The organism is Nitrospira sp. (assembly GCA_024998565.1).
Taxonomy (GTDB): Bacteria; Nitrospirota; Nitrospiria; order Nitrospirales; family Nitrospiraceae; genus Nitrospira_A.
Map to the genome: position 1 here is coordinate 1 of JACOEM010000008.1, position 115,343 is coordinate 115,343.

At 60.0% G+C, this 115,343-nt stretch carries 116 protein-coding genes (1 of these 116 running past the window's edge); 22 read left to right on the plus strand and 94 right to left on the minus strand.

Annotation, left to right across the window (positions count from 1 at the left end):
• Positions 1 to 56: 56 nt before the first annotated feature.
• From H8K11_13360 to H8K11_13370, 3 genes are all read left to right on the plus strand, one after another.
• Positions 57 to 296, plus strand: coding sequence for a hypothetical protein (locus H8K11_13360; protein MCS6264736.1), 240 nt, complete (start codon positions 57 to 59; stop codon positions 294 to 296).
• Positions 297 to 624: 328 nt separating this feature from the next.
• Positions 625 to 1,518, plus strand: coding sequence for a DUF3473 domain-containing protein (locus tag H8K11_13365; protein ID MCS6264737.1), 894 nt, complete (start codon positions 625 to 627; stop codon positions 1,516 to 1,518).
• 155 nt (positions 1,519 to 1,673) lie between these two features.
• The gene (locus H8K11_13370; protein ID MCS6264738.1) at positions 1,674 to 2,249 is read left to right on the plus strand and encodes a hypothetical protein; all 576 of its coding nucleotides are present in this window, start codon (positions 1,674 to 1,676) and stop codon (positions 2,247 to 2,249) included.
• A gap of 65 nt (positions 2,250 to 2,314) precedes the next feature.
• Here the strand turns inward: H8K11_13370 and H8K11_13375 are convergent, their stop codons facing one another.
• From H8K11_13375 to H8K11_13500, 26 genes are all read right to left on the minus strand, one after another.
• Positions 2,315 to 2,968, minus strand: coding sequence for a peptidylprolyl isomerase (locus tag H8K11_13375; GenBank protein MCS6264739.1), 654 nt, complete (start codon positions 2,966 to 2,968; stop codon positions 2,315 to 2,317).
• Positions 2,969 to 3,002: 34 nt separating this feature from the next.
• Positions 3,003 to 3,707, minus strand: a complete 705-nt coding sequence (gene rnc, locus H8K11_13380; protein MCS6264740.1) for a ribonuclease III — start codon at positions 3,705 to 3,707, stop codon at positions 3,003 to 3,005.
• A 27-nt stretch (positions 3,708 to 3,734) separates the two neighbouring features.
• A complete protein-coding gene (gene fabF, locus H8K11_13385) occupies positions 3,735 to 4,985 on the minus strand; it encodes a beta-ketoacyl-ACP synthase II (protein MCS6264741.1) in 1,251 nt (416 codons plus the stop codon).
• Between the two features lie 13 nt (positions 4,986 to 4,998).
• Positions 4,999 to 5,232: an acyl carrier protein gene (acpP, locus tag H8K11_13390; protein MCS6264742.1), complete on the minus strand. Its 234-nt coding sequence runs from the start codon at positions 5,230 to 5,232 to the stop codon at positions 4,999 to 5,001.
• A 99-nt stretch (positions 5,233 to 5,331) separates the two neighbouring features.
• Positions 5,332 to 6,075 (minus strand): 3-oxoacyl-[acyl-carrier-protein] reductase, encoded by a 744-nt coding sequence (gene fabG, locus H8K11_13395; GenBank protein ID MCS6264743.1) that lies wholly within the window; start codon positions 6,073 to 6,075, stop codon positions 5,332 to 5,334.
• A gap of 29 nt (positions 6,076 to 6,104) precedes the next feature.
• Positions 6,105 to 7,055, minus strand: a complete 951-nt coding sequence (gene fabD, locus H8K11_13400) for an ACP S-malonyltransferase (protein ID MCS6264744.1) — start codon at positions 7,053 to 7,055, stop codon at positions 6,105 to 6,107.
• A 109-nt stretch (positions 7,056 to 7,164) separates the two neighbouring features.
• The gene (locus H8K11_13405; GenBank protein ID MCS6264745.1) at positions 7,165 to 8,139 is read right to left on the minus strand and encodes a ketoacyl-ACP synthase III; all 975 of its coding nucleotides are present in this window, start codon (positions 8,137 to 8,139) and stop codon (positions 7,165 to 7,167) included.
• Positions 8,139 to 9,170 carry a phosphate acyltransferase PlsX gene (gene plsX, locus H8K11_13410; protein MCS6264746.1) on the minus strand — a complete coding sequence of 344 codons (1,032 nt, stop codon included), beginning with the start codon at positions 9,168 to 9,170 and terminating at the stop codon, positions 8,139 to 8,141. Before plsX ends, H8K11_13405 begins: the two co-directional genes overlap by 1 nt.
• Positions 9,171 to 9,321: 151 nt before the next feature.
• Complete coding sequence (rpmF, locus tag H8K11_13415; GenBank protein ID MCS6264747.1) at positions 9,322 to 9,507, minus strand: 50S ribosomal protein L32; 186 nt, start codon at positions 9,505 to 9,507, stop codon at positions 9,322 to 9,324.
• 39 nt (positions 9,508 to 9,546) lie between these two features.
• Positions 9,547 to 10,218, minus strand: coding sequence for a DUF177 domain-containing protein (locus tag H8K11_13420; protein ID MCS6264748.1), 672 nt, complete (start codon positions 10,216 to 10,218; stop codon positions 9,547 to 9,549).
• A gap of 18 nt (positions 10,219 to 10,236) precedes the next feature.
• Positions 10,237 to 10,494, minus strand: coding sequence for a 30S ribosomal protein S18 (locus H8K11_13425; protein MCS6264749.1), 258 nt, complete (start codon positions 10,492 to 10,494; stop codon positions 10,237 to 10,239).
• A gap of 15 nt (positions 10,495 to 10,509) precedes the next feature.
• On the minus strand, positions 10,510 to 10,902 hold the full coding sequence (locus H8K11_13430; GenBank protein ID MCS6264750.1) for a single-stranded DNA-binding protein: 393 nt from the start codon (positions 10,900 to 10,902) through the stop codon (positions 10,510 to 10,512).
• Positions 10,886 to 11,239 (minus strand): 30S ribosomal protein S6, encoded by a 354-nt coding sequence (rpsF, locus tag H8K11_13435; protein MCS6264751.1) that lies wholly within the window; start codon positions 11,237 to 11,239, stop codon positions 10,886 to 10,888. Before rpsF ends, H8K11_13430 begins: the two co-directional genes overlap by 17 nt.
• Before the next feature lie 244 nt (positions 11,240 to 11,483).
• Entirely contained in the window at positions 11,484 to 11,849 is a 366-nt protein-coding gene (locus H8K11_13440) for a hypothetical protein (protein MCS6264752.1), read from the minus strand.
• A gap of 64 nt (positions 11,850 to 11,913) precedes the next feature.
• A complete protein-coding gene (locus tag H8K11_13445) occupies positions 11,914 to 12,216 on the minus strand; it encodes a hypothetical protein (protein MCS6264753.1) in 303 nt (100 codons plus the stop codon).
• A 10-nt stretch (positions 12,217 to 12,226) separates the two neighbouring features.
• Entirely contained in the window at positions 12,227 to 12,868 is a 642-nt protein-coding gene (locus H8K11_13450) for a porin family protein (GenBank protein ID MCS6264754.1), read from the minus strand.
• A gap of 162 nt (positions 12,869 to 13,030) precedes the next feature.
• The gene (locus tag H8K11_13455; GenBank protein ID MCS6264755.1) at positions 13,031 to 13,243 is read right to left on the minus strand and encodes a hypothetical protein; all 213 of its coding nucleotides are present in this window, start codon (positions 13,241 to 13,243) and stop codon (positions 13,031 to 13,033) included.
• A gap of 88 nt (positions 13,244 to 13,331) precedes the next feature.
• The gene (locus tag H8K11_13460) at positions 13,332 to 14,537 is read right to left on the minus strand and encodes a hypothetical protein (protein ID MCS6264756.1); all 1,206 of its coding nucleotides are present in this window, start codon (positions 14,535 to 14,537) and stop codon (positions 13,332 to 13,334) included.
• Between the two features lie 126 nt (positions 14,538 to 14,663).
• Positions 14,664 to 15,254: an aminoacyl-tRNA hydrolase gene (locus tag H8K11_13465; protein MCS6264757.1), complete on the minus strand. Its 591-nt coding sequence runs from the start codon at positions 15,252 to 15,254 to the stop codon at positions 14,664 to 14,666.
• A 5-nt stretch (positions 15,255 to 15,259) separates the two neighbouring features.
• Positions 15,260 to 16,027: a 50S ribosomal protein L25 gene (locus H8K11_13470; GenBank protein MCS6264758.1), complete on the minus strand. Its 768-nt coding sequence runs from the start codon at positions 16,025 to 16,027 to the stop codon at positions 15,260 to 15,262.
• Between the two features lie 37 nt (positions 16,028 to 16,064).
• A complete protein-coding gene (locus tag H8K11_13475) occupies positions 16,065 to 17,006 on the minus strand; it encodes a ribose-phosphate pyrophosphokinase (GenBank protein MCS6264759.1) in 942 nt (313 codons plus the stop codon).
• 274 nt (positions 17,007 to 17,280) lie between these two features.
• Complete coding sequence (ispE, locus tag H8K11_13480; protein ID MCS6264760.1) at positions 17,281 to 18,180, minus strand: 4-(cytidine 5'-diphospho)-2-C-methyl-D-erythritol kinase; 900 nt, start codon at positions 18,178 to 18,180, stop codon at positions 17,281 to 17,283.
• Positions 18,181 to 18,200: 20 nt separating this feature from the next.
• Positions 18,201 to 19,580 (minus strand): sigma-54-dependent Fis family transcriptional regulator, encoded by a 1,380-nt coding sequence (locus tag H8K11_13485; GenBank protein ID MCS6264761.1) that lies wholly within the window; start codon positions 19,578 to 19,580, stop codon positions 18,201 to 18,203.
• The gene (locus H8K11_13490) at positions 19,565 to 21,259 is read right to left on the minus strand and encodes a PAS domain S-box protein (protein ID MCS6264762.1); all 1,695 of its coding nucleotides are present in this window, start codon (positions 21,257 to 21,259) and stop codon (positions 19,565 to 19,567) included. Before H8K11_13490 ends, H8K11_13485 begins: the two co-directional genes overlap by 16 nt.
• Positions 21,260 to 21,465: 206 nt before the next feature.
• Positions 21,466 to 22,683, minus strand: a complete 1,218-nt coding sequence (locus tag H8K11_13495) for a type II secretion system F family protein (protein ID MCS6264763.1) — start codon at positions 22,681 to 22,683, stop codon at positions 21,466 to 21,468.
• A 165-nt stretch (positions 22,684 to 22,848) separates the two neighbouring features.
• Positions 22,849 to 23,385 (minus strand): CDP-alcohol phosphatidyltransferase family protein, encoded by a 537-nt coding sequence (locus H8K11_13500; protein MCS6264764.1) that lies wholly within the window; start codon positions 23,383 to 23,385, stop codon positions 22,849 to 22,851.
• A 170-nt stretch (positions 23,386 to 23,555) separates the two neighbouring features.
• Here H8K11_13500 and H8K11_13505 point away from each other — a divergent pair, with 170 nt between their 5' ends.
• Positions 23,556 to 23,876, plus strand: a complete 321-nt coding sequence (locus H8K11_13505) for a hypothetical protein (GenBank protein ID MCS6264765.1) — start codon at positions 23,556 to 23,558, stop codon at positions 23,874 to 23,876.
• On the opposite strand, the gene H8K11_13510 is transcribed toward H8K11_13505, so the two are convergent.
• The 22 genes from H8K11_13510 to asnS form a co-directional block, all read right to left on the minus strand.
• Positions 23,873 to 25,000 (minus strand): serine hydrolase, encoded by a 1,128-nt coding sequence (locus H8K11_13510; GenBank protein ID MCS6264766.1) that lies wholly within the window; start codon positions 24,998 to 25,000, stop codon positions 23,873 to 23,875. The two genes, H8K11_13505 and H8K11_13510, sit on opposite strands and share 4 nt — an antisense overlap.
• A 108-nt stretch (positions 25,001 to 25,108) precedes the next feature.
• Positions 25,109 to 25,621, minus strand: coding sequence for a DivIVA domain-containing protein (locus H8K11_13515; protein ID MCS6264767.1), 513 nt, complete (start codon positions 25,619 to 25,621; stop codon positions 25,109 to 25,111).
• A 21-nt stretch (positions 25,622 to 25,642) separates the two neighbouring features.
• A complete protein-coding gene (locus H8K11_13520) occupies positions 25,643 to 25,939 on the minus strand; it encodes a YggT family protein (GenBank protein MCS6264768.1) in 297 nt (98 codons plus the stop codon).
• The gene (proC, locus tag H8K11_13525) at positions 25,939 to 26,745 is read right to left on the minus strand and encodes a pyrroline-5-carboxylate reductase (protein MCS6264769.1); all 807 of its coding nucleotides are present in this window, start codon (positions 26,743 to 26,745) and stop codon (positions 25,939 to 25,941) included. The genes H8K11_13520 and proC overlap by 1 nt, the downstream gene beginning before the upstream one ends.
• 4 nt (positions 26,746 to 26,749) lie before the next feature.
• Positions 26,750 to 27,457 carry a YggS family pyridoxal phosphate-dependent enzyme gene (locus H8K11_13530; GenBank protein ID MCS6264770.1) on the minus strand — a complete coding sequence of 236 codons (708 nt, stop codon included), beginning with the start codon at positions 27,455 to 27,457 and terminating at the stop codon, positions 26,750 to 26,752.
• 101 nt (positions 27,458 to 27,558) lie between these two features.
• A complete protein-coding gene (gene pgeF / locus H8K11_13535) occupies positions 27,559 to 28,302 on the minus strand; it encodes a peptidoglycan editing factor PgeF (GenBank protein ID MCS6264771.1) in 744 nt (247 codons plus the stop codon).
• 40 nt (positions 28,303 to 28,342) lie between these two features.
• Positions 28,343 to 29,545, minus strand: coding sequence for a cell division protein FtsZ (ftsZ, locus tag H8K11_13540; GenBank protein MCS6264772.1), 1,203 nt, complete (start codon positions 29,543 to 29,545; stop codon positions 28,343 to 28,345).
• A gap of 54 nt (positions 29,546 to 29,599) precedes the next feature.
• Positions 29,600 to 30,835: a cell division protein FtsA gene (ftsA, locus tag H8K11_13545; protein ID MCS6264773.1), complete on the minus strand. Its 1,236-nt coding sequence runs from the start codon at positions 30,833 to 30,835 to the stop codon at positions 29,600 to 29,602.
• Between the two features lie 5 nt (positions 30,836 to 30,840).
• Positions 30,841 to 31,710 carry an FtsQ-type POTRA domain-containing protein gene (locus H8K11_13550; protein ID MCS6264774.1) on the minus strand — a complete coding sequence of 290 codons (870 nt, stop codon included), beginning with the start codon at positions 31,708 to 31,710 and terminating at the stop codon, positions 30,841 to 30,843.
• A 2-nt stretch (positions 31,711 to 31,712) separates the two neighbouring features.
• Positions 31,713 to 32,711 (minus strand): D-alanine--D-alanine ligase, encoded by a 999-nt coding sequence (locus tag H8K11_13555; protein ID MCS6264775.1) that lies wholly within the window; start codon positions 32,709 to 32,711, stop codon positions 31,713 to 31,715.
• Between the two features lie 9 nt (positions 32,712 to 32,720).
• Entirely contained in the window at positions 32,721 to 33,653 is a 933-nt protein-coding gene (gene murB, locus H8K11_13560; protein MCS6264776.1) for a UDP-N-acetylmuramate dehydrogenase, read from the minus strand.
• Positions 33,654 to 33,674: 21 nt separating this feature from the next.
• Positions 33,675 to 35,057, minus strand: a complete 1,383-nt coding sequence (locus H8K11_13565; GenBank protein ID MCS6264777.1) for a UDP-N-acetylmuramate--L-alanine ligase — start codon at positions 35,055 to 35,057, stop codon at positions 33,675 to 33,677.
• An 82-nt stretch (positions 35,058 to 35,139) separates the two neighbouring features.
• On the minus strand, positions 35,140 to 36,261 hold the full coding sequence (gene murG / locus H8K11_13570; GenBank protein MCS6264778.1) for an undecaprenyldiphospho-muramoylpentapeptide beta-N-acetylglucosaminyltransferase: 1,122 nt from the start codon (positions 36,259 to 36,261) through the stop codon (positions 35,140 to 35,142).
• Positions 36,258 to 37,466, minus strand: coding sequence for a putative lipid II flippase FtsW (gene ftsW, locus H8K11_13575; protein ID MCS6264779.1), 1,209 nt, complete (start codon positions 37,464 to 37,466; stop codon positions 36,258 to 36,260). The genes murG and ftsW overlap by 4 nt, the downstream gene beginning before the upstream one ends.
• Positions 37,467 to 37,501: 35 nt before the next feature.
• Complete coding sequence (murD, locus tag H8K11_13580; protein MCS6264780.1) at positions 37,502 to 38,890, minus strand: UDP-N-acetylmuramoyl-L-alanine--D-glutamate ligase; 1,389 nt, start codon at positions 38,888 to 38,890, stop codon at positions 37,502 to 37,504.
• Between the two features lie 10 nt (positions 38,891 to 38,900).
• Positions 38,901 to 39,977: a phospho-N-acetylmuramoyl-pentapeptide-transferase gene (locus tag H8K11_13585; protein MCS6264781.1), complete on the minus strand. Its 1,077-nt coding sequence runs from the start codon at positions 39,975 to 39,977 to the stop codon at positions 38,901 to 38,903.
• 64 nt (positions 39,978 to 40,041) lie between these two features.
• On the minus strand, positions 40,042 to 41,505 hold the full coding sequence (gene murF, locus H8K11_13590) for a UDP-N-acetylmuramoyl-tripeptide--D-alanyl-D-alanine ligase (GenBank protein MCS6264782.1): 1,464 nt from the start codon (positions 41,503 to 41,505) through the stop codon (positions 40,042 to 40,044).
• Positions 41,506 to 41,523: 18 nt separating this feature from the next.
• A complete protein-coding gene (locus H8K11_13595; GenBank protein MCS6264783.1) occupies positions 41,524 to 43,032 on the minus strand; it encodes a UDP-N-acetylmuramoyl-L-alanyl-D-glutamate--2,6-diaminopimelate ligase in 1,509 nt (502 codons plus the stop codon).
• A 1-nt stretch (position 43,033) separates the two neighbouring features.
• Entirely contained in the window at positions 43,034 to 44,752 is a 1,719-nt protein-coding gene (locus tag H8K11_13600) for a penicillin-binding protein 2 (protein MCS6264784.1), read from the minus strand.
• Positions 44,752 to 45,084 (minus strand): cell division protein FtsL, encoded by a 333-nt coding sequence (locus H8K11_13605; GenBank protein ID MCS6264785.1) that lies wholly within the window; start codon positions 45,082 to 45,084, stop codon positions 44,752 to 44,754. The genes H8K11_13600 and H8K11_13605 overlap by 1 nt, the downstream gene beginning before the upstream one ends.
• Complete coding sequence (gene rsmH / locus H8K11_13610) at positions 45,081 to 46,010, minus strand: 16S rRNA (cytosine(1402)-N(4))-methyltransferase RsmH (protein MCS6264786.1); 930 nt, start codon at positions 46,008 to 46,010, stop codon at positions 45,081 to 45,083. The genes H8K11_13605 and rsmH overlap by 4 nt, the downstream gene beginning before the upstream one ends.
• A gap of 306 nt (positions 46,011 to 46,316) precedes the next feature.
• On the minus strand, positions 46,317 to 47,609 hold the full coding sequence (gene asnS / locus H8K11_13615) for an asparagine--tRNA ligase (GenBank protein ID MCS6264787.1): 1,293 nt from the start codon (positions 47,607 to 47,609) through the stop codon (positions 46,317 to 46,319).
• Between the two features lie 135 nt (positions 47,610 to 47,744).
• Here asnS and H8K11_13620 point away from each other — a divergent pair, with 135 nt between their 5' ends.
• A complete protein-coding gene (locus H8K11_13620; protein ID MCS6264788.1) occupies positions 47,745 to 48,839 on the plus strand; it encodes a hypothetical protein in 1,095 nt (364 codons plus the stop codon).
• 27 nt (positions 48,840 to 48,866) lie between these two features.
• Here H8K11_13620 and H8K11_13625 read toward each other — a convergent pair whose 3' ends face one another.
• The 3 genes from H8K11_13625 to H8K11_13635 all read right to left on the minus strand — a co-directional run bounded on the left by H8K11_13625 (position 48,867) and on the right by H8K11_13635 (position 52,576).
• Positions 48,867 to 49,886, minus strand: coding sequence for a hypothetical protein (locus H8K11_13625; protein MCS6264789.1), 1,020 nt, complete (start codon positions 49,884 to 49,886; stop codon positions 48,867 to 48,869).
• A gap of 147 nt (positions 49,887 to 50,033) precedes the next feature.
• Positions 50,034 to 50,579 carry a YajQ family cyclic di-GMP-binding protein gene (locus tag H8K11_13630; protein ID MCS6264790.1) on the minus strand — a complete coding sequence of 182 codons (546 nt, stop codon included), beginning with the start codon at positions 50,577 to 50,579 and terminating at the stop codon, positions 50,034 to 50,036.
• Positions 50,570 to 52,576: a carbon starvation protein A gene (locus H8K11_13635; protein ID MCS6264791.1), complete on the minus strand. Its 2,007-nt coding sequence runs from the start codon at positions 52,574 to 52,576 to the stop codon at positions 50,570 to 50,572. Before H8K11_13635 ends, H8K11_13630 begins: the two co-directional genes overlap by 10 nt.
• Positions 52,577 to 52,727: 151 nt before the next feature.
• On the opposite strand from H8K11_13635, the gene H8K11_13640 reads away from it, so the two are divergent.
• Positions 52,728 to 53,111 (plus strand): PilZ domain-containing protein, encoded by a 384-nt coding sequence (locus H8K11_13640; GenBank protein MCS6264792.1) that lies wholly within the window; start codon positions 52,728 to 52,730, stop codon positions 53,109 to 53,111.
• 142 nt (positions 53,112 to 53,253) lie between these two features.
• Entirely contained in the window at positions 53,254 to 54,285 is a 1,032-nt protein-coding gene (locus H8K11_13645; GenBank protein MCS6264793.1) for an alpha/beta hydrolase, read from the plus strand.
• Positions 54,286 to 54,343: 58 nt separating this feature from the next.
• Here the strand turns inward: H8K11_13645 and H8K11_13650 are convergent, their stop codons facing one another.
• The 15 genes from H8K11_13650 to H8K11_13720 form a co-directional block, all read right to left on the minus strand.
• Positions 54,344 to 54,541, minus strand: coding sequence for a hypothetical protein (locus H8K11_13650; protein MCS6264794.1), 198 nt, complete (start codon positions 54,539 to 54,541; stop codon positions 54,344 to 54,346).
• Positions 54,542 to 54,976: 435 nt separating this feature from the next.
• Positions 54,977 to 55,414 (minus strand): Hsp20/alpha crystallin family protein, encoded by a 438-nt coding sequence (locus tag H8K11_13655; protein MCS6264795.1) that lies wholly within the window; start codon positions 55,412 to 55,414, stop codon positions 54,977 to 54,979.
• 246 nt (positions 55,415 to 55,660) lie between these two features.
• On the minus strand, positions 55,661 to 57,313 hold the full coding sequence (locus H8K11_13660; GenBank protein MCS6264796.1) for a glycosyltransferase family 39 protein: 1,653 nt from the start codon (positions 57,311 to 57,313) through the stop codon (positions 55,661 to 55,663).
• A gap of 72 nt (positions 57,314 to 57,385) precedes the next feature.
• Positions 57,386 to 58,720 carry a DUF2088 domain-containing protein gene (locus H8K11_13665; protein ID MCS6264797.1) on the minus strand — a complete coding sequence of 445 codons (1,335 nt, stop codon included), beginning with the start codon at positions 58,718 to 58,720 and terminating at the stop codon, positions 57,386 to 57,388.
• A complete protein-coding gene (locus tag H8K11_13670) occupies positions 58,717 to 59,631 on the minus strand; it encodes a glycosyltransferase family 2 protein (protein ID MCS6264798.1) in 915 nt (304 codons plus the stop codon). The genes H8K11_13665 and H8K11_13670 overlap by 4 nt, the downstream gene beginning before the upstream one ends.
• A 7-nt stretch (positions 59,632 to 59,638) precedes the next feature.
• Positions 59,639 to 61,183 carry an oligosaccharide flippase family protein gene (locus H8K11_13675; protein MCS6264799.1) on the minus strand — a complete coding sequence of 515 codons (1,545 nt, stop codon included), beginning with the start codon at positions 61,181 to 61,183 and terminating at the stop codon, positions 59,639 to 59,641.
• 62 nt (positions 61,184 to 61,245) lie between these two features.
• Positions 61,246 to 62,355, minus strand: a complete 1,110-nt coding sequence (locus H8K11_13680) for a glycosyltransferase family 4 protein (protein ID MCS6264800.1) — start codon at positions 62,353 to 62,355, stop codon at positions 61,246 to 61,248.
• Positions 62,352 to 63,563 carry a glycosyltransferase family 4 protein gene (locus H8K11_13685; protein ID MCS6264801.1) on the minus strand — a complete coding sequence of 404 codons (1,212 nt, stop codon included), beginning with the start codon at positions 63,561 to 63,563 and terminating at the stop codon, positions 62,352 to 62,354. The genes H8K11_13680 and H8K11_13685 overlap by 4 nt, the downstream gene beginning before the upstream one ends.
• Positions 63,564 to 63,580: 17 nt before the next feature.
• The gene (locus tag H8K11_13690) at positions 63,581 to 64,744 is read right to left on the minus strand and encodes a glycosyltransferase (protein ID MCS6264802.1); all 1,164 of its coding nucleotides are present in this window, start codon (positions 64,742 to 64,744) and stop codon (positions 63,581 to 63,583) included.
• 226 nt (positions 64,745 to 64,970) lie between these two features.
• The gene (locus H8K11_13695) at positions 64,971 to 65,966 is read right to left on the minus strand and encodes a flippase-like domain-containing protein (protein MCS6264803.1); all 996 of its coding nucleotides are present in this window, start codon (positions 65,964 to 65,966) and stop codon (positions 64,971 to 64,973) included.
• Complete coding sequence (locus H8K11_13700; GenBank protein ID MCS6264804.1) at positions 65,959 to 67,410, minus strand: CDP-alcohol phosphatidyltransferase family protein; 1,452 nt, start codon at positions 67,408 to 67,410, stop codon at positions 65,959 to 65,961. Before H8K11_13700 ends, H8K11_13695 begins: the two co-directional genes overlap by 8 nt.
• Before the next feature lie 140 nt (positions 67,411 to 67,550).
• Positions 67,551 to 68,270: a phosphocholine cytidylyltransferase family protein gene (locus H8K11_13705; GenBank protein MCS6264805.1), complete on the minus strand. Its 720-nt coding sequence runs from the start codon at positions 68,268 to 68,270 to the stop codon at positions 67,551 to 67,553.
• Positions 68,267 to 69,361 carry an aminotransferase class V-fold PLP-dependent enzyme gene (locus H8K11_13710; protein MCS6264806.1) on the minus strand — a complete coding sequence of 365 codons (1,095 nt, stop codon included), beginning with the start codon at positions 69,359 to 69,361 and terminating at the stop codon, positions 68,267 to 68,269. The genes H8K11_13705 and H8K11_13710 overlap by 4 nt, the downstream gene beginning before the upstream one ends.
• A gap of 69 nt (positions 69,362 to 69,430) precedes the next feature.
• Positions 69,431 to 70,009: a sulfopyruvate decarboxylase subunit beta gene (locus H8K11_13715; GenBank protein MCS6264807.1), complete on the minus strand. Its 579-nt coding sequence runs from the start codon at positions 70,007 to 70,009 to the stop codon at positions 69,431 to 69,433.
• Positions 70,006 to 70,503, minus strand: coding sequence for a sulfopyruvate decarboxylase subunit alpha (locus H8K11_13720; protein MCS6264808.1), 498 nt, complete (start codon positions 70,501 to 70,503; stop codon positions 70,006 to 70,008). Before H8K11_13720 ends, H8K11_13715 begins: the two co-directional genes overlap by 4 nt.
• 142 nt (positions 70,504 to 70,645) lie before the next feature.
• Here H8K11_13720 and H8K11_13725 point away from each other — a divergent pair, with 142 nt between their 5' ends.
• The 5 genes from H8K11_13725 (at position 70,646) to H8K11_13745 (ending at position 76,950) form a co-directional block, all read left to right on the plus strand.
• Positions 70,646 to 71,188 (plus strand): hypothetical protein, encoded by a 543-nt coding sequence (locus tag H8K11_13725; GenBank protein MCS6264809.1) that lies wholly within the window; start codon positions 70,646 to 70,648, stop codon positions 71,186 to 71,188.
• Between the two features lies 1 nt (position 71,189).
• On the plus strand, positions 71,190 to 71,729 hold the full coding sequence (locus H8K11_13730; protein MCS6264810.1) for a hypothetical protein: 540 nt from the start codon (positions 71,190 to 71,192) through the stop codon (positions 71,727 to 71,729).
• A gap of 123 nt (positions 71,730 to 71,852) precedes the next feature.
• Entirely contained in the window at positions 71,853 to 72,500 is a 648-nt protein-coding gene (locus tag H8K11_13735) for a TetR/AcrR family transcriptional regulator (protein MCS6264811.1), read from the plus strand.
• A complete protein-coding gene (locus H8K11_13740; protein MCS6264812.1) occupies positions 72,490 to 73,683 on the plus strand; it encodes an efflux RND transporter periplasmic adaptor subunit in 1,194 nt (397 codons plus the stop codon). The genes H8K11_13735 and H8K11_13740 overlap by 11 nt, the downstream gene beginning before the upstream one ends.
• 84 nt (positions 73,684 to 73,767) lie before the next feature.
• Positions 73,768 to 76,950, plus strand: coding sequence for an efflux RND transporter permease subunit (locus tag H8K11_13745; protein MCS6264813.1), 3,183 nt, complete (start codon positions 73,768 to 73,770; stop codon positions 76,948 to 76,950).
• Positions 76,951 to 77,147: 197 nt separating this feature from the next.
• On the opposite strand, the gene H8K11_13750 is transcribed toward H8K11_13745, so the two are convergent.
• On the minus strand, positions 77,148 to 77,492 hold the full coding sequence (locus tag H8K11_13750; protein MCS6264814.1) for an SCP2 sterol-binding domain-containing protein: 345 nt from the start codon (positions 77,490 to 77,492) through the stop codon (positions 77,148 to 77,150).
• A gap of 62 nt (positions 77,493 to 77,554) precedes the next feature.
• Positions 77,555 to 77,998, minus strand: coding sequence for an S-adenosylmethionine decarboxylase (locus tag H8K11_13755; protein ID MCS6264815.1), 444 nt, complete (start codon positions 77,996 to 77,998; stop codon positions 77,555 to 77,557).
• Positions 77,999 to 78,151: 153 nt separating this feature from the next.
• Between H8K11_13755 and H8K11_13760 the strand changes: the two genes are divergently transcribed.
• A complete protein-coding gene (locus H8K11_13760) occupies positions 78,152 to 78,337 on the plus strand; it encodes a hypothetical protein (protein ID MCS6264816.1) in 186 nt (61 codons plus the stop codon).
• 151 nt (positions 78,338 to 78,488) lie between these two features.
• On the opposite strand, the gene H8K11_13765 is transcribed toward H8K11_13760, so the two are convergent.
• The 13 genes from H8K11_13765 to H8K11_13825 all read right to left on the minus strand — a co-directional run bounded on the left by H8K11_13765 (position 78,489) and on the right by H8K11_13825 (position 91,868).
• Positions 78,489 to 79,196, minus strand: a complete 708-nt coding sequence (locus H8K11_13765; GenBank protein MCS6264817.1) for a hypothetical protein — start codon at positions 79,194 to 79,196, stop codon at positions 78,489 to 78,491.
• 26 nt (positions 79,197 to 79,222) lie between these two features.
• Positions 79,223 to 79,933, minus strand: coding sequence for a site-2 protease family protein (locus H8K11_13770; protein MCS6264818.1), 711 nt, complete (start codon positions 79,931 to 79,933; stop codon positions 79,223 to 79,225).
• A complete protein-coding gene (locus tag H8K11_13775; protein ID MCS6264819.1) occupies positions 79,930 to 80,826 on the minus strand; it encodes a DUF2167 domain-containing protein in 897 nt (298 codons plus the stop codon). Before H8K11_13775 ends, H8K11_13770 begins: the two co-directional genes overlap by 4 nt.
• Before the next feature lie 233 nt (positions 80,827 to 81,059).
• Entirely contained in the window at positions 81,060 to 82,172 is a 1,113-nt protein-coding gene (locus H8K11_13780; protein ID MCS6264820.1) for a DUF2914 domain-containing protein, read from the minus strand.
• A 375-nt stretch (positions 82,173 to 82,547) separates the two neighbouring features.
• Positions 82,548 to 83,609, minus strand: a complete 1,062-nt coding sequence (locus H8K11_13785; GenBank protein ID MCS6264821.1) for a hypothetical protein — start codon at positions 83,607 to 83,609, stop codon at positions 82,548 to 82,550.
• 45 nt (positions 83,610 to 83,654) lie between these two features.
• Positions 83,655 to 84,284 carry a hypothetical protein gene (locus H8K11_13790; GenBank protein MCS6264822.1) on the minus strand — a complete coding sequence of 210 codons (630 nt, stop codon included), beginning with the start codon at positions 84,282 to 84,284 and terminating at the stop codon, positions 83,655 to 83,657.
• Positions 84,285 to 84,473: 189 nt separating this feature from the next.
• Positions 84,474 to 85,103: a hypothetical protein gene (locus H8K11_13795; GenBank protein ID MCS6264823.1), complete on the minus strand. Its 630-nt coding sequence runs from the start codon at positions 85,101 to 85,103 to the stop codon at positions 84,474 to 84,476.
• A 107-nt stretch (positions 85,104 to 85,210) separates the two neighbouring features.
• Entirely contained in the window at positions 85,211 to 85,585 is a 375-nt protein-coding gene (locus tag H8K11_13800) for a hypothetical protein (GenBank protein ID MCS6264824.1), read from the minus strand.
• 175 nt (positions 85,586 to 85,760) lie between these two features.
• Positions 85,761 to 86,096: a hypothetical protein gene (locus H8K11_13805; protein MCS6264825.1), complete on the minus strand. Its 336-nt coding sequence runs from the start codon at positions 86,094 to 86,096 to the stop codon at positions 85,761 to 85,763.
• Positions 86,097 to 86,644: 548 nt separating this feature from the next.
• A complete protein-coding gene (locus H8K11_13810) occupies positions 86,645 to 86,878 on the minus strand; it encodes an addiction module protein (protein MCS6264826.1) in 234 nt (77 codons plus the stop codon).
• 116 nt (positions 86,879 to 86,994) lie between these two features.
• Positions 86,995 to 89,673, minus strand: coding sequence for a DEAD/DEAH box helicase family protein (locus H8K11_13815; GenBank protein MCS6264827.1), 2,679 nt, complete (start codon positions 89,671 to 89,673; stop codon positions 86,995 to 86,997).
• Positions 89,670 to 90,263 (minus strand): ORF6N domain-containing protein, encoded by a 594-nt coding sequence (locus H8K11_13820; GenBank protein MCS6264828.1) that lies wholly within the window; start codon positions 90,261 to 90,263, stop codon positions 89,670 to 89,672. The genes H8K11_13815 and H8K11_13820 overlap by 4 nt, the downstream gene beginning before the upstream one ends.
• A gap of 3 nt (positions 90,264 to 90,266) precedes the next feature.
• A complete protein-coding gene (locus tag H8K11_13825) occupies positions 90,267 to 91,868 on the minus strand; it encodes a site-specific DNA-methyltransferase (protein ID MCS6264829.1) in 1,602 nt (533 codons plus the stop codon).
• A gap of 571 nt (positions 91,869 to 92,439) precedes the next feature.
• Here H8K11_13825 and H8K11_13830 point away from each other — a divergent pair.
• The 8 genes from H8K11_13830 (at position 92,440) to H8K11_13865 (ending at position 100,065) form a co-directional block, all read left to right on the plus strand.
• Positions 92,440 to 93,330 (plus strand): polyprenyl synthetase family protein, encoded by an 891-nt coding sequence (locus H8K11_13830; protein MCS6264830.1) that lies wholly within the window; start codon positions 92,440 to 92,442, stop codon positions 93,328 to 93,330.
• A 106-nt stretch (positions 93,331 to 93,436) separates the two neighbouring features.
• Positions 93,437 to 94,420 carry an NAD-dependent epimerase/dehydratase family protein gene (locus H8K11_13835; protein ID MCS6264831.1) on the plus strand — a complete coding sequence of 328 codons (984 nt, stop codon included), beginning with the start codon at positions 93,437 to 93,439 and terminating at the stop codon, positions 94,418 to 94,420.
• A gap of 218 nt (positions 94,421 to 94,638) precedes the next feature.
• Entirely contained in the window at positions 94,639 to 95,451 is an 813-nt protein-coding gene (locus H8K11_13840) for a carotenoid biosynthesis protein (protein MCS6264832.1), read from the plus strand.
• A gap of 107 nt (positions 95,452 to 95,558) precedes the next feature.
• Entirely contained in the window at positions 95,559 to 96,176 is a 618-nt protein-coding gene (locus tag H8K11_13845; protein ID MCS6264833.1) for a c-type cytochrome, read from the plus strand.
• 22 nt (positions 96,177 to 96,198) lie between these two features.
• Positions 96,199 to 96,519: a hypothetical protein gene (locus H8K11_13850; GenBank protein MCS6264834.1), complete on the plus strand. Its 321-nt coding sequence runs from the start codon at positions 96,199 to 96,201 to the stop codon at positions 96,517 to 96,519.
• A 155-nt stretch (positions 96,520 to 96,674) separates the two neighbouring features.
• A complete protein-coding gene (locus tag H8K11_13855; protein MCS6264835.1) occupies positions 96,675 to 97,133 on the plus strand; it encodes a phage holin family protein in 459 nt (152 codons plus the stop codon).
• A gap of 280 nt (positions 97,134 to 97,413) precedes the next feature.
• The gene (locus tag H8K11_13860; protein MCS6264836.1) at positions 97,414 to 99,246 is read left to right on the plus strand and encodes a GAF domain-containing protein; all 1,833 of its coding nucleotides are present in this window, start codon (positions 97,414 to 97,416) and stop codon (positions 99,244 to 99,246) included.
• A gap of 450 nt (positions 99,247 to 99,696) precedes the next feature.
• Positions 99,697 to 100,065: a hypothetical protein gene (locus tag H8K11_13865; protein ID MCS6264837.1), complete on the plus strand. Its 369-nt coding sequence runs from the start codon at positions 99,697 to 99,699 to the stop codon at positions 100,063 to 100,065.
• 77 nt (positions 100,066 to 100,142) lie between these two features.
• Here the strand turns inward: H8K11_13865 and H8K11_13870 are convergent, their stop codons facing one another.
• The 13 genes from H8K11_13870 to H8K11_13930 form a co-directional block, all read right to left on the minus strand.
• A complete protein-coding gene (locus H8K11_13870) occupies positions 100,143 to 100,712 on the minus strand; it encodes a DNA-3-methyladenine glycosylase (protein ID MCS6264838.1) in 570 nt (189 codons plus the stop codon).
• A gap of 179 nt (positions 100,713 to 100,891) precedes the next feature.
• Positions 100,892 to 102,937: a TonB-dependent receptor plug domain-containing protein gene (locus H8K11_13875; protein MCS6264839.1), complete on the minus strand. Its 2,046-nt coding sequence runs from the start codon at positions 102,935 to 102,937 to the stop codon at positions 100,892 to 100,894.
• Between the two features lie 127 nt (positions 102,938 to 103,064).
• On the minus strand, positions 103,065 to 103,484 hold the full coding sequence (locus tag H8K11_13880) for a DUF3842 family protein (protein ID MCS6264840.1): 420 nt from the start codon (positions 103,482 to 103,484) through the stop codon (positions 103,065 to 103,067).
• A complete protein-coding gene (gene nikR / locus H8K11_13885; protein ID MCS6264841.1) occupies positions 103,484 to 103,903 on the minus strand; it encodes a nickel-responsive transcriptional regulator NikR in 420 nt (139 codons plus the stop codon). The genes H8K11_13880 and nikR overlap by 1 nt, the downstream gene beginning before the upstream one ends.
• 135 nt (positions 103,904 to 104,038) lie before the next feature.
• Complete coding sequence (locus H8K11_13890) at positions 104,039 to 105,112, minus strand: response regulator (GenBank protein ID MCS6264842.1); 1,074 nt, start codon at positions 105,110 to 105,112, stop codon at positions 104,039 to 104,041.
• Positions 105,113 to 105,166: 54 nt separating this feature from the next.
• Positions 105,167 to 107,926, minus strand: a complete 2,760-nt coding sequence (locus tag H8K11_13895) for a response regulator (GenBank protein ID MCS6264843.1) — start codon at positions 107,924 to 107,926, stop codon at positions 105,167 to 105,169.
• Between the two features lie 14 nt (positions 107,927 to 107,940).
• Complete coding sequence (locus tag H8K11_13900; GenBank protein MCS6264844.1) at positions 107,941 to 108,645, minus strand: prepilin-type N-terminal cleavage/methylation domain-containing protein; 705 nt, start codon at positions 108,643 to 108,645, stop codon at positions 107,941 to 107,943.
• A 7-nt stretch (positions 108,646 to 108,652) separates the two neighbouring features.
• Positions 108,653 to 108,838 carry a hypothetical protein gene (locus H8K11_13905; protein ID MCS6264845.1) on the minus strand — a complete coding sequence of 62 codons (186 nt, stop codon included), beginning with the start codon at positions 108,836 to 108,838 and terminating at the stop codon, positions 108,653 to 108,655.
• A complete protein-coding gene (locus H8K11_13910) occupies positions 108,814 to 109,212 on the minus strand; it encodes a hypothetical protein (GenBank protein MCS6264846.1) in 399 nt (132 codons plus the stop codon). The genes H8K11_13905 and H8K11_13910 overlap by 25 nt, the downstream gene beginning before the upstream one ends.
• Positions 109,209 to 109,583, minus strand: a complete 375-nt coding sequence (locus H8K11_13915; GenBank protein ID MCS6264847.1) for a hypothetical protein — start codon at positions 109,581 to 109,583, stop codon at positions 109,209 to 109,211. The genes H8K11_13910 and H8K11_13915 overlap by 4 nt, the downstream gene beginning before the upstream one ends.
• A gap of 170 nt (positions 109,584 to 109,753) precedes the next feature.
• The gene (locus H8K11_13920; GenBank protein MCS6264848.1) at positions 109,754 to 111,187 is read right to left on the minus strand and encodes a Do family serine endopeptidase; all 1,434 of its coding nucleotides are present in this window, start codon (positions 111,185 to 111,187) and stop codon (positions 109,754 to 109,756) included.
• A 271-nt stretch (positions 111,188 to 111,458) separates the two neighbouring features.
• Positions 111,459 to 114,353, minus strand: a complete 2,895-nt coding sequence (locus H8K11_13925; protein MCS6264849.1) for a heavy metal translocating P-type ATPase — start codon at positions 114,351 to 114,353, stop codon at positions 111,459 to 111,461.
• Positions 114,354 to 114,487: 134 nt separating this feature from the next.
• A complete protein-coding gene (locus tag H8K11_13930; GenBank protein ID MCS6264850.1) occupies positions 114,488 to 115,135 on the minus strand; it encodes a thioredoxin domain-containing protein in 648 nt (215 codons plus the stop codon).
• Between the two features lie 97 nt (positions 115,136 to 115,232).
• Here H8K11_13930 and H8K11_13935 point away from each other — a divergent pair, with 97 nt between their 5' ends.
• Positions 115,233 to 115,343, plus strand: partial view of a Slp family lipoprotein gene (locus H8K11_13935; protein MCS6264851.1) — the start only. 441 nt of this gene lie beyond the right edge of the window; 111 of the gene's 552 nt are visible here — the first part of the coding sequence; it begins with the start codon at positions 115,233 to 115,235; its stop codon lies beyond the right edge, outside the window.

Consider the following 115,343-nt stretch of genomic DNA (forward strand, 5'->3'; position numbering starts at 1 on the left):
GGCATTCTAGGGGAGATCTGAACGAACGATGATGCCCGTTCCGCTTATACTATGGAATCGGAATTGAACCCAGCGCCTTTTCAAAATTATTCCAGCCGTTTGTGCAGGCTGACGGGTCCACCACCAGGAAATATGGCGGAACTGGATTGGGACTGGCCATCTGCAAACAGCTGGTTGAATTGATGGGTGGGCATATCGGAGCGGAAAGCGAACCAGGGTCCGGTTCCATCTTTCGATTCACCGTGCCGCTTCAGCAACCATTGCCGAACAGTAACCAGAGGAAAGAAGCAGCCTGAACCGCCACTCTTCTCGCAGCACCTCCAGTCCTTCCTCCCCTGAGCTCGGCTCATCACGCAAACCCGAAACCGATATGTATCTATTAAGATACGAATCGGCAAGATACTTCGATACAGTCCTGCGCTTGGTCCCCCATACTCGCTGAATATCAGCTTGAAATACCTAGGGAAATGGCATGGCTTAAACTTTGCTTTACTTCGTCATGCGCACATAGTATACAAAACACGGAAAAAATGTTTGTTCTGTGATCTCCCGCTCAAGCTTCCTGATGGCAAACCGTACCTGGCTCACCTAGTAGGCGAAACCATACACCCAAGGATCGCACCAGTGCATTGCCTGACATTCGACATCGAAGAACATTTTCAAGTTTCCCGTTTCGATTCGCCGATTCGTCGACGGCACTGGGGATCATTTGAAAGTCGAGTCACTCCAAACACCTGCAAGGTGCTGGATCTCCTCGCCCGCTACCAGACGAGAGCCACCTTCTTCGTCTTGGGGTGGGTTGCGGAGCGTCATCCCGGACTCATCAAGCAGATCGCTGAATGCGGACATGAAATTGCCTCGCATGGGTACGGCCATGAGCTGGTCACCGCTCAGACGCCTGAATTGTTTCGTGCAGACGTGAGAAAAGCCAAACAGATCCTCGAAGACCTCACGGGCTCTCCGATCCAGGGTTATCGCGCGCCTGGCTTCACCATTACACCTGAGACCCTCTGGGCCTTGCCGATTCTGGCAGAGGAAGGTCATACGTACGATTCCAGCATTGTGCCCATCCGGCACGACCATTGCGGCCTGCCGGGGTCCGATCCCTGGCACCATCTGAGACGGACCTCTTCCGGCCCGATTTGGGAAGTTCCCCCATCCACGGTCAACCTTGGCGGAGTGCGGCTTCCCATTGCCGGCGGCAGCTACTTTCGGCTTCTCCCATTTCCGGCCCTCTGCGGACTGTTGCGACGGATTGAACACAAGGGTCGCCCCCTGGTCATGTATTTCCATCCGTGGGAACTCGATCCTCACCAGCCGCACATGGAAGGGCCGATGCTCTCGCAACTCTTCCACTATCTCAACCTCGACAAAATGGAGTTCCGGATCTCTACATTGATGAATATATTCCGATTCGGCCCCATCGCCGAACAGATCGACCTTTCTCCAATCATGCCTCTCGATCCGACCATCTTCCCGGCGCTTCCTTCTGCTGAAATCGCGCAAGACGTGGCGTAACCCGTCGATACGCCCCACGAAGGCATCACCCGGCCACCGGGAGTGCACCAGGGCTCCCGCTACGACAAAGTAGGGATTGCAGTGTGTATGCGGTTTCAGTACGGTAGGGGGCGCCCTCGGACAAATCCAGCACGAAGCTTTCACGGAGAATGACCATGTATCACGGGAATAAGAACCGGCGGCAGCAGTCGCGCAACACAACGGGCCTGGCATGGGCACTAGCCTGTATGATCTTATTACCCGCAGCGGCCGCCGGACAGAGCCTGGACGACACCGTGCAGTTCATCAGCGACATGGCCAACACACACGGCTTTGTCAGAAGCCTGAGTTGCAGAAATCCGAAGGCGGGAAAACCGACGAAAATTACCGAGATCTACAGTGTCATTCCAACCGGGACCAAACTCGGCACGGTCGAACTCAATCACGGACATGACGAGGTCAATACCGGCTTCACGCACTTCGATTTGCACGATATCGCCACGATCGAGTATCAGGGCCAAGACACGAAAGAGAACAACCTGGTCCTGTACGGCGTCCGCATCACCTGCAAGAGCAACGGCCCCTGCATCATGAAAACCAGTTTCTGTACCGGAGCCGTCACCGAACTCGAAGCCCAGTTCCCTGAAGATACCTTGCTGTTTCGCTCCGCCTCTCATGCCGAGCGAATGACCAAAGCGCTCGCTCACTTCTTAGGGTTGGTCCGCGCCCAACAGCAGAACCAACCCTTCTGACCGAGATCGGTCTGCTCCGGGCCGACACTCGTGAAGAGATCGGCCCGGACACACCGCCGTCTCACCTACTCAATAATCGTCACAGTCATTTCAACCCGATCGATCGGGTTGTCGCATGGCCCCTTGTCCGCAGGACTCGGTGCGCCGGTCTGGCACATGACTCGCGGCAACGCCACGATCTTGTCCGCCACTCCGATGCCTTTGACGACCTCGCCGAAGATCGTATATTTCCGATCTAAGAATCGGGACTCCTCCACGACGACAAAAAACTGGGACCCTGCGCTGTCCGGATCCTGAGCCCGAGCCATGGACACCACGCCACGCTTGTGAGGGAGATCGCTAAACTCGGCTTTCACATTGTGCCCGGGGCCGCCCTGGCCATACGCCCCCTTCTTCAGCGAATCTTTTGTGTTGGGATCGCCGCCTTGGATCATGAATCCCGGGATCACCCGGTGGAAAATCGTGCCGTTATAGAACCCCGACTTGGCCAACTTGATGAAATTCTCGACATGTTTCGGGGCCACATCGGGAAGAAATTTAATCTCGATATCGCCGAACTTCGTCTTGATGACCGCACGCGCGTTGCTCGCACTGACAGATTCGTTTCCAGCCGGAGCGGCATCGGCGGCCAGGCCGATGCCCGCCATCCCGACGGTCATGAACAGAGTCATCATTCCCGCGATTCTTAAACGGTTGCTCCATCGCCGCTGTCCCATCATCATGCCTCCTTCTAGTCGGTCCGCGACCGCTTGCTCACGCCAACTGTGTCAACGCTTCCTTCGCCGCCATTTGCTCTGCTTCCTTCTTACTGCGACCGCGCCCGATCCCTCGCATGACTCCCTGAATGGTCAGCTCGACCTCAAAGACTTTCTCATGATCAGGACCCGATTCCCGAACCGTCTCATACTGCGGCAAGCTTTCATACCGTTTCTGACAGACCTCCTGCAGCTGCGTTTTATAATCCTCCATCCCCGGTCGAGCCTGCTCCGCACGCGTCGCCAGCAATTCCTCTCCCAGCACCTGCAAGGTGAATTTTCTGCTGGCCTCAAGTCCACCGTCCAGATAGATGGCGGCAATCAACGCTTCGAGCGCATCGGCCAACAGCGAATGCTTCTCACGCCCTTTCGAGAGCTCTTCGCCTTTCCCCAGTCGCAACAGCCGGCCCAGCTTCATGCGTCTGGCTGCTTTCGCGAGCGACGCCTCGCTGACCAGGTGCGCTTTGAGCTTGGAAAGCCCGCCTTCGTTGCTACCTGGAAACTCGGCCGCGAGATACTCGCTCATGACAAGCGAGAGTACCGCATCGCCGAGAAACTCCAGGCGTTCGTTCTGGGTTCGCTCTCTGCTGCGCCGCTCGTTTGAGTAAGACTTGTGAGTCAGAGCTTCTTCCAGCAGGCGAGGCTGATGAAAGCGGTAGCCGAGAAGGCGCTGGACCGCCTCAATTGACGTTGCCGGCGTCATACGACCTGACTCACGCCCTGAAGTGGATTACTGATCACACCTGCGAAAGAGCAGACAGGCGTTGACCCCGCCGAAGCCGAAGGAATTTGAAAGGACCACCTGAGTCTGAACGGGACGCGCCGTATTGGGCACGTAGTCAAGATCGCAGGCGGGATCGGGATGATCAAGGTTGATCGTGGGAGGCAATATGCCGTGATGCAGCGCCAAAATGCTAAACACCGCCTCAATACCACCGGCCGCACCCAGGAGGTGTCCTGTCATGGATTTCGTCGAACTGACAGGAATCCGGTAGGCTTGCTCCCCAAACACATGTTTGATGGCCTTGGTCTCGATGGCATCCGCCATGGTAGACGTGCCGTGGGCGTTGATATAGCCGATGTCCGTCTTGGCCACACCCGCATCCTTCAAGGCCATTTCCATACAACGGACCGCCCCCTCCCCTTCTTCAGGCGGGGCGGTAATGTGGTACGCGTCGCTGTTCATGGCGTACCCGATCACTTCGGCATAGATGCGGGCGCCACGCGCGCGGGCATGCTCAAGTTCTTCAAGCACCACCACGCCGGCGCCTTCACCCAATACGAACCCGTCTCGATCCTTGTCGAACGGACGGCTGGCCTTCGTCGGGTCGGCATTTCTGAAGGAGAGGGCTTTTGCCGAGGCAAACCCTGCCACGCCGAGCGGCGTAATCGCCGCCTCCGCACCGCCGGCAATCATCACATCCGCATCGTCGCGCTGAATGAGTCGATAGGCATCGCCGATACAGTGATTACCCGTGGCACAGGCCGTCACGGCGCAGGAGTTCGGCCCTTTGGCGCCGACTCGAATCGCCACCTGCCCGGAAGCGAGGTTGATGATCGTCATCGGGATGAAAAACGGAGAAACCCGTCCGGGGCCCTTCTCCCTGAGGACGTCGTGGTAATGTTCGATCGACCCCAGTCCGCCGATACCCGACCCGATGTAAACTCCAACCCTCGTGGCTTCTTCAGGGGCCACCGTGAGTTTCGCATCATCCACCGCCAGCTGACTCGCCCCCACCGCGTAGTGGATGAAGGTGTCCATCTTCTTGATTTCTTTTTTCTCGATGAACTGAGCCGGGTCGAAGTCTTTCACCTCTCCGGCAATCTGCGCATCGTAGCCGGTCGGATCGAATCGCGTGATTCGGCCGATCCCCGACTCTCCGGCGCACAGCGCTTTCCAGGTCTTCTCCACCCCGGTTCCCAACGGAGTTACCAGTCCGAGACCGGTCACCACCACACGTCTGGCAGGTCGATCATGCATACCTACGGTTCCGTTATGCCTTCTCTTTAATATAGTCCAGCGCTTTGCCGACCGTGAGGATCTTTTCGGCATCCTCATCGGGGATTTCGATCTCGAACTCTTCTTCCAGAGCCATGACCAATTCGACCGTGTCGAGCGAATCGGCACCTAAATCCTCGACGAAATGGGCCTCGAGCGTCACTTCTTCCTCCTCGACCCCCAACTGTTCGGCAATAATTTTCTTCACCCGTTCATCTACTGTTGCCATGGACTTGCCCACCTCCTTCCCCATCTTACTTGACCTCCACATTCCTCACCGGGAGATTCCGGATCGAGGACACCAACCCGGACACCCGACCCAACTCACTTATACCATGAGCATGCCACCGTTCACGTGCAACACTTGTCCCGTGATATACGACGCTGCATCCGACACCAGAAACCGAACCGCCGCCGCAATGTCGGAGGGAAGCCCAAGGCGTCCCAGCGGAATCTGCTTCTGCAAGGCTTCCTTGACCTCCGGCGACAGACCCTGGGTCATCGCCGTATCGATAAAGCCCGGCGCCACCGCATTCACCGTCACCGCCCGGCTCGCATATTCGCGCGCGACCGTCTTGGTAAACCCGATCACCGCCGCCTTAGACGCCGCATAATTCGCCTGCCCCACATTCCCCATCGCCCCGACGATCGAGGCAATGTTGACGATCCGTCCGTACCGCTGTTTCGTCATCGGGAGCAGGACCGCTTTTGTGCAATGGAACGTTCCATTCAAATTGACCTGCAGAACCAGGTTCCAATCTTCTTCCTTCATTCTCAGCAACAATCCATCACGGGTAATACCGGCGTTGTTGACCAGGATATCAATCTTCCCCCATTCCTGCATCACCTGATCGGCCATGGCCTTGGCATCGTTCCAATCGGCCACGTTCACCTTCACACTGAGCGCCCGTCGCCCCAGCTTCTGGATCGCCGCTACTGCGTCCTGCGAACGCGCCGGATCGAGGTCGGCAACCGCAATGTCTGCCCCGTCTTCGGCCAACGCTTCCGCAATAGCCCGTCCGATCCCCTGCGCCCCACCGGTGACAATCGCTACTTTTCCCTGTAATGACATCAGCCTGCTCCCCGCAATCTCCACTCGTCTTACGCCTGACTGTTCACGCCCAGCGTCGTCAGCGTCGCTTCCAGCGACTTCGGATCATTGACGTTCGCCGTGACGGCGCCCGGAAGAATCCTCTTCACCAACCCCGTCAACACGCTTCCCGGCCCGATCTCGACAAAAGTCGTGACACCGAGCCTGCCCATCGCCTGCACCGACTCTTCCCACCGCACCGATGACGGCAACTGCCGAACCAGTGAGGCCCGTATGTCGTCGGAGCGTTGCAGGGCCGTGGCTTCCGCATTATTCACCAACGGCACAGTCAAATCACGCCAGGCCACTCCACCGAACTCCGCTGCGAGCCGGTCTGCCGCCTTCTGCATGAGCGGCGTATGGACCGGGACGCTGACTGGAAGTGGAATCGCTTTTTTACATCCCTTGGTTTTGGCAATCTCAATGGCCCGTTCGACTGCGGCCTTCTCTCCGGCGATCACGACTTGCCCGGGAGAATTAAAATTCGCCGCCGCCACCACGCCGACCGAAGCGGCCTCCTGACAGACGGCCTTAACCACGTCGGCGGTAAGCCCCAGTAACGCGGCGACGAGTCCGGTTCCGGGCGGAACCGCTTCCGACATATAGCGCCCTCGCTTCTGCACGAGCGCCACCGCATCCCGAAACGACACCCCGCCGGCCGCATAGACCGCCGAATATTCACCGAGACTATGCCCTGCCACGGCCAGCGGCTTCAACCCGGCCGGCTCTAATGCTTTGAGCGCCGCTGCGCTGCTCACCAGCAACGCCGGCTGGGTATTCTCCGTCAAATTCAACCGTTCAGCCGGGCCTTCGAAACAGAGCTGCGCGACGTCGTACCCGAGAATCGAGGAGGCCTCATCGTAGACCGCCTTGACCGCCGGTGACGCCTCGTAGAACCCGCGCCCCATTCCTACAGACTGCGACCCCTGTCCGGGAAACAAAAAGCCAATTTGTGACGCCATCATAGCCGCGTAAGGTATCGTAGAAACCACGCTCAATGTCAACGGGAAAAAGCTGAACGAGCCCCGCATGTCAGTCGCGACCGACCGGCCACGACCAGACGCTCCCCGACTACCAGCGGACTAATGCAGAGGCCCAGGTCAAGCCCGCCCCGAAGGCGCCGAACATGACCAACTGCCCTTCTTTGACCCGTCCATCCCGCACCGCTTCATCCAAGGCGATGGGAATCGACGCGGCGGAGGTGTTGCCGTAGCGATCCATATTCAACACCACTTTTTCCAGCGGCAGATGCAGCCGGTCGGCAACCGCTTTAATGATCCGCAGATTGGCCTGATGGGGGATATAGACATCGAGCTCATCGACCGACAGGTGATGCGCGGCAAGTGTCTCCCGCGCCACCTCCTCAAGGGTCCGCACCGCCACCTTGAACGTTTCATTACCCTTCATCTTAATGTACTGCGAGCGTTCGCTCACCATGGCCTCTGAAGGGGGAATACGCGTTCCGCCGCCGGGCACGACAATCAAATCAGAGAGGCTTCCATCCGAGTGCAGATGAGTGGACAGCACCCCGCGCTCACCTTCCGATGCACTCACGACCGCCGCACCGGCGCCGTCCCCGAACAGAATGCAGGTGTTGCGATCCGTCCAATCCGTAATGGTCGACATCACTTCCGATCCTACGACCAGAACATGACGCATACCGGTTCGAATATAGGCATCGGCTACCCCGAGCGCGTAGACGAATCCGCAGCAGGCGGCAGACACATCACAAGCCGCTGCGCGGGTCGCTCCCAGCCGGTGCTGGAGCAGGCAGGCGGTGGAAGGTAACGGCATGTCTCCCGTGCAAGTGGCCAGGAGGATCATGTCGAGGTCACCGGCTGAAATGCCCGCGGCTTTCAAGGCGCGTTCCGCGGCAATCAGGCCCAAGTCGGAACAGGCCTGCCCCTCGGCGGCAATGCGACGTTCGCGAATACCCGTGCGCTCGCGAATCCACTCATCGGACGTCGCGACCAGTTTCTCCAAATCGGCATTGGTCATCACCCGGTCCGGGGCGTAGGACCCGGTTCCGGTGATTCGCGCTCGTATCACGCCTGCTTCCCTTCCGGCCGTTCGTCCTGGTGCCGCCTCAGGCTTTCTTCAATGTCGCGCTGGATCAATTCGTCCAGCCTGGTCTCGGCCAAACCCTTCGCGCGGCGAATCGCATTCTTGATCGCCTTGGCGGAGGACCGGCCATGGCAGATCATGGTGGTCCCGTTGACTCCGAGCAGGGGCGCGCCCCCGAACTCGGCATAATCGATCTTCCGTTTCAGGTTCAGCAACGGCTTCGCAATCAGGGGATAGGCCAATCGCCCGAGCCAGGAGCCGGAGATCTCCTTCATCAACAGCTTCTTGATGACGTCCGCAACCCCTTCGGAGATCTTGAGCGCCACATTGCCGATGAATCCATCGCAGACCACCACATCGGCATTGCCGCTATACACTTCGCGCCCCTCGATATTGCCGATAAAATTCAACGGACTGGCCTTCAGCAGTTTAAAGGCTTCTTTGGTGACCTCGTTCCCCTTGCTGTCTTCCTCGCCGATGCTCAAGAGCCCTACGCGCGGATTCGGCTTGGCGTACACGTGCTTGGCGAATTCGTTCCCCATCAGAGCGAATTGCTCAAGATGTTGTGCCGTGCAATCGACATTCGCGCCGACATCGAGCATCACCGCGCTACCCGTTAAGGTGGGCAACATCGTGGCGATTGCCGGACGTTCCACCCCCTTGATCAATCCGAGGACAAAAAACGAGGCGACCATACTCGCACCGGTATTCCCCGGACTCACCACCGCATCGGCTTCACCGGATTTCACCAACTCCGTGGCCACCCAGATGGACGAGTCACGCTTCTTTCGTGCCACGGTGGCCGGCGACTCGTGCATCTCCACCACCTGCGGAGCATGGTGGATCGTGATCCGTGCATCGGTACACGCGAGTTTTTGACAGGCAGCGGCCAGCTCATCCTGCTTGCCGACCAGAATGATCCCGACACCCAGTTCTTGCGCGGCTTGCATCGCGCCTTCAATGACCGGGGCCGGTCCGTGGTCTCCGCCCATCGCATCGACGGCAATCTTCATGTGCGGTTAGCGGTCCACGGATAGAGATGTGAAGAATCGTGTAGAGACGCCTTGCCGGCTAGGACCTGAACGGCCTCACGCATGACATAGCGTCGGATCGTGATCACGGTGCGCAATTGTACCCGAATCACGTCTGGAAAATAAAACTCGGCTAGCTTTCCTCGACGACGATGACGGCCTTCCCCTTATACGTCCCGCAATTCATGCACGTATAGTGCGGCAACTTTAATTCGTGACATTGCGGGCACAACGAAAACCCAGGAGGAACCAGCCTGGTCTTGGCCGTTCTCCGCATATCCCGCCGGGACCGTGAATGTTTGTGTTTTGGATTTGCCATGACGACTCCTTACAACGGGTACATGCCCCGGTTAACAGACTATGCGTTTCCACCTTTGGACAGGCGCCCCCTCAGCACACGAAAGGGACTCGGCCCTTGCTCCGGCGGGCAGCCACAGCAACGCTCATTGAGATTCTGGCCGCACTGCGGACAGAGACCAAGGCAATCTTCCCGACACAACGGCTGCATCGGAGCAGCCAGGATCACCTGCTCGCGCACCATGGGCACCAGATCAAGATGGTCGCCCTGATACAGATAGACTTCGTCCGCCTCTTCCGCCTCGTCAACGGGCTCAACCGGCTGGGCACCGCGTCTCGGCCCTCTCCTGCCCTGTTCAGCAGGAGCCGGCTTGGTTGCCAAGCCCGCCTGCGGAAGATACTCGGCGTAGAGATTCACGAAGAGCGGATCAGAATATTCCGTGAGACAGCGAACGCACTGACGGATCGCCGTTCCTTCCAACGTGCCGGTCACCGTGATCGGACCGTCATGGAGGACAAGTTCCAGTTGAATCGCAAGTGGCCCCTCAAACTTCTCTTCGGGCTCATCCAAGCCGAGCTCAGGCCCCGCGGCCTCGCACGACAGGGACAATCCTTCTGGGGCGATATCGACAATCGCTGGGTTAAGCGTATCCATCAGCACCGTCAAGACGGGAAGCGCCGCCCCCGAACTGAGCGGGAGACAGACTGCCCGGCTACTTGATCCAAGACTCACCAAAACCTATCCCTCGCCCTATCGCTCTTCAGCGAAACTAACCAAGGCGATCTGGCGCGCCCGCTTCACCGCCACCGTCAACACGCGCTGGTGCTGCAGGCAATTTCCGGAGATGCGGCGCGGGACGATCCGTCCGCGCTCAGTCAGAAAATTCCGCAACAGGCCGACATCCTTGAAGTCAATCGGCGCCTTATCGACACAAAACCGGCACGGCTTACGGCGCTGAAAAAACCTACCGCCTCCGCCCCCGCCATTCCCGCGATCTCCTCGTTCCATACTCGCCTCCGTCTGCTACAGCTGTTCGTCTTCGTAAGAAGGTTCTTCGTGCAGGCCGCCGCTCTCGCCTCCTGCCTCGCCCCGTTTCGGCAGAAAGGTCACGCCCTGGGCCACGACTTCATGCTTGCTGCGCTTCTGTCCGTCTTCGGTCTCCCAGCGGCGCTGCTGGAGCCGGCCATCGATAATGACGCCGTTGCCCTTGCTGAGATACTGCCCGCAATGTTCCGCCTGCTTCCCGAACACCACGATGTCGATGAAACAGACTTCTTCCTTGAGTTCATCCCCCTGCTTAAACCGCCGGCTCGTCGCCAACCCGAAGCTGGCAACCGGCGTTCCGCTGGGCGTATAACGCAACTCGGGATTGCGGGTCAGATTCCCGACCAGGATGACTTTATTGAACCCCGCCAACGGTGGCTCCTTGTGGTGCGACCACGGGGGCACCTCTGGGCGGAGCAGGCTCCTGCTCCAACTTCACGGTCAGAAATTTAATGATCGAATCTTCAAGCCGGTAGGCGCGTTCGAGCTCAGCGATGACCGCTCCGGGTCCCTTGAAGTAGAAATAGACATAGGTGCCCTTGCGCTCGCGCTTGATCTCGTAGGCGAGTTTCTTGCGGCCCCAATTCTCGGCCCGCTCGAGCGAGGCTCCGTTCTTGGTCACGGTGCCCTTCATTTTTTCAATCAACGCAGTGGTTTCTTCGTCGCTTAAGGTCGGACGAATGATAAACAGGGACTCATAGAGTTCCATGCAGAATCCTCCTGGGCATCGGCCCCCATTCACAGATGGGAGCGAGGTGTAGGTACGCCGGACAAGCCGGGACGAGCTGGCGAAGGTAGCACAGCTTCAAAGAATGTGTCAAACACACGGGCGGCTTTTCCCGCGATGCCGAGACCGGCACGATCCAATGATCGAGGGTCCACATCGCGTGACCAGCCGTCGCAGAACGCAGCAGCACAGGAACCTTGCGGCGGCTTCGCAATGGCACCCAGGCTCACAATCTTTTCCTGAACTGCGGGGGTGCGTGAACTGGAGGCGTGGGACGAGAGCCCGGCGAACCGGATGGAGGACGCGCTGCGCCGAAGCCGCCATACCCACCATACCAGCCAAACCCGAGCGGCCCGTAGGGACCGCCATAATACCCGAGTGGAGAGCCCCAATAGCCGGGACCGTACCCAATCCCATACCCTGGCCCATATCCAGGACCGGGCCAGTAGGAATAGGACTGACTGCCGGCATAGCCGGGATCCACCAGAAAATCACTCTGCGCCAGCCGCTCGGTCTGATGAACCGATTGCGCACAACCCGCCGGGAGCAGGATGGCGCAGAGCGCGATGAACCCAGGCACCAATCGAGTCATGACTGCCTCCTCAGAGACCTGACACGGCCCGCTCCTTCATTCAGACACAGACACTCGCATCGAATCAATATTTCTTCTGAAACTGCGGCGGCGCATTGGCCGGTGGTGTGGGACGTGGCGCGGGTGCGTTCGACTGCTGACCTCCATCACTGGACCCGCCACGGTGCCATTCAGAACCAGCGCCATAGTAGCCGAACGGATACCACCAGGCGCCGGGCCGTTGCCCGTAGGACGGCGCCTCCAGATCGCCCGCGTTCCAGCGAGCGCGGTGGGGAGCAACCCCTTGCCCTTGGTGCAGCGATTCCGCGCAAGCCGTCATGAATATCACCGCAACGGCACCGAACAGGAACGCAACGGCTTGTCTCATGCCACACCTCCTAAAAATGATAGGACAGGCCCACAAAGAGTTGATGCGCCCGATAGGTCGCATCAAAGCCGCCGACCGGCCCGAACGCCCCGCCGAAACGAAACGTTGAGTCCGTATATTTGTATTCGGTGAACATCGCCACCTTCGGCGTGACGAAGGCTCGGATTCCGACGAGGACATTCCCGCCGACCGACACTTGCGTGTCACGTTCCGTGGTCGAAGATCGGCCGAGATGCGCCACGAGCAGGGCCGGACCGCCGCCGATATAGGGCTGCCAGGTCACACCGGGATAGCGCAACACCACATGGCCACCGATGTTGGTGACGGAGAGATGAATCCCCGGCACATCGTCCAGATTCTTGATGTGCGGGGTACTGTGCGAGACATCCAGTTCAAGCCCGAAGATGCCATGCGAAGGGAACAATCCAAGCTTGCCTCCGAAGGCAGGACTGGTTTTGAGATTGAAGTTCGGCGCATCCAGACCAGCCAGCGTCCCGCTCCCGCGCACATTCCGGAGGGGATCGGCAAAGTTCACACCAAGCTGCGCGGCCGCGTACCATTCAGCCCGGACTGGTGAGGGAGAAAACAGGAGAACCCAACAGCTCAGCAGCCCTGCCCACCCTGCGCTGCGCACAAGTCTGATCCACACCATGGTTCATACTCCATGGGCGAGGCCTATCTGAATCTTACCAGGCCATCTGCGCGGCAGACTGGACAACTTTAACTTGACTGAATGGGAGATGTCGAATGCGTCACGGACGACACGCTATTCGTTTGGGGACTGGAATGGTGAGAGAATTATGGCGAGGTCCTGTTATGGTTCATTACGGGCTGAGGAATTATAGAGCAGGTACAATGCGATCCCGCCGGCCACGGCAATGCCCAACCCCGCCAGAGCACGTGTACCGAAACTCAGCGGCCCCACGACAAACTCCGCTACGCGAGGCAATGCTACCGTCGCGACAACGACCAGCAACAGCGCAAGCAGATGAATCCAGTGGTAGATAGGTTCGCCGGGTTTTCGCATAAATCAACGTAACGCTTCTCGCAGTGTACGAACTCCGGGCCCATTATTCCACTGTAGAACAAGGGGCGCAGGAGCGCAGGCCTGCGGCTCAATCGAGCGTGAACCGCTTCGTTTCTTCGAGGTGCTTGCTCAAATAGGGCATGAAGGGCGTGCCGCCGGTGCCGACGGCGGTGGGATTACTGGCGTGCGACTGATGTTGCCGGAAGATATACCGCTCGGCGTACCCGATGTGAATGTCTCGAAACTGTGCGAGTAAATCCACACAGGCACAGAAAGCCTTCCATAGTTCGGGATGCGTCGTTTTGCGATCGCGCGCATAGCCGTAGAGCAACGGGCGATGCTGTTCATCCGTGCGGGCTTCGAGCGCCGCCAGAAACGTCCGGTGGCGCGGAGGCATGTAGTCACGCATCTCCACAAGGTACTGCGTCAGCGGATCGTCCGCATGAGGAATACCAAGACCGGCATCCAGCGCCGGCACAATCGAGCTTTGCGAACCGGTTTCACCGCGGAATTGTTGCGGGCGCTGTGCGTAGGCTGCAACCCCTTCGTAGACGACCCCCTGAGGCAGTGACGGACTGTTCTTCCACCCATGGATATAGGGCCGCACGCGGCTGTAATAAATGTACGGATCGCAACGTTCGGGCATGCGAAGCAGCGTCTCCCGCATCGCTTCCTGCGCGGCTGCCAAGGCACGTAGTCCTTGCAGCACATCGTCAGGCCTATTGTCTCGCGCAGCATTGTGCGCTTGAACCAATCCCAGCAACCCCGGTCCAGCCTTCGCCTCAATGTCGATATGGATCAGGACAAACCATTCTTCATCCAGGCCCCCAAGAAAATTCTGCAGGAGCACCACGTTGCCCAACTCGATGGGCTTCTGCGGGTCGAGGCGCCGCCAGTTGTGCAGAGCATAGGAGGCATAGGACAGCACGGGCGGACGGCCCAGCTGTTGCGCGACGGCAACCCACGGCAAGGCCAGACTGGCCGGGATGAGAGACGCGGGATGGTCGGGATCTTCCCACACAAAGGCATGACCGGCAAAGGAGAGGGTGCGCATCGCGCAACGAAAGACATCAAGGCCCCAGTCATCTGCCACCGGCCCCATGACCTCTTGATGGTCATTGACGAAAAATCGTAATTGTCGCGCCGTCAAGAATTTTGGAAGCTCCGCGCCGATCTGATTCAAGATCGGCTCATCCGGCAACTGCGCCAACGGATCCGTCGCCGGAAGGAATCCACGTTCGGGTGAAAGGTCGAACTGAGCAAGCGAGAGAGGTTCGTGACTAGACGTCGTCATGGGTTTTTCCACGGGAGACGCACATAATTCACTCTACCACAGTGGGACCATTTCCAGCGAAGCACGGACTGCGCCCGGCTCGAGTAAATCCAACCGGTGATGTAACGGCAGGTGTTGAGGGGAGCTCTAAGAGGGACGCTCGCCGCCCTCGGCTTTTTCCCGCACGTTAAATTGATTCATCGCCGTGGAGACGTCGCGATTGAGCAGCAATTCGAGGGCATCGACGGCTCGTTCGAGGCAGGGGGCATAGATCGCCCGCTCTTCAGGCGACACCTGTTCCAGCACGTAGTCGGCCGTATCCTGCCTCGGTGCTGGACGGCCGACACCGACCTTCAGCCGCACGAACTGCGGCGTGCCCAATGCTTCAATAACAGATTTGATGCCGTTGTGGCCGCCGCTGCCGCCGTCTTGCCTGATCCGCAAACGACCCGGTTCCAAATCCAGATCGTCGTGCACGACCACCAGGGCTTCCGGAGTCAGACCAAGTTCGCGGAGGAGTCCCTTGATGGGAGGACCGCTGAGATTCATCCAGTCGAGGGTACTGGCGAGTTCGACGAGTTTGGAACCGGCGCGACCCGAGCCTCGCTGGGCCGCGCCTTTCCTGGTGAGACGTATCGACCACCGCGCTGCGGCCCGTTCGATCACCCAACAACCGATATTATGCCGTGTGTCGGCATAATCGGCTCCGGGATTGCCCAATCCAACGAGCAGGCGCAACGCAACTACTTCTTCTTTTCCGCTTCCTTCTTCGCAGGCGCTGCTCCGGCCTTGGGCGCGGCAGCCCCAGCCTTCGCATCTCCCGCCTTGCCAGCCTCCGCACCAGCCGCACCTTCAGCGGCTGCCTTGCCCTTCACCGCCACTTCAGGCTCCTTGGCTCCTTCAGCGCCGGGTGCTCCGGCAGTGAGCAATGCTTCGAGCTTGGCATCGGTCATCGGCGCAGCCACACTCACGACCATGTGTTCGAGGTCATCCAAAAACCGCAACCCCTCGGTCTTCGGAATGTCCTTCAGATGGATGCCCTGGTTGATTTGGAGCTGCGATGCGTCGACTTCGATGAAATCGGGCAGGACGGACGGGAGACATTCGATGTGCAGCTGACGCAACACATGATGCAACACACCGCCCTCTTTCAAGCCGACCGGCTGACCGCCGGTCAAATGCACGGGCACCTTGACGCGGATCGGTTTATCCATCGCCACTTCGAAGAAGTCTGCGTGGAGCACGCTTCCTGCGATCGGATCAACCTGGAAATCCCGTAGCAACGCCGTACGCTTGGCCTTGGTCTTCGCGCCGTTGATGGTAAGAGAAATCAGCGCGGTGGATCCGGCCTGAGACCGCAGAATCTTTACCAACTCGTCAGGCTTCACCGAGAGCAGCAAACATTCCCCCTGCCCATACAACACGGCCGGAACTCGACCGGCACGACGAAGTTGACGCGCGGGCCCCTTGCCCCCACCCTCTCTGCTCTCAACGGTTAAATCGAATTTCATGATACTCCTCCTCGACCAGTCGCTCGACGCGGACGGCCTACACGAATAACGAACTTACTGATTCATCTTCATGGATACGCCGAATGGCTTCCCCGAAAAGGGGCGCCACCGACAACACCTTGAGTTTCGGACACTTCTGTTCTTTACCCCGCAGGGGAATCGAATCGGTCACCAGCACTTCCGTCAAGCCGGATTGTTGGAGCCGCTCCAATGCGGGCCCGGATAACACGCCATGCGAACAACCGGCCCACACTTCACGTGCGCCCTTATCCAGACAGGCCTGAGCGCCCTGGACGATCGTTCCGGCGGTATCAATCATATCGTCGAGGAGCAGCGCGCTCTTGCCCTGCACGTCTCCGATGATATTCATGACCTGCGCCTGATTGGGACCCTCGCGCCGCTTGTCGATAATGGCCAGATTGGCCTGCAGGCGCTTCGCGAAGGCTCTGGCGCGCTCCACGCCGCCGGCATCCGGCGACACAACCACCAGATCCGATACCTTCCGTTTCGTGATGTAGTCCATCAGCACCGGCAGAGCGTAGAGGTTATCGACTGGAATATTGAAAAACCCCTGGATCTGACTCGCATGGAGATCCATGGTGAGCACCCGATCCGCACCGGCCGTGGTAATGATGTCGGCAACCAGCTTCGCGGAGATCGGCACACGCGGCTGATCCTTGCGGTCCTGCCGGGCATACCCGAAGTAGGGAATCACCGCCGTGATACGGTTGGCCGATGAGCGCTTCAACGCATCGATCATGATGAGCATTTCCATGATCGAATCGTTGACCGGGGAACAGCAGGATTGGGTGACGAAGACATCAGCCCCCCGCACGTTCTCTTCCACGCGAATCCGGATTTCCCCGTCGCTGAAGGAGGACACCGTCGCCGCGCCAAGGGGCAGGTCGAGATACGAGCAAATCGCCCGCGCAAGCGCAGGATTGGCGCTGCCCGAAAAGAGCTTAAGTTCCCTGTTCATCCGACCCCTTCGATGCCGTACGAGGCGATGCCTATGCTGTAACGGTGCTTGTCGAGTTCGTAAAAACGGTGGGCACGGACAGGACCCGTTGTGAGTCCCGCTGACCTCGCGCACTTGTCAGGACAAGAGGACGCCTACCGAAGCACAGCACAATAGCGAAAACGCTGGGAAGTTGTCAACCAATCTGCGGCAGGCGACGCGTCGATAGGTGCTTAGCCACTTCGGGAAAGATCGTGGCCGGAGTCCCCTGACAAGAGGACTATGCTCGGCAGTCTCAGAGTGGGCTCGTAGCCGGAGCACCCGCCGCCGGTACGGCGTAGGCCTTCATCTTCGGGTCACGGGCAAACACGGAGGCAGCCCGCTCCGCATCGGCCTGCCCGGGAAATATCCCGAACATCGTGGCACCGCTTCCCGACAGCAGGGCGACCTCAGCCCCCTGACTCAGCAATTGGCTCTTGATCTGGGACAAGACCGGATGGTGCGCAAAGACCGGCGCCTCAAAATCATTCTCTACCAGGGGAATGATCTCGGACCAATCCACTACCCCACGGCCGCCCAGTTGCTGCAATGCCAGCGAGAGAGGACGCACCCCCGCCCTGGTGGCAGACAGCTGCTGATAGGCCCACTTGGTTTCGACAGGAAAGCCGGGATTCACCAGCACGATCCAGCGAGTGCCCGTCATCTGAATTGGTCGCACCTGTTCACCTCGACCGGTAACACAGGCGGCCGGTCCCATAAAAAAGAACGGCACGTCACTTCCCAGCTGTTGCCCCACCTCAGCCATCTGCTCGACGGACCAGCTCAATCCCAACAGGCGGGTCAGACCCAGGATGGTCGCCGCCGCATCGCTGCTACCGCCCCCCAAGCCGGCTCCCAGCGGAATGCGTTTCGTGAGGGTGATCGACAGATCGACGGCTCGGTCGATACGCGCCAACACGAGCTGGGCGGCTCGATAGACAAGATTACTTTGATCGGCCGCCAGCGCGGCATGGTCGCAGCGCAGGGCAATGCGGGAGGTCGTGCCGGGCTGGATCGTAAGAGTCAGCGCATCTTCGAGTCCGACCGTGTGCATCAACGACCAGACGGTGTGAAAACCGTCAGGGCGCCGTTCGAGTACGCGGAGGATGAGATTCACTTTCGCAGGGGTCTGAACACGCAGACTGGTAGAGTTCACTCGCAGACTACTGGGCGGCGCTAATCCCGGCCTCCTTTGATTTCGTATTTTTCGAGACGGTACCGGAACGACCGGGTATTCAACCGCAACAACCGTGCGGCTCGCTTCTTGACCCACTGACTCCGTTCGAGCGCTTTCAACAGCAGATCCTTCTCGATCGTGTTGATAAGCCCCTCCAGGTCCAGGCCATCCTCAGGCAACTCAGAGGGAAGAGCCTGCTGGTTGCTGACCGGCTTGTGCAGCCATCCGCGAATATCCGCATCCGTCACCGACGATCCCGTTGTGAAGGCCACGACACGTTCGACGACGTTCTCCAATTCCCGAACGTTGCCTCGCCACTCATGCGCCAACAGCACGCGCATGGCCTCCTGGCTCATCGTCGGCACTGGTTTACCACTTTCCTTGGCAAATTTCTCCAGGAAATGTTGGCTCAACAACGGAATGTCGCCCGTCCGCATGCGCAGCGGCGGTAGCTTGATCGGAATTACGTCCAGCCGGTAGTAGAGATCTTCGCGAAACGCGCCCTCTGCGACGGCCTTCTCCAAATCCCGGTTCGTGGCCGCGACGATGCGGACATCCACCTTTACATCCTGAGTCCCACCCACCCGCCGGAACTCCCGCTCCTGAATCACCCGCAGCAGCTTCACCTGGATGGCCGGTGTCGTATCGCCGATCTCATCGAGGAAGATCGTCCCGCCGTTCGCCACTTCGAACAGACCGGCTTTATTGGAGATCGCCCCGGTGAACGAGCCCTTCATGTGGCCGAACAGTTCACTTTCGAGCAGCGTTTCCGGCACCGCGCTGCAGTTCACCGTCACAAACGGCATGGAGGCGCGCGCACTGTTGAAGTGGATCGCCCGGGCGACCAGCTCTTTGCCGGTCCCGCTTTCACCCCCGATCAACACGTTGCTCTTCGAATCGGCGACCTTCTTGATGACGTCATAGACCTTTTGCATGGCCTCGCTCTGGCCGATGATCTGTGAGAATGACGACTGGCTGGCCAGCTCCCGCTTCAGGAGCATGTTCTCCGTCGACAACCGACGCCGCTCGATCGCGTTGCGGATAATCAGTTGCACTTCATCGACCTGGAACGGCTTGGTGAGATAGTCGTACGCGCCGTGCTTCATCGCTTCTACTGCCGAGTCGGCGGACGCAAAGGCCGTGATCATCAGGACCACGGTGTCCGGAGACGCAGCCTTGACGGCCTTCAGCACCTCGAGCCCGCCCACTCTGGGCATCTTGAGGTCGGTGATGACGAGATCGAAAATTTCTTTCTGCACTTGCGCAATCGCCTCGTCCCCGTCCGAGGCCACGGTCACGGCATATCCGGCGCGCTTGAGCATGATGCTGAGCACATCGCGCAAGCCCTGCTCGTCATCGACGACTAAAATCTTTTCCACGGTTCCCTTCCTTCATGCCGCAACCGAACGCCCGTCTCTGCGGACAGCGGGAGGCAGACCACAAACCGTGCCCCGTGCCCGACCTCGCTCTCGACCTTGATCCACCCCTCGTGTAACTCCACAATGCGATGAACCTGGGCCAGCCCCAACCCGGAGCCTTCTTTTTTCGTCGTAAAAAACGGCAGAAAGATCTTGTCGAAATTCTGTTTGGGAATGCCTTCCCCGTTATCCTGGAATGCGATTTCGATGACATCGGATCGGCGGCCACCGACCTCCACCCGCCGCACTCCGGTGGCGATCGTCAGGGTCCCTCCGGCGGACATCGCATCGAAGGCGTTGGTGGCTAAATTCCAGAAGACCTGCTTCAACTGGTCTTGATCGACCTGTGCCATCAGTTGGTTCGGCGCCATGCGGGATACGATCGTGATGCCGGTTCGGGACCGCGCTTCATGTTGGATCAGATCCAATGTATCGGCAAGGACTTTGTTCAAATCGTGCTCGGCCAAATTCAACGCGGGAGGGCGGGCGTACTGCAGAAATTCGGTGATGATGTTGTCGAGCCGCCTGGCTTCACGAATCGCGATATCCATCAACCGCTGACTGGTGTCGTCTGATCCGACATCTTGCCGCAGCATCTGCATCGCCCCCGCAAGCGCGCCGAGCGGATTGCGGATTTCATGCGCCATGCCCGCCGACATCTCACCGAGGTTGGCCAGCCATGCCCGCCGACGCATTTCCTCTTCCAAATATCGAATTTGCGTCAGATCCTTGAACACACAGACCAGACCTCGCTGCGTGCCCTGTTCCTGCAAGGGAGACACAGTCATTCCCAGCACCAGCCGGCTGCCGTTGGCGTGCGAACATTCCACCTCAAATCGCAAGGGAGAGAGAGGCGTCAACGCGGTTTCATCGGAGGGGGTCCCTGGGTGCCAATTGAAGACCTCCCGCCAGAGGCGTCCTTGCACGTCGGCAAAGGCATAGCCGGTGACCTCATGCGCCGCCGGATTGAAGGACGTGATCCGCCCCTCCTCATCGGTCGTGAACACACCGCTGCTGATACTGCGCACGATGCTCTCATGAAACACCTGCAGCCGGCTGAGACCTTGCTCTTTCTCGCGCAACGATTGATCGGCATGGTGCAGTTTGTCCGCCAACGCCCCGCTCAAGAACCCAACGACCAGGAACGCCAGGCCATACACTTCAAATGTCTGCAGCACTTCGGGCCCTTCCAACTTGCTGGGAGGCAGCCACCCGGCGGCATTCAGAAGTCCGAAATATTGAACGACCGTGATGCCACCGAACAGGAGGGTACAGCCGGCTCCCGTAACAATGCCGACACGCCGGTGCGGAACCAGGCTGGCAACCGTCACGGTGATGACGTACAACACCGCAAACGGACTCTCGACACCGCCGGTCCTCACGATAAGGACGGTCTCGAGTACGATATCGACTCCAACCTGCACCCAGGTGAACGCGGTATGAGCAGCGGGAGACGCGAGCCTTCTTAGCACCAGCGCGTACGCGATGGTAATGGTGTACGTGAAGATGATTAAAGCGGTAAAGGTTGGAGCCGATTCGCCGCGGGTGGACTGAAACGCCAGGGATAAACCCAGCATCAGCGTCACCACGACGACCCGAAGCCCCATGAGCCAATGGAGTCTGGTCTTCAGCTCAGGCATCGAGCGCTCGCCCGACGACGCACGGGGCGGATCTGCCAGTGGCGACTTCAGAGGATTCGAGTTGAGGGATGGCCCAACGCCGGCGGTTTGAGGAAGAAGGGTCGAGGACAGCATGGGGGGCGCATTGCCCTGATGGATGTGCAGCGCATGGCCCGTTTCGAGGATCGAGCCATGCGCCGGAGAACGGATGCGACGATGCAGCGTCGCTATTGGATGGCCTGCGCCATCGTGAAGATCGGAAGATACATCGCGATGACGATAAACCCGATGATGGTACCCAACACCACCATCATGATCGGTTCGAGCAGCGAGGTCAGGGTCTCCACCGCCTGATCGACCTCGTCCTCATAAAAGTCTGCGATCTTGCCTAACATGGCATCCAGCGCGCCGGTGGACTCGCCGACGGCGATCATGTGGGTCACCATCTTAGGAAACACATTGCACTTGGCCAGCGGTTCGGAGATCGTTTTTCCGCCGCTGATGCTCACTCGCGCATTCATCAGCGCTTCCTCGATGACCTTGTTGCCGGATGTCTTGGCACAGATGCTCAACCCCTCGAGCAACGGCACACCGCTGGTGATGAGCGTGCCCAACGTGCGGGTGAACTTCGCGACGGAGGCTTTTCTAATCAGATCACCCACGATCGGAACCTTGAGTAACAGCCGGTCGATCACGACACGCCCGTTCACGGTGGCATAGTACCGCTTAATGGCAATGACCGTCGCGACCATCGCCCCGGCCATGGCATACCAGTAGCTCTGGAAAAAGTTGCTGACGTTGATCACGATCTGGGTCGGACCGGGCAATCCGACTTTCCCGCCCGACATTTCCATGAACATCTGCGCGAACACAGGAATGACCCACACCATCAAGACACTGATAATGACGACGGCCACCCCGACGATGGCGGTGGGATAGACCATGGCCGACTTGATCTGGCCTTTCAGCTTCATCGCCTTTTCGATGTGCTTGGCCAGACGGGTCAGAATCGTATCGAGCAGACCGCCGACCTCACCGGCATGGATCATATTCACATAGAGGTCGTCGAACACTTTCGGGTGTCGCTTCAACGCATCGGAGAACGTCGAGCCGGCTTCCACACTGTTCTTCACGTCGCCGACCGTTTCACGCAGGACTTTGTTTTCAGACTGAGTGGAGAGAATGTCGAGACATTGGATCAGGGGCAGCCCGGCATTGATCATCGTGCCAAACTGGCGGGTGAAGACCACCAGATCCTTGTCGGTAAGGCCGCTCCCCAGGCTAAACTTGAACTTTCCGCCCATGCCGGATTTTTCTTCCAGGCTGGTCACGACGACCTGCTGCTTCCGAAGCTGCTCGACCGCCTCGTCCCTGGTCTTGGCGGTGAGCTCGCCCTTCTTCACAGCACCCTGGCGGTTCCGTCCGACATAGGCGAATGTACTCATAACGCGGTTTCCACTCCTTTGAACCCCAGGCAGGACACGTACGTATGCAGCGGGAAACTATGATCGAAGTCTATAAGACGACCTAAAAACTGTCAAACGAATGCACGAAAGCGGACCGGCGGAAGCAGTGGACAGACGCGTTCACCAAGGCAGTGCGCGCTAAGCCTAGTTGGAGGTAATGCGGCAATAGCCGCGGGAGAGATAGTGCAGACCGGACATGAGAGTCACCCCGCCCATGAGATACAGGAGCGGGTCGAGCGTGGCGAGATCGAGCCGGCGAGAGGCAAAGAAAATGATGGAGACCAGCGTCGCCAATTGGACCAATGTGGTGCCCTTCCCAAGCACAGTCGGCGAGATATCGACCTGGGTGTGGGTGAAATGGGCGACGGCCGCCCCCAGCATCAACATGAGATCGCGGCTGACCACTAGAATCGTCAGCCAGAGCGGAACCAGATGCATCACTGAGAGCGTGATGAACCCCGTCGTCAGCATGAGTTTATCCGCCAGAGGATCCAGGACTTCTCCGAGTCTGGTCCGCTGATCGGCCACACGCGCGATGATTCCATCGAGCGCATCCGTCAACCCGGCGATGAAGAGCGTCGCCAACGCGTAGTCGAATTGCTCATAGTTGAGCAACCCCACATACACCGGGATCAACAGGATGCGCAGCATCGTCAGACTGTTGGGAACGTTCATGTTCATCGAAACAGCTGGTGTTTGAATCGGCCCCTCGACTGGCGAACGATGTCACGCGAATCCCGCATCATAGAAACCCCTGGAGAACCTTGTCAACGACGGTTGCACTCCGGAAAGGAGGTCCCTATAATCGGGACCCGTAAGACGCTCCCGGCGGATGATGGACGGAGGTTTGTATGAGTGGACTTCCCCTCCTCTTTAAGAAAGAGGGCTTAATCGAACGGCATCAAGTCGAGGGGATCGACCCGAGCGACCGGTATTTTAATCGGGCGGTGCTCGTCAGTCGTGTAGCGGCGGGCTATACGGGAAAGGTCACCTATGAGGCGTACGCCGTCGAAGGCCCCGCGCACCCCACCACGAGTGCTGCCGTCAAGGCCGTCGTTGAGAAGCTCATGGGAGTCGGGTTTACCCGGTTGCGCACCCGTCTAAACTTCAAAGGCAACCGCTACCTGGCCGAAAAAGAAACCTGGACCGACTATCCGGACCTGCCAGCCTAGCCTCCCAGAAATTCCCGGCATATCAGATCGTGAATGAGCGGGCGGAAGGCCAGGATGCGCTCGTTCTTCCTCGTCGGATGCACCCGGTTCGAAAGCAACACCACTTCCAACTCTTTGACCGGATCGAGCCACAGCGAAGTCCCCGTGTACCCGAGATGCCCGAATGATTCCGGGGTAAAACGCGTTCCGGAAGAGGACGGCGCAGACGGCGTATCCCAACCCAAGGCCCAACTAGCACCCGATATTCCCTGCTGCCGGGTCGTAAACAGCCTGGCGAGTTCAGGATCTAACAATCCCGGCTTACCGTGCCAGCCATCCATCCACGCCTTCGCCACCGCGAGTACCGCGCGCGCCGTGCCGAACAACCCGGCATGACCGGCCACACCGCCCAGTGCGAAGGCATTCTCGTCGTGCACTTCGCCGCACAACATACGACCCCTCCAAGAATCGTCTTCGGTCGGGGCGATTGCAGGTGCCCCCAATGAGGCAGCAGGATTCGCATGCGACCCGCGCGGGAGGTACGCAAGCGGCTGGGCCTCAAGCGAACGATAGATCTGGTTCTTGCAAAATTGGTCCAGCGACTCACCGGCCAGCCGCTCCACCGCCCATCCCAGCAGCATGAACCCCAGGTCGCTATAGAGACTGCGCGAACCCCGCTCGTAGACCAACTCCTCCTGCGCCATGTAGCCCAGCACCGCCTCACGCGCCGCCGTACGTCCCGGAAATCCGGACCGTCCTGCCTCAAGCGACGCCAGCCGCTCGTAATAGGGACGCCAACCGGGAAGCCCCGAGCTATGGGTGAGCAGTTGCCGGATAGAGGCCGCCCCCGCGGCACTGCCCTGCAGTTCATTGAGGATATGATCGATCCGGTCTTCCAGCACCAGTCGGCCGCGTTGCGTCAGCAACAGCAACGCCGTGGTGGTCGCCAGCACCTTGGTCAGAGAGGCCAGGTCGTAGCAGGTATGACTCGTCACCGCTTCGCCCGGACTCTGCGACGACAGGCGGCCGGCGGCGCCTTCATAGACGAACGCCCCGCGCAATCGGACGGCCAACACCGCACCGGGAAACGTGCCGTCATCGACCGCTGCCTGCAACGCGGCCTGAATGGGATGTGGTGTCGCCATCAATATACGCCTACAAGAGGTTTACGGAGAGAAGGAGGGAATGGACGGGTAAAGCCCCCTGGCAGCCCCGCCCGAGGCGGAAGAGAAAATCGAAGGGGCGCAGGACCCTCAACGCGCGGTGCTTGATTCGCCGGTTAGCTTACCTTCGACAGAGGCTGCATCCGACTGGTAGGCATCGCTTTCTTCCACTTCCAACATGCGCTCGAACGAGCGCAGGGTCGAACGGAATCGCTCCACCATCATCAGACGTTGTTTCTGGAGATCTGCGAGACCACGTTGCATCTCGGAGAGACTCACCCGGGCCTGCCGGATAATTTCACTCGCCTTCAGTTCGGCTTCTTTGACGATCAAATCGGACTCGCGCTGCGCAGACCGTTTCACATCCTCGGCCAGCGTCTGGGCGGAAACCAGAGTATTCGACAACGTCGTTTCCGTGCGTCGCAGGTCGGTGACCTGCTGCTCGGTTGCAGTCAACTTTTCACGAAGCGCGCTGTTCTCTCGATTCAAGTTCTCAACGGTCAATGCCAGCTCCTCGAGGAACCGGTTCACTTCGTCCCGGTCATAACCCCGGAACTTGACCTGGAAGACCATCTGCTGAATGTCGATGGGAGTGATTTTCATGCGACACCTCTTGCCCGACGGTTAATGCATCCGCACGGCGAAATCCCGTAACGATTGAACCACGGCATATTGCAAAAAGACAAGGATCAGAATCGCGATCATCGGCGACAGATCCATGCCCATGCGCCATCCGACCAGCCGACGGATCGGCGTGAGCACCGGCTCCGTCGCGCGCTCCAAAAACTGCACGATCGGGTTCCACGGGTCCGGATTGACCCACGAAATCAACGCGCGGGCGATGATGACCCACATGTACAGCCACAAGACCGTATCCAGCACCGTGGCCGTTCCTTGCAGCACATTGCTCAAGACAAACATCAGCGTCCCAACTCCTGTGAACGTTTCGTGGCCGCTTCGACGGCCGCCATCAGACAGCTCCGCAGCCCTCCAGCCTCCAGCTGGTACAACCCGGCGATCGTGGTACCTCCCGGCGACGCCACCTGATCCTTCAACCGGGCCGGATGTTCTCCGCGCTCCAAAACCATTCTTGCGGCACCTAAAACCGTCTGCGCGGCCAGGAGTTCAGCGGTCGCACGCGGCAATCCCATCCGGACGCCGCCGTCGGCCAAGGCTTCAATGGCGACGAATACATAGGCAGGGCCGCTTCCGCTCAGGCCGGTCACGGCATCCATGAGTCGTTCCTCAACCGAGACGACCGACCCGACCGCCTCAAACAATGTCCGCACCGCGACCAGATCGTCAGATCGGAGGTCGGGCGGACTGGTCAACGCCGTCACTCCTTCCCGCACCAAAGCCGGCGTGTTAGGCATCGCCCGGATGATGCCTCTGGGCGTCACGATCCGCTCGCTGATCCAGGCGGTCGTCACACCGGCGGCAATGGAAACCACCAATTTCCCGGCACAGGCCTGCCCCGCATCACTGAGCACCGCCGGCATCGCCTGCGGTTTCACTGCCAGGACCACCAGATCGGCCTCCCGAACAGCCTTCGCATTCTCATCGCCGACACGAATGCCGAACCGCGATTTCAATACATCGCGACGCGCGGCGACCGGGTCCGTCGCGCAAATCGATGCCGGCTCACAGGCACCCGCAGCCAGGAGTCCGCCGATCAGCGCCTCCGCCATTTGCCCACCGCCGAGGAATGCAATCGGTTGTGTCAGCATCGGTTTACTCACCTCGCGCTCCGAAAATCGCCGTTCCGACTCGCACGTACGTCGCCCCTTCCTCGATGGCAACGGGATAGTCGTGCGACATGCCCATCGAGAGCTCCTGCATATTAATGTTCCTGTACCCCCGCGCTGTCAATGCCTGAGCGAGGGTCCGGAGTTGTCGAAAGTAGGGACGCGCGTCTTCAGCCGTCGGAGTGGGTGGGGGAATGGCCATGAGGCCGCGAATATCCAGATGTTCGAGCCCGTTCAGGGATTCCAGGGCCGCCACCAGTGTCGTGGGCTCAAATCCTCCCTTGCTGGCTTCTCCACCAAGATTTACTTCCAACAGAACACGTTGCCGCAGCCGTGCAACCTTCGCCTGCCGGTCGATCTCTTCCGCCAGGGCAAGGCTGTCCACGGAATGAATCGTCTCAAATCGCCCGACGACCGACTTCACCTTGCGCCGTTGGAGGGTCCCGATAAAGTGCCACACGACCCCTTCGCGCTCCAACGCGTCGATTTTCGGCAAGGCTTCCTGAACGCGATTCTCTCCCAGGTGCCGAAGGCCCGCGTCCACCGCCTGACGCAGCCGTTCAACGGACACGGTCTTGGACGCGGCAATGAGACGAACAGAGCCTGGCAGGCGCCCCGCACGAGCGGTCGCACGTTGTATTTCGTCGAGCACTGATCGAACCCGACCCGCAATCGTCCCCAGGTCTGCATTCATCCTGCCGCCCTGCAGCTTGCTCCATGTTCTCTGTCACCCCATGTCGCCCCTGAGCAGGTGATTCGAGAAGTACCGGATATCACATCGATCGGGTATCGATCTCAAACCGACCGTCTGGGCACGAGGGCAATCCCGCTGACCATCGTGGCCTTCACCACCCCGTCGCGACGATAACTATAAAACCGCTCGGGCTGACAGATGGTACAGGCATCGACCGTTGCGACCCGCTCTGCGGCCAGTCCGTCAGCCAGCGCTTGCCGGCGCACAAAGGCGCGCAGATCCAGATGCGCCTTCTGGCTGCTCACCGGTTTCACGACTGATTGCCATTCGGGAAAAACCTCCCGCAGTCGCGCAAGGACCGGCTCATCCACTTCGTAACAGCAGGGACCGGCAGAAGGACCGATCGCCATCTGCAGCCGATCCACAGTCGCCCCGAACCGGCTCACCATCAAGGCCACCGTCTTCGGCACAATACCGGCCACCGCACCTCGCCAGCCTGCATGGATCGCCGCAACCACTCGTCGCTCTGGATCGTGCAGCAGCACCGGCACACAATCCGCGGTCCGCACAGTGACCATCACGCCGGGCTGGTCAGTCACTAACGCGTCCCAGCCTCCTTCGAAGGCGTCGCCCTGCTCGACCGGCCGATCGACGATCAGCGCATCCGTCCCGTGAACCTGTTTGACGGACAGGATCACGCTCGCGCCTCGTTCGCGATGCGGAGCCCCTGGCACAGCGGCACGACCCGGCGTCACCGAGACGGACGACAACCGGGTGCCGAAAAAATGTTCCACCCCATCCGTGGCCGTCGTAAACGACGGCGCCGTGATGATCTCTGACGCCATCCCGATTTCAATCCTCGCAGTGACCGATACCGCTTCGTGCTCAGTCGGCCTGCTTGCGCAGAAACGTCGGCACATCCCATTCATCGTCGCCGACCACCGCGATCCGCTCCACGGCTTCGCGGGTCTCGCCCATGCGGCGAAGGAAGGTCGGACGATCCAAGTCCTTATGGGGGCGATCCGATCCTGTCGCATGCACGCCGGTCAGCACCTGTTGCGCCGGGCGGCCGTTGGGAGTCCGTGCCGCAGGGCGTTCCGCCGCGACGGCCGGTCGCGCAGTCGCTTGTTCTTCGCGCTCGAAGCCGGTCGCAATCACGGTCACGATCAGATCATCGCCGATCTCAGGATTGATGACCTGTCCGACGATGATGTTCGCTTCGGCATCCGCCGCATGCTGAACGATCGAGGCCGCTTCTTCCACTTCATGCAGCGACATATTCGGGCCGCCCGTGATATTCAGCAGCACTCCACGGGCACCTTCGACACTGCCCTCTTCCAACAAGGGACTGCAAATCGCCTTCTGCGCCGCTTCCTGCGCCCGGTTGGCGCCGCGTCCGATGCCCATACCCATGACTGCGCGTCCCGTGTGCGCCATGATCGTCCGCACATCGGCGAAATCGACGTTGACCAACCCGATGGTCGTAATCACGTCCGCAATGCCCTGGATCGCCTGACGCAGCACATCGTCCGCCACCTTGAACGCATCCAGCAACGGGGTGGCCTTGTCCACGATTCCCAGCAACCGTTGATTCGGGATAATCAGGAGCGTATCGACATGCCTCCCGAGATCGCGAATGCCTTCCTCGGCGTGGCTCATCCGCCGGTGTCCTTCATACTGGAAGGGCTTGGTCACAACTGCGACGGTCAGGATGCCCAGTTCACGCGCGATACTGGCCACGATCGGAGCCGCGCCTGTCCCGGTGCCGCCGCCCATTCCGGCGGTGACAAACACCATGTCGGCGCCGACCAGACTCTCGCGAATCTCGTCTTTGCTTTCCAACGCGGCGTCGCGTCCCACTTCAGGCTTGGCACCGGCGCCGAGGCCGCGAGTCCGCTCCGGCCCGATCTGAATCTTATACGACGCCTGAGACCGCTCGAGCGCCTGCACATCCGTATTCGCGGCCACGAAATCGACCCGGCACAATCCGCCGGTGATCATCGTATTGACGGCGTTGCACCCCGCTCCTCCGACACCGATCACTTTGATGCGAACGGGCGATTGCGGCTCCTCTTGAAATGAAAACATCGTGGCACCTCCCTTGACGATGGCGCGGACGTGGTCTTAAGCCGTCCGCAAAAGTTAGAAAAACTCGAACATCCACGATCGCATGCGATCGAACACTTTCCCCAACCCTTTGCCGTGACGGATGCCGGCAGCCTCCAAGTTGTCGGCATGTTGACGTGCATGCAACAACAGCCCGACACCGGTCGCGTGCATCGGGTTGCTGACGATATCGCGCAGCCCACCGATGCCCGTCGGCATGCCGCGTCGAGCGGGCAGATTCAGCCCTCGCTCCGCAGCATCCGGCATCCCTTCCAATAATGAGGTCCCGCCCGTGATCACCACGCCGGCACCGAGCATGCCTTCATAGCCGGCTCGTACGATTTCGCGTTTCACCAGATCGAACATTTCCTCGACGCGCGGCTCGAGAATCTCCGCGATATCACGGCGCGTGAATTGCCGCGGCGGCCGATCGCCGACCGACGGCACTTCCACCATTTGATGCCCATGCACCAGCTCTGTGCGGGCAATGCCATGCTGCACTTTGATTTTCTCGGCGTCGGTTTGCGAGGTGAGCAGACCGATAGCCAGATCTTTGGTCAAATTCTGGCCGCCGATCGGGAGCACCGCCGTGTGGCGGATGCTGCCGTCGAGGAAGATCGCCAGGTCGGTCGTGCCGCCGCCCAGATCCACCATGGCGACTCCCAACTCCCGCTCTTCGGCGCTCAGGACGGCTTCGCTTGACGCGAGGGGCTGCAGGATAATGTCCACGACGTCGAGCCCGGCCCGGTTCACACTCTTGATGATGTTTTGCGCCGACGTTACCGCGCCGGTGATGACATGGACGTTGACCTCCAGCCGGTTGCCGGACATGCCCAGGGGCTCGCGCACGCCTTCCTGATCGTCGACCATGAATTCGCGCGGTAACACGTGCAAGATGCGGCGCTCGTGAGGAATCACGGCAAGAGTTCGCGCACTCTCCACCGCACGGCTGATGTCGTCGCGCGTGACTTCCTGTTTCTTGAGGGCCACGACGCCCTTGAGGTTTTCTCCTGAGATATGACTACCGGCGATGCCCGTATAGACCGAATTGATCTGCACGGCCGCCATGAGCTCCGCTTCCTCAACCGCCTTCTTGATCGACTCCACCGTACTCTCGATATTGACCACCACACCCTTGCGAAGCCCGCGCGAGGGGCAGGAGCCGACGCCGATGATATTCAGCGGGCCCTCCTCCGGCACTTCGGCGACAATCGCACAGATCTTGGTGGTCCCGATGTCGAGTCCGACCAGGATATGATCCCGCTTAGACACTCGGCTCACCCCCTTCCCCGAACAATGACGCGGTCGGCAAAGCGAAGATCGATTTCATTCGCCCTGGCGCCCTCGCCGTCAAAGGCCACATCACGCAGTGCGGGCCGCATTTTGAGAAACCGGTACCATTGCTGATTCATCGACGACTCACTGAATTGAAACGTCACACCCTGAACCTCGACTACCAGATTATTGAGATTCCCCACATTGATATCCGGCCGTCCTCCGGTCGTCTGTCCGACCATGCGGGCCAGAGCCGCGCCGACCTGCACGGGGCGACGATCGTCCGGTTTTCCCTGCACCAGCCGCTTGCCGTCGACACCGGACAACATCGGTAGGGTCGGATCATCCGCCGACCCGAGATGCGCCAGCAAGAACCCGTCCGAATCGGCCAGGAGATTCTCCGACAGCGTGCGTACCACGACCGCAGGTTCCCGCTCAACGATGTCGATATGAATTTCATGTAAGGGCTTCAGCACCACCGTCGCATCCTTGATCCAGGGATGGGTCTTGATCCGGTCGGCCAACCAGGACGGGTTAATGGAGTAGAGCGCGGTATCAGGCTTCAACGCCAATCTCCCGATCACTTCTTTCCTCGTCACATGGTGCAACCCGCTCACCGACACGGAGCGCACCAGAAACCATTCCCGCGTCAGAGGTCCCACTTCCCGCGCCAGGACGAACAACCCGGAACAACCGCCGACCAGCACAGTCACCGTGGCCACCACCCGCAAGGTAATCAGCAGGCCCCGCCCCAGCCTGGACCAATACCCGCCCGTCTCACCGGTCCGATGGCGGCCCAGCGCGGATTCCGAACGGGCATTCGCCCGCGGGTTCACTTTCACCGGGCGTACCTTGCGCCACCGCAGCGACATCGCTACCTCACGGCTCGAAATGATCCGATTCCGGCCCGCCCGAGCGCGGACTGGAGAATTCGCTCCGTCAATACGTCGTACGACAATCCGGCCTTCCCCGCCGCCATCGGCAGCAGACTCGTCTCCGTCATTCCCGGCACGGTGTTGATCTCAAGCACAAACGGCTTGCCCTTGGGCGTGATACGGAAATCAACCCGGGCCGCCCCGCTGCATCCCAAGGCCTGATAGGTCCGGATCGCCAGTTGCTTGATCTGCCGAGTGACTGCGGCCGGGAGCGGCGCCGGGCACAGGTACTGGGTTCGACCTTTCTCATACTTGGCCGAGAAGTCATAAAATCCATCCGGCGCCACGATCTCCACGGCCGGCAACCCGGTCACCACTCCGTCGGGGCCGCCCAGAAGCGACACCGTGACCTCATGTCCAGGGATAAACGCCTCGACCATCGCTTCTTCGTCATACCGGTGCGCCGTGCGAAGAGCTTCCTTCCATTGCGACGGCTTCCGGACAATGGTCACTCCGATCGTGGATCCCTGGCTCGCCGGCTTCACGACCACCGGCAACTTCAACTTACAGGTGCTCAGCACTCGATTCAGACTGGGAGCCGTGCCGCGAAGCACCACCGTCCCGCGCGGGACCGGAATGCCCTGAGCGGCCAATTCCGTCTTGGTCACCACCTTATGCATCCCGATGGCGCTGGCCCGGACACCGGATCCCGTATAGGGGATGCCGAGGGTTTCCAAAAACCCCTGGATCGCGCCGTCTTCGCCTCCCGGTCCGTGCAGCGCCAGAAACCCGATCTCAACCGCCTGCTCCTGCAGCGTCTTGGACAGATCCGGGCCGACATCGATGGCCACTGCGTCGTAGCCGCTTCGCACCAGCGAGCGATACACAGCCTCGCCGGTCTTCAGCGATACTTCCCGTTCAGACGATTGACCGCCCATCAGGACTCCGATTTTTGAACGTGTCAGCGGCTTCCGTTCCGTCACATCCACTCCCTTCATCGATCCGCGTCAGGCCTCACCGACCACCTTCAGTTCCAATTCCAGCTTCACGCCCGACACCTTTTTCACGGCCGCGCGAACCTTCTTGATCAAGGCCAGCACATCGGCCGCGCGCGCATGGCCGACGTTCACCATAAAATTCGCGTGCTTGTCCGAGACCTGTGCATCTCCGATGCGGGCCCCCTTCAGGCCCGCCGCGTCCACCAGGCGACCGGCGGAGTCCTGCGGAGGGTTCTTAAACACGCACCCGGCGCTCGGCAAGGTGAGCGGCTGGGTCTGCTTGCGATATTGCAGATAGTCCTTCACTGTCTTTTCAATCCGGTCGTGATCGCCGGGCCTCAACTGCACCCAGACTCCCGCCACGATGCCGCGCGGCAGATGCGCCCGTCGATAACTGAACGGAATATCCGCGGCGGGAATATCCACCACCCGGCCGCGAGGATCTACCATCCGGACGGCCTTGACGGAATCCTTCATTTCACCCAGGCGTGTGCCTGCATTCATCACGACGCACCCCGCCACGGTCCCGGGAATCCCGGCGCCCCATTCCAAACCGGCGAGTGACCGGCGAATGGCATATCCGATCAACGTCGGCATGCCCACGCCCCCTTCTGCATAGAGCACCTGGTCCGGTTCCTGGCGGATGGCTTTGAATTGCCGCAGGCTAACCACGATCCCGCGGATGCCCCCGTCACGAACGAGCAGATTGGTCCCGCCCACCACAAAGACCGGAACGTGTTCCGCGCGAGCCTGTGCCACCACCCGGCAAAGGTCCTCCACATCGGCCGGCTCCACCAGGACTTCCGCCGGGCCACCGATGCGGAATGAAGTATAGGCCTGCAGCGAGGCCTCGTACGTGACCGTTCCACGAACCCCTTCAAGAATACGCGCCCAGTCTTTCCTGGTTCTTGCCGCATGATCTTTGCCCGCCGCACGTGACACGGTTGTTCGCCTCGTCGCCCTCTACGCCGGCAATCGCTCAAGAATCGCCAATCCCGCTTTCCAGATATCCCCTGCGCCGAGGGTAATCACGAGATCCCCGGATTTCAGGGTCGGCAGCACCTGCTCCGCCAGGGTGTCCTTGCGCTCCACGAAGGTGGCCGAAGGATGCCCGGCCGCCTGCACCGCCTCCACCAGCTTCGCGCCGGACACGCCGGGAATGGGCTGTTCACCCGCCGCATAAATTTCCGTCATGAAGAGCGCATCCGCCTGGTCGAACGCATGGGCGAATTCCTGCATCAGATCGCGAGAACGGCTGTAGCGATGGGGCTGGAACAACACGACCACGCGTCGATCCCACCCCTGCTTCGCGGCCGCGATCGTGGCCCGTACCTCGGTCGGATGATGCCCATAATCGTCCACCACCATGATGCCGGACTTCTCCCCGCGCAGGTGGAACCGTCGCTCCACCCCGCTGAACGCCGCGAGGCCTTTCCGAATGAGATCGACCGGAATATCCAACTCCATGCCGATGGCGATCGCGACCAGTGAATTCGACACATTGTGAATGCCGGGAATGGACAACCTGAACGGGCCGAGGTTGCGTCCGCGGAAAAACACCCGGAACTCCGACCCCCATTGCCGCAAGCTGATGTCGGTGGCGCGAAAGTCGGGCACATGGCCGGGGTGTTCGTGCAGGCCGAAAGTCTGATAACGCTTCACCACGCGCGGCAACAGACTTCGCAGCCGTTCATCGTCGGAGCACAACACGGCCAAGCCGTAGAACGGCACCTTGTTCACGAATTCCAGAAAACTGTCGTTCAACTTTTCCATGGTCCCGTAGTGGTCCAGGTGCTCGCGGTCGATATTGGTGACGGCGGCAATGGTCGGGGCGAGTCGCAGAAACGACCCGTCGCTTTCATCCGCTTCCGCAATGAGCAAATCGCCGCGCCCCAGCCGCGCATGGCTCCCCAGCGCATTTACCTTGCCCCCGATCACCATGGTGGGATCCAATCCGCCTTGCGCGAGCACATTGGCCACCATCGAGGTCGTCGTCGTCTTCCCATGGGCGCCGGCGATCGCGACGCCGAACTTGAGCCGCATCAGCTCCGCCAACATCTCCGCACGCGGGATGACCGGAATCTGCCGGGCTTTTGCCGCGACCACTTCGGGATTAGCGGCGGCCACTGCGGAGGAGATCACCACGACCTGCGCCTCCCCGATATTGGACTCGTGATGACCGATCGCGATGCGCCCCCCTAATTCCTCAAGCCGGCGCGTCGTTTCCGACTGACTGAGATCCGATCCACTCACCTTATACCCGAGCGTCAACAACACCTCGGCGATCCCGCTCATCCCGGATCCGCCGATGCCCACCAGGTGAATATGTTGTGTCTTTCTAAACATCGCCGTCCGCCTTAGCTCCTGTCCTCGAAATGATCGCTGCCCACTGCTCCGGTCCTGTTGCTGTGTCTCCCGCTCTCGTTGTTCATAGGGCGCGAGCGCTGTCGCTGGCCTCATGGCGCCTCCTTATGACGTCGTAACACTCACGAACGATGGTTTCTGCCGCATCGCTGCGTCGCATATTCCAACTCTGTTCACTCATAGTCTGAAGCCGATGCGGCTCCTTCAAAATCTGCAAGACGGTTTGCGCCAGTCCAGGCCCGTTCAATTCTGCTTGCGGCAGGAGCACTGCGCCGCCCGCCTTCGCCATCACCTCGGCATTCCGCAGTTGATGGTTGTAGATGGCCGTCGGCAGCGGAATCAAAATCGCCGCCTTTCCGCAGACCGTCAATTCGGCAATCGTCATGGCTCCGGCCCTTGCCACTACAAGATCCGCGCCTCGCAGCACCGTGGGCATGTCGTAGAGAAAGGGCACGACCTGCGCGGGCATTCCAGCCTGTTCATACGCGGCCACGACTCTGGCGTGATCCGCCTCGCCGGTTTGATGAGTGATGGTAAGCTGGTCCTTCATGGCGCGAAGCAACGGCAAGGCCTCAATCACCGCCGAATTGATGGCCTTCGCTCCCTGACTGCCGCCGAAGACCAACAGGTGTCGAGTGGTGCGTTCCTCTGCCCGGCTCGCTGCCGGACCGGCAGCGTCTAGAAACGCCTGCCGAACCGGTGTGCCCACCACGCTGGTTTTGCATCGATCGAAAAATGTCACCGTCGATTCGAAGGCCAGGAACACCCGCTGCACGAACGGCGCCACCGCCTTGTTCGCCATGCCGGGATAGGCGTTCGGCTCGAGAATCACACCGGGGATCCGTCGCAGAAACGCCGCCAGGAGCATCGCCGGACTGGTGTACCCGCCCACGCCGAACACGAGATCCGCACTCTGCTTCTTGAGGATGCTCATCGATTGCCACAGACTCTTCGGCAAGGTGACCAGGGCCTTCAGGACCTCAAGCGGACTTTTTCCCATCAGAGGATTGGCATCGATGCACTGCAAGGGAAAGCCTTCGTGGGCCAGCACTTTGCGCTCGATTCCACGCGTGGTGCCGACAAACAGAATCCTGGTGGATGGATCGCGCCGTAAAAATTCCCGTGCGACGGCGATCGCCGGATAGAGATGGCCTCCCGTTCCACCGGCAGCGATGACCACGTTCATTCCGTCACCACGCCGCGCTTGCGCACCACCCGCGGCCCACTGCTGTCCTGCCCGCCCTGCCGGTCGCGTGAAATGTTCAATAGAATTCCCACGCCGAACAAATTGGCCAACAATGATGAGCCGCCGTAGCTGACAAAGGGCAGGGTCAAGCCTTTGGTCGGCAGCAGTCCGGTGACCACTCCGACATTGACCAAGGCCTGCATGCCGACAAGGAGCGTGATGCCCATGGCCAGATGCCGACCGAACGGGTTCCGGGCACGTCCCGCGATCTGAAAGCCCTTGATGACGAACAGCCCGAACAGCAACACGATGGTCACGGTGCCCATCAGCCCCAATTCTTCGCCGACCAGAGCCAGCACAAAGTCGGTATGCGCCTCCGGCAAGAAAAACAACTTCTGTTTCCCTTCGCCCAGCCCCACACCGAACGGGCCGCCGCTGCCGAACGCCAGAAAGGACTGATGGATTTGATATCCGGAGCCGGTCGGATCCTTGGCCCCGTACAGATACTCGATCACGCGTCGACGCCGATAAGGAGACCCCAGGATTAAGGCCGCCACCGTCGGCAGCGCACAGAGCGCCAGGAGGCCCAGGTGTTTGATTCGCGCCCCTGCCAGAAACAGCATCGTCACGACCACCAGGCCCATCACCACGACCGTCCCCAGATCGGGCTCCAGCAAAACCAAGCCGCTCAGCAATCCCAACACGATCAGCGGCGGTAAGAGGCCTCGAGAAAAATTGGTGATCTGATCCTGCTTCTTGGTCAGGTAGGCCGCGATGTATATGGCCACCGCGTACTTTGCCAGCTCGGCCGGCTGAATGTTGAGCGGACCGAGGTGCAACCACCGCCGCGCCCCCTTGGCCACGCTGCCGAGCGACGGAACGAGTACCAACACCAGCAACACCGTCGTCCCGAACAGCAGCGGAATCGCCAGCTTCTTCCATATGCTGTAGTCGATCTTCGAAATGAGATGCATCACCAGGAGGCCGGCGCCCAGCCAGGCCAACTGACGCTTCAGGAAATACCAGGGGTCGTGAAACCGATTCCCCGCCACCACCGCGCTGGCACTGAACACCATGACCACTCCCACCAGGGCAAGAATGAGCGTCACGGCCAGCAGGGCCGGATCGACCGGCACGCGTTTGGTCGCCCGCTGGGTCGAGGTCGACCAGGGCAACATCAGTGTTCCGAGCGCATGCTGTGCCATCGATCAGCTGTCGTTCCTCCCACACGGCTCCCGCTTTACGCCGGCAGCCCTTGTACCAGGGCCTTAAACTGCCGGCCCCGGTCTTGATAATCCGCAAACATGTCGAAACTGGCGCAGGCCGGCGAGAGTAAGACCACCTCACCGGGCTGCGCCTCGCGAGCAGCAAGCTCCACGGCGTCGCGGAGGGTCGCTGCAGGACGACACCGGTCAAAATCTCCCATCGCATCCTGGATACGGCCGGCTGCCTCTCCGATCAAAATCAGCCCTTTCACTCGTTCCCGTATCGCGCCTTCGAGGCGGGAAAAGTCGCCGCCCTTGTCGCGGCCGCCGGCAATTAACCAAATCGGCTGGTCTATTCCTTCAAGCGCCTTCAACACCGCATCGACATTGGTGCCCTTGGAGTCGTTCACGAAGCGAACCCCGCGACGCTCACGTACCACCTCCAAGGCATGTTCCAGCCCGGGGAAGGATCGCAGCACGGCGCGAATGGCCTCGATCGGACAACCGCAGAGCAGACCATACGTCACCGCCGCCATCACATTTTCGACGTTATGGAGGCCGATCAGCCGCATGTCGCTCCGGCGGCAGATTTCCTCCCGCCGTCCGCGAACCGTCGTCACAATCAGGTCGCCGTCAAGCACCGTCGCCCCCGCCACACCCGACACCGTGGCTCCGCTACGGCTGAAGCCCAGGACGGTACCCTTGGTGCGCCCGCGCAGCGCGGCCACACGCGCATCATCGAGATTGAACAGCGAATAGTCGCCGGCCGTTTGGTTGGCGAAGATGTTCGCCTTGGCCGCCACATAGTCCTCCACCGAGGCATAGCGGTCCATATGATCTAAGGTCACATTCAAGATCGAGGCAATCCAGGGATGGAACTGCTCCATCGTCTCAAGTTGGAAACTGGAGACTTCCAGCACCACATACTCATAGGGTGCGACCGTCCCCGCCTTCGCCTGCACCGAGGCCAAGGCCGCCTCGCTGGCGGCAATTCCCAGATTGCCCCCGACAAAAGCGCGCTTGCCGCTCTCCTGCAGAAACTTGCCGATCAGCGTCACCGTCGTGCTCTTCCCGTTGGTCCCGGTCACGGCCACCACCGGTGCCGTCAAAAAGCGGGAGGCCAATTCCAGCTCCCCGATGACCCGGACCCCGCGGGCCCTCACCCGATTGAGCGCATCGAGTTGAGTCGGCACACCCGGGCTGATCACGACAAGATCGGCCCCTTCGAGGGCGGACTCATACTGCGCCCCCACCTTCACCGCGATGCTCGTCCGGTCCACCTGCGACAGGATGGCGGTCAGTTCATGCGCTTCCTTCCGGTCGGCCAGGGTGACCCGAGCCCCGAGATGGCTCAACAGGCGCGCCGCGCCCACTCCGCTTCGGGCTAGTCCGACCACCGTGACTTGAAGATCTTTGACGTTCACTGCTGTTCGCCTACCGTAATTTGAGCGTGCTCAAGCTGAGCAACGCCAGCAAAATGGCAATGATCCACAGACGCACCACGACCTTCGGCTCGTCCCAACCCTTCATCTCGAAGTGATGGTGAATGGGCGCCATATTGAAGATACGTTTTCCCCGGAGCTTATAGGACCCCACTTGCAGGATGACCGACAAGGCTTCAATGACGAAGACGCCGCCGACCAACAGCAGCAGCAGTTCATGCTTGCTGATCACGGCCACGGTGCCGAGTGCCGCCCCCAACGGAAGCGAGCCCACATCGCCCATGAAGACGGAGGCCGGATAGGTGTTGAACCACAAAAAGCCCAGACTCGATCCCAAAATGGCTCCGGTAAAGATGGCGATTTCTCCCGCACCTTCGATGTAGGGGATAAGCAAATATTCGGCCATCACACGGTTCCCGGTCACATAAGCCACGATCGTATAGGCCAGTGAGGCGATCATGACCGGACCGATCGCCAGCCCATCAAGCCCGTCCGTCAAATTGACGGCGTTGGAGCTGCCGACAATGACAAGAATGACGAACACAATGTAGAACCAGCCGAGGTCGGGCGTGAAAAATTTAAAGAACGGCACGCTGAGTTTCGTCGTATAGCTGGGCAAGGTGTAGAGAAACACACCGATGGTCAGCGCGACCAGAATCTGGCAGGTGAATTTTTGTGCCGCCGAGAGGCCTTTCGATTGGCGCTTGATGAACTTGAGATAGTCATCTGCGAACCCGATCGCGCCGAAGCCCACCGTCGCCACCACGACCAACCACACATACCGGTTGGTCATATCGGCCCACAGCAGGGTGGATAAGACCACTGCGAAGATAATGAGAATTCCGCCCATGGTCGGGGTGCCGCTCTTGGCCAAATGCCGCTTCGGCCCATCGTCGCGAATCTGCTGCCCGAGCTTAATCTCCTGCAGCTTGCGGATCACCCAGGGAGCCATCACAAAGGCGATCAGAAACGCCGTGACCGCCGCATAGATAATCCGGAAGCTCTGATATCGAAAGACGTTCAGGAATGAAAACTGTGTGTGAAGGGGGTATAGCCAGTTGTATAACATCCTACGGCATCTTTGCCCGCCATGGATCGGCGGGCCCTAAAGTTCCTCTGTATGTGCCTGTCGACTAGCAGGCCTTTCGTGCGACCCGTCGCATTCCCGTCACGGCTTCCACGACCTGTTCCATGCGCATACCCCGCGAAGCCTTGACCAGCACCACGTCGCCTTGCCGAACCATCCGCGCCAGGGCCGCGGCTGCCGCCGGCGCATCGGGCAATTCCGTGATGTGGTCGGACGCCATCCCGGCCTGCCGGGCGCCTTCGGCCAACTCTCGGCCCAATACGCCGCAAGCCAGCAGATGTCCGATCCCTTGCGAGGCCAGAAACGCCCCCACTTCCCGATGCATCCGCTTGCTGTCCGTGCCCAGCTCCAGCATGTCGCCCAGCGCCGCAATCGACCGTTTTCCCCGGCCGAGCTCCGCCAGCAGTTGGACGGCCGCTTTCATCGAGGCCGGATTCGCGTTGTAGCAATCGTTGATCACCTGCACCCCGTGGGAGAGGCTGATCTGCGATCTCATCGCGGCCGGACGAAACTTCGCCAGCCCCTCGGCGATGGCCGTTCCCGATAACCCCAACGCATACCCGACCGCAGCCGCCGCGAGGGCATTGCTCACATTGTGTTGCCCCTGCGTCCGGATGCGAATTTCCGTCTGACGACTCTTTCCCGGCACCACCAGGCCGAACACCGTTCCGCCTTTTTCATCGACCCGGATATTGGCCGCGCGAATGGCGGCTTTGGGAGACACCCCAAAGGCCACGACCCGGCACTGCGCACGGGCCGCAAGATAGTCAAAATATTCATCGTCGGCGTTCAACACCACCGCTCCGTCCTGAGGCAAATGGTCGAGCAACTCAGCCTTGGCCTGCGCGGACCCTTCCATACTGCCGAAAAACTCCAAATGGTCCGGGCCGATGTTGGTGATCACGCCGATCGTCGGCCTCGCGATTTCGCATAGCCGGGTGGTCTGCCCCTGCTGATCCACCCCCATTTCAATGACGGCAGCCTGATGGCGAGGCGCCAATTGAAACAGGGTCTGCGGGACGCCGATTCGATTATTGAGATTGCCCTCGGTCTTGAGCGTTTTCCAGCGCTGTGCCACCACCTGGGCGACCATTTCTTTCGTCGTCGTCTTGCCGTTGCTCCCCGTAATGGCAATGACCGGGATGGGAAACCGGTTGCGATAGTGCGTGGCCAGGCGTTGGTAGGCCTCAAGCGTATCTCTTACCCCGAGCAGCATGGGCACGCCGGCACGTTTCGGCGCCGGAGGTAAGCGATAGTCCGCCTGCACGATGGCACAGACCGCCCCCTGGGCCAACACCTTCGGCACGAAGGTATGCGCGTCAAACCGCTCGCCCTGGAAGGCGATGAAGAGATCGCCTTTGCGCACCACCCGCGAATCGGTCACCACACGACGAATGCGTTGTTTCAAATCCTGAGGCGTGACGCCGGCCGGCGGCCTGACACTCAAGACCTCGCAGATTTCCTCGACCGTAAACAGCGCCATCACACCGCGATTCCCATGCTCCCGCATGCGTTTCCTCGCTCAGGCTCAGGCTCCGGATCGGAGCGCCTCGATCGTGGCGCGCGCGACTTCCCGATCGTCGAAGTGATGTTTCGTGGTTCCCACGATCTGGTAATCTTCGTGCCCCTTCCCCGCGATCAACACCATATCCCCCGGCTTCGCCTCACGAATGGCAGCCTCGATGGCCTCCCCACGATCCGCAACCATGCGATACCGCACATGACCCCGGTCCGCCAGCGCTTCTTTGACTCCGACCTCGACCTCGCGCAGGATCGCCGCAGGATCTTCGGTACGCGGGTTATCCGATGTCAGGATCACCACATCACTATACTGCACGGCGGCCCGCCCCATTTTAGGGCGCTTGGTCCGGTCACGGTCCCCGCCGCACCCGAAGACAGTGATGATGCGCCCCGTGCGAAGCGCCTGGGCTGCGGTCAACAACCGAACCAGCGCGTCTTCGGTATGCGCATAGTCCACCACCACGGAAAAGTTCTGACCGGCTTCGACGAGTTCGAATCGCCCCGGCACGTTCGTGACCGTCTCGACGGCAGATCGGACTTGATCGAGCGTCAGCCCTTCATGCAACACCACTCCGATGGCAGCCAGAAGGTTCGAGACATTGTGCTCTCCGACCAGACGGCTCTTGATCTGGCAGATTCCGACAGGACTGCGCAACGTAAAACTGGTGCCGGCCGGCGAGAGGCTCACGCCCTCGGCGTAAATATCGGCCTCCCGGTGCAAGCCGTAGGTCCAGACCGGAACGGTGCAAGCCGCACGAATCCGCGCGCCCCATGGATCGTCCACATTGATGATTGCGCGCTTCCGCTGCTTCACCGCGCCCGCCTTTCCCAACTCGACAAAAAGTTTCAGCTTCGCCTGGAAATACCGTTCCATGTCGAGATGAAAGTCGAGGTGGTCCTGCGTGAGATTCGTAAAGACGGCGACGTCGAACTCGGATCCGGCCGTCCGATCCAAGGCCAGCGCATGCGACGAGACCTCCATCACCACCGTATCCAACCTTGCATCGCGCATTCGTGCAAATAATTTCTGTAACTCCAACGCGCCCGGCGTCGTGTGCGATGCCGGAATCGACTCCTTCCCGACGAGATAAGCGACCGTCCCGATGAGGCCGACCCGGCGCTGTGCGGCCTCCAGCATGGTCTTGACGACATAGGTCGTGGTGGTCTTTCCATTGGTACCCGTCACGCCGATCATCCGTAACGAGGATGACGGATCTCCGTAGAACCGGCTGCCGAGAATCCCGAGCGCGGCGCGCGAGTCCTCCACACGGACGCAGGGAATCGCACCGACATTGTCGTTTCGTTGCACCACGACAGCCGCCGCGCCTGCAGCAACCACCCGGTCCATAAACTGATGACCATCGACGCGCTCCCCAGGCACAGCGACGAAGAGCGACCCGGGGCCCACGGTTCGGGAATCATCAGTCAGGTCGGCAATGGTCACGCGCTGGTCTCCGTTCCGTTCCAGCACTCCGAGGCGCCCGTGTATCGGACTGATCAATTCATCGAGTGTCATATCAGGATTCAAGGCCGGCCATCGCCAGCTTGACCGGTTCGTCCACCGCCACACCCAGATAATTCAGCACCTGCTCGCCGACCCGACGGAATACCGGGGCCGCTACGACGCCCCCCCAACCCTCGCCGCGAGGTTCGTCGATCACGACGATCATCGCCAACCGCGGATCTTCCGCCGGCACATACCCGAGAAACGACCCGACCAGCAGCGTGGAAGAGTAGGCGCCGGTGCGGGGATCCACTTTTTGTGCCGTACCGGTCTTACCGGCCACCCGGAATCCGGGGATCGCTGCTTTCCCTCCGGTGCCGTTCGTCACCACACCCTCGAGCAGCGTCGTCAACGTCCTGGCCGTATCAGCGGAGATGACCCGCCGTTTCGCTTGCGGCATGGTTTGCGCCACCAACTGTCCCTTCGCATTACGGATCTCGGAGACCACGTGAGGCTTCATCAACACGCCCCCGTTTGCAATGGCTGAGATGGCGGTCACCATCTGCAGCGGCGTCACGCCGACCTCCTGCCCCATCGAAATCGAAGCCAGGGAACGCTTGCCCCACTGGCGCGGTCCTCGCAGCAATCCGGCCGTTTCACCCGGCAAATCAATGCCGGTCTTGTCGCCGAACCCGAACTCCTTGAGGTAGTCGAAGACCCGCCATTCACCCAAGGCCATGCCGACCTTCGCCGCGCCGATATTGCTCGATTTCTGGATCATCTGCGCAAAGGTCATCCAACCGGATTTTTCGTGATCGTGAATCACGGTATTAGCGATTGAGAATTGCCCGTTCTCTCCATAGATCATGCTCCCGGGCGTCATCACCTTCTCCTCAAGCGCCGCCGCCGCAATCACCGTCTTCATGGTGGACCCGGGCTCATAGGTATCCGTCAACGCGCGATTGCGCCACCGGTCCGGGGCCAGCGCTCCGACCGTGTTGGGGTCGAATCGCGGACTGACCGCCATGGCCAACACGGCCCCGGTTTTCGGGTCCATCACAATGATCGTGCCTGATTTGGCATTGGATCGGCTCACGGCCTCATCCAGCTCTTTCTCCGCGATGTACTGAATCACTTCATCCACAGTGAGGGTCAGGCTGTGCCCGGCCGCTGCGCCTTCCTCATTGAGCCCTTTCGGAAATACGGCACGCCCCAAGGCATCGCGCTGCAAGACCACCGCCCGCTTCTCGCCACGCAGGTACTGCTCATATCGCAGCTCCACCCCTTCCAATCCACGATCATCCATGCCGGCAAATCCCAGCACGTGCGACAGCAGCGGCCCCTTGGGATAGAAGCGGCGCCCTTCCATCACAACTCCGACGCCATCGAGGGCCAGGCGCTCAAGCCGCCGCCCCTGCTCCGGTTCCAACTTGCGCGCCAGCCACACAAAGTGTTTTTCCTGCTTCAGTTTTTTTTCGAGCTCCGTCGCCTTAACGTGCAAGATCGGCGAGAGGTTACGCGCAGTGACGCCCGGATTCCCGAGAGAAGCCGGAACGCCGAATACGGACGGCACATCCATATTCATCGCCAATACTTTACTGTTTCGATCGTAGATCGTCCCGCGCGCGCCTTCCAGCGTGACATTTTTCTGATGCTGCCGATCGGCCTTCACGGTCAGCTCCGCCGACTGCATCACCTGGAGATTCACCAGACGGACAATGACCAGCGCGAACGCGACCCCCAGCCCGCAGGCCACTACAATACGACGACTGCGAAAAGGGGTCGAAGCCACTATCGCGCTCTCCGCGTGACGATGTTTTTGGCGATCCGCACCTCACCCTCCGCCACGACCGGATTCGCCGGCGCTTCCGGCTCGATGTTGATGACGACGACCTGGCCCTTTTCCGGCTGCATCATCCCCAACTTGTCGCTAGCCAGACGCGCAATCCGCTCAGGTGCCGTGAGGCCGGAGAGCTTCACGCGTAATTCATCGCGCTCGCGCTCGAGGAGGACCTTCTGCGCCTTCAGCCGTTCGATGTGGTAGCCGATGCGGACGATGTCCACCCGCTCCCACACAAAGAGCAACACCAGCGATGTGACCGCGGCAAATGCGACGGCTTTCATTTCACATACTCCTTGGAGATCCGCTCCACGACTCGCAACTTTGCGCTCCGTGACCGCGGGTTTCGGCTACGCTCGTTTTCCGAGGCGATGACCGGTTTTTTCGTCAACACCCTCACCGACGCTTCGGGGCCGTTCGCCAGCGCCCGAAACGTATGCTTCACGATCCTGTCTTCGAGCGAATGAAACGAGACGGCACAGACACGCCCGCCCGGCGCCAGAATGTCCACCGCATCACGGAGCGCCGGCTCTAACACGTCCAACTCACGATTCACGGCAATTCGCAACGCCTGAAAGGTGCGTGTGGCACAATGAATGCGTCCGTGCCGATACGAAGCCGGCACCGCGCGCTCCACCACCGCCGCCAACTGCCAGGTTGTTCCGATCACCCCCTGCATCCGGGCCTGCACGATCGCGCGGGCAATTCGGCGCGAGTATCGCTCCTCACCAAGCTGATAGATCAGATCGGCCAACTCGGTCTCGGGCAGATCACGAACCAGATCCGCAGCCGTGCGTCCTTCGCGCTGATCCATGCGCATATCCAGCGGGCCGTCTTCCCGAAAACTGAAACCTCGCTCCGCACGATCGAGCTGGGGCGAGGAGACACCCAGATCGAAAATCACGCCATCCACGCGCGACACCCCGCTCCCACCGATCAACGCTTTCAGGTCGCAGAAATTTCCATGTCGGAAATGCACTCGATGCGCGACCTCTCGCAGACGCATTTGTGACTCCGCGAGCGCCGCAGCATCGCGATCAATTCCCACAAGGATGCCATCTGGAGCGGAGCGATCGAGGAGGCGAGCAGCGAGCCCTGCATATCCAAGAGTGCAGTCCACGTAAACACCACCTGGTTTACACTGCAACCAGAACAAGATCTCTTCGACTAAAACCGGCTCATGGGAATCGCGAGCAGAATCTATTTCCATTTCCACCCACTTCACCCCACTCATTGGGTGGAGTATACACCCAACCAAATGGCTGTCAACAGAATTAACCCCTATTTATCAAGAATATTGTTCAGTTTAGACACATGTCTAATTTGGCCGGAATTTGCGGGAAAGTTATCCACATTTGTGGATAAGTCTGTGGGAAACTCGCCCACCTTGAAATGATTTTTGAACACGTTTCTACCAGGAAAAAGCGGGGACTATCAAAAAATCAGATGGATGAAATACCTGCATTTCGATGGTCACGCTCGCCGAAATGCAGGCAGAAACGGAGGGGGCTCGCTGCTATGGGTAGAGTCGATACAACATCCTGGGAAAGGGAATCGTTTCCCGCACATGATCGAGGCCGCAAATCCAGGCCACGGCGCGCTCAATACCCATTCCAAACCCCGCGTGAGGAACCGAGCCGTACCGACGGAGATCGAGATACCATTGAAACGCCTCAACCGGAAGATGATGCTCCTGAATACGCGCCAAAAGTTTTTCGTAAGAATGGATGCGCTGGCCGCCGCCGATGATTTCTCCATAGCCCTCCGGCGCCAACACATCCATACAGAGCGCCAGATCAGGCCGCTCCGGATCCGTCTCCATATAAAATGCTTTCAAGGCCGCAGGATATCGATGCACAATGACAGGCCGGTCGAATTCATTGGAAAGAATGGTCTCATCATCGGCGCCAAAATCGTCACCAGGCTTCGCGGGATTGCCTTTCCGCTGCAGAATAGCGATGGCCTCTTCGTAGGTAATGCGAGGGAACGGCGCCGTCACACGCTCCAGCTTCGCGAGATCCCGTTCCAGCAGAAGCAATTCGGCGCGACGACTCTTCAGCACCGCTGCCACAATATGGGAGAGGAACTGTTCAGCCAAATCCATCATATCGGGCAATTGCGCAAAGGCCACCTCCGGCTCCACCATCCAAAACTCCATCAAATGCCGTCGCGTCTTGGACTTTTCTGCGCGAAAGGTCGGACCAAAACAATACACTTTGCCGAATGCCGCAGCGGTGGCCTCACTATAGAGTTGCCCGCTCTGGGTCAAATAGGCCGTCTCATCAAAGTACTGCGTTTGAAATAAGGTGGTCGTGCCCTCACAGGCATTCGGCGTGAAAATCGGCGCATCGACCAGCGTAAAACCGTGATCGTCGAAAAAATTCCGGCAGGCTCGAATAATTTCATGGCGAATGCGGAGCACGGCATGCTGTCGGCTGGAGCGCAGCCAGAGATGGCGATGCTCCATCAAGAATCCCGTGCCGTGTTCTTTCGGTTGGATGGGAAAAGGCTCCGCTACCTGCAACACTTCAAGACGAAGCACGTCGAGCTCATACCCGCCCGGCGCACGCGCATCCTGCCGTAACGTGCCGGTGAGGACGAGACTGGACTCCTGAGTGAGTTCCGCCGATCGAGCAAACTGCGCCTCACCCACCGTCGCCTTGCTCACGACCGCCTGAATGTCCCCGGTTCCATCCCGAACGGTCAGAAAATGGAGTTTTCCCTTGTCACGGCGGCTCCGGAGCCATCCTCGAATCGTCACTTCCTGCCCGGCATGGGCGGCGGCTTCATCGATGTACATCACAGGCATAGGACATCCTATTCAGATAGAGGTGTGCCGAAGAGGCCTATGGCCGGAGGGTAACGAACAGTTACGGGCTTTTCAAGCGCATCACAAATCCCCCCTTTCGTTGACACAATGTCATACCAGGGGCATCATCGCATCATGATGCACACCATAATGCTCCACCATCCCCGATCACTCACACCGCTGCTCACCGCGCTTCTTCTGTTGGGCCTGCTGCCCTCCGCACTGGCAGGGGAATTCCGAACCGACAACCCGTTAAACCGGCCCGGGAAAATCTATTGGTGCCCGGACCGCACGGCAGACAAGCGGATCACCGCCACTCCCGATGCAGGCTGCACGGCTCTGTACGATGAGGAACGCGACGCGAAAAAACCGGAGAAGCCGGACCCGGCTGATCATGACGCCTCCACTCCGAAGGAGCCGCTCAAGATTGTTGATATCCAGAATGAAGCGTCGAAGTTTACCCGCGAATATCGAGAATTTCTGGAATGCTGCGCCGGCGAGTTCGATTCCATCGAACGGATCGACGAACTCCTGGAACAGTCCAACCACATCCTGATGTCGGTGCAACAAAAAGGCATCTACAACAGTACGGGCTTCGGCGTGGGAAGCGGGGCAGGAGGGCTCGGCGGCGGCCCTGGGCAATCGCCGAAGCTCGGCACCTTTGCCCGCCAGTGGACACTCAGCGAGATCGTCGGAACCGTCGCCATCGCTCGGGACGACCTCATGAAAATCAAGACGCGCATCAAGGCGCTTGGAGAGCGATTCGAGAAGCTCGATTCATTGGACTATGAGCAGCGCGGGAGAGAAGCGCGGCGCATCGATGAGGAACGCGAAGCCATTGCTCATGACGTTCGAGCCAAGAGGCCACCGGCCTCAGCACCGACAGGCATGGACATCCAGGACACCACCATCCCGACCAGGATCGGCGGAGACATCGAGAACACCCATTTGAATCGATCCCTCAATCCAAGCTTCGGCGCCGACATCGGAGCCACAGTCTCGCCGTACAGCAACGTCAACGAATCTCTGCGACCCCGCAGAGGGGAAGATCTCAAAGACAGTAATTTGCCGGACCGGGTGGGCACTCACACCCAGGACACCACCCTGCCGAATGCATTCGGCTTTGACATCAATTCAGCAGAGAACGTCGAACGCTCGTCGTCGGTGCAGACACGGGGCGTCGGCGCCGAAATCGGCGACTCCTCCCTCAATAACCAGTCCCGCCGGTAGACTCGTGCGGGCCGAATCTACACCCGGTTACTCCTTGGGAAACACCGACGGCAGCGCCTCCCAATGCGCCCCCCCGTCCGTACTCCGGTACAATCCACTGCCGTTCGTACCGGCGTAGAACAGCTGTGGATCCAGAGGGCTCTGCGCCAGCGACCGGATATTGGTGGTCGCCAACCCCTCGTTCAATGCCACCCAGCTCTTGCCGCCATCCTCACTCCGGTGGATGCCATCCCGGGCCGCCACATACATCACTCCGGGCCGCGCACGGTCGAGTACCATCGAGACGATCATCTGATCCTGCAACGATTCGCCGATGCGTACCCAGGAAGCGGCGCCATCGGTGGTTTTATAGAGCCCGGCCAGGGTCGCCGCGTAGACTGTCTCCATCGTAAATGGATCGACCTGCACCGATGTGACGCTCAGCGCGCGTGAGGTCTTCACCATCCCCTCCGGCACCAAACCGTTATTCACCTGCACCCAATGCGCCGCCTGATTGACCGACTTGTAGACGCCGCCGCTGGTACCGGCATAGAGCACGGACGATCGCGAGGGATCCATGCCCAAGGTGACCACCATCAACACTTCCTTCATTCCGTCCATCCGCTTCGTCCACCGCTCACCGGCATTTCTCGTTTCGAACACACCCATGGTCGTAGCCAGAAAGATATGGGTGTCGTCGGCGGGGTCGAACACAAATTGGTTCACGACTGAGGAAATGGTGGCATCGTCGAGCCCGCCACGCATGGACGTCCAGCGCTGTCCGCCGTCGTAACTCTTGTATACGGCATCGCCTTTTGTCCCGGCATAAATCGTCGCGGGATAAGCGGGGTCAATCGCCATCGCAATCACGCGCGAGTGGCTCATCCCTTTTGAGAGATTGCTCCAGGTCTTGCCGCCGTCACGCGACTTGTAAATGTAGTCGTTCGTGGCGATGTAGAGAATGTCCGGGTTGGTGGGATGGAGATGAATGACGACGATCGGATCACTGCCGGTGCATCCGCCAAGGGACCACACGAAGAACAAAAGACAGATGAGACGTTTGGCCATGCTGGAACTAGTGGCGACTGTATGGGATGGTCAAACAGGTCGCCCAGCAAGGCCGCAGCGAGAGAAGAGGCGAGGCGTACTGTGCTTGTACGTCGAGCCGCTGATCGACGCGAGAACGAAGCTGGAGGCCTGTTTCACCATCCCAGGCTAGCGGTAGTTGGTGAACTGCAGATCAATCCCAAAATCCTTCCCCTTCAGGAAGGCTATCGCCGCCTGCAGATCATCCTTACTTTTGCTGATCACGCGCACCTGCTCGCCTTGAATTTGCGCCTGCACCTTCAGTTTGGACTCCTTCACCGCCTTGGTGATCTCCTTGGCCTTCTCCGAGGAAATGCCGCTTTGAATCTTGATCACCTGCCGAACCGTGGCGCCGAGCGCCTCCTCGATCTTGCCGTACTCGAATGCCTTCAGCGAGACTCCACGCTTCACGCATTTCGTCTTGATGATCTCGTTGACCGCATTCAGCTTGTACTCGTCGTCCGAGAGAACGACCAATTCCTTTTCCTTCTCCTTCAACGTCAGCTCGGTCTTCGAGTCTTTGAAATCGAAGCGCTGCTTGATCTCCTTCGTCGCCTGATCGACGACGTTCTTCATCTCCTGCATATTCACTTCCGACACCACATCGAACGACGATTGGTCAGCCACGGTCCCCTCCTTCTCCTGCATCGTCAGACGCACTGCGTCTAACAGCATCCTCCGCCAGGCGGCAGCTTGAACCCACGCTCTTCATGCCGATGGATTGCCGTCCGCACATGACCGGCCGATCCACCGCCGGCCGTCGCGATCACTTCACTGCTGCTGAACGGCCGCTTCAGAATCACATACCCATACCACTGCTTCAGGCTGTCGCTCAAGACGACCAGGCCCAGCATCGCCACCACCGCCACCAGCACGGCATCGAGATACAGCGCAAAGGCCTGTCCCGCCGCAAGCGTCGCTGCCTTCGCCAGAAACATCCAGAACATCTCATACGAACCGGCCAGCGTAATGCCTCCCACGAATAACATCGGCAGCGCCGTCACCCAGAGATAGGGCGACTTCCACATCTTGATCAACACCGTCGTCGCGATGCAAAGCGCGAGCGTCCCCAGCAGTTGATTGGCGGCGCCGAACATCGGCCAGATGGTCGAAATGCTGCCCGTCCCGATCAGGTAGGCCCACGAGCCCACCACAAAGGCACTGCTCAATAACACGCCCGGCCACCAGTTCATTTGTCGACACGGCGCATAGATGCGCCCGGCCATTTCCTGGATCAGATATCGCGCCACACGGGTCCCCGTATCGATCGTCGTCAGAATGAACAGCGCCTCGAACACCAGGGCGAATTGATACCAATAGGCCATCAACCCGGTCATGCCCGGCAGCGCCGAAAAGATGGAGGCCATGCCCACCGCCAGAGACACCGCCCCGCCCGGCCGTCCCGCCACATTCACCTCAACCAACTGCGACAACTCCGCGATGCGGGAAGGCGCAAAACCCATTGCCGTCAATGTCTCCGCCGACAACATGGTGTTGATCGCCAGGTAATCGCCGGGGATCAGCACCGACGCCGCAATCAGCGCCATCACCCCGACAAAGCTTTCCAGCAGCATCGCCGCATAGCCCACCACGGCCTGCGACTCCTGCTCAATCATCTTCGGAGTCGTGCCGGAGGACACCAACGAATGAAAGCCGGACACGGCCCCGCAGGCAATCGTAATAAAGAGAAACGGAAACAACGTGCCGGGAATAATCGGCCCGCCGCCATGGGCGAAGGCGGTCACACGCGGCATCTCGATCGTCGGCGCCATGAGGATCACCCCGAAACCGAGCAAAAACACCACGCCGAGCTTCATGAAGGTGGACAGATAGCCACGCGGCACCAACAGCATCCAGCCGGGCAACACCGAAGCCAGGAAACCATACCCGGCCAGCAACCAGACCAGCGCCGGCTTCTCGAACTCGAAGAGCCAGGCAAGAGACGACTGCCCCACCACACGCCCGAAGAGCACCGCCGCCACCAACAGCACCACCCCGATCACCGACACTTCAGCCACCGCGCCGGGGCGGAACTTCTGGAGATAGAAACCCATGATGAATCCGATGGGAATCGTCATGGCGATGGTGAACGTGCCCCAGGCATTGTGGTACAGCGCATTCACCACCGCGAAACCCAGCCCCGCCAACGCCACGACGACAATAAAAAGCACCGCCACCGCCGTCGCAGTCCCTGTGATGGAACCGAGTTCGTCATGGGCAATTTCAGGCAGTGAGCGGCCGTTGCGCCGCATCGAGGCGACCAGGATGATAAAATCCTGTACCGCCCCCGCCAGCACCGCGCCGATCACGAGCCAGAGAAAACCCGGGAGAAACCCGAACTGCGCCGCCAACACCGGTCCCAGTAACGGCCCGGCCCCGGCAATCGCCGCAAAGTGATGGCCGAACAACACGACCCGGTTGGTGGGGTGGAAATTGACGCCGTCATTCAAGCGCACGGCCGGGGTCAGACGAGCATCGTCCAGTTGCACCACGCGACGCGCCAACCAACGACCATAAAACCGATAGGCCAACACATAGATACAGGCTGCGGCCACCACGAGCCATAACCCGTTCACTTTTTCGTGGGGATTCACCAAGCCGGTGACATGGGCCAATGCCACGGCACCTAGAACAGAGAGGAGCGCCCAGAGCAGACGATACGCCATTTTCATGCGCGGCATCCTAGCATAAACGGCAGGAGATGGGAGCGACGCGGACCCAACCCGCATCGCTCAAAAGCTCGGAGGCGAAGAGGCGCAGCGTCATGCTGAAGGGCAAGGTGCGGGACGACTTTGTTATACTGCTTACACCATGCCGCCCGACATGCCTTTACAGCCGTCCGGGAGAGAACGCCGCGAATTTTATCGCATCACCGTCCTCCTGCCCATCTGCATTCAGCTTGAGACGGACGACGCGGAGGGTGAATTCACTGAGAAATCCGTCAACCTCAGTGGCGGCGGGATCGGCGTGACGGTCACGACACTCTACAAATCCGGGGAAATTCTTTCCGTCACACTCCTCCTGCCCGACCAGGTTCCCTTCAAATCCTCTATCGAGGTGTTGCGCCTTGATCCCCTTCCAATCCCGGGTGGTGCACACCGCCTCCACGCCCGCTTCATTAGGATGACCAGTCAAAACCGGGAGTTGCTGATCAGGTACATCGTGCGTTTTCAGCGCGACCACTTGCAGGAACACTATTCCGTCTGAAGCATCGAGAAGACTGTGCGCCCGGCAGTCTCCTCGCTTGGTCGCAGAGCTGTTCATCGGGAGTACCGCTCGCCCGGACTCGGGCAACATTTCGACGCGTACCGGTTTGCTTACGACACCTCCTGCGGGTGATCATGTCCCCATGCGTGGACTGAAATGGTTTCTCGGTGTGTTGGTGGCGCTGGCAACAATCGGCGCCCTGTATCAAATCGTCGGCATGATGCTCGATCGGAAGCAGCATCCTCCCATCGGCCGGCTGATCGACATCGGCGGTCACCGGCTCCATCTCTACTGCATGGGTCAGGGCAGTCCGACGGTTGTGCTGGAGGCAGCCGCGCCCGGCTGGTCGCTCTACTGGAGCACGGTGCAACCGGAAGTGGCACGCATGACCCGCGTCTGCGCCTATGATCGCGCCGGCCTCGGTTGGAGTGAGCGCGGCCCGTTGCCCCGCACCGGCCGTCGGTTGGCGCACGAACTGCACCAGTTGCTGACTCGCGCCGGCGTCCCGGGCCCCTACATTCTCGTAGGCCATTCGCTCGGTGGCTTCATCACCCGGCTCTACCGCGAAGAACATCCCCGGGATGTCGTCGGCATGGTGCTGGTCGATGCGGGGCATGAATCGGAGATGCGCCAGGCGGAGTTCCGATCCTTCGCCAATGCCGGCAAATCGATGCTCCCCGTCATTCGCGCCATGACCATGCTGGGCATTCCACGCCTGATGGCCTCGTATGACCAACTGCCGCCGCTGTTGACCGGACAGGAAGAGAAGGTACCCGCGGAGATTCGACCGATGCTACGTGCAGGCTGGCTGAGGACCGGCTATTTCGCCACGTTGACCGATGAAAGCGATGCGCTGATTGAAACGCTGGAACAGGTGCGCCACACCGGCTCACTCGGCGATCTTCCGTTGGTCGTCATCACCGCAACCGGCCCCCTGTGGTGGCCGGATATGCCAGGCCAGGTGAACCCGACCAAGTTCAGGAAAATGTGGCTGGATCTGCAGCAGGAGCTAACCAAGCTTTCCTCCAACAGCCGCCAGGTGTTTGCCGACCAGAGCGGTCATTTCGTTCAATTCGACCAGCCGACGCTCGTCACGCATGCCGTGCGCCAACTGATCGATCGCGAGCGGAGTTCCCCTCGCCAGCCCAGAGGTGCCTTCCCCACAGATAAGTGACATCCGAGGGGAAGGCATCGGGACGCTCCTTTTCTGATCGGGCATGTTAAGCGAGCGATCAAGCCGCCTTGGGCAACTGCATTTCGCCATACGCATTCATCGGAACCGACGGCTGCTGAGAGGTGGACACGGTGCTGGACTCGGAAGACAACGTCCAGAGTCCCATCGATAGCACCGCGATCGCGCCTAACACCGTCAGCCCGGCATCAAGAACCAGACTCAAATCCATCATCGTGTTCACCTCCTTTCTGTTCATTTTAAGTACTACTCCTTTTTAATAGGCCTCTTATCAGAACAGGCCGTGTGACCATGGGGTCACTGGGCGAACTTGGTAGTGCTCTTCCCTCCGCTCGTCCCACCCCTTGGCTTGTCCCGTCCGCCACCAGTCTCGCAGGCGGGCAAGGGAGATCGCGCCCTGCCGACCATCCATACCACGCCGTGAACGGCCGCCTATACATCGCCAGCTCTTCACTATGTCTCCATAGTTCATATGTACCCTCCTTTCGCATCTCGCCCGCCACAGTCCCGAGTAACCCCGGCATAGATCGCCGGGGAGGGGAAAGAGGCCTCGCCGATCGTGGGAATCGGTGAGGCCTCCAGGAAAAACCGGTTATTCCGAGGAAGGCAGGAGAGGAATACGGTGTGGAGATCCGTGCTCTTCGCATGCCTTCAGCACGAGACCGTGGGACGATTAGGTCCCTTCGATCATGATCCGTCGACTCTTCGCTTCTTCCCGTTTGGGGAACGTCACGGTCAACAAGCCGTTCTTCTGCACAGCCGACGCTTTCTCGGAATCAATGTAGGTCGGCAACCGGAAGAGCCGCATAAATCGACCATCGCCAATCTCTTTGACATGAACGGTTCTGGCCGATTCGGATTGTTCCTTGCGCTCGCCTTTGATGGAAAGCACGTGCTTGGCCACCTCGAGCGAGACGTCTTGCGGCTCCCACCCTGGGAGCGCCACCTGCACATAAAATCCGTTGTCATCTTCCCAAGCATTACTGGCCGGAGCCCACGCTATTCCGCTTACGCCGAACGCGCTCACCGCATCCTCCAGTAACCGATCGATTTGTCGGTCGAAGGAGTCTTGCCCGATAGGTGCTACCAATGCTGCATGATAACTGGTCATACCGTCCTCCTCCTCTCTCTTGAGAGGTCAGTCTAATGGTTGATGTGAGTTGGTTTGGATGGATCGCTGGGTCGAAGCAGAAGCGGGGCATTCACCGCCGCCGTTGCTTCTCCAGACTGGGATTGCCTCCCATCCATCCGGTTAAGCATCAGCAACGGAAAAAAATAATCCTGCCGCGGGTGAAGTCAAGGGGGAAAATTTCAAGAGATCGGAGAGCGGAAAGGACGCGGGTGGGAAGTACGGTGCCTAGGAGCGCACCGGTTCATAGATTTGATAACGCCCGATGGTGGTCACGAGTCGCACCCGGTTTTGCGCGATCAACGGCTTGTAAAATCCGGCCCATCGACCGTACTCCCCGACCACGAGATAGTCCGGCCTGCTCTCCAACGGATCGTACGTGACGGCCTTCGCCTCTCCCTGTTCGCGCCGGATGATCTCAACCAGGACGCGGGGCGGGGCATAGGTATAGGATCGCTGCAGAAATAGAAACAGTTCGCTGTCATAGGTCTCGATCACTGCCGTCGGCGGCGTAGCCGTATTCAGGTAGTGCGTCACCGCAAACAGGTCACGATCGTCCTCACGCGCGCGAAACGCATAGCGCTCCTGCACGGCAACCCACCCCATCATCACCAGGAGCATGACGACGACGACCGCCTTGATTCCCTGACTCGTCACATGCCTGCTTCGCAGGAGGCCGGTCAGAGTCCTCGCCAGGAACGCCACATCGAATCCTCTGGTGAAATCGTGAAAGAGCGCTGCCGTGAAGGGCGCCGCAAGAAACAACCCGGGCAGGGCATAGCGCGGTTCACCGGCGCTGAGAAACGCAAACCAGGCCAACCAACTCCCTGCCAGCAGCAGCAGCATGGTCTGCACCGTCTGTTCAACAGAAACCTTGGCAACGGAACCGGAAGTTCCGCGCACACGCCAGGCCGCATAGGCAAGACCGAGCGGATACTCCGGCCACGACAGGAACAGGTATCGAATCGTCTCAAGACGAATAGACGGTACGAACACCAACGCAATCGCTTCTGTCATTCCGTCTACGGGCGGATGCGGCATGATGTGGCCTGCCAACAACCAGTCCTTGGCTTCAATAAGAAGTCGACATCCACCCCATGAACCGATCAGGGCGACGGCCAGCCGGCCGACAACCGACCAATCCCCGCGAAGACTCATGAGCACCATGGTCCCGGCCATGGAGGCGACGAGAAACGGCGCGACCTGCGCCTTGGTCATCCACGCCAGCGCCCAGCATCCAATCGCAGCAACCTGCCAGAACGGCCGGTGTGTGCTCCTGAGAAAGCAGACATACCCGGCCAAGAGGGAACACAAGAGCGGCATCTCGCCCAGCACTTGTCGACCAATATACAGGGGATGGATCGACCACTTCAGAGGCACAAGGAGCAGCAGCGCCAAGGCAGCAATTGCGACTGACCGGCCATAGAGGCGACGGGCCAATGCATAGAGGAGCAGAAAGGCGACAAAGGTGTAGAGTAGTCCCACCAGTCTCGTCTGCCAGACACCGACACCGAACAGTGTAAAACTCGCCGCCACCGAGGCCACTACCGGGAAATGCGCAGCCAATGAGGGTGGCGCCGGTTCGCCGCGGAGCAGGCACCCGTAATGCCCCAGCTCGACCCATGTGCGAGCGACACAGACTGTCCAGCCTTCGTCGAACCATAACGGAGGGAAACTTTCGACATGTATCAGGCCGCTGCCGAACACGAACAAGAATAAGAATCCGGCAACCAGACCGTCTACAACCGATGAAGCGGAGTCGAGCCGTTCAACCAGGGAACCGGCCGCAGGTGAGGCAACGGCCGCCACGGAGTCGAACTCGTTAGGGCCTTCACCATGGCCGTCGTCGGGCGGCCGCGGAATGTGAGAGGCGATAGGCATAGCGGATGAAGTTCCGGAAACGGACCGGTCGTCGAAGCATCGCGGAGGACGATATCCTCCGTTCCTTCCTGTTCACGCCGAGGTCGGTTGCCCGGTGAGGGTCGGCTCCGACACTCCAACCTCCTGCCCCAGTACGGTTGCGGTTGGAATGAGAAACGGAGCGCATCGATAGACCGCCACGGTCACAGGTCCCTCGCCATGGCGCGCCAGAAGGGCGGCCCTGAGAGTCGGCCAATCTCCGAATCGCTGCGCATGGGGGAACATGGACGTTAGGTCCTGCCCATTCAAGCCTGGCGACAACACCATGAGGTGATGCTGCTTCCGGCGGATTAATTGGGCCACCGTTCTCAGTTTCTCAAGGGGCCGATCGAGATCGGCCAGGCGAAAATGGCTGAGCCGTCTGGCAATGCGCGACCAGAGCGGACTGTCTACGGGAAACAATTCATGGGTGCCCATGCCAAGAGGACAGGCGGCAATAACCACCCGGGAGACTTCTCCTGTCGCCTGCTCAACCGGCCACATTCCTCGATCCTGCGCAAACTGCCAGCTTGTGTCGAAGGGATACATGTCCGCCACCACGACCTCCGCTTCCGGACACATCGGCACGGCGTAAAGCCGTTGCGCTGCACGGACGCCTGCTTCATGCGCCTGAACGACATCCCCCGCGAACAGACCGCAGATGGCGCGGTGACGATTGAGGGTGACATTCACAATACCATCGAGCCCGACCCGCCGTGCCACGGCGATCATATCCTGCCGCAACTCCGTCTGGATGGACCCGCCGCGCTCGCGCGAACCGCGCAGATAGTCGTGCATCATCCGCGTGGTCTCCACGCCACAGACGGCCGGGAGTATGATCTTGGCGCCACCGGAAAATCCCGCTACCGGGTGGGGATAGATGCAGCCCACACCGATCTTGACCTCGCTCTCCATCACCAGTCGATTGATATGGAGCGGGATCCCGGCAGGCGATCGTCCACAATTCACCAGATCGACCCGACTGTCATGAGCCAGGACCTTCACCGCCGATGACAGCCGGGATCCGACCTTCTTGGCCCTCTCGTCGGCCAGGGCCGGCGGGTGCGTACCACCCGCCAACATCACCGTAATGTCGCGCGCGGAGATCCCCCCGCTCGTCAACTCCTCCACGAGAAGCGGAAGCAGATCGGCTCCCGGCGTCGGCCTGGTCAGATCGTCGACTACGATCACGGCATTGCGCTTGCCTCTGGCAATCTCAGACAACCTGCGTGTCCCGATGGGCCGAGAGAGGCACTCCCGCATGGCCTCCACCGTCAGCGCCGGTTCATCCCGGGGACCGATTTCGATCAGCTTCCACGACGTGGGGAAGTCGATCGTCAACTCTTCATCCCCGAACCATGCTTTCGTGCGCAACTGCATCCTGGTCATGACTTGGGCCCCATCGCCGCAGACCCGGCGCTTTGCGGAACCGCTCGGCGAGGGACAGGCCGTTTAGACATCAAACCCGTCATCAGCTCCCAGAGGAATCCGGCGGCCTGACATTTTTCTCCAAGCCAAAACACCCAGAATTGTCGCCTGGACTGAAACCCCTTCCCGTCAAATGGGCCGATGAGCTTGATCCACAGGGCCTGGAACCAGCGGGGATCTGTCCTCCGCCCCCCCTTCCCCCACAACAGGCTATCCTGCGGCACGACCCCGCTCTGATCGCAACGCATCACTAGAAAAAGCCTCGCGATACCGACTCCCCGTTGGAACGAATGACGCAAATGCTGCCCGACCGCCGCTCGCCGCAAATGCTGTACCTGGCTGGGCACGTAGACCATCCTGGCCCCTCGTTTCCGCAGTCTCCACATCAATTCCCAGTCCTCCCCGGAACCTCCGAAGCAGGGGTTGAACACGTACCCATCCTCCTGCTGACATCGCGCCAGCCACTCCCGTCGAATCATCAGATTCCCGCTGTTGCCGACCAATCCTCCGTGATCCATCTGTTCCCGTTCGGGAAAGGGATTACGGCGACGGATCGCGTCCAGCAGCGGATCGGTCTCCTGGAACGTGCCTCCCGCCGCTGCGGCATCGCAGCGATCGAGGGCCCCGACCAGCCGTTCCAGCCAATCCGCGGGTGGAATCACGTCGTCATCCGCAAACGCGATCACGTCACCCGAGGATCTGGCAATGCCCTCATTTCTGGCCCATACCACACCTCGTCGGAGTTCATCGACGACGATAACAATCTCATCCGGCGGCCTGGTCTGCCCTTCCAACGCAGTCCGGCAGAGTGCCAGCGAGTCCCGCCCCACCGTAGGCACGATGACTGAGATCTTGTGTCGATCCAACGGCATAGACCACCTAACTCCACGCTGCGGCCTTGAGGCGCAGCAACACCGGTGCGAGGTACCGGAACAGCCGTTCCCCTGTCAGGCGGAACGCGCTCGGCAGACTGCGCACCATCAGTTCGATCTCTTCGACCTGCACAAGCCCGAGCCGGAAGACCCCACCCCAGTACAGGACTGTCCCCACCACCGCCCCGACAAGAATTGAGAGCAGCGGCGGCGTCACACATACTGTCACCAGAGCGATAGCCAGGGCCGTGCCCATCGACAACAGCAGCCACCGGAACAGATGAACCTGCTCAAAGACCTGAACTCGCCGCCGATGCAGCATCCAGACATATCCCACTGCCACCAAGGCAAACGAGATGGACGTGGCCAGCGCCGCACCGGCAGCGCCCCAGAGCGGAATCAAGCCTGCACAGAGCCCCACATCCACCAGCACGATCATCCCGATGAGGCGGACCAAATGTCCCCCCTCCCCGCCTGCTTGAATAACCGGCCACAACACACGCGCCACCGCGTAACACAAAGCCCCCGGAACCAACAGACGCAATCCCAGGGCAGCATCGGCAAAACGAGGGCCGAAGTAGACCGTCACGATCTGCTCACCCAGGACCGCGACCAACAGGAGTAGGAACGTCGTCCCCACCACCACGTACCGTACCAGCCTGCCGACCAACTGGCTCACCTCATCCACCCGTTGCTCCGCCCACAGGCGCGCCGTCGCCTGCAACATGACGCCTTCGACCGCAATCGGAATGAACCACACGAATTGCGACCACTGAATCGCCGCCGCATAAAGACCTGCCTGCGCCTCGCCGGCAAGGTGCCGAACCAGAATCACATCCAACGAGCAGAGGGCCATATTCAGCACCGAAAACAGCATGGCCGGCAGCCCGAAGCGCAACAGAGGTCCTGTCACTGAGGAGACAGTCCGACCAGACTCCCGGCATTCGCCCCCGCTCAATACCTTCAGTACCGCCCTGAGACAGGCCATGGCCACAAAGAGATTAGCCGTCAATAACCCGGCAAACACGCCGGTCACGCCCAAACCGGCCGTGGCCGCCAGCACGCCCAACAGGCCTGCCGATACCACGCCGATCATGCCTGGGATCGCCGCACGCTCCTCATGTCGAAGACCGTGGAGTACACCGCGCGCATAAAACCACACCTGGTCGAACATCAACACGCCGACGATCACCAACGCGATAGGCAGGGCCGCCGTCCCGGACGGAGCAGTCGTCCCGACCACCAGGCCCACCACGACACTCACCGACAGCAGGCCTACCGCATTGATCAACGCCCCCGCGTGCGCCACGGCCCGGCACCAGGCCACGTCCTCCGGTTGCTCCGCGATACGTTTCGTCATGGTCTGCATCATGCCGACATTGGCGAATTGAGAGGCGAGCAACAGAAGGGCCATGTAATAGGCATACTGTCCGTAACCTTCGATGCCGAGCATGCGGGCGAGGGTCGGCAACACCAAGGCCGAGGTGGCCATTTTCACCACCGACCAACTGCCGATGGATAGGATACCTTTAGAAACCGCTTGCGCCGACATGAATCTTGTTTCCGATCGACCGCAGAGGCCTCAAAGGGGAGACGGGACGAACACCTGAACGATCAGGCCGCAAACCGCTCGTACTGTGTTTGATGAGCCGCCAGAGCCGTGGAAGTTTCGTACGTCTCCCGTACGTAGTCGTAGGCTGCACGGCCTTTCTCCAACGGCGACTCGGCCAACAGAGTGCGGATCGCGGACGCATAGTCATCGTCGTGCACCTGCTTCCCGAATCGGGAGGCAAACTGGTCCGGATCCACCCGGCTGATGATCGGACAGCCGTATGCCGCCGCTTCCAGAAAGGTTAACGGAAGCCCCTCTCGGACTGCGGTGCTGACAAAGATCCACGTGTCCGACAGAATCTTGTGCATCCGCTCCGGCTCACGAAAACGATTGATCAGCCCCGGCATCTCGAGATTGGGCACATCACGAAATTTCCTGCGCAATTGAGCGTCGAAACCGGATTCAGCCGAGGCACTCCCCTGCCCCACCGCCACAAACCGGTACTTCGGGAACTGCGCGGCCAATTCCAGGAACAGCCAGGGCCGTTTGCGCTTGTCCCACCGCGCCACAAAAGTAATGGTGGGGCGCGCACTTTTTGTGGGCAGTGTGGCGGGAACATCGATGAGATTGGGCAGCAGCGTCGGCAAGACCGATAGACCATAGAGGCGCTTGACCTTCTCCTTCAGGAAATGGGCCGGACAGAACACCGCGTCAGCCCGACGCACAGCCCGCCTGACCAACAACCCGGATTCGGTCAGGTAGTTGAGGGGAGTCAAGAGGCGACGCATCGGGGTGGCATACAGGAATTCAACCCACCAGTCGCTCATTTCGCGCGGATCGCGGCTCGTTACCAGGTGAGCGCGTCGTGGGTGGAAACGTTGCGCCAGATAGGTCAGGACGGTTGGGTCCTGCGAATGAAAAATATCGGCGGTGGATTCCCGAATCAGGCGGCAGGCCGCCACGACGTTTCGTGGTGAAAAACTCCGGATCTCCACCCCGCCGATCGTTTCACTCGGCTGTTGTCCCTGTCGCCCGGGAACAATGACGCTGACCCGGTGGCCAGAGCGCACAAGACTCTCGGCCAATTTCCGGGACATGCTCCCGAATCCGCCGTAGATCCCCCAGTCGAAGTACTGGCTCGTCAGAATGCAGATATGCGGCCGCGCGCTCATGCCCGTGGCTCCCTCTGCCACCCGCCATCGGTGTCCGCAGTGGAGCGACCGACCACCGGCCTGGCTGCCGGCGCGGGTGCCATCACGCTCGCGCACAATTCGAGATACCTGGTCGCGAGCGCGGGCCACCCAAATTGGAGCACCCGCCGGCGATTCTCCGCACCCATCCGTCGTCGCAGGTCATCGGCCTGCAGCAACTCCCTCATGGCGCGCACCAGCGCCGGCACATCGGCCCAGGGGACAATCTCGCCGTTCTTCCCCTTCGTCACCAACTCCGCGGTTCCTCCCGTGTCGGTCACAATGACCGGCAACCCGGACGCCATCGCCTCCAACAACGCAATCGACATGCCCTCCTGCTCGGACGGCAACACAAACACATCTGCCTCTTGGTACACAGCCGGCATCCGGTCCCGCCCAACGAATCCCTTGAAAATCACAGAGTCCGCCACTTGGAGGCGGTCCGCCGACTCCCGTAACACGGTCTCGGCATCGCCGGTACCCACGAATAGCAGCTGTAGCGGCTGCTCACAGGTGGCCCGCAATTGCGCAAATGCTTTCAGCAGATGATGTTGCCCCTTGCGCTCGATCAAGCGCGCGACACAGACAATCGTGAATGGCCGATTGGATTCCAGATGGATGGGAGTGAACAGAGTGGTATCGACGCCATTGGGAATCGTTACCAGCGGCAGACCCGGCAGCGTGCGATGCGCCAAGGCTTCCTGCTCCCCACTGATAGCCGTCACGGCTCCCGCATGCCGCCAAATCCGTTTGATCAACGGCGTCAGCACCGGATAGAGGTAGGCGTAGCGCGCTTCGAAACCGGGCACGTCCGGCCCTTGAAGCGACAACACGTACGGCAGACCGTGGGTCAACCGCAGCAGACAACTGATCGCCCCTGCCGGCACTCCGGCAAAGGCAAAGCTGACATCGTACCGATGGGCGCGCAGAAGGCGCTGCGCCATGCGCAGGCCTCGCCAGCTGTACCGCAACAACTCGCGATTGGTCGCATGGTGGATGTTCCGATTGTCGACGGGAACTTTATAGATCGTAATCCGCTCCGCAAACCGCTCGCTCTCATACCTCGCCTTGGTCCGTGAAGAGGTCACCAGGTCTACGACCACATCCCGATGCGACGCCATCTCCTGCAACAGGTGATAGTTCACCACGCCGGTGCCGCCGCCCAGCGGAGGAAACTCATTATCGAACATGAGAATACGAATGGCGACTATCTCCTCGTCACCCGGCGAGCTACGTAGAGTGGGCGCCGTTTGACCTCGTCGGAAATCCGGCCGATGTACTCGCCGATGACCCCGATCGTCATCAGTTGAATGCCCGAGAGAAAAAAGATGGAGACGACCAGTGTGGTAAAGCCTGGCACGCCGGTGCCCAGCGTGAACTTCTTGACCAGATAGAACAACGCTACAAGGAACGACAGGAACGACACGCTGAACCCCAGGAGGGTAATGATGCGCAGCGGCATATGGCTGAAGGAGATCAGTCCGTCCAGCGCGAGATAGAGGAGCTTCCTGAACGTGTACTTGGGCGCCCCCGCATGGCGGGCGTGGCGTTCGTAGGGCACGCCGATTTGTTTGAACCCCACCCAACTCCGAATCCCCCTGACAAAACGATTGCGCTCGGGCATGCGCACCAGGAGGTCCACCACTCGCCGGTCCATGACACAAAAATCTCCGGCGTCCAATGGGATGTCGATGTTGGCCACCCGCTGCAGCAGGCGATAAAACCCCGCATAGGCCAATCGCTTCCCCCACCACTCTTTACGCTCGGTCCGGATGGCATAGACGACCTCCCAGCCCTCCCGCCACTTGGCCAGAAAGGTGTGCAACACCTCGGGGGGATCCTGCAGGTCGGCGTCCATAATGCAGACGACTCGTCCACGGCTCTGCTCAAGCCCGGCACTGATCGCCACCTGATGCCCGAAATTCCGCGCAAACTCCACGATGACGATCCGTTGATCCTCCGCTTCCAGCCTTCGCAAAATGTCCGGACTCTGGTCCTGACTGCCGTCGTCCACCAGAACGATTTCATACTCCATTCCCAGATTCACCAACGCTCTGGTGAGGCGGCCATGCAGCGTGAGGAGATTCTCCTCCTCATTGAAAACCGGGATGATCACGGAGAGCTCAGGCCGACCCGTCGATGGCTCCGCCTGTCCCATCATGGCCGCGAAGTTTGCCGGTGTGAGGGCATGTCTCTCGCCGTCGGAGGCACGTTCAAGCGCCGAAGCCAAGGCGCGACAAAATCGCAAGGCCTCGGCCGGGTCCTCCAGAGGCGGCAGCATTCGGTCGCCTACCCGATCCGCGCTGGTCACAGTCTTACCCTCCTGCACAGCCGGTGGGGCTGGAGGAGCGCGCTTATATGGTGGTTGCATGGTTTTCCCTACAATGTCAGGCCTTCGGTCTCCCGACAGCCGCGCCGCCGGTCGGCACAAGGAATCTCCAACCACATAAGTGTAGCAAGAGAATCGTTTTCATCCAGTTCACGCCATAACGGGCAAAAAATGGTTGGGATGGCGACAACCATCGTCCCGTGACGAGGCGGTTGTAGGAAAAAGGACGGGTATTTTTGTGTGAAATGGCCGACGGCCGGAATACAGATCAGGGGGCAGGAACCGGAGGCTCTTCGCCCTTTGGGAGCATGGCAAGGCACGCCAACCCAATGGCAATCCAGACAAATTCCCGAAAGCGCCGCAACAGGGCAAAGGTGATTCCGGTCACATCTCCATACCCGAACGCCGTCAGCAGCAAGAGATTGCCGGCGTCCTGCGCACCTAAGCTCCCCGGGATGAAGAAGGTGCCCCCTTTGATCAGCACCGCGAGGGCTCCGATCGCCAGGGCCGACAACACTGTGACCGGTTGGCCCAGACAGAGGATCATGACGAACACTTCCAGCGCTTCCGCGAGCCATCCCAGGAGAAACAGCCCGGTCGAAAGGAGAAAGGCGGAGCGCTGCGTCGCATAAAATCCGGCGATGGTGCGATCCAAGTCCAGCAGTTGTTGCTCACGCGATTCCAGATATTGAATGCGCAGACCAAGGCGCCGCAGTATCTTCAGGATCCACCCGAACATGCCCTGGCGTTGCACGACCACGAACGCGCCGACCCCGAACCCCAGCAGCCCGACAGAGACAAGGCCGGCCATGGCGGTTTGTCCTACCGATCCTCCCGCGCCCAACAGCCAGAACGCGAGCCCGATGCCGGACAGGATAAAGAGAATCTGGGCGATCGTCATCGTGGTCTTCGCCGTCACCACCGAGGCCAGCCCTTCCACGATCGGCACGCCCTGCCGTTTGAGGAGAAACGCCTTAAGCGGCTCTCCGCCCACGTAGGCCGTGGGGGTCGTCATGTTCACGACCTCTCCGGCGGTGCGAATGGCCAGCACGCGCCAGAAGGGCACGTTCGTCGCCCACGCGCCGAGCGTGACCAGCCATCCGTAGGCTTCCAGAATGTACATGAGCAGCGAGGGGAGGAGAATCACCAGCATGGCGGCGGGGCCGAGTTGCGTGACCGCCTCGTAGATCCGCCCGATGCCGATATGCCAGACCAGTACAGAGAACGTCAGGGCCCCGAGCAGAAGGAGGGCCGCCTTAAGCACGGGCCCGTGCCGAGGGACGAATCACCCAGACCATCATCAACCAGAAGACGGTGGAGCCGAGTGCGGCCATCCACAGAAACCAATCCAGTTTATCCAGCAGCGCAAAGAGAAAGACCACCACGGAAAAATCCCGACTTGCGACGTTCTTCAGAATGAAGTCGGACCAGGCCGCCTGCTTGGGCGTATTCCAACCACGCGTCGCGCCGATTTTTTGCGCCTTTGTAACCAGCCAGAACGACATGATGTTGCCGAACACCGCAGCTCCGCCGAGCGCCAACGGAACCCAGGCGCCTTCGGTACCGGCCTGCCGGAGATACGCGCCGCAGGCGATCCCGGCAAAGATAGCCATATGCACCACATTGTCCATGGCAATATCCAACCAGGCACCGAACGGCGATTCGGTAAACGTAAGCCGAGCCACCTCGCCATCGCAACAATCGATGACCGCCGCCAATTGAAACAGCAACGCGGCCACGATCCCCGCCGAGTACGTCCCGATGCCGAACCCCACGGCCGACATGATCCCGACCGCCGTCGCCACCATCGTGATGGCGTTAGGCGAACACTTCATCCGCAGAAACAGTTGAGTCAGCAGCCGCGAGAACGTCCGGTTGAAATAGCGATCGACGAATCCCTCAGCCTCACCCTTCAACGAGCGGAAGAGGGTGCGCTCCGCCAATCCGGCGCTGGTATGATCCCATACGTCCCGGTACCACAGACCTGCGTGGGCCGCAGCTGCCACCACCCGGACACGCCCTTCCACCGCCGCCCGTTCCAGCCAGCGTCGTACCGGAATCATGCCCGCCGGCTCTGCGGCACCGGAAGGAGATGCGGCCGCTCCGTTCGGCGGAGTCAAAATACTAGCCGGCAACACCACCAAATCAGCGGCAACCTGGTGGCCCTCTTGTCCCGGATGATTGTGAAACGAGATCAGCCGCCCTTCCTGAAACGCCACCACCGGATTGCGGCGGCCCATGGCCGGCTCAACCGGACCGGCTTCCCGCGTCACAACGAGCGCCTCGCCGTCTCGCACGGACTGCCGCAAGTGCTCGATCAAGCCCTTGGAGAACACAGCCTGCACCCCTGCGATCAGACAAAATCCCCGCACTTCGGTGGCCAGTGATTCCCATGTCCGCGGATCATCGAGCGGGAACTCCCGCACCGGCATCCAGCGCACAGGAATCGTCACCCGGGCCCCCCGTGCCAAGGCATGCTTGAGCAGTTCTTCATCGGAGCCCGCCAGCACGATCAATTGGCGCATGCCGCCGCGTTGCAGCGTGAGCACGGTACGTTGAAACAAGCTTAAGCCGCCGATAGGGGTTAAGGGACCGACGTCGGTCAGACCACGACCCGGCCGATCTCCAAACAGACCGGCGCCCGGCAATAGAATGGCCGTGCTCAATCCCTGAAGTTCCGCCCCGCGTTGCAGTGTACTTTCACTCATGGTCGGATTCGTCGTTCGTCGCTCGTCATGTGTCTCTCGTCATTCGTATCTCGGAAAAAACTGGAGATCCATCGCGATAGGTAGAGCTGCCGGATATCTTACGAGAAAGCCTTCCCGATTCAGGCGAGGCGCGCCTCCGTTTACAGCCGCGGCAGAACCTCCCGCTCCGCCTTCGTCACGTCCTCGGGGAAATCGATCTCCGTCCACGGCAACCCGCCGATTTTCTCATGTCCGACCTTCACGTCCTGGAAATACTGCAACAACCCGTCTTCGTATTCCATGTCCCAGCGGTCCTGATCGATATAGCCCTTGAGCGAGCCGATCACGTGGGCCGTATCAGCCCGTCGCACCCTGAGAAATCCGACTCCCTCGCCCGCAATATCGTACCGATCCGGCATCTTTTTGCTCAAGGCTACTACTCGATCGCCCTGCACCACGACCATACATTCCTCGCCCGTTTGCTTCACCGTGTCGTCCATCAACAGGCAGTTCTCGTAGGGGGAGGCCACCAACCGGCGGAGAATTTCGCGATGAAACAAGACATCCGCATCCATGATCACCACGTCGTCGGATAGCGCCGGCCGGGCAATCCATAACGAGGAAATACTGCCCCGGTGGAACTCCTCGTTCACCAAATAGGAAAGATCGACCCCGTGGCAATGCGAACCGACTGCGGCCCTGATCATTTCCTGCTTATAGCCGACCACGATGGTGGCCTGCCGGATCTTCACCGATGCCAGGGATTCGAGATACCGGGACAGCAAGGTCTGCCCCCCGATCTCGATCAGGCATTTCGGCTTGTGCTGGGTCACCGGCCAGAGACGCTTCCCCACTCCGGCGGCAAGGATGATCGCTTTCATGCGCGGGCAACCGCTCCCGTCACCACCTCCTCAAAGGCTCCCAGGAACCCGTCGATCTGTAACTCGGTCAAGGCGCCCATGTTGGCGATCCGGAAGATCTTGGATTCCAGTTGTCCTTGTCCCGCGTAGATGACGTAGCCGCGTGCCTTCAATTGATCGTGCAGCGTGGCGTAGCTGATGCCGGAAGGCAGGTGAAAGGCCGTGATCGTATTCGAGAGCGAATCCGACGGCAACAAAGTCTTGACTCCCAGGGTCGCCATCCGTTCCCGAATGCGTACCGCCGCCCGCTTGTAGCGCTGGAACCGATTGGCAACACCCTCTTCCAGCAACTCGCTCAACGCTTCTTCAAAGGCATAGTAAATTTGAACGGCGGGGGTAAAGGGCACAATGCCTTTGCCCTGGTCATCGATATAGTGGGTCAAGTTGAGGTACCAGGATCGCTTGGGGTAGTTGCGCATCCGTTCCAGGAATCCTTTGCGCAGCAGAACGAACGACACACCCGGAAATCCCTGGATGCATTTGCCGGCGGTCCCCGCCACCATATAGATGTGGGACCCGGCAATATCGATCGGTTCCCCGGCCAGGCCGCTGACGGAGTCGAGCACAAAGACCCGATTCAGACTATCGACGACTTCTGCGATTTCTTTGACCGGATTGATCAACCCGGTGGTCGTTTCGTGGTGCACCATGGACACCGCATGCACCTCGGGGTGCTGGCGTAGCGCCAAACGGACTCGCTCAGGATCAGGCTTAATGTGCCACTCCGACTTGAGTTCGGAGACTCCGAGTCGATGGAGTCCGACCATGCTGGATAAACGCTCACCGTAGACGCCGTTGTTGATGACCAACATGCGCTTGGCCATCGGCAGACAGGACATGACCGCGGATTCTACCGCCGCCGTGCCTGACCCCGTCAACAATACGGCCACGTAGTCGGATTCGGCCCCGGGCACAAACGCCGCCAGCAGTTTGTGTTGGATACGGCCCAACAGATCTGAAAACTCGGACTCGCGATGGCAGATATCCGGACGCAACAACGCCTGCCGCACCCGTTCGCTCACGTTCACCGGACCTGGATTTAGAAGTATCATGTTCATGCCTCAGGCTGTGGATCGGGACTGAGCGGAGCGGCCCCACACATCGCACTCAGCACATCGGTGCTATTCAATTGCGTTCATGAATCGAGCGGTGATGGCCGGCGGCTCGAGCGCCACCCGCCCGGCATCCTCGACAAACTCGTTGACCTTGACCAGCAACATGCTGGGGCCTTCTTTCTTCAACATATCCTTAAATTCGTAGACGAGGTCGTCCCGGTCCAATACGCGCTCGACGTTGACGTAGCCTGCCGCCCTGGCCACTTTCTCCAACTGCACGACATTCGAGATGGTCGGCTGATTTCCAGTGGAACCATAGACTTCATTGTCGAACACCACATGGATGAAATTTTTCGGCTTCAGCGCGCCCACCGTGGCCAATGTACCCATCCCCATGAGGACATTGCCGTCGCCGTCGAAGACGATGACCTGCTTGCCTGGCTTGGAGAGCGCCACGCCAAGCGCAATGGCCGGCGCATTCCCCATCGACCCGATCATGTAAAAATGAGTCGGGCGATCGGCAAGCTTGTGGGCTTCCCGCGAGGGAAATCCATTGCAGATGATGACCGGCTGATCGGTCAGCAATTCGAGCAGCGCCGCCATGGCCTGCGCCCGACTCTGCATGGTGCCTTGTTCGGGCCTCATGGATGCAACCCCTTGATAATCCCCTTCTTAATCAGGAGCGCGACCGGAACACGCTGCTTCATCACGGTCTGCCCCACCCACCGGAGATCGTCCAGCATCGTCGGTTCCGACAGCGTCCGGTGTGGAATTCTCATGGTGTCGAGTAACTGCGGCATCGTCTCGCCCATCACCAGATGTTCCGGGGCGTCTTTGCCCTCGAACCCCCGCCAGGACACCAGGAGGATACAGGGCTGGCGATAGATCATGTTCAGCGAAATGAGCGTATTCAACGACGTCCCGAGCCCGGAATTCTGCATGAGCACAGCGGGAACTTTCCCGGCCATGTAGGCGCCCGCCGCCATGGCGACCGCTTCATCCTCACGCACCGCAGGGGTGTAGAGCTTCCGCGTCAACAATTCTTCGATAAGGCCGCCGAGCAACGAATCCGGCACCCCGGTGAAAAAATTCACGCCCAGATTCTCGAGCGCTTGCACAAACACATCGCTCTCGATCATGCCCCCTGCTCCTCGTGTCTCATCGGCCCAGGCACAAAAGGCGCATTATAGCCAAGGGGTCCTCCATTCACAAGAACAGCGCCACCGAGTTGCCGTCACCGCGAGAACCGTGATAGCGTTTGGGGAGAAACGATTGAAGGCCATGCCTAACGCGTTTTGGATATGCTCCTCTCTCCGCATGGCGCGTCGCCTGGGGCTTCTCGGTGCGCTCATCTTCATCGTGGCCGTGCCTGCACAGGCCATCACGATGGCAAACGATCCTCATGGCTTCGGCCAACTCACTTGGGGGATCCCTCTCACCGACATTCCGGAACTGACGGTAACACGATCCAATTCGCATACGATTGACTACCAGTTTCGCGATCATCCCCCGGTCTATGCCGATATTCCGGTCGAGAGCGTCCACCTTTCGACCGTCGATGATCAGTTTGCGCGGGTAACTATTCGGTACAATGGCGCGAAAGCCCACGCGCACGTGCTGCAATTCCTCGAACGGTCCTATGGCAGGATCGAGCGGATCCCCGGGCAGATGATGCGGGGCCTGAACCAGCAATACACCTGGCGCGGGACGGATACCGAGATCAGCCTCACCTATGAGGCCAACCGGGACCGGGGCTTTATCTTTATCGAAAGTCGCAACCTCGCGCCGAGATTTCAGGACCGGATGTCGGATACGGCGGAATAACATGGCTCAGCCCCTCTTCATCACTCCTGGACAATGGCCCACGGCCCTCACCGCGTTCGTTGCCGCGCTGCTGCTTCCGGTCGCGCTGGCGCTGGCCGTCCCCATGCAAAACGACCCGAACGGGTTCGAAGGCATTCCCTGGGGTGCGTCGTTCTCCGAATCCGACACGTTCGTGAAGGTCGAAGACACAGGCCGGGTCCAGACCTATGAACTGAAATCCGCCGACCGGACATTGGGTTCGGCGACGGTCGATTCGATGAAGTTCAGCACCGTCGATGGGAAATTCGCGCGAGTCATGGTGCGATACAGCGGCAAAGAGGCCCACGACCGGATACTGAGTTACCTGCAGGAACGATTCGGCCCTCTCGACCAGACTCCCGGCCAGGTCGCGGGCGGCGCCGTGAAGTTTTTCAACTGGCAGGGTGACGAAAGCGAAATCATTCTCCGCTATGACCTGCGCACCAGCCAGGGCGTCATCTTCTTCGAGAGCGAAGCCTTTCGTGCGAAGTTCAACGAAGGCAATTCGCCTTCGACGTTTTAAGGCCGTTCCCTTCCTCCATGGCCGAATACGTCGTCCCGAAACCAGCGAGATTCTTGTCTTGCCGAGTTGGCCCGTGATAGCCTGACAGGTGAGTAACCACTCACTCACCTGATCGACGAGCGCATGAAGCCGACGACCGCCCTCTCCCGCAATCCGGGCCAAGACCGCCAGGCCAGCCTGATCGCCTCGGCCGCCAGTCTGTTCGCAGCCAAGGGCTTCAAGGGCACGACCACCAAGGCCATCGCGCGCGCCGCCGGCGTCAGCGAAGCCCTGGTGTTCAAATATTTCCCGACCAAGCGAGCGCTCTATACCGCCATCCTTGCCGAAAAGGCCCCGCTCAGCGAGTTGCTGAGCGCCGTCGAAGAAGTCGCCCGCAAACGTGACGATCAGCGGGTCTTCACCCTCATCGCCGGATACCGCATCCGTCCCGGCGCCGATCCCACCATGCTGCGACTGCTGCTCTTCAGCGCGTTAGAGGGCCACGAACTGGCCGACATGTTTTTCGGCAAGCAGCACCGCTGGTTCTACGACTACCTGGCAGGATACATTCGGACCAGGATCGAGGAAGGCGCGTTCCGCGAGATCGATCCGCTGCTGGCCGCGCGCGCCTTCATCGGGATGGTCGTCCACCACCGGCTGCTGCATGATATTTTCGATGTGCCGTTGCATTGCCCGCACAAGGAGATTGTCTCTACCTACGTGGAACTGTTCCTGAACGGATTGCGGCGTTCATCCACATCCAGGAAGCGAGGGCTGTCGCGTGTCCGCTAATCTCATCAGACGGCATCCGATCGTGACCCTCGGCATCATGCTCTTTGTGGCCGTCATAGCGCTGGTCGCGCTCCGCCTCAGCAGCGGAGCCAAGAGCGATCCCCGGAAAAACCGGATTCTCACCGTCGGCACCATGAGTCCCATCAAGCAGGACCTGGACGTACGATTAACCTACACCGCCGACCTCATTCCCAATCAGCTCGTGAATATTTTCTCCCGCGTGGACGGCTACATCGCCAAGATCTATGTGGATAAAGGCGACCTGGTGAAAGCCAATCAACTGCTCGTCGAAATCGATCACACCGACTATGTACACGCGGTCAATCAGGCTAAGGCTAATCTCCTATCCGCAAAGGCCAAGGTCGTGCAGCAGGAGGCGGCCGTGCGCAACGCCGCCCTCACGCTCGACCGCATGCAGGCCTTGATCAAGGACCAGTTCGTCTCCCAGCAGGACCTGGATACCGCGCTGGTGAATCGCGACGCGGCGCTGGCCTTACAGGACTCCTTGCGAGCGCAGGTGCAACAGATGGACGTCGCCTTGGCCCAGGCCGTCACCAATCTGGCCTATGCCTCCATCCGTGCCCCGTTTGCCGGCTATATCGCGGAACGCAACCTCGACCCCGGCGCCTATGTGAGCGGCACCACCGCCAGCACGTCCACGATGTCGCGAGGAATTTTAAGTGTGCATGACGTCGAAACCGTCCGCACCCTGATCGAGGTCGTGGAGAAGGATGTGCCGCTGGTGAAGGTCGGGCAGCGCGCGGATGTGCGCGCCGAAGCCTACCCGAACGAAGTCTTTGAAGGCACGGTGACCCGCATCGTGCAGGCACTCAATCGCGCCACCCGCACCATGACCGTCGAGGTCGACCTCCCCAACAAAGATCATCGGCTCAAGGGCGGCATGTTCGCCCGCGTCGAAGTCCTGGTGGGAAAACATCCCCAGGCGATTCAGATTCCCCTGGATGCGGTGAGCCGGCTCGAAGAGTCACAATACGTCTATGTCGTCAAAGACGGGAAGGCCCATCAGGTCCCGGTTGAACTGGGGGCCCGCTCAGACAATCGCGTCGAAGTGGTGAAGGGCCTCACGGGGGACGAACAGGTGATTGTCTCCGGCAAAGACCTGGTGAGCGAGGGCGCGGCGGTTCAGACGCAGCCGATGGATGCCGTGAAGCGTGAGTCGTAACAGGCACCAAGTGAAGGGACCTCCTGCGTTGACGGCAGGCTCACTTCGTTTCACATCTAACGTTTCACCGCTCACGTCTCCATTATGTGGCTGACGCTACTCGCACTTCGTAACCGCATCGGCATCCTGATGCTGTCCCTGGCCATGGTCATCCTGGGGGCCACGTCGCTCGAACGGCTCCCCGTCGATCTCTTCCCAAACATTCAGGTCCCGGTCGCGTTCGTCGGAGTGATCTATAAGGGGGCGCCCCCGCTCGACATCGAACAGAGCGTGGTCTATCCCATCGAGAAGGCCGTCAGTTCCGCCTCGAACGTCGAACATGTCGAGTCCTTCGCCAAACAAGGCATCGGCGCGGTGCAGGTCTGGTTCAACTGGGGCGCGGACATCAACGTGGGCCAGATGGAAGTGATGCAGCGCATCACCCAGATTTTGAACAGCCTGCCGCCCGGGATTCTGCAGCCGTTCATCGTCAAGTTCGATGTCTCGAACATTCCCGTAGCCTTCGTGACGGCCTCCGGCGGCGATCTGGACGAACGGGCACTCTACGACCTGGCCTACAACACGATCGCCCCGCAGATCGAGCAGATCTCCAACGTCGCGGCAGCGACCGTCGAGGGCGGCAAGATCCGGCAGATCAATATCAATCTGGACCCGGCCCTGCTCCAGGCGCGTGGCCTCTCCATTCTGGACGTGGTCAACGCCGTCAAGGCCTCCAACCTGATTCTGCCGTCGGGCGACATCAAAGCCGGCAACCTCGACTACAACGTCTTCACCAACACGCAGTTCAAGACGGTGGAGCCCATCAACGATGTCGTGGTGAAAATCGATCAACGGGGCAACCCGGTTCGCGTGCGTGATGTCGGCGTGCTGAGCGACTCGTCGGACATTCAAACCAACGTGGTCCGCACGGACGGCAAACGCTCCGTCTACCTGCGGGTGAACAAGCAACCGATTGCGAACACGGTGGAAGTCGTCGATGCCTTGCGGAAGGCGATCCCGAAAATGATCGGCATTCCACCGGGTGTGCAATTGGGCATCTCCTTCGACCAATCGGTCTACATCCGGCAATCGATCAAGAACCTCATCGAACAGGCCCTCCATGGCTCGCTGCTCGCGGCGGCGGTGATTTTGCTGTTCCTCAGAAACCTCACCAGCACGCTGATCATCTCGGTTGCCATCCCGCTGTCCATTCTCGTGACGTTCATCGTGCTGTACTTCACCAACCAGACGCTGAATGTCTTCACGATGGGCGGCCTGGCGCTGGGCATCGGCCGGCTGGTGGACGATTCCATCGTGGAATTGGAAAACATTCAACGCCATTTGAATGTCGACCGGAACCGGTGGGACGCCATCGTCAATGCCGCCCGCGAGGTCGCCATGCCGATCTTCGCTTCCACGGTCACCACCGTCGTCGTCTTCCTCCCCATGTTTTTCATCGTCGGGATCGCGCGACTGCTGCTCATTCCGTTGACCCTTACGATCGCCATCGCCCTGTTCACCTCGTTCTTCGTCTCCCGCACGGTGACCCCCGCGCTCTGTTATCGCTTCTTGAAGTCGGAACAGGAGGCGCACCGTTCCTTGCCCTCCTGGTTCGTGAGCATCATGCAGTGGAGCCAGCGCCGGTACGACGCGCTCGATGAAGGATACGAACGCAGCCTGCGCTGGGTACTGGCCCACCGGCGCACCTTGCTGGTGTCCGTGGTCACGATTTTCGTCGGATCGCTGATGCTGCTGCCCTTCATCGGCACCGAATTTCTTCCGGTCTCGGACGAAAGCCAGTTCCGGATCGTGCTTCGCGGGCCGGTCGGCCAGCGGGTGGAAAAAACCGTCGATCAGGTCGCCGAGGTCGAGCGTGTACTTCGGGAAAAGATCCCCCCGGATGAACTGGAAGCGATCGCCTCCAGCACCGGAGTGCTGGCTCAAGGACGCTCGTCCCTGTTCAATCCCAACACCGGCCCGCACACCTCGGTCATTTCGGTCTATTTGGCGTCGCCCGACAAGCGCCGGCGCAACCAGGTCGAGATCATGAACGCCGTCAGACCGGCGATCATCAAGCTCTTCCCCGGCGTCGCGATGTTCTTCGATCCGGGAGGCCTGGTCAAACGGGTCACCAGCTTCGGCTCGCAGAAGTCCATCGATGTCGAAATTTATGGGTACGACTTCGAAAAGGCCCGCACCGTCATCCACCAGGTACAGGACCTCATGCATAAGATTCCAGGCATGGCCGACATTGAAGTCAGCCGGGAGGAAAACTACCCCGAGGTCAACGTGGTTGTCGACCGGGAGAAGGCCGCGCTGCTGGGAATCAGCGAGACGGACGTGGCCAACGCCGTCCTGTTTTCATTAAACGGGAACGGCCAGACCGACCCGATCATCTTCACCGACCCCCAGAACGGCAATGAATATTACATCAGCGCCTGGCTCGCGGAAGAACATCGCAAGGACCTGTCGGCCATCGAGCATGTCCTCCTGACGACGAAAAACGGAGAGCCGGTCCTGCTCAAGAACCTGGCGACGCTGAAGCTGAACGCCGGGCCCGTGAAGATCGAACGCAAGTATTTCCAGCGGGTCGTCCATATCACCGCCAACCCCGTTGGCCGGGATCTCGGTTCGATTGCCCAGGACCTGGAGTCGGCATTCGCCCAGATGCAGCTCCCGCCGGGATTCAGCATCCGACTCGCCGGTCAAATCCAACAGCAACGCGAGACGTTCGAAGGCCTCACCTATGCCAGCGCCCTGGCATTGATCCTGGTGTATATGGTGATGGCCGCACAGTTCAAATCACTGATCGACCCCTTCATCATCATGTTTTCCGTGCCGATGGGCATCCCCGGCGTGATTGTCATCCTCTATTTGACCAACACCACCATCTCCACCTCCTCCCTCATGGGCATCATCATGATGTTGGGAATCGTGGTCTCCAACGGGGTCCTGCTGGTTGACTACACCAATGTGCTGCGACGCCGCGGCCTGGACCTCGCCGCCGCCGTCGTCACGGCCTCGCGCACCAGACTCCGCCCCATTCTGATGACCTCACTCGCCACCGTGGTCGGGCTGATGCCCATGGCCCTTGGGCTCGGCACCGGCAGCGAGACCAATGCCCCGCTCGCTCGCGCCGTCGTGGGAGGACTCACGGTCTCGACGATTCTAACGCTGTTCCTCGTGCCGACCGTCTATACCATGTTGGAAGAGCGTTTCCCGCGTCGGGCGGATCAGCTGGCCGGAGCAGACGCCGAGGCCGACGCACCCGCGACCCAACCGGCGTAGCAAAAGATTGCCCCCTCCGCCGGCGACAAGTTCACGCCATTCACCACTTCCGTGCATCGCCGTTCGTGAAACGAATCGCGCAGGCATGCGCCGGGGGCGAGCGACGAGACCCTGAAAGCGCCGGTTTGTAGATCATGCTCGACAGCGCGGCGAACCAGGATGGGTGCGAGAAAACGGGGGGAGGATTCGGTCGCCCGTTAGGGGCGGAGACTGGGAAAGAGAGAGGCCAGCTGCATAGCCAGGCCCATATCACCACTGATACGCAGCCGCCCGGTCATGGCCACCATCGTGCCGCTGACCTGACCGTTCAACACCTTCAGACAATCCTCCCCCGACATCGCCAGGGTCACATGCGGATCCGGGTGGGTGCCTTCAGAAACCTGACAGACACCGTCCCGGATCTGCAGTTGGTATTGTCCTCCATCGGCGCCGTTCAGGTCGAACTGGTAGACGGCATCCAGTCCTTCGGCTGCTTCAGGATCCAGTTTACCCGCGAGTGTGGAGAAAAACGCCCGCACGGTTTTAGGTGGTGTCGGATTCATGGCATAAGGTTCCGGCAAGACAACGCCTCCTGCCGGAAACCGGAAGTATCTGTGCCCTTGGTCTAGTACCGCAACATGGCCCGATGGCTCGAACGACGGGCGCCGAAGAAGGCCTTGGAGAATTCTTCGACGACGGCCGGCTCATAACCCTTGCAACTGAAAATATCGAGATAGGCGCTGTTGGTGTCGTTGGCAAAGTGCCCGCTGATCAAGGAGGTCTCGATCAACTGCACCATGCTGTAGCCCGCCACGCGGCCTTCTCCGAAATTCACGATCTGGCAGGCGCCATACCGCTTCATTTCGATCAGTTCGCAGAGCTGCACAACGTAGGCTTCGATTTGTTTGGCGTCGCGAATACGCTCGGGAATGCAATCGTGGAGGTCAACGGAGGTGCAAATGCCCCAGGCTTTGCCGGGTCCGACAGAGTCCGGATGGACTGCGGAGTCAGCAACCCTGGCTGAAGATGATGAGATGTCGTCGGAGGTGGCACCTTCTGCGTTGTGCATATGCGATATGACCTTTCTGTTGGGAATGGTGGGAGTGGGAACACATGTTTGCAATATACTGAACGTTTGAAACCCTGTAAATATTTATCTCCGAAATTTCTCGTGCTTCCCGCACATTGACAAACTCTCGACCCCTTAGCGAGAATGCCGACCATGGCTGATACGTCGACACCCCAATCCAATCCTTCCGCACCGACCGCTGAATTGCCGGAACGTCTCTGCACCTGGTGCAAGGTCCCCATGACTAAGCGCCTGGTCGCCGGCGGCCAGTTCATTCACTATACCTGCCCCAAATGCGTGTTTCAGCATACCACCAAGCGCGCCCCCAAGACTGAGTAGGTCACCTGCCTCGGAAGGGGAGAGGCCTCCAGGCCGATCAAAGAGGTCGTGAACAAGGCCGCAGCGAGCGAACGACTGAGGCATACTGTTCCGGTATGTCGAAGGAGTGAGCGACGCGAGAACGCCGTTGGCGGCCTCTTTCATCGGCCTGCTAGTCGTAATATTTCTCTCTATAGATGGGACACAGCCCTTTGGCCTGAAGCCGGGCCGTCACGTCCTTGATCATTCCGCTCCCGCCGCAAAGATAGACGGCAAGATTGTTGACGAAGGACATCCGCTCCTCCACCAGCGTCGTCACTCGCCCACAGGCACCTTGCCACCAGGGTTCCGGCCTGGACAGCGTCGTCGCGACGGAAAAGGTGGGGTGGGCGGTGGCCAGCGCCGCCCATTCTTCCTGCCAATACAAGTCCCGCTGACTGCGAAGTCCCCAAAACAGGGTGATCGGCCGGTCCGGCGCTCGCTGCAGTTGCGCCAGAATCATGCTTCGGATCGGCGCGATGCCGGTTCCCGTCGCGACGAACAACAGGTCTCTTCCCCCATCGTCCCGCAAATAGAAAGCCCCTGCCGGCCCCTTGAACGAAGTTCGCGCTCCCACCCGTAAGCCGAACAGATAACTCGACCCCGGTCCACCCTGCACGAGATTCAGCACGAGCAGGATCCGCTCCCGCTCACCCGGCGGTGACGCAATGGAATAGGGCCTGGTCAGCGGTCGAGGCTGTCCCTCCTTCGGCACTTCGAATGACACGAACTGCCCGGGCTTAAACGTGATGCCGGCCGGCTCCAGGAGGCGCAATTCGATCTCGCGCACGTCGTGCGTGAGGTCCTGAATACGACTCACTTCAGCTGTGAACGTGTACACAGGAATCTACCCGTTAGCACTGTTGATCAGTTACGGGAAGGGAGCAGGAGATGCGTTTCATAACTCATGATACCAAGAAACGCCGCCAGCCCGAGGTAGTACAGGCCGTAGCTCACCCTGGTTGAGAGCGGCACATCGTAGTACCGTTCCGGCAGGCCGTGGGGACCGCCCCGGAAGGTCGCCATGAGGTGAGGGAGAGCCATGATGGCGATCAGCAGCAGCATGGGACTCTGATTCATGACAAAGAGCCCGATCAGAATCGGCACACCCAGCCACCAGACCTTCGGCGAGATAATAGCCGTGATGCGCCCGCCATCCAGCGGTGAGAGGGGAATGAGGTTGAACAGATTGATCATGAAGCCGGCATAAGCCAGGGCCAACAGCAATTGACTGTGGCTGTATTCTGCCGCGTAGTAGCAGGCCATGGCGGCAAACGTGCCGGCCACCGGGCCGGCGATGCCCACATAGGCCTCGGTTTCCACGTCCATCGGCTGTTCTTTGAGTTGAATCCAGGCACCCACGAACGGAATAAAGGTGGGAGCCCCGACGTTGAGGTTACGCTGCTTGGCGGCGGCATAATGCCCCAGCTCGTGGAACAGGATCAGCAGCACGAACCCCACCGCATACCACCAGCCGAAGATGAAACTATAGATCACCATCGACAGGAGCATGGTCCCGCCGGTGAGCGCAATCTTGCCCAGCTTGAGGCCGCCCAGGAGCAGCAGGAGAATTTTCACGACGACAATCCTCCGCCGCCACCCGGCTGCTCAGCCTGCGGTTTCTTCTTGAGGTATTTCGCGGCCAATCCGCCGAGCGCAATCACCAACAGCATCAACAGCTTCTTTCCTGCAATCACCAGCGGAATGATGAACCCCCAGAGCTTCGCCAAGAGGCCGGACTTGATCGCCGCGCCGGCGATGAGCGCCGACAGGCCGACCGCGGCCACCTTGTCGGTGGTACTATCGAAATCGGCATACCGTTTCCCCTCGATAAACTCCACATTGGACAACAGAAGTCCGACGTGCGGCTTCAGCATCGGCAACTGTTCCAGGGCGCCCACCATATTCATGCTGAGATACCCCTGCCGTCCCAGGGCCAGGGTGTTGTAATTGACCCCCACCGCCGATTCTCGCTCCTGCGCCGAGATCGCCCAGACCACCTTGTTCGCGGTCTTGTCGTAATGCGGCTTTTCTTCCCATCCACGAATGATCAGCGGGGGAAACCCTTGCGCCTGGCGGGTCTTGTTGTCTTCTTCCGTGCCTTCCTTAATGGAGGTCATCAGCGCATCGGCGTCCCAATTGGCCGCCTCGTCATCCTTCACATAGCCCGCATCGATATACCGGACCACCATGAACCACTGCTCACCCTCACCCATCGCCGTAACCAAACCGAGCTCCGAGCCGGACGGGAAGTTCCCCATTTGCTTCAACAATTGTTGCGTCTCTGGTCCACCAAGGAACCGATACCCCTGAGGAAGTTTCAACAGAGCCTGATCGCCCAACTTCGCTTCGGCGGGCCCCACCAGCCAGGGAAGCGCGGACGGTTTCGGCTCATCCGCGATGGCGGGCAGCGTCCACGCGCATAGCGCCAGAACGATCACCGCCATGAGCCTCAACTGATGCCCCACCATAATCAGACCTCCTTCTACCGCCTATTTATATCTTGGCATGCGGAAACAAGAGAAACACATGATCGCTGTCGAAATTGTACGATCATGACTGGATCATCTTATCGTATTCGTCGCACAGCCGGATTCAAAACGAGTTGGGGCCGTCTGAATATCGAGCCCGGGCGCCGGCCTCTCCTGTTCATCAAGTAGCCTCAGTCCCTTACTCCGTCGCACGTGCGACTCCAATTGGCCGGTCAGTACACCACCGTGGTCAATGACAGCGGCCCGACCGTCGTCTTGTCCAACACCTTGACCGCCACCCGGCCGATCACGCGACCATCTTCGGCTTCCACATCGACCCGCCAATCCCCCGGATCAAGCCCCTCCTTGAAGGTGTAGGCGCGATACCCTCCCTCACGTCCACCGGAAATCTTGAGCGGGATGCGGTCGGCATCGGTGAACGGTTGACCGGCGTCTGGGCGGTAATACCAGTGATGATAGATCGTGGTCTTGAGCGCGACCGGCGCGAACACGGCCGTAAAACAATAGACGGGATCGTCGGCCGGGAGGACGCTGTCTGAGCTCTTCCACACTTCGTACCAGGATTTCTCAAAACTCAGTTCATACCGGTCACCCGAACGCTTCACCTCGTGATACATCCCGCCGAACTTGAGCGAGAGCGGCACCGGTGGAATCCAATTCAAAAAATAGAACCCGACCAACAGCCCGATCAGGCCGAGGGCCGGCGCACCGGCCCACATCGCCTCACGAGTCGAACGATCTGAGTTGTTCCAATAGATCAACTGTACGACGCGCAGGACCACCAGCACGGTGACCGCCGCTCCGGCCAGAAAGACCGCCGCATTCATCCAGCCGGTCATCACCGGGAAGAAGAAGGTAAAAAATGCGAAACAGACGAGGGCGTAGAGACTCACCAGCAATTGCACGTTCGACAACCGGCTGCGGAGAAATTCGTTGGCCACCAGAAACGCCACCAACAGGCAGAAAAACACGGCCGTGCCGGCGAAGGTCGCGCTCTTGGAATAGAAGATCGCGTAGGCGCTGAAGAGGCCGCCCAACAGGAACTGAATGGCCATCGGGGCATAGGGTTTGGCCTGCACGACCCATTTCATGAAGAACGGCGCATCCGGCGGGAGGTCGTCGACCGTGGCTTCCTGTGTTCCCAAGCGCCCGGTCAGCACGATCAGAAAACCCAGCAGGCTCAGGTACGCCAACAGCAGCAGGTTGTCCCGCAGACGGTCGATCCGCGTCAACACCAGCGTGTCGTAGGTCACTCCGCTGAAGAAAAACAGTGGCGGCAGGTAGGGCTTGCCCAATACCGATTGGAATCGTTGCAATGAGACCATGTGCTAGATTTCAGGAGACGCAGGCGATTGTCAAACGAAGAGAGGAATTGATCGCAGAAGTCAGCAAGTGGATCAATTCAATGACGGGTCACGAACACCCGCTTTGATCAATGACAACCGGCAGCTCAACATGGTCATCCAGGCAAGGCCGCAAGGGAGAAGGAACCGCAGGCGTACCCTTTGCGGTACGTCGAGGATGCTTTCGATCTGAGAACGCAGCTGGGGGCCATGTTCAGCTGCCGACGACAATACAGGATACTCAAAACGGTTGTCCGGCAAGGCCGCAGCGAGTGAGAGGGCGAGGCGTACTCTGCCTCGTACGTCGAGCCCTGGAACGAAGCGAGAACGCCGCCGGGAACCGTTTTCAGGATCCTGTCAGATGAAGGGAGGGAGCGGCGCATACGTCACATCATACCCCAGCAGACGTTCCAGCCACGCAGCCATATGTTCTTCAGGCAAGGGCGCGCGATTCAAGCGGGCCTCCAGTTGAAAGCCTCCCGCAGTGCCGACGATTCCAATGATGGCTGACGCGTCGCCGCCCTCCGGCATCAACTCCTGCGTCTGGAATTCACAGAGCGTGCTATACAAGCGTCCCTGCGGCTCGATCGTAGCAAGCACTTCCGGCAATTCGCCCAACGCGCAATGCACGGAACAGCGGTACACCGAACGGGCGCCAGGTTGCACCGCGGCAAACGCCTCCAACGCCGGCTCCGAAAAACCCGTCAGGTAGGCACGCACACCGGCCGGCTGCGGCGCAAAGGTGGCCGCCAACCGGCTCGCCGGCACGAGAAACTCGTAGGCATCCAGGGAGTTGTATTCGAACTGACAGGGGCCGAAAGCATCCGGCCAGGAACAGAAAAACGGCGTTGCCGGATCTGCCGGCCTCAACACCAGGCTATCCTTCTCCACGGAGGTTTCCACCGGCAGATCCAACGTCCCGATGGCGTCGAGAAAGATCGCCCGCCGCTCATCGATCCATTCCACCCGCCGCGCATCCTCACGTGTTTCCCCCGGCGTCACCACCTCCTGGGTATGCAGGCGCACGCGGATAAAAGCATGGTTATGCCGGAAGCCCAGCCAGAACATGCACGCGGGATGGTGAAATCTGAGCCCCGGTTTCGTACGCCAGGGATGGCTGATGGAGCAGTAGGTGCCGACGTCCTGAAACCGCTGATAAACCGTATGGTACCCGCCGGCGAGCAGGAAAAAATCGCCCTGCCAGGCCTCGCGAATATGCAGGAGCGTGACGTCTTCCGTCGCCCAGTGATCGAGCTGATCGAACGCATCGGGAGAATCGACGGCCCAATCCTCCACATAGCAAATCACATCCCTGGCGGGATGCGCGGGCTTCAGGCCCAGGGCCGTCAGCCGCTCCCCGACCGCCAGCACCTCTCGAAAGGTCAATCGGCCCGAGGTCTCCCACCGCCGTTCACGCACAACGACCCTCCGCACTCTGCACGCGACGGCCGAACCCGCACCGCGTCACTTGGCTGACTTCAGCGTGCGGCCCTCGATCTTGGTATCGGTGATAAACCGCTCAATCCCGTCTTGCAGGAGGCCGGACATGAGCGTTTCCACATCTTCGCTGGTGAACCAGAACACCAGCTTGGTCTGTTCGCCCTGAATATTGCGCACGGTGCTGCTGTCGTCCGCGAGATTCCTGGCCTTGACGACCAGCCGGCTTTCGCCGGTCAATTTGGTATTGAACACCCGGCTTTTCGCGTTCGTCGAGAAGTCCCGGATTTCGCCCCCGATCACGATATCCGCGCCTGACACTCCGACGCCCGCCTGCACGACGCGCGCATCCCATCCGCGGCGGTTCCATCCCCGCACGCGCAACGTTTCGGCCAGCGCTTCGGCAATGGTCACTCCCGGCGCGCCTCCGCTGACATTGAAATTCGTGACCCCGCCGCCCAAATGGGTGCGTTGCCCGATCTTCGACCGGTCGGTGCGCAAATCCTCAAACGGTTCGATCACAATCTTCAACGGCTCAGTCTGGCTGCTCTGTGCGAACGGCTGTTGCGTCTGAAGATTCAGCGAAACCATTTCTCCGGTTCCGGCACAGCCCAAGAGCAGGGCCAAACCCAGTGCGACACAACACTGACCTACCATGCGACATCCCTGTGCAATCACACATCCCTCCCTGTCAGTAAGTGACCTTCCCAAAGACGCGCACAGTCTACCCAACTCGCAGCCGGATGACAAACGGGAAGGAGGCCCAGCATCAACGCGCGTAAGCTGCTCGCTGAATGCCGATGGCGGAGAAAACCCACCGCCGGAAAGAGTCGACTGCAGGGCCGATCAAGGCGTCAGGAGCGGCAGGAGACTCCGGAAGGTTGCACGGCCCACCTCCGGCAAACGCCCCTCGGCCATGGCCGGCTGATCCAGCGGCACGAACCGGGCAATCTTGAACCAGGCCCGACCGGACAAGACCGCCGCCAATTGAGCCTTGCGGTCGTGAGTAATCGGCAGGGTATAACCTTCGCCCCGCTTCCATTCCCAGAACGTGGGAGCAAGGGACAACTCCAACCCCTGACCGGCCAGCTGGTGGAATCGATCGAAGAAGTTCTTCTTGCACTGTTTGACCTGCCCCCCTTCCACAATCATGGCGAAGACGAGATGGTGGCCCCACCAGCAGAGCGAGCGAAAGGTGAACTTGTCGTCCCCGAGGAAGTGTTTGGGATAATCCAGATATTGGTAGGGGCATTCTTCAAGCCGTTCGCCCTTCACAACCTGCATTTTTGAGGGATCGAACCCTGGCGGCACCAGCAGCGCGGCCCGGCTCAGCTCTTCCTGCAACCCGGCCTGGAGTTCGGTGAGCAGATCGCGCACCTTGAGGATGATACGTTCCTTGGCACGAAACAGCTCCCCGTCCGCGACCAAGGTAAGTTCAGCGGGTGTCAGCGAGGAGTCTTGTGACGGAAAAGCCATCGTTCGTGTTCCAAGACGGGTCGGGTCCGGCAAGGTACGTTTCACGTTTTACATTTCACGTTTCAGGGCTGTTGTGCGAGAGACCGGCGGACTTTTTCAGCATCCGACTAGGACTTCTGGTGGGATTCAAACACCGACACCTGCAAATCGAATATCCGGCGACAGTCGGCGCAACGCAGGCCTACGCTGTCCCGGATGACATCCAATTCGCGAATGGTGACGGACACGGGATGCGCCTGAAGGCAGGCCTCCAACAGTTCCTTCGCCGTCGGGAGCGCCTTGGCGCCCGACATGTCGCCGTCAACCGGCACCGCCGCCACCCGCGCCACCACCTGGTTCGGTGCCATGTGATGCATCATGCGGCAGGACGTGCAGGCGATGATCAGCCGCCCCTCCTCGTCGATGCGCTTGAGCGACAGGCAGAGAGGATGGACGGCGAAGCACTGTTGTACGAAGGCGCCGCTTTGAAATCGCTGCCCCATAGCCACCTAATAGAACAGAAGGGCCAAAAGAGCCTATGGCGTATAGCTTATAGCGGAAGGCAAGAAATCGAGAGTGGGGGTACTTGCTATCAGCTATAAGCCATCAACCATACGCTCTTATCCCCTGAGATACGCTTCACGTCTTACGTTTCACGTTTTACGCTTCAACCTGCCGCTACAGCTTCGCCAACCCCAGCATCATGAGCACTCCAAGGGCGTAGGGAATCATACAGGAATACAGCACGGCATTGAAGGCTCGCTCCGGCGAGGTCGATCGAACGGTGTGATCTTTGTAAATGAACTCGTAGGCAAGAATCAGCAGCGTGAGGGTCAGCACGAAGACCCGGCTCGTACGAGGCCAGGTGTAGTGCCCGCTCACGATGAAATTGGCCGTAAAGAAGCCGCTCGAGATAAACAGGAGCGGCGCAAGCACATAGCGAAGGGTGTGGGAAAAGTAGACGTGCCAGACAGGTCTGGTGGATCGTTGCTGCGGATCGAGTAAGAGGGTCATGACCCGACTGGTGCGGGTTGGCTTGAGGGCGGCGGAACGGTTTGCTTCGCCTGTTCCTCAGCAGTCCGGCAGGTTTTGCAAATGCGCGGACGCTGCTTGAGGAATCTGATCCTCCCGCTGGCCAGACAACTATAGTGCACAAACTCATCGCACACCGCGCAACGCGACCAGCCGCCGCGCAACATCGTCTTATCACGGTAGAGACCCTGCTGGCACACCTTGCAGTTCCGAGGCTCGATCCCCAGCAGCATGGGCTCCCACTCACCAGCAGCTTTACGAATACTCATAGGGCGGGAGTATAGCGAAGGGCTCGAAGAAAAAACAAGGAGGGAGAGGAGGGAGGGTTGGCCCGGTGATCCCCCGAAAGACACGGCCGGCTCACCGTCTCGCCGGCGTGCGCAAACGTGACGCTCGTTATTCCTCGCGTCGCGCACCTCGCGCAACGCGCGGCCTCGGAAGGCCCTCGTTGGACGCGCGCAGTTGGGGGACCACCAGGCCACCCTCCAGGGGAAATAGGGGCGAGGGGAAACACTAGAAGATTACTAGGTTTATAGATGGAGTCTCTTGCGGATATCGCGCAACGACTTGGCGACTGACAGCGGCTTAGTAAGCTTTCGCTTCCAGGCGGAATATCGTTGTTCTGCCTCTGCGACCCAGGCTTCGTCCACTGAGGTCAGGCGTTCGCCGGTCATCCCTGCCATGAGTCGCTCAGCCAACCGTTCACGCTCAGTCGGCGAAAGCTTCCGGGCCTGTTTTTCAATAGTCAGGGCAAGGGTCGTCATCGGCTCCACTCCTTGAAAAATGTCTCAGAAACCCTACGCTGCTTTGGAAAACTCTACAACCTGCCGGAATTCTCTGCAACCCATGCCCCTCCTGAGACCGGTATCGTGATCGTGGGTTATGCGTCCAGCATCTTACGAATCGTTGAAAAATCGCCGTCGGTCGGCATCACGAAGAGACAGCGACCATCGCTCCGGGAGGCCCATATCTCTCCAACCGCTCGTTTCTCTTCGGCATCGACACCGTCGAAGAGATGTTTTCCCTTATATTCGACCGCCAGCGTACGGCCGTCCGTCAGTTGACACAGAAAATCAGGATAGAACCAGTCCTTGGATGTTTGCAGCCGGAAGGAAGTCGATTTGCGTGCAAGATTTCTCACCCAGAATCTCACCTGCGGCAGTCCATCGAGAAACTGCGCACATTGAAACTCTTCTGTGATCCGCCCTTCGGCCGTCTTTTCCGTCAACTCACCGGGCTTGGGTCCGAAGTAATGCTTCTGAAACTGAAAGCCGCCCTCATACACGCGGCTTGGCTCATAGCCCATAGTCTTGAAATTCATCGTGCGCTCTTCGGTCACAGTGAGCGGTGAGTCGGAAAGAAGCAGCAGCTGAAAAGACGCCTTCCGCTCACCCTCCCGATGGTCCTGAATCCGCGCCGCAATCTCATCGCGGAGCCGGAATCGATCGAGCGCCAGAGCACCGATGTCCGCAATCCCATACTTCGCCATCAGTCCACGAATAACCTTCCGAAGAAACTCTGCCGATTCCCCGACGGGAATGTCGTGGTGATCGATTTCCCGATCCAGCCAGGCGACGAGCCTTTCTAAGGGCCAGTCGTCTTGACCGCTGAAGTGAAACATCTGTTGGTGCAGCGTGCCGACAAAATCGGCATCGCCTGTATCGCCCAGCAGCGTCGTCTGGACATCACCCTTCTGTCCGACATCGATCACCCCAACCTTTCCATACGGACGAGCCAGCGGGTTATACGCCGCAGGCAACGACGCATCCTTCTCGCTCAGCTTCCAGGGGTGGTCGAGCAAAAAGGTGCTTTCGAACTCGTACAGCATGCCGTTCTCGGCAAAGCAGAGCAGCGGCACAAGAAAGTCTAACTGCTGCTCATACGGCGAGGGCTTTCTCGGCTTTCCAGTTCCGCCGAAGGCTTGCTCCGCCTGACGGACCATCTCCGCGGCTTCCGCGAGCCTGGCTTTGGCGCCCGGAGTCGTGACACAGCTTTGCACCTTTTCCAGGTCATCGTGGTCGAGCGGCACGACTATGGTGATGGCGCCGCTGGCGGCATCGATCCGCACCTTTCCGCCAAGCGCGGGCTCCTGGACCTGGACGACTGTGGGATCGATCTCGTCAGGACCAACGGTCACAGTCTGCGGTTGCACACCAAGCGGCAGCGTGCCTTGCGGCACGGAAAGAATGATCCGTTCGGCCTCTGCCTTCGTAAACCCATTGTGTTCCAATGCCTCGCGCAGCTCCGCCAATACTGTTGTAATCGAATCCGAAACGGAGAAGGCATAGGCGCAATTCAGGTCAGGATGCCGCTTCGCCTGCGCATTCGGCAGGCGAAGAATGCGCCCGACAATTTGCTCAATCGCCGTGGCCGACCAGGTCTCTTTCAAGCTGCAGAGCACATAGGCAAAGGGGCAATCCCACCCCTCGCGCAATTTCTCCACCGTGATGATCACCCGAACCGGGCACTTCGGCGAGGCGATATCCTTCACCCCTTTGAGTTCATCGAGCCTGCCGACGGAAATCTTCACCTCGTCGTTTGAAAGCCCGAACTCGCGCACCAACCGCTCACGCAGCGGTTCACAGGCATCGACCCGCTCAGCCTGAATCAAAAGAATGGGACGGATATATTCGGTCGTCTGCTGCCCTTCCAGGGCGGCGAGCCTTTCCAGATCGGCCCGAAGCGTGAGGGCTTCCGCCAGCAGTTGGTCCCGCTGACTCGGGTGTCTGGTGACCACCCGCAACGGCAACTTGACCATCTGCGCCATTTTGAGTTCCGCCGCCGAGACACGATGCAGCACGTTGGACGGAGTCTTTTCGCGTGCCGGCGTCGCCGTAAACTCGACGATGCACGAGGGCAGGACGTTGCCGAGCGTCGCAAAGGACAGATCGGTCCGGGCATTGTGCGCCTCATCCACGATCACGATCGGCCGCCGAAGCCGCAGCGCGTTGACCAACGATGGTTTGGGCTTTCCGTCCACACCGGGGAATAGGTCCCCAAGGCGGTCGGGAGGCACATTCATCACATGTTCGGAAAACGCGCCGTTTTGGTCGTAGACCCTGCGCCCGGTCGTGTCCTCGACGCGAAACGATTGAATGGTGGACACGATCACCACCGTTTGCCCGTCGACAGCTGCACGCGACAAACGCAATGCCTCGTCGATGGTCATCACTTCGACCGCCCCGCACGCCAATTCCAGCGCACGGCGGTACGGATGGCGTGGATCGCGCAACGCATCCGCCGTTTGATCCAGAATCGTATTGCTCGGCACCAACCAGAGCACCACCGCTCGCTCGGCCCGCATGAACTGGCGCTGAGCCAATCCAGCCGCATAACAGGCGAGCAAGGTCTTGCCGCCCCCGGTCGGTACGCGCAAACAGACATAGGGCATGTCCGGCCCAAGCCCTGCAGCCGAGACCGGAAAGTAGGGCGCTGCCTCACCGAATCGGCGCGTGACTTCCCGAAAGGCGATCTCCGGATTTTTGGTCTGGGCAGTGAGGCGAAAGAAGTCACCTAACGACTCTAATACCCGCTCCTGATAGTCTTTGAGCGTAATCACGCCTTGCCCTTCGACTGAAAGCCGATGCGGCGTGTGGGAGCATCCGGAGGCGGCTGCAACAGCGGCAACAGCTTCTCGTAGACATCCAGCAAGGCCGTGTCGTGCTCTAGCAACGTGCGATCGATTTCGGCCAAACGTTTCAGAATGGCGTGATTCGCGGCAACATGCTCGCGCAGGCGGACAAACGCCCGCACCACAAACACACTCATCTGGACCGCCCGCTCGCTGCGAAGAATGTTCGCGGCCATCACGGCACCATGTTCCGTGAAAGCCCAGGGGCAATACCGACGCCCGCCGTGGGAGGTGGTCACAATCTGTGACCACCTCGGATGAACCTCCGTCGATTCAGCATGTTGCAAACTTGAGGTCGCAAATTGCGACCTCAAGTTGCCGAACTCAGTAGTCGTCAGTTGAAAGGCGAAATCATGCGGGAACCGCTGTCGGTTCCGTTTGAATGCCTCATTGAATCGTTTTGTCGTTACTCCATAGAGGCGAGCCAAGTCGGCATCAAGAATCACGCGCTGATTCCTGATGACAAGAATCAACGGCTCCAGGGGACCATGCGGGGGCGATTTCTTGCGAGTAGCCATGCGTCAACTCACCTTGATCTCGTAGGGCGTCTGCCTGATCAGAATCCGCTCCGCCTGCAGCCGGTCTTTCCCCAACAGGCAGCCGGCACAATAGATCACTTTCTGCCCGTCGAACTTCGGAAGTTTCGCCAACACTGCGCGGGTCAGCACGTTGCCCCCTTGAGCACTTTTATCGTCGAGGATGCCGTTGTAGAGCAGATAGACCCCCACGCCGCGACACTCACCCAGGAACGGCGACTTGGTCACACGCCCACGCGGCAAGGGCTCGCCCGTTTCGGTGAAATAGACATGCCTTGCCAAATCGGCAAAGCTCACAGTCTCACGGATCTTGCCGCTCTCATCGAACAGCGGCTCTCCTAACTCGCAGTAGCGGAACCCGCCGCCGAGGCCTTCGACTTTCTCCCCCTTGGCATTCTTGTAGCCCTCCGAGACCCGGCGTACCCGTTCGGCAGTAATGTCGCTGGCGATCTGCGGCTCCATTTCGACAAGGATGAAGCGGCGCGGCTCTGTATCCTGAGCGGCGTTGTTCAACGTCAATGTGGCATGTCCTGTCGTCCCGGAACCAGCGAAGGAGTCAAGAATTAGATCACCAGGGCTTGTTGCCTGCTCGATAAGGAGGCCAATAAGTTGCGACGGTTTTGGAAAGGCAAAGGCCTTCGGCCCCATTATCTCTGCGAGTTCCTTCGTTGCCACAACATTGCCTGGTGCGTCTAATACCGTCGAAAACCCTGTCGTTGCAGATTGCATATCCGATATGAACCGCTTAAGCCTGGGACGTCCTTCCCGCTTCCGTGGCCATAAAATTCGGTTGTCTTCGATAAGTTCTGCCATGCGCTCTCGCCCGTAAAGCCATCCTCGGGATGGGTGAGGCTTATAGCTTATGCCCGTCTTCGGATTGACGATTTCATAGTGAAGATTGGGGCGCTCGGCAGGATTCGCTAACCCAGTTAAGTTGTCACTCATCCAAGGACCGCGCGAATCATTGTCGGAATTCGTGTACTTGCCAAGGTCCTTAGCTTGACCTTGCACACGGAACCCTGCAGTTCGTTGGTAGCACAGAATATATTCGTGATCGCCTGAAATGCCATTTAGGTTTCGGCTGTCCGTGGCCGTTCGCCGCTTCCAAATAAATGTTGCAACGTGATTTTCAGCACCAAAAGTTTCGTTCATTGTCAACTTTAGGCGTTCATATTCATGATCATCGATGCTTATTAGAATCACACCATCTTGCCGCAGAAACTGCCGCAACAGCGCGAGCCGCGGATACATCATGCAGAGCCAGCGGTCATGGCGATCGAGCGTTTCGCCCTCTTTGCCGACGACCTTGCCGAGCCACTCTCGCATTAACGGGCTGTTCACATTGTCGTTGTAGACCCAATTCTCGTTGCCCGTGTTGTACGGCGGGTCGATGTAGATGCACTTCACCTGCCCTGCGTAATAGGGAAGTAACGCTTTTAGGGCTACCAGGTTGTCACCCTGCACGATGAGGTTGCCCTCGCCCGGCTCGCCGCACGCGAGATCCGGCACATCCTTCAGCAGATGAAACGGCACCTGCCGGTGGTGGTTGACCACCGCCTCTTTTCCGATCCAATTCAACGTGGGCATGCAACAGTCCTCTGAGCCTGAGCCGCTGAGGGATACCCGTTTCCCATCGGGAAATCAACCAAGCCCGCTATCAAAGCAGATGCATCTCCGTTTCATTCATCCAACTCATCTTAATGGCCCTCCAAGCTTGCCCGAACCTCTCCCCCAGGGCTGGCGTCCGGCGATCCTCAACTGCGCGCGTCGAACGAGGCCCTTCCTAGGGCGCGCGTTCCGCGAGCAAGAGGATGCCGGACGCCGGCCCTCCCCGTACATCATGACAATCCTTCCAAGCTCGCTTGCTTCCCCTTTAGGGAGGGTGGTCTGGTTGGTCTCCTACTGCGCGCCATCGACCGAGCACATTCTGATCGTGCGCGGTCTGCGAGGTGCGCGACGCGAGGAATAACGAGCGTCACGGTTGCGCACGCCGGCGAGACGGTGAGCCGGCCGTGTCTTCCAGGAGACTAACAGGCCACCCTCCCGCTCCCCGTTTGACACTCCCCGAACCCCTTTGTTACTCTCTCGCGCACATGAAGACGCACAGCCCCCTGAGCACTCCGGCATGAGCCCCACGGGCCAACTGACCCCGACCGGTCTGGACATCCGCCAGTACCTCGAACGGAAACGCGAGGAGGTGGATCAGTATCTGCAATCGGTCATTCCGAGTGCCGAAACCATGCCCACGACGCTGCATGAGAGCATGCGGTACAGCCTGTTCGCAGGTGGGAAACGGGTCCGGCCCATTCTGGCCATTGCCGCCGCCGAAGCGGTCGGCCACGCTGGCAAGGCTGTTTTGCCCGTTGCGTCCTCACTGGAATTGATCCACACCTATTCCCTCATTCACGACGATCTCCCGGCGATGGACAACGACGATTTTCGCCGCGGGAAACCGACGAACCACAAAGTCTACGGCGAAGCGATGGCGATCCTGGCCGGCGACGCGCTGCTGACCATGGCCTTCGAACTCTGCGCCCGCGCGAATGCCGAGCACAATCTCGATGCCGCGCGCCAGGTTCAGCTGATCCGTGAACTGGCTATCGGATCGGGCAATCTCGGCATGGTGGGCGGGCAGGTCCTCGACATTCAGGCCGAAAACAAGGACATCGACCTCGCCACATTGCAATCCATCCACAAACACAAGACCGGGATGCTCATTCGAGCGGCCGTGCGGATGGGCGCGATTACGGCCGGGGCGACGCCCGCACAACTCGACGACCTGACCTTCTATGCCGAACAGATCGGCCTGGCCTTCCAAATCGCCGACGATGTGCTGAACGTCACCGGCACGCGTGAGGAACTCGGCAAGAATCCCAACACCGACGCCCAACGCGGCAAAAAAACCTACCCGACGTTTTACGGCGTCGAGGGAGCCAAGCAACTGGCGGAAGAGTGCGTCACTCGCGCCAATGACCGGCTTGCCTCCTTCGGCACAAAAGCCGATCCACTCCGCGAACTAGCCCGGTATATCACCTCGCGGAAAAATTAACCGTGAGGCGTGAAACGTAAGACGTGAAACGCGACCCCCTCGTCCAGACCATCATCTCTCCCAACATACCTTTCACCTTGGCCGTTTCACTTTTTACGTCTTCCCCATGAAAGCTCTCGTCACCGGCGCAACAGGGTTTGTCGGCGGGGCTGTGGCGCGGGCCCTGCTCAAGAGTGGGGTCGAAGTCCGCGTGCTCGCTCGAAAAGGTGCAGACCTCCAAAACCTCACCGGACTCCCCGTCGAGCAGGTTGATGGAGACCTACGCAACCCCGAGTCGCTCCGGCGTGCCCTCAGCGGTTGCCGGCAGCTCTATCACGTGGCGGCCCATTACGCTCTCTGGGCAAAAGACCCGTCGATCTTCTACGACATCAACGTCACCGGCACGCGAACCCTACTGGAGGCGGCCCGCGAAGTCGGCATCGAACGAACCGTCTACTGCAGCACCATCGGCGCAATCGGCCTGCCGCCGGGCGGGGGATTGGGAACGGAAGAGACGCCGGTGTCGCTGGAGCAGATGGCCGGCCATTACAAACGTTCGAAGTATCTGGCCGAGCAGGAAGTGTTGAAACTTGCGCGCGAAGGCCTGCCGGTCGTGATCGTGAACCCCAGCGCACCGGTCGGCGAAGCAGACGTGAAACCCACTCCCACCGGCCAGATCATCGTCGACTTCATGAAGGGCCGCATGCCCGCCTACATCGAAACCGGCATGAACCTGATCGACGTGGACGACGTGGCCCAAGGCCACCTGCTCGCCATGCAGAAGGGCCGGCAGGGCGAACGCTATATTCTCGGCAACAAGAATCTGCTCCTCAACGACGTGTTCCAGATCCTCAGCCGGATCACCGGGGTGAAGGCCCCGACCATCAAACTCCCGCGCCTCGCCATTCTGCCGCTGGCCTATGCGAATCAGTGGATCTCAAACCTTACGGGGGTGCCCCCGCGCATTCCGCTCGAAGGGGTGAAGATGGCCAAGTACAAGATGCATTACGATTGCAGTAAGGCGATCCGGGAGCTCGGCCTGCCCCAAACACCGGTCGAGGTTGCGCTGGAAAAGGCGGTGCGGTGGTTCCGATCACATGGCTACGTGTAGGCGAATGCTGAAAAAGCCTCCCAACTGCGTTCTCGGCTGGACAAGATCCTCTACGTACCCAGGGAGAAAGAGCTGTCCCGGCAGCTCGGGGTGGGTAAGAACTGGTACGCCTCCGGTCTTGTCGTCGCCTGCGGCCTTGCCCGAGACAGGGCCGTGTCTTGACGCGCCGAGGTGGGCGGGTAAGAACGTGACCTGTTTGAGCATTCGTTGATCCCCCGATGGAACTCCTTTTCCTTTTCTTTAAAACCATTCTCCTCCGCCCCTACGTCTTTGCCTTCCTCGCCGCGTTTCTAGTTTCGGCCATCTCATTGATCGGCTGGCCGCGCACCTGGCGCTTCTGGCTCATCAGCTGGATCACCGCCTTCGTCTGCGAGTTTTCTTCGACACGCAACGGCATTCCCTTCGGCTGGTACCATTACAACGGCTCAACGGTCGGGCAGGAACTTTACTTCTCCAATATCCCCTTCATGGACTCGATCTCGTTCTCGTTCCTGCTGTTCGCCAGTTATTGCCTGGCGCTGTTGTTTCTCTTGCCGATACGGGCAGGCGCCAGCACCGACAGGGCACCACGGCTTCACGATCTGAAGTTCGATCTGCCGTTCCGGACGAGTTGGCCGGTGTTCGCCTTGACGGTGCTGTTCTTCGCCTTCATCGATATGGTCATCGATCCGGTCGCCTTGCGAGGGGACCGTTGGTTTCTGGGAAAGATTTATTACTACCCGGATCCCGGCGTGCATTTCGGCGTCCCGATGGCGAACTATGTCGGGTGGGCGGTCGTCGGCGCCATCTCCCTGTTGATCTACTTTCCATTGGACCGGCGGCTCAACCGGCCCTTGCCGCAACACCGTCCCTCAATCACGCATCGCCTGTTGCTGGGCGGCGGACTCTATTATGGAGTGCTGGCCTTTAACCTGGCCATGACGTTCTGGATCGGCGAAACCCTTCAAGGCACCACCGGCCTCCTCATGTATGTGCCGATAACGACCATCCTGTTGCTACGCCTGCTCACGCCTGCGACACAATCTACATAAACACACCCGAAGCAGGCCCCCTCGAACCCCGCCGTGATTGGCATTCATTTGATCGAGACTGTATAGTGTTCACAGGCGTTGCGCCTGCACTGGAAGGTTTGTCTCCGATGAAAAAACTGTGCGGACTGTTGATGATCGGTTTCCTCGCCGCCCTGGGAATCCTCGGGTGGTTCGGGTATCAGTCCTATAGCACCGGCTTCAGCGCCAAGGCTGAGCCGAACGAGCTGGAGGTGCTGATCGCCAGACAACTCCGCCACCTGGCCATTCCGTATGAGAATCGGCAACTCCGGAACCCGCTGCCCGTCACGCAGGAGCTGATGAAGGAGGCCCGTGCCCACTTCGCCGACCATTGCGCCTCGTGCCATGCGAACAACGGCAGCGGGGAGACCGTGATCGGCAAGAACGTTTACCCCAAAGCACCGGACCTTCGCCTGCGGGACACGCAAACCATGTCCGACGGAGAATTGTTCTTCATCATTCAGAACGGCATTCGCTTCACCGCCATGCCCGGCTGGGGCACCGGCGATCCGGCGAAGGACAGCGGCAGCTGGCAACTGGTGCATTTCATCCGGCATCTTCCCAGTGTGACCGAAGAAGAATTACAGGAAATGGCCGGCTTGAATCCAAAGACCAAGAAAGAACTCCAGGAAGAAGCCCTGTTCGACCAGTTTCTGGGCGGTGACGACGCCGCAGCCTCCAAGGCCGCCGGCTCGCATCATCATTAATTCGCGAACGAAAGGACCACCCGTGACATTCCTTCGACTCTTCATTGCCGCGTTCCTTCTGATCTGCGCCCCGGCCGTGGTGGCCGCCCATGGAAGCGGGCAGCACGTGCTCGGCGTCGTAGCCGCCATCGACGCGACCCATATCGAGGTCAAAACCCCAAAAGGCCAGGTCGTGTCGGTACGAATCACGGACAAGACGCAATATAAGGTGCGGAACCTTCGCCGCCCGAAGAGTCCGCCGCAGGTGGGAGACCGCGTGGTCATTGAAGCCGAAAAGGGCACCGACGGCCTGATCGCCACGGAAGTCCATTACTCGGACTCCAAACCCAAAGAGGCACAATAGCAGACCGCAGGTCATCGGTATCATTCGTCGTTCGTGAAACGTCGTTCGTCTCCCCTCCGAATGATGAGCGTAGAGCACGTGGCGTATAGCTGATAGCCATACGCACTGAGTTCCCCGTGAGGCACGTTTTACGTTTCACGATTGAAGAGGGTCCCATGCGAGTGTTTCAGTTGCAGGGAAACCAGCACAGCACGAGCGGCAACAGTGGCCTGCGTCCCATTGTCATGCGGGTGTTGATCATGGGACTGGCCGTGTTTCTCGCCGTGACCATCGTGCCCGGCATCGAATCGGAGAGCCTCGGCGCCGGGCTGGCCGCCGTGCTCGTGCTGACGGTGCTGAATACGCTCATCCGTCCGCTGCTCTACCTGCTGGCGCTCCCGCTGATCGTCGTCTCGCTCGGCCTGTTCATGGTGGTGATCAATGCCCTCCTGCTGCAGCTGACCGCCGCCCTTGTCAAAGGCTTTACGGTCGTCGGGTTCGGGGCGTCCTTCTGGGGCGCCCTCGTCATCAGCCTTGTGAGCAGCCTGCTCAACATGATCCTGGTGGTGGAACATACCCGGGTGGAACGACACGATCATCCCCAGCGCCCGCCCACGATCATCAACCCGGATTAGCGTGGAGGTATGGCGTATCGCACAGACGGCGGGAAGCCCCATGGACCTTGCCATAAACTATTGGCCCTGTGCTCTTCAAATTCATGCGCTTCCTTGAGTTACCTTGATCCGGCTGCTACAATGCCGCCCGACGCTCGCTTTTCACCGCCGAGAGCGCACAACCTATAACGAGCACCATGTTCCGAACATGCTGCGGGCCATGACTCACGATCGGAGTCATCCAGACCGGAACACCGTCGGTAGCCCCCTGCATAGCCGGCAACATCCTGCATAGAGGTCGATGAGTCCTCCAGCTGAATCAGAAAAAAAAGCCGCCGCTGAAACGCACCTGCAACGCACCCTGACTTCCGTCGTCAACGGACTCCCCGCCGATGCCGCCCTGGTTGCGATTTTCCACCAGGAGCAGGGACCGCTCACGACCCAGGTGCATCGCGGGTTCACGCCACGCGATGTGCAATCGATCGTCCGTACGCTGTCTTCGCAGAAGGTACTGACTTCCGTCCCCGCCGGCAACGATCCTGAGGCCTCACGCACCATGCGTCTTCGTCTGGTCACCCCGGGGGCCAAGTCGCTGCTGGGCGTGCCGTTGCGGCACCGTCAACGCACCTTCGGCTTTTTGGTGATCGGACGGAAAGACAATGCCGTCTATGCCAAAAAAGACAAGACGATGCTGGAGCAGGCCGGCGACGACATTACCAAGGCCCTCGAACGGGACAGCCTCTTCGACCTCAATGTGCTGCTCAGCCGTCCGCTGGTGGTGCAAGAGCCGCAGCCGGTCATCGCCACTCCGGATGTCTACAACGCGCCGACTTCCCATGCGACCCCGGAGATCCAAGAAAAAATCGTGTTGCTGTTGAATGAGCTAGGGCAGACCCTGGCCTTCGACCGCGCCTGGATCGGCGCGTATGACCCGCTCGCCGGTAATGTCGAAGTGCTCGGGATCGCCGGGGAACAAAAGACCGACCCGAAAGACCAGAAGAAAGATCTTAAAGCAGGCCAGCGCTTGACGCTCGACGCCTCCGCCGCCGGATGGGTGGTGCGCCACCGTAAGCCACGCGTCGATCACGATCTGGCTTCGACTCAAGGCCGCTTCCTCGATCATAAACACCTGTACAAAGACCGGTTCCAGTCGTCGCTGGTGCTGCCCTTCTTCCTGCGCGGACAAGTCGGAGGCACCATCACGCTGGCCTCGAAAGAAGCGGACCGGTTTGCGGTGACCGATGCCCGCCTGCTCGAACCGATCAATCTCAAGTTGGTCGATCTGCTTCAGGCCGCCCCGCCCGCAGCGGCAGGCGCCGCCAAGGCCGAAGGCGCACCGGACACGGCAGCAGGCTCACCCGCGCTGATCTCGGCTGAACCGGTGATCAGAAAACAGGAGCGGCAGGCGGCCATCGGAGAGTTCAGCGCCTTCCTCGCGACTGAAATCCGTGAACCGCTGGGTTCGATTCGGGCACAGTTGGAAGAGGTCACGGCCGAGGGCATCCTCGATTTCGACCCGCAAACCCGTGTCGAGAACGCCATGCGGGACCTGATCCGGATCGAAGCGATTCTCAATGAAATCCTCGACTTCGCCAAACCACTCGACCTCATGCGCCGGCTTTGCCGCGTTCCGGAAATGGTCGAAAATGCGTTGACCGTGGTGGCGACCGAACTGGAAGCCACGCGCATCCAGGTGGTCAAAGAATATGCAGGAGTCCTCGCCCCGGTACGGGCCGACGAAGCCAAGATGCAGCAGGTCTTCCTCAGCATTTTCAAAAATGCGATCGAAGCCATGACCCCGGGCGGCATCCTGACCATCTCCATGAGCAACCAGCGGGTAGGCCGACATCTGGAAGTTCAGATCCTGATCAAGAACAACGGGGCGCCGATTCCCCCCGAACATGTCGACAAGGTGTTCGAACCGTTCTTTACGACCAAGCGGTCCGGTACGGGCCTGGGCCTCGCCACGGTGAAGAAAATCGTCGAGGAACATCAGGGCAGTATCGGCATTTCCGGAACGCCCGGCGAAGGAACGACGGTGACCATCCGCCTGCCCGGTGTCAGCCGAGGGCCGGCCCATCGGTATCGAGGACGCGGACGCCGTCCGCCACGCCGCCCGACCGCCGCCTCCTAATTCCTCTTTGAGCGCTCAGGGCTCGGAAGACTCCCCCTCGGAACCGGTCCTTTCAGTGCGCGTCTCCCACGCACCAAACAACGTCACGTCCTAAGCCCGGCGAATTGCGCGCATGGGCCCAGCACATCTTTTTCTCCGGTTTCGCGATAGGTTAGGAGGCCGCCTCCTGCGCACGTCCAACGAGGGCCTTCCGAGGCCGCGCTTCTCGTAGCGAATCGCCATACACACCTGTGGGTGGTCATTGAGGCCGTCCAACTGCGCGCATCGGCCGAGCACATTCCGATTGTGCGCGGTCTGCGAGCAACTGGATGGCCTCAGGACCACCCGCTCCCCTCCCCCCCTTTATCCTTGACACGGCTTCTTCAGATAGCTAAGATTCCCGCACTCATCAGGCTTTTAACGTCTATAATCGACCACCATACTTTCACATTCTTTCAAAGGAGTAGGGGTATGAAATTCGTGATCGGCAGCGTCGCGACCCTTGCAGGTGTATTGTTTATGTGTTCGATGGCCTCCGCGAATCCGGCCCTGTTGCCGAAGCACGAAGGTTATCCGATGAAGAACGACGGCAGCCCGGTGAACGGACAGCCGACAGCCAATGACCCGGGCCAGAAGGCTGGGGGGGGTGAGTCCACCCTGCTCAAGTCTGCTGATTCCTCCAGCAAGCATGCCGAACAGAAATTAGTGAAGTCGGACAACGCGCGGATTACCGAAGGCCAGGGCGCCGGTCGGTTGCCGAACGTGCAGGGTCCGCAAATCAAGATCGAGCCACCGGTGACCTCTGCCACCAAGATCACCGGCGACCGTAAGATCGACTAGTTTCCATTCGATAGAACGAAGACGGGGCCGTTGTCTCACGACAACGGCCCCGTTTCTTTTGCTCCCGTGATCGCTGCCTATCGCCTCTTCCGACTAGAACCGGCCTCCGTCTGCAATCGAAACCGCCAGGGTTTCTTCGCCCATTCCCCGGCGTAATCGACCCCGATCCGCGGATAGGTTTTGAGGGCGTCTTGCGGCAACGAGTCCCCACGATCCTCAAACCAGAGTGTAGCCCCGGCTGTGAGATCCCAGCGGTTCAATCGGCGATCGATCCCGAATGCGCGGGTCAGCCGGCCCGGTCCATCGATGAGCAACCCGTCGCACTCCACCGCCCGCAGGAGGACGGCCGCCGGATAGCCGTCCTGCTCGGTCACCACGTTCAACATCTCGTGCATCCCGTAGCAGAGATACACATAGGCCATTCCAGGCGGCCCGAACAGCACTTCCGTCCTGGCCGTTCGTCCTTTCGATGCATGACAGGCCTTGTCCTCCGGGCCGACGTAAGCCTCGACCTCGATGATCTTTCCGGCCATCAACCCGGCCCCGTTGTCCCGTACAAGGTACTTGCCGATCAACGACCGCGCGACTTCAACCGTTGAACAGCTAAAGTAGGAACGATCCAGGATCTTCCGGTTCAGTCGACTCATTGGAAATCCTTTATGTCCCCTTCCCCACATGTGAGATGACGCCGATCGAATAGCAGGCGGCTCAAAAAGCCCGTTCAGCAAGGCCGCAGCCGATGGTACCGCCGGAGGCGTAGCCCATTGGCTACGTTGAGGACGGTACCGAGGCGAGAACGTCGCTGGCGGGCTTTTTCAGCCGCCTGCTAAAAATACCATGCGACGCCCCCCATCACCATCCGCGGATTGCCCGGGACAAAGTGAATGTCGGTCACGCCTGTTGCTTCGTTTCTCAGCCTCGATTCAAAGGCAAAGACCGCCTGCTCCCACTTCGTATTGAGTAGATTCTGCACAAACAGAAACGCTTCGAGTCGCCCATGTGCCAGCTTGATCGGAATCTGGTACCGTTCGGACAAGTCGATATCGATCCAGGAGGGCGCGCGGATGCTGCGATCCTCCGTCAGCGGGCGAACGCCCAGATACGTCGCTTGCAGCTGGGAGGTTAGTCCTTCCGGCCACCGCAGCAGCAGCGCGCCATACGCCGTGACTTGCGGCGCCAGGGGAATGGCATCGCCGTTGCGGAACTCCGCCTTGGTCCAGGTGATGCTGCCGTTGAAATACACCGGCCCCCAAACCTGCCCGCGCGCCCCGACCTCCATACCGCGCCGACGGGATGCGCCACGAATCTCCGTCGTTCCCTCATCACCGACAAACACCAGTTCCTGCTTCATATCCAGGGCCCAGAACGTGGCCGTCAGCTCGATACCATCCGAACCCCACGGTCTTGAGCGAAGGCCGACCTCATAACTCTTGGCTCTCGCCAGCGGTGAAGCGGCCGAAGTCACCGCCGAGCGCGCATCGTTACTATGGTACCCCTCGCCATAGTTCAGAAAGAATTCCGTTCTCAACCAAGGGCCGAGGATCAGGTTCGCCTTCGGCAACACCAGACCGGAATCGGCGGTCCCGGAGGCTTGCGCCACGCAGGTCTGACAACGATTGCGTACATCGAAGGTAAACACCTCGCTCCGTACCCCGCCGGCCAGACGCATCCAGGGTGTCGGTTGCACTTCCAATTTGAGAAAGGGGGCATAAGAGGCTTCGGTCATATCCGTATCGCTCGTGCTCCCGAGCGGATTTCTGAGCACTTGCGGCCCGAGCCGCGCATGAATGTGATCGACCCGTGATTGCACCCCTACAGTCACAGCGCCGTCCATGTCGAACCATCGTGCGGTTTGCTTGTAGCCGATGTCGCCGCCATACATAACCCGCCGATCGGACTGCTGAAACCCGTCGCCGTTGACGGGATCGTTTTGGAAAAATGTAAAATTCGTAAAGAGATCGAAGCGGTAGTATTGCGCATAGGCATTGGCAAAAAAACGGCCGCCCGACGTCGTGTCGTAGTGATAATTGAGCCGGCCGGTGCTGCGCATCGTTCGCCCACCCTCGGAAGGATCGACCGCACCGAACCGATCCAACGACCCGTCCTGCACCGCGCGCAAGGGGATCTCTCCCGACGCATTCCATTGAGACTTGTGAAAGGTCCCGGTCACCGACAGCTCCGACCGGGCACTCGGATTCATCGTCGCCTTCCCGAGCAGGTTGCCCCGGAAGTAACGGTTGTCCTGTTGAAACGGTCCGTTCGTGTAGTACCCTTCGGCAGCAATCAGCGAGCGAACACGGTCCGTCGTCGGAGAAAACATCAACAGGTGGCGCTGCGTATGGAACTGCCCGCCGGCCGACTGCACCACGCCCTCCTTCACCACCTCTCGCGTCCTGAAATTCACCGCCCCCGCCGTCGCAAAATCGCCATACTCCGGCAGATAGGCTCCCTTGTACACGTCGAGGCCCTCGATGGTTTCCGGAATGATGAAATTGAGGTCGGTATACCCCTGGCCGTGCGCATGGGAGCGCAGGTTGATCGGCATGCCGTCGGCAAAAAACGCGACATCCGTACCGTGATCCGCATCGAACCCGCGCAAAAAATATTGGTCGGCCTTGCCGGCGCCGCCGGAATGTTCGACGGCAATAAATCCCGGGATGAGGCGGAGCACCTGGGCCGGGCGCCCTTGCGGCTGGAGGAGATATTCCTTGTCGGGAATGAATTGCTGCGACGAAGCCGCCACCGGGCGGTCGGATTCGACCGTCACCTCAGGCACGTCGAGGTCAGGCGCATCGGGATCGTGGGCGAACGCCGCCACACCGACACTCAACACGATTGTTCCCGCACCGATCGCCCATCCGATCCACCGCATGATCACTCCCAATCACATCACGTGAGCGGACAAAGCGCTCAGAATGGTCCACGCATAGCCCCTGGCGGCCGCTTCAGACCCTCGTGATCTGACTGTGCAATCGGAGATGTACAATCGGCGGGTTCGATCAGGCAGTCGCCTGGAGCAGACACACACAACGCTGCAGGGCATGGTCGATTAGCGCATCGAGGGTTCGTCCCTGGACGCCGACGACTTCGACCTTCCGTTTGTTGAGAGGGAGCAGCACCTTTCTGGCCGAAGATTCCAGCACGGCTTGCGCGAGTACGGGAGTGACTTCCCCCAACATCGACCCGGGCATGAGGAGACTCAAGGAACCCACAATGACATCCGCCGCGTAGAGCCGTCGGTGGATCATCTGCGGGGCTGTTTCGGTGAAGGTCGCGCCGGCTCGAGCCATCGCCTCCGCGGAGGCGCTATTAAGGCCCAGGCCGATAATTGCGTGACCGTCCTCCACAAGCCCGCGCAAACCGGCGACCATCCGGCTTCCCAGCCCGCCGCCGCGTCCATCCACGACACAAATCGTCATCAGATACTCAGTCCTTTACCCGTCGTCGTCATGGTGAGCTTGCCGTGCTTCACGCCCTTCACGCTCAGCAACGCGTCGGCCACCTTGCGAATGGCAGCCCCTTTGCCCTTGGCCACCAGCACCTCCAGGCAGTGATCGTGGTCGAGATGCACATGCATTCCGGCCATGATGTGTCCCTGAAAATCGTGCTGGATATGGGTGAGTTTCCCCGTCAACCCCGGCACATGATGGTCGTACACGAACGTGATCGTGGCGACGGTCTCCCTATTCTCGTCCCATTGCTGCCCGACCAGATTGTCCCGGATCAAGTCGCGGATCGCTTCGGAGCGGTTGGTATAGCGGCGACGTTCGATCAGCCGGTCGAAATCGGCAAGAAGATCCTGATCGAGCGAGACGCCGAATCGTGCAAGCTGCTTCATCGCCGTGATATCCGTGTTACGAAATTTATTATCGTGGCACGGATAATACAAAGCCGGACGTGACTGCGTCAAGCGGCCGTGAAGAGAATGTTTGGTGAGGCGCCAGCGGGAGGAATCGGACCGGAAAGAGAGCTGTTACGCAACCATCTGAAGCGGGCCCGTTGCGGCGAACAGTTTCTCGCCTTCACGGTCGATGAGCTGCATGAATAAGGCGCTCAACTCGGGATCGAACTGCTTGCCGGCCTGTGCGGCGATTTCATCTTTGGCTTCGCTGAGCGTCATCGTCGCTTTGTATGAGCAGGGGTGCGTCATGATATCGAACGCATCGGCCAGCGCCACGATCCGCGCCGCCAGCGGGATCTGCACATCTTTAATCCCGTGATAGCCGGCTCCATCCCACCGCTCATGATGCGTCAGGGCAATCTCGCGGGCCATCATCAACAGAGGAGCCCGACTATCCGACAGGAGCCGCGAGCCGATTTTGGTGTGCTGCTTCATCGCCTCCCAATCAGCCGTCACATAGGGCCCGTCCTTCAGGATCACGGAATCGCGCAGGCCTACTTTCCCGATATCGTGCAACGGAGCGGTCGTCTTGATCATATCCACCTGATCCGCAGGCAGCCCCTTCATCTCCGCCAGCAACATGGCCATCCGTCCGACCCGCCACGCATGGCCGCCGGTCGCGTCATGCCGATATTCCGCCGCCAGCGCGAGACGGTTCAGCAGATCCAGCTGCGTTTGCTCCACGACTTTGGTGCGCAAGCGGACCTGCGCTTCCAAATGTTCATTGTGCATACGCAGCTGTCGATGCAGCTGCCTCGTGACCAGTTGGTTTTTGATGCGGAGTACGACTTCCGTAGCATCCACCGGCTTGTTCAGGAAATCCTTGGCGCCCTCCGCCAAGGCCCTGTGCTTCGTCGGAGCGTCGAGCTCGCCGGTAATGACGAGAATCGGCACATAGTCTTCGGCGGGAATGACGGCGGTCAACTGCCGTAGGACTTCGAATCCATCCATATGCGGCATACGCATGTCCGTCGCAATCAGATCCGGCTTCACCTCTTGATATAACGGCACCGCCTGACGCGGGTCGGTCGTCGTGGTAATTTTTTCGTAGCCGGCCTGCTTGAGGATCGCCTCCATCAGTTTGAGGCTAGGCAGCTCATCATCGATCAACAGCAATTTGACGGCGCTCACATCAAGATCCGACATGGCAACACCCGTGCTCCTGGTTCTCGAAATCCTACCGCTTCCACCCTACCATCCTCATGCCGCATCACCAATTTCTTTCTGGCTCTCCGCAGGGAGTGATTTCGGATACCGGAGCCTGGACAGCGCCTGCCGGAGCGCCCCCATCGTCAGCGGTTTGCTCAATTCTGCATCGACCGCCTGCGACACGGTGTCCTCCTGCTCGAGTTGGTCGCCTCCGGTCAACAGCAGCACCGGCGTCTCAGGCGAGACTTTTTTGATCACCCCGGCCAACTGGCGACCGGTCATATGCGGCATGCCGTGATCGGTCACCACCAGATGGACCCGCTCGGGATTGAACCGCTTGATCGCCTCGGCCGCGCTCCCGACCACTTCCACACGGTGCCCAGCCACCCGGAGATATTCGCCCGTCACACGGCCCACCAACGGATCGTCGTCTACGACCAGGACCTGCAACCGGACCCCGTCCATGTTGTGTCCGCCATGGTCTGTGCTCGTCTCCGCCTCCGCTTGAATCGGGAGCCGGATGCTGAACGTCGTCCCGACGCCGACGGCACTCGTGATATCGATGGTGCCACGCAACCGCCGGATGATGCCGTACACCATGGCCAATCCCAAACCGGAGCCCTTTTCTCCTTTTGTGGAGAAGAACGGTTCAAGACAACGTTGACGCACTTCTTCCGTCATGCCCGTGCCGGTATCGCTGACTTCCAGGCGCACCGCATCGCCGTCGACTTTGGTGCGGAGCGTAATCGACCCGCTGTTGGGCATCGCATCCACGGCATTAAACACCAGATTCGTCAGCACCTCGCGCAATTCCGATTCATGCCCTGCGACCGAGGGCACCGATTCCAATTCCGTTTTGATCTCGATCGCCACGCCGTTCGCCAAAGCCTGATCCTTCCACTTCGGCTGGCTGAGCTTCACACTTTGCTGGACCAGGCTGTTCAGATCGACGATGCCGGCCAGGTCCGCGTCGAGGCGGGGTCGATAGAAATCCCGCAGCCGGCTGACGACCTTCGCCGCGTCCTTGGCCGCCATATTGATTGTCTGCAGATATTCCTTCAGTTGCGCGGGATCCGCCGACATCTGGGGCGCGATGAGCAGGAGTTCGCTGAAACCCATGATCGGCGACAGGGTATTATTGAAGTCGTGCGCGATCCCGCTCGCCATTTGCCCGAGCGCCCGCAACCGCTCCTGCTGGACCATCTGCTGTTGCGTCGTCTTGAGTTCGGCCATAGCGGCTTCCAACTGCGTATGGCTCTCCCGCAAAGACGATTCCGCCCGCTTCCGTTCCGCGAGATCCGAGGCGTTACTCAGCGCCACCGCCACCTGATCGGCCAACTGACGCAATTGCACGAGATGATCCGCGTGCATGTCGGGCGCCTTCCGGTAACTCAACACAATCCCGCCTAACAGATCGTGCGAGCGGAAGAGAGGCAGCACCAGGAGGGACTCGCTCCCTTGCCCACTCAGGGCGGCAAACGCCCCTGTTCCGTCCGGCTGCACCAGAGTCGAGCCGTCCCGATGCGCCGTGAGCATCCGGCTCTCAGCCTCCGTCACCGTCACACCCTGCATCGTCGTCTGCTTGCTCTCCGGCCCGAGTCTGGCATAGAGCCACCCACGAGTGCGCTCGGATGGATCGATCAATAACACGGCCAGGCCCTGGCAGGGAGAGACCTCGCGCAACCTGGCCAGAACCGTATCGACAATCCGGCTGGGGTCGAGCACCGACAGCACCGATCGGTCGATCTCATGGATGGTGGCCAGCTGCGTGAATTGCTGATTCAGCCGGCTTGCCATGGCATTGAAGGAGGCCGCCAGCTCCTCGAACTCATCCCCGCTCTTAACCTGCACCGGCGTCGAAAAATTTCGCTTGGCAATCCGCCTGGTGCCCTTGCCCAACTCCTCCAACGGCACCATGGTCTTCCCGATTTGATTCACGCTGAGCAACGCCACGCACAACAGCGCGATCACGACCACCAGGCTGAAGCGATAGTGAAAGCTCGCCAGCGGCGCGAGCACCGAGCTTCGCGATTCACTCAACAGCACGGTCCACGGCGCCGTCGAAAATTGGTACCGGAGCGGGATCGCCCAATAGCCTGCGATATAGGAATCTTCTTCATCTCGCCATTCCAATAGAGACGTGCTGCCCCCTTCGCCCTGCCCGACCCGCTGCTCCCTCAATGTAGCGGGAGCGGAAGGGCTGCAGAACAGAACCTCCGGCGCGGTCCCGAATACACACATGGACATCTCCGCCGGGAGCGTCATGCTGCCGGCCAGGTCCCACAGATAATCGCCGTTGATTTCAGCCACCACGGCCGCCGTATCGGGTTCGGAAAGCCTGACCAGAAACAGGCGCCTGGCTCCGGTGTCATCGGTCGCCGTCGTCAACAACGTTTTGTTCTGGCGGAGCAACGCCCATTGCGCCGGCGACAGAGTGGGAATCAACGGCAGCTCGCCGAGAAAGACGCGCGTCGCGCCATCGCCCGAGACGTAGGCCATGCCTGGAAACCCCGGTGTGCTCGGAAGCGGCCGTGTCGGGAGGTCGCCCGGCGCTGTCGGGATGATCGCATGGTGCTGTCGGCTGATCGAGAGCAGTTCTGCTTCCAGCAGGAGGAGCCGTTGGTAGACGGCCATGCCCATAGCCTTACTCTCCTGCCGCACCCGACGCTCGGCCTGCTGAGTGAGCTGGCCGGTCACGTCGCTGAACGACACCAGGCTCAGCGCGCCGACCGGCAAAAGGGCGCAGAGGATGAAGAGAAAGAAGACCCTGCGGGCGACACGACTACTGAGAAACGACCGTTCAATCTGCACGAAGTCTCGTCCTGCTAGAACTCGACGGCCAAGCCGACAAAGCTGCCGTCATTGGCGCGGATTACATCGTCGTGACTTTTCTTAGCCGTGAGCGGCTCTACGCTCTCGCCGTCTTTGCCCATACTATAGAGGTCGTAGTCGGAGTTGATCGGATGGAGAAAGCGATCCTTGCGCGGCTTCCCCTTGCTGGCGTTCCCGCCACCTCCCTGGGCCGCATAGGCGCTGTCTGGCTCAAACCAATAGGAGGTCTTATTCCCGCCGCCGTTGCCGCCCCCGTTCCCATTTCCCCCGCCACTGCCGGCGCCTCCTGCACCGCCACCGCCATTCCCACCTGCATTGCCTCCGCCACCTCCATTGCCACCTGCGTTTCCGTTCCCACCCGCATTCCCACCGCCGTTACCATTGCCGCCACCGTTCCCGGGCAGGCTTAACGCCGCAATATTCAGATACTCATAGGGATTTCCCCAAGGGTCGGCGATGTCGCCTGCCCCCGCTTCGGCTAACGTGTTCGGGAATACGTCATTCGCGGCTTCATACGAATCGATCGCTCGCTCGATGTAGCGAACTTCCGCAATGCAGCGGGCTAGTCTGGCCTTGTCGAGATAGCCCAGATAGTTCGGGATCGCCAAACCCGCCAACGCCCCGACAATCGCCACGGCAATCATCAATTCAATGATCGTAAAGCCACGCTGCCCGCGGCAATCTGTGTTGTTTGCCATACGCGACCTAAAATCCCGATGCAGAGGGCAAGGATACCGGCCGGGCCTCGATCACATCCGCCTTGGTCTGAAACGGTTCCATCGCCTGCGCGAGTTGATCGACGGTGGATCGAAGGCGATCCGCCTCCTGCTCTACCTCGCGGAACGAACCTCGCGCCGCCGCCTGCTTCAATCGCTCCAACTGCGGAGCCATGTCGGCATGGTGCGCTTCGATACGGGCGATCTTCTCCCGCAACGCGCCGACCATTTCACCCAAACATTGCGCTTCCGCATGGAGGTAAGGGGGCCCGCGATCCGATGTGAAAAAAATACCCCGTGCACGAGCAGGAGAAGAGACACCACCGCCACCACCGGCCAGAAGCGGCTGTGCAATAACTCAAACTGGTCTGCCACCCGCTGTGCCTCCGGGCTGGAGACAGGCAGATGCTCCAGTTGGAGCATCAACGGAAGAAACAGCGCGGCCGACACGGCAACGATCACCACCACCACATAACAGAAGCTCAGACCCAGGAAACGTGGCTGCACCGTGTCCCACAGAAAATGGCGTCGAAACCGTGGCCGGCTCATGATGTCGCAACCTTTCTCGTCCAGACCAAATGATCCTGATTCTTGTAGATAATCCTGCCGCCGGCGGCCGGCTCATAAAAAAATGCCAATTGGTACTTGGTTTGGTCTTCACCCTGATAGGAGACGACGAAGAGGGTCTTGGTCCCCTCACGGCTTTCATCGATCTGCGTGATCACATACCCATCCGCCGTGACGGCACTGGTGCCGAATCCGATCCGGCGCTCATCGATAAACATATGCTGGTCCGTGTAACCTTCGGCCGCCGTTTCCCACACCCCGAGCAGATACGACGGCGCCGCCTCCGGCTCAGGCGCACAGGCCGCGCACAGCCAGAGGGCGAGCAGACAACTCACCCGCGAGATCGACCACACGATGCACCTCTTTGAAGTGGAATCCTCCGAGTCTCTCTGGTACCGACTCAGTATGTCGTACCTGCGTGTAAATTCAACTTTTCCGAAAGTTTCCACAGGGCATCGGCGCCGACTCCGCAGCACATTCAGCGTGGGTACAGGTCGTTTTTTTAGAAAGGGTGCGAACCCGACTATTCGCTTTGGATGGGGATGTAGAGCAGACTGCCCTGACGATTGACGAGCAACAGGGCGAGATCAGTGGACCGGAGCGGTTCAGCGAGCCGCTGAAAGGTATTGAAGTTGGGGATGGGCTGTCGATTGAGTTCCAACAGGAGATCGCCGGGCTGAAGCCCGGAGACTTCGGCCAGGCTGCCGTCTTCGATATCCGTCACGACCAGACCGGCGTTGACCGGCAAATCCATCTGTCGCGCCAGGGCCGGCGTCACCTCATCCACGATCACACCGGACAGGGGATGTGCGGTGGAACTAGCGGCATCTGCCGTCTGCGTTTTCTTGGGCCGCTCCCGCGGCGCTTCCTGCACGGTGAGGTCCGTCTGCATCAACTTGGCATCGCGGAGCAGCTCGATCCGGTGTTTGCTGCCGATGGCCGCGGTGGCCATCAGATTGCGCAGATGGCCGCTGTCCATCACGTCGCGGCCGTCGAAACGTACCACGACATCGCCGCGCTTCAATCCCGCCCGTTCGGCGGAGCCCTTGGCCTGCAGGTCGGTAATGATCGAACCCTTCACATCCGGCAGGTGGAACGTCTTGGCGAGCAACGGTGTGACATCCTGCGTGGAGGCCCCCAGAAATCCCCGAACGACCCGGCCCGTCTTGATGAGACTCTGCATGGCGGTTCTCGCCATGTTGCTGGGAATCGCAAACCCGACGCCGACGCTGCCGCCCGTCGGACTCGCAATGGCCGTGTTGATCCCGACCAACTCTCCGTTAGTGTTCACCAGGGCCCCGCCAGAATTCCCGGGATTGATCGGCGCATCGGTCTGAATGAAATCTTCCACATCGGCCACCCCCACATCCGCGCGACCGACCGCGCTGACGATGCCGAAGGTGACGGTGCGGCTCAGACCGAGGGGATTGCCGATCGCGAGGACGAAATCGCCGACGGCGAGCGCGCTGGAATCGCCCCAGGCCGCGCTAGGAAGGCCGGTGGCGCTGATTTTCACCACCGCCACATCGGTTTTCGGATCGGTCGCGACCACCCGCCCTTTGAACTGCCGTCGATCGGCGAGAATAACTTCCACATCCACGGCATCGGCCACGACGTGGTTGTTGGTGATGATGTACCCATCCGACGAGACGATGACCCCGGAGCCCTGCCCGTATTGGCGACGCGGCGGCACGTCTTTGAACATGCCGAAAGGCAGCCCCTCATCGCTGAAGGCTTGATCGTGCACCATCACCGTCGAGGCGATGCTGACGACAGCGGGAAGCACCTTGGCCGCAGTGGCCCGCACCTGGGCCTGCAAATCGCCCGCCGTGCTGACCTTTGACAGACGCGGTGCAAGCAAATCAGAAGCCGAGGCTGAACCCTCAGGCCAACAGCCCAGTAGGACGCCCGCGATTCCCAGAGCCAACAGGCCCGTTTGTGATCCACGTGACGACATGGTGTGAAACATCCCTAGCAGGATGCACAAAAACTAGCTTGTCGCGCAATAGCTCGGACTGAGCTCCAGTGCCGTCTCGCGTCAAAAAAAACCGCAGGATGCGCAAAAAGGCCGTCCAGCAAGGCCGCAGCGAGCGAAGAGGCGAATCGTACTCTCGCGGTACGGTGAGCCTCTGAGTGATGCGAGAACGACGCTGGCGGACTTTTTCCGCATCCTGCTAGAAACGGCAGGCCCCAGCCTATCATGCGGCAGAGGCTTGCACACTCAGAACTCATAAATCGGCATGCCGGAGGCGTAACGCGTTCGAAATCACCGAGAGGGAACTGAACGTCATCGCCGCGCTGGCCAACATCGGACTGAGGAGAAGACCGAAAAACGGATACAACAGCCCGGCGGCGACCGGAACCCCGATCATATTGTACACAAAGGCGAAGAAGAGATTCTGGCGGATGTTGCGCATAGTGGCCTTGCTCAAGCGGCGTGCCCGGACAATCCCGCGCAAATCGCCCTTCACCAGCGTCACCCCGGCATTCTCCATCGCCACATCGGTTCCGGTTCCCATGGCAATGCCGACATCCGCCTGCGCCAGTGCCGGAGCATCGTTCACGCCATCCCCCGCCATCGCCACCACATGACCCTGTTGCTGAAGTTTCTGGACGATCTTGCTCTTTTCATCCGGCTTCACGCCGGCCCGGACCTCATCCAAACCCAACTCCTTCGCCACCGCCTGCGCCGTCACGGCATGATCGCCGGTCACCATCACCAGGCGAATGCCTTCCTGCCGCAAGAGACGTAACGCCTCGGAGGTCGAACTCTTGATCGGGTCGGCCACCCCGAGCAACCCGGCCGTCCGGCCATCGACGGCGACAAACATCACGGTTTGCCCGGTCTGCCGCATCAATTCAGCATTCGCTTCCAACGCAGCCAGGGAGGCTTCGTCGTCCATGCGGAGGCCTCGCAACAAATCGAGCGTTCCGACCGCCACCCGCCTGGTCCCGACCGTCGCCATGACGCCTTTTCCGGTTGTTGACGTGAACCCCGACGCCGCCTCCAACGCGATGCCCCGCGACTCAGCTCCGCTCACAATCGCGCCGGCTACCGGATGCTCACTCCCCCGCTCGACAGACGCCGCCAGTCGCAACAGGTCCGTTTCTGACCAGGGAGCGATGGCGCTCACGACACGCAATTTGGGCTTACCTTCGGTGAGGGTGCCGGTCTTGTCGAAGACCAGCGTATCGACTTTTTCGATGGTCTCCAGCGCTTCCGCTTTCTTGAACAGGACACCTGCCGCCGCACCGCGACCGGTCCCGACCATGATCGACATGGGTGTCGCCAGACCCAGGGCGCAGGGGCAGGCAATGATCAGCACGGCGACGGCGTTCAACAGGGCATGGGCCAGGCGCGGTTCCGGCCCGATCAACGCCCACACCAGGCCAGTCACGATCGCCACGCCGACCACAATCGGAACAAAATACCCGGCCACGACATCGGCGGTCCGTTGAATCGGAGCCCGGCTGCGTTGCGCTTCCGCCACCATCTGCACGATATGCGCCAACAGCGTATCCGCCCCTACGCGATCCGCCCGCATCACCAGACCGCCGGAACCGTTGATCGTGCCGCCCGTCACCCGATCCCCGGTGGTTTTCTCAACCGGCAACGATTCGCCGGTAATCATCGACTCATCGATCGCCGTCGCGCCTTCCAAAATGACTCCATCGACCGGCACCCGTTCTCCCGGTCGCACACGCAAGCGATATCCCACTTGCACCTGGTCGAGCGACACATCTTCTTCACGGCCGTCCTCTCGCACGCGCCGCGCGATCTTGGGCGCCAGTCCCAGGAGAGCCCGGATCGCGCCGGTGGTTCGGCTCCTGGCCCGCAATTCCAATACCTGCCCCAGCAGGACCAACACGGTGATGACCGCCGCCGCTTCGAAGTACACCGGCACCGCCCCGCTTTCCAGATGGAACGATTGCGGAATCAGCGCGGGGAACAATGTGGCAAACACACTGTAGAGGTAGGCCGTGCCGGTCCCGATTGCAATCAGCGTGAACATGTTCGGGCTGCGATGGACGATCGACGCCCAGCCGCGCTGAAAGAACGGCCATCCGGCCCAGAGCACCACCGGCGTGCTGAGCAGGAACTGCACCCAGGCCGATTGCGTATCGGTCACGAGATGCTGCATCGGATGCCCGGGAAACATGTGCGACATGGCTAGCACAAAGACCACCGCCGCCGGACCCAGACCCACCCAGAACCGACGGGCCATGTCCACCAACTCAGGATTCAGCTCTTCTTCGACCGTGACGGTTCGTGGTTCCAGCGCCATCCCACAGATCGGACAGGCTCCCTGCTCCGCCTTCACCACCTCGGGATGCATCGGGCAGACATATTCCGTTTTGGTCGGCAGCGGCTGAATCGAATCCGGCTCCAGTGCCATCCCGCATTTCGGACAGGGCACCGGCTTTTCCTCCAACACCTCAGGACACATGGGACAGACATATTTCGTCCCGGGAGGGGGCGGGACAGCAGGCGCAGTGGACTGAGCAGAGGCAGGGGCGAGATACCGTTGCGGATCGGCGCGAAACTTGGTGAGGCAGCCCTGGCAACAGAAGGAGTAGGTCGTGCCCTGATAGTCGAACGACCCGGCCGCCGTCGCCGGATCCACCGTCATGCCACAGACCGGATCGATGACGCCTGAGAGCGCGTTGCCCGGCGCCGGGGCGTCCAGCATCGGGAGCGACTTGCCCCCGAACTGCCGTGACGCTGTTGTCGATGCGACGGGCGACGACGACAAGTACCGGACCGGATCGGCCCGGAACTTTTCGAGACACCCCTGACAACAAAAATAATACGTCTGGCCCGCATGCGCATGCGACCCGGCGGCGGTCGCAGGCTGAACGGTCATCCCGCAAACGGGGTCCCGCTCACCGCCCGCAACCGTCTGTTGGTCAGGCGTCGTCTGCATCATCGGCAGCGAACGCCGACCGGCAGCAGGCATAGCGGCGGTCGCAACGGACGCGGTCTTCACATACTGATCCGGCGCAGCACGAAACCGATCGAGGCAACGGGTACTGCAAAAATAGTAGGTCCGGCCCTCATGGTCGAACCGGCCCGCCGCCGTCGCCGGTTCCACCGTCATGCCGCAGATCGGATCAGTCGCCATTCATCACTCCACTGGGAAGCGAAGAGCTTATGGCCGATGGCATATAGCGTATAGTCAAGAATCGGAAGAAACGAACATGCCGTCACTCCCTTCCTTCCTGCTATAAGCCACACGCCATCAGCTATTTGCTCCGATCATTTTCTCGTGCCGTCTCCGTCCAGAATGCTGTGAATGATCAGCTTCAAATTCTCCGGATCGATTTGCTCAACCTTGATGTTGCCGTCGAGCAGGACGGTGGGCGTCTGTTGAATCTTGATGCGATCACCCCATTTCCTGCCATCTTCAAAAGCCTTCGCCGGCTTGGCGCTGGCTAATCCCTCTTCGAACGCCACCGGGTCGAGCCCGACTTCACGAATCAACACTTCACGGATCGCCTTGTCGATGATGCCGATCTTGTCCTTATGGATGGTCCGGAACAACGCCCGCTTCATCTCAGCGCCCTTCCCCATCGTCTTAGCCTGTTCATACATATCGAAGGCGGTCGGCAACTTGCCGGGAATCACGGGATACCCCACCATGACCGCTTCCAGCTTATTGCCGAATTCCTTCTCCAGAATCGCCAGCCCCTCGCCGTCGAACCGGTGGCAATGCGGGCAGTAGAAATCTGCGAATTCAGTCAGTTGCACTTTCCCCGGCTTGTGTGTCGACTTCTCGTCGCTCAGCACCTGGAAGTTCCCTTTGAGTTCCGCCTTGCCCGCCTGCGCGATGCCCACGAACCCGAGAGCCGCCACCGCCATCAGGCCCATCAACAGACTGACCCGCCATCCACGACGCTTCGCCATACGCTGCACTCCTTTTTTCAAACTCGGTTCGGTTCAACAGGTTCATCGGCATTATAAACAATGCTCGCTCAGTTATGCGTCTGATATAATGCCAACGATGCGAGTAAAACTTCTACAGGGGATCGGCATTTTGTGGTTCGCCGCGATCCTGACGGCCTGCGCCACCTCCGGCGACATGCACGAGTCAGCCGACGGCGGCCCGCACGTT

Bases quoted from the DNA above. Each gene is read 5' to 3' on its own strand.
- H8K11_13875 (MCS6264839.1), bottom strand. From the start codon at position 102,937: ATGCGGTGGATCGGATGGGCGATCGGTGCGGGAACAATCGTGTTGAGT.
- H8K11_13530 (MCS6264770.1), bottom strand. From the start codon at position 27,457: ATGAATGCAGACCTGGGGACGATTGCGGGTCGGGTTCGATCAGTGCTC.
- fabG (MCS6264743.1), bottom strand. From the start codon at position 6,075: ATGTCATTACAGGGAAAAGTAGCGATTGTCACCGGTGGGGCGCAGGGG.
- proC (MCS6264769.1), bottom strand. From the start codon at position 26,745: ATGCTGACACAACCGATTGCATTCCTCGGCGGTGGGCAAATGGCGGAG.
- nikR (MCS6264841.1), bottom strand. From the start codon at position 103,903: ATGAAGCAGCTTGCACGATTCGGCGTCTCGCTCGATCAGGATCTTCTT.
- H8K11_13565 (MCS6264777.1), bottom strand. From the start codon at position 35,057: ATGTTTAGAAAGACACAACATATTCACCTGGTGGGCATCGGCGGATCC.
- H8K11_13860 (MCS6264836.1), top strand. From the start codon at position 97,414: ATGAGTCCTCCAGCTGAATCAGAAAAAAAAGCCGCCGCTGAAACGCAC.
- H8K11_13800 (MCS6264824.1), bottom strand. From the start codon at position 85,585: ATGGGGCAGCGATTTCAAAGCGGCGCCTTCGTACAACAGTGCTTCGCC.
- H8K11_13550 (MCS6264774.1), bottom strand. From the start codon at position 31,710: ATGTCGCTGCGGTGGCGCAAGGTACGCCCGGTGAAAGTGAACCCGCGG.
- H8K11_13495 (MCS6264763.1), bottom strand. From the start codon at position 22,683: ATGAGTACATTCGCCTATGTCGGACGGAACCGCCAGGGTGCTGTGAAG.
- H8K11_13760 (MCS6264816.1), top strand. From the start codon at position 78,152: ATGGCTGATACGTCGACACCCCAATCCAATCCTTCCGCACCGACCGCT.
- H8K11_13775 (MCS6264819.1), bottom strand. From the start codon at position 80,826: ATGGTGGGGCATCAGTTGAGGCTCATGGCGGTGATCGTTCTGGCGCTA.
- fabD (MCS6264744.1), bottom strand. From the start codon at position 7,055: ATGGCGTCACAAATTGGCTTTTTGTTTCCCGGACAGGGGTCGCAGTCT.
- plsX (MCS6264746.1), bottom strand. From the start codon at position 9,170: ATGAAGATTGCCGTCGATGCGATGGGCGGAGACCACGGACCGGCCCCG.
- H8K11_13840 (MCS6264832.1), top strand. From the start codon at position 94,639: ATGGAACTCCTTTTCCTTTTCTTTAAAACCATTCTCCTCCGCCCCTAC.
- H8K11_13515 (MCS6264767.1), bottom strand. From the start codon at position 25,621: ATGAAAATCACTCCCATCGACATTCAGCAGATGGTCTTCCAGGTCAAG.
- H8K11_13425 (MCS6264749.1), bottom strand. From the start codon at position 10,494: ATGGAACGAGGAGATCGCGGGAATGGCGGGGGCGGAGGCGGTAGGTTT.
- H8K11_13805 (MCS6264825.1), bottom strand. From the start codon at position 86,096: ATGACCCTCTTACTCGATCCGCAGCAACGATCCACCAGACCTGTCTGG.
- H8K11_13630 (MCS6264790.1), bottom strand. From the start codon at position 50,579: ATGCTGTTAGACGCAGTGCGTCTGACGATGCAGGAGAAGGAGGGGACC.
- H8K11_13750 (MCS6264814.1), bottom strand. From the start codon at position 77,492: ATGAATCCGACACCACCTAAAACCGTGCGGGCGTTTTTCTCCACACTC.
- H8K11_13445 (MCS6264753.1), bottom strand. From the start codon at position 12,216: ATGAGACAAGCCGTTGCGTTCCTGTTCGGTGCCGTTGCGGTGATATTC.
- H8K11_13470 (MCS6264758.1), bottom strand. From the start codon at position 16,027: ATGAAATTCGATTTAACCGTTGAGAGCAGAGAGGGTGGGGGCAAGGGG.
- H8K11_13555 (MCS6264775.1), bottom strand. From the start codon at position 32,711: ATGAAGGGAGTGGATGTGACGGAACGGAAGCCGCTGACACGTTCAAAA.
- H8K11_13510 (MCS6264766.1), bottom strand. From the start codon at position 25,000: ATGGCGACACCACATCCCATTCAGGCCGCGTTGCAGGCAGCGGTCGAT.
- H8K11_13635 (MCS6264791.1), bottom strand. From the start codon at position 52,576: ATGAAAATGGCGTATCGTCTGCTCTGGGCGCTCCTCTCTGTTCTAGGT.
- H8K11_13835 (MCS6264831.1), top strand. From the start codon at position 93,437: ATGAAAGCTCTCGTCACCGGCGCAACAGGGTTTGTCGGCGGGGCTGTG.
- H8K11_13910 (MCS6264846.1), bottom strand. From the start codon at position 109,212: ATGAGCCGGCCACGGTTTCGACGCCATTTTCTGTGGGACACGGTGCAG.
- acpP (MCS6264742.1), bottom strand. From the start codon at position 5,232: ATGGCAACAGTAGATGAACGGGTGAAGAAAATTATTGCCGAACAGTTG.
- H8K11_13645 (MCS6264793.1), top strand. From the start codon at position 53,254: ATGCGTGGACTGAAATGGTTTCTCGGTGTGTTGGTGGCGCTGGCAACA.
- H8K11_13795 (MCS6264823.1), bottom strand. From the start codon at position 85,103: ATGGCTTTTCCGTCACAAGACTCCTCGCTGACACCCGCTGAACTTACC.
- H8K11_13825 (MCS6264829.1), bottom strand. From the start codon at position 91,868: ATGCCCACGTTGAATTGGATCGGAAAAGAGGCGGTGGTCAACCACCAC.
- H8K11_13700 (MCS6264804.1), bottom strand. From the start codon at position 67,410: ATGAGTGAAAGTACACTGCAACGCGGGGCGGAACTTCAGGGATTGAGC.
- H8K11_13735 (MCS6264811.1), top strand. From the start codon at position 71,853: ATGAAGCCGACGACCGCCCTCTCCCGCAATCCGGGCCAAGACCGCCAG.
- H8K11_13880 (MCS6264840.1), bottom strand. From the start codon at position 103,484: ATGACGATTTGTGTCGTGGATGGACGCGGCGGCGGGCTGGGAAGCCGG.
- H8K11_13450 (MCS6264754.1), bottom strand. From the start codon at position 12,868: ATGGTGTGGATCAGACTTGTGCGCAGCGCAGGGTGGGCAGGGCTGCTG.
- H8K11_13660 (MCS6264796.1), bottom strand. From the start codon at position 57,313: ATGCCTATCGCCTCTCACATTCCGCGGCCGCCCGACGACGGCCATGGT.
- H8K11_13650 (MCS6264794.1), bottom strand. From the start codon at position 54,541: ATGAACAGAAAGGAGGTGAACACGATGATGGATTTGAGTCTGGTTCTT.
- H8K11_13930 (MCS6264850.1), bottom strand. From the start codon at position 115,135: ATGGCGAAGCGTCGTGGATGGCGGGTCAGTCTGTTGATGGGCCTGATG.
- ftsZ (MCS6264772.1), bottom strand. From the start codon at position 29,545: ATGTTTTCATTTCAAGAGGAGCCGCAATCGCCCGTTCGCATCAAAGTG.
- H8K11_13790 (MCS6264822.1), bottom strand. From the start codon at position 84,284: ATGGTAGGTCAGTGTTGTGTCGCACTGGGTTTGGCCCTGCTCTTGGGC.
- H8K11_13745 (MCS6264813.1), top strand. From the start codon at position 73,768: ATGTGGCTGACGCTACTCGCACTTCGTAACCGCATCGGCATCCTGATG.
- H8K11_13780 (MCS6264820.1), bottom strand. From the start codon at position 82,172: ATGGTCTCATTGCAACGATTCCAATCGGTATTGGGCAAGCCCTACCTG.
- ftsW (MCS6264779.1), bottom strand. From the start codon at position 37,466: ATGGCACAGCATGCGCTCGGAACACTGATGTTGCCCTGGTCGACCTCG.
- H8K11_13905 (MCS6264845.1), bottom strand. From the start codon at position 108,838: ATGGCTCCGCAGTTGGAGCGATTGAAGCAGGCGGCGGCGCGAGGTTCG.
- H8K11_13730 (MCS6264810.1), top strand. From the start codon at position 71,190: ATGGCTCAGCCCCTCTTCATCACTCCTGGACAATGGCCCACGGCCCTC.
- H8K11_13855 (MCS6264835.1), top strand. From the start codon at position 96,675: ATGCGAGTGTTTCAGTTGCAGGGAAACCAGCACAGCACGAGCGGCAAC.
- H8K11_13490 (MCS6264762.1), bottom strand. From the start codon at position 21,259: ATGCCTGAGCTGAAGACCAGACTCCATTGGCTCATGGGGCTTCGGGTC.
- H8K11_13865 (MCS6264837.1), top strand. From the start codon at position 99,697: ATGAAATTCGTGATCGGCAGCGTCGCGACCCTTGCAGGTGTATTGTTT.
- rnc (MCS6264740.1), bottom strand. From the start codon at position 3,707: ATGACGCCGGCAACGTCAATTGAGGCGGTCCAGCGCCTTCTCGGCTAC.
- H8K11_13670 (MCS6264798.1), bottom strand. From the start codon at position 59,631: ATGCCGTTGGATCGACACAAGATCTCAGTCATCGTGCCTACGGTGGGG.
- H8K11_13505 (MCS6264765.1), top strand. From the start codon at position 23,556: ATGAGTGGACTTCCCCTCCTCTTTAAGAAAGAGGGCTTAATCGAACGG.
- H8K11_13605 (MCS6264785.1), bottom strand. From the start codon at position 45,084: ATGAAAGCCGTCGCATTTGCCGCGGTCACATCGCTGGTGTTGCTCTTT.
- H8K11_13725 (MCS6264809.1), top strand. From the start codon at position 70,646: ATGCCTAACGCGTTTTGGATATGCTCCTCTCTCCGCATGGCGCGTCGC.
- H8K11_13595 (MCS6264783.1), bottom strand. From the start codon at position 43,032: ATGACACTCGATGAATTGATCAGTCCGATACACGGGCGCCTCGGAGTG.
- H8K11_13720 (MCS6264808.1), bottom strand. From the start codon at position 70,503: ATGATCGAGAGCGATGTGTTTGTGCAAGCGCTCGAGAATCTGGGCGTG.
- H8K11_13520 (MCS6264768.1), bottom strand. From the start codon at position 25,939: ATGTTTGTCTTGAGCAATGTGCTGCAAGGAACGGCCACGGTGCTGGAT.
- H8K11_13810 (MCS6264826.1), bottom strand. From the start codon at position 86,878: ATGACGACCCTTGCCCTGACTATTGAAAAACAGGCCCGGAAGCTTTCG.
- H8K11_13890 (MCS6264842.1), bottom strand. From the start codon at position 105,112: ATGTCGGATCTTGATGTGAGCGCCGTCAAATTGCTGTTGATCGATGAT.
- H8K11_13920 (MCS6264848.1), bottom strand. From the start codon at position 111,187: ATGTCGTCACGTGGATCACAAACGGGCCTGTTGGCTCTGGGAATCGCG.
- H8K11_13640 (MCS6264792.1), top strand. From the start codon at position 52,728: ATGCCTTTACAGCCGTCCGGGAGAGAACGCCGCGAATTTTATCGCATC.
- asnS (MCS6264787.1), bottom strand. From the start codon at position 47,609: ATGCCTGTGATGTACATCGATGAAGCCGCCGCCCATGCCGGGCAGGAA.
- H8K11_13620 (MCS6264788.1), top strand. From the start codon at position 47,745: ATGATGCACACCATAATGCTCCACCATCCCCGATCACTCACACCGCTG.
- H8K11_13475 (MCS6264759.1), bottom strand. From the start codon at position 17,006: ATGAACAGGGAACTTAAGCTCTTTTCGGGCAGCGCCAATCCTGCGCTT.
- H8K11_13460 (MCS6264756.1), bottom strand. From the start codon at position 14,537: ATGACGACGTCTAGTCACGAACCTCTCTCGCTTGCTCAGTTCGACCTT.
- H8K11_13500 (MCS6264764.1), bottom strand. From the start codon at position 23,385: ATGAACATGAACGTTCCCAACAGTCTGACGATGCTGCGCATCCTGTTG.
- H8K11_13820 (MCS6264828.1), bottom strand. From the start codon at position 90,263: ATGGCTACTCGCAAGAAATCGCCCCCGCATGGTCCCCTGGAGCCGTTG.
- H8K11_13710 (MCS6264806.1), bottom strand. From the start codon at position 69,361: ATGATACTTCTAAATCCAGGTCCGGTGAACGTGAGCGAACGGGTGCGG.
- H8K11_13925 (MCS6264849.1), bottom strand. From the start codon at position 114,353: ATGGCGACTGATCCGATCTGCGGCATGACGGTGGAACCGGCGACGGCG.
- H8K11_13370 (MCS6264738.1), top strand. From the start codon at position 1,674: ATGTATCACGGGAATAAGAACCGGCGGCAGCAGTCGCGCAACACAACG.
- H8K11_13585 (MCS6264781.1), bottom strand. From the start codon at position 39,977: ATGTTATACAACTGGCTATACCCCCTTCACACACAGTTTTCATTCCTG.
- murG (MCS6264778.1), bottom strand. From the start codon at position 36,261: ATGAACGTGGTCATCGCTGCCGGTGGAACGGGAGGCCATCTCTATCCG.
- pgeF (MCS6264771.1), bottom strand. From the start codon at position 28,302: ATGGCGTCAGAGATCATCACGGCGCCGTCGTTTACGACGGCCACGGAT.
- H8K11_13690 (MCS6264802.1), bottom strand. From the start codon at position 64,744: ATGCAACCACCATATAAGCGCGCTCCTCCAGCCCCACCGGCTGTGCAG.
- H8K11_13675 (MCS6264799.1), bottom strand. From the start codon at position 61,183: ATGTCGGCGCAAGCGGTTTCTAAAGGTATCCTATCCATCGGCAGTTGG.
- rpsF (MCS6264751.1), bottom strand. From the start codon at position 11,239: ATGGAACTCTATGAGTCCCTGTTTATCATTCGTCCGACCTTAAGCGAC.
- H8K11_13680 (MCS6264800.1), bottom strand. From the start codon at position 62,355: ATGAGCGCGCGGCCGCATATCTGCATTCTGACGAGCCAGTACTTCGAC.
- H8K11_13455 (MCS6264755.1), bottom strand. From the start codon at position 13,243: ATGCGAAAACCCGGCGAACCTATCTACCACTGGATTCATCTGCTTGCG.
- H8K11_13440 (MCS6264752.1), bottom strand. From the start codon at position 11,849: ATGACTCGATTGGTGCCTGGGTTCATCGCGCTCTGCGCCATCCTGCTC.
- H8K11_13755 (MCS6264815.1), bottom strand. From the start codon at position 77,998: ATGCACAACGCAGAAGGTGCCACCTCCGACGACATCTCATCATCTTCA.
- rpmF (MCS6264747.1), bottom strand. From the start codon at position 9,507: ATGGCAAATCCAAAACACAAACATTCACGGTCCCGGCGGGATATGCGG.
- H8K11_13665 (MCS6264797.1), bottom strand. From the start codon at position 58,720: ATGACCAGGATGCAGTTGCGCACGAAAGCATGGTTCGGGGATGAAGAG.
- H8K11_13705 (MCS6264805.1), bottom strand. From the start codon at position 68,270: ATGAAAGCGATCATCCTTGCCGCCGGAGTGGGGAAGCGTCTCTGGCCG.
- H8K11_13625 (MCS6264789.1), bottom strand. From the start codon at position 49,886: ATGGCCAAACGTCTCATCTGTCTTTTGTTCTTCGTGTGGTCCCTTGGC.
- rsmH (MCS6264786.1), bottom strand. From the start codon at position 46,010: ATGGAAATAGATTCTGCTCGCGATTCCCATGAGCCGGTTTTAGTCGAA.
- H8K11_13375 (MCS6264739.1), bottom strand. From the start codon at position 2,968: ATGATGGGACAGCGGCGATGGAGCAACCGTTTAAGAATCGCGGGAATG.
- H8K11_13900 (MCS6264844.1), bottom strand. From the start codon at position 108,645: ATGGCAAACAACACAGATTGCCGCGGGCAGCGTGGCTTTACGATCATT.
- murF (MCS6264782.1), bottom strand. From the start codon at position 41,505: ATGCGGGAGCATGGGAATCGCGGTGTGATGGCGCTGTTTACGGTCGAG.
- H8K11_13715 (MCS6264807.1), bottom strand. From the start codon at position 70,009: ATGAGGCCCGAACAAGGCACCATGCAGAGTCGGGCGCAGGCCATGGCG.
- H8K11_13655 (MCS6264795.1), bottom strand. From the start codon at position 55,414: ATGACCAGTTATCATGCAGCATTGGTAGCACCTATCGGGCAAGACTCC.
- H8K11_13845 (MCS6264833.1), top strand. From the start codon at position 95,559: ATGAAAAAACTGTGCGGACTGTTGATGATCGGTTTCCTCGCCGCCCTG.
- fabF (MCS6264741.1), bottom strand. From the start codon at position 4,985: ATGCATGATCGACCTGCCAGACGTGTGGTGGTGACCGGTCTCGGACTG.
- H8K11_13870 (MCS6264838.1), bottom strand. From the start codon at position 100,712: ATGAGTCGACTGAACCGGAAGATCCTGGATCGTTCCTACTTTAGCTGT.
- H8K11_13685 (MCS6264801.1), bottom strand. From the start codon at position 63,563: ATGTTCGATAATGAGTTTCCTCCGCTGGGCGGCGGCACCGGCGTGGTG.